117 protein-coding genes (2 of these 117 only partly in view) are annotated in these 107,482 nt (G+C 68.2%); 63 read left to right on the top strand and 54 right to left on the bottom strand.

The window, feature by feature from the left end; genetic code table 11:
* The 3 genes in view from AC07OH_RS01550 to AC07OH_RS01560 are tightly spaced (each overlapping or abutting the next) and all read left to right on the top strand, a layout consistent with a single transcriptional unit that may run on beyond the window.
* On the top strand, positions 1 to 105 hold the final stretch of the coding sequence (locus tag AC07OH_RS01550) for a heme/hemin ABC transporter substrate-binding protein (protein ID WP_495299339.1). The gene continues 765 nt to the left of window position 1, outside the view; only the last 105 of its 870 coding nucleotides appear in the window; its start codon lies off the left edge, out of view; the stop codon is at positions 103 to 105.
* Positions 102 to 1,139 carry a FecCD family ABC transporter permease gene (locus AC07OH_RS01555; protein ID WP_495299340.1) on the top strand — a complete coding sequence of 346 codons (1,038 nt, stop codon included), beginning with the start codon at positions 102 to 104 and terminating at the stop codon, positions 1,137 to 1,139. The genes AC07OH_RS01550 and AC07OH_RS01555 overlap by 4 nt, the downstream gene beginning before the upstream one ends.
* Positions 1,136 to 1,936 carry a heme ABC transporter ATP-binding protein gene (locus AC07OH_RS01560; protein WP_495299341.1) on the top strand — a complete coding sequence of 267 codons (801 nt, stop codon included), beginning with the start codon at positions 1,136 to 1,138 and terminating at the stop codon, positions 1,934 to 1,936. Before AC07OH_RS01555 ends, AC07OH_RS01560 begins: the two co-directional genes overlap by 4 nt.
* 41 nt (positions 1,937 to 1,977) lie before the next feature.
* Here AC07OH_RS01560 and ppsR read toward each other — a convergent pair whose 3' ends face one another.
* A complete protein-coding gene (ppsR, locus tag AC07OH_RS01565) occupies positions 1,978 to 2,799 on the bottom strand; it encodes a posphoenolpyruvate synthetase regulatory kinase/phosphorylase PpsR (RefSeq protein ID WP_062473023.1) in 822 nt (273 codons plus the stop codon).
* A gap of 193 nt (positions 2,800 to 2,992) precedes the next feature.
* Here ppsR and ppsA point away from each other — a divergent pair, with 193 nt between their 5' ends.
* The 7 genes from ppsA to dnaB all read left to right on the top strand — a co-directional run bounded on the left by ppsA (position 2,993) and on the right by dnaB (position 9,236).
* The gene (gene ppsA, locus AC07OH_RS01570; protein WP_495299342.1) at positions 2,993 to 5,389 is read left to right on the top strand and encodes a phosphoenolpyruvate synthase; all 2,397 of its coding nucleotides are present in this window, start codon (positions 2,993 to 2,995) and stop codon (positions 5,387 to 5,389) included.
* Between the two features lie 225 nt (positions 5,390 to 5,614).
* Positions 5,615 to 6,076, top strand: coding sequence for a hypothetical protein (locus AC07OH_RS01575; RefSeq protein ID WP_495299343.1), 462 nt, complete (start codon positions 5,615 to 5,617; stop codon positions 6,074 to 6,076).
* Positions 6,077 to 6,192: 116 nt separating this feature from the next.
* Positions 6,193 to 6,567 (top strand): 30S ribosomal protein S6, encoded by a 375-nt coding sequence (gene rpsF, locus AC07OH_RS01580; protein ID WP_062473016.1) that lies wholly within the window; start codon positions 6,193 to 6,195, stop codon positions 6,565 to 6,567.
* A 4-nt stretch (positions 6,568 to 6,571) separates the two neighbouring features.
* Positions 6,572 to 6,886 carry a primosomal replication protein N gene (gene priB, locus AC07OH_RS01585; protein ID WP_062473014.1) on the top strand — a complete coding sequence of 105 codons (315 nt, stop codon included), beginning with the start codon at positions 6,572 to 6,574 and terminating at the stop codon, positions 6,884 to 6,886.
* A gap of 21 nt (positions 6,887 to 6,907) precedes the next feature.
* A complete protein-coding gene (gene rpsR / locus AC07OH_RS01590) occupies positions 6,908 to 7,189 on the top strand; it encodes a 30S ribosomal protein S18 (RefSeq protein ID WP_007830781.1) in 282 nt (93 codons plus the stop codon).
* Between the two features lie 15 nt (positions 7,190 to 7,204).
* Positions 7,205 to 7,657 carry a 50S ribosomal protein L9 gene (gene rplI, locus AC07OH_RS01595; RefSeq protein WP_489057418.1) on the top strand — a complete coding sequence of 151 codons (453 nt, stop codon included), beginning with the start codon at positions 7,205 to 7,207 and terminating at the stop codon, positions 7,655 to 7,657.
* A 172-nt stretch (positions 7,658 to 7,829) separates the two neighbouring features.
* On the top strand, positions 7,830 to 9,236 hold the full coding sequence (gene dnaB / locus AC07OH_RS01600) for a replicative DNA helicase (RefSeq protein WP_056583115.1): 1,407 nt from the start codon (positions 7,830 to 7,832) through the stop codon (positions 9,234 to 9,236).
* Positions 9,237 to 9,251: 15 nt separating this feature from the next.
* Here dnaB and AC07OH_RS01605 read toward each other — a convergent pair whose 3' ends face one another.
* The 8 genes from AC07OH_RS01605 to AC07OH_RS01640 all read right to left on the bottom strand — a co-directional run bounded on the left by AC07OH_RS01605 (position 9,252) and on the right by AC07OH_RS01640 (position 14,977).
* A complete protein-coding gene (locus tag AC07OH_RS01605) occupies positions 9,252 to 10,001 on the bottom strand; it encodes a helix-turn-helix transcriptional regulator (RefSeq protein ID WP_495299344.1) in 750 nt (249 codons plus the stop codon).
* The gene (locus AC07OH_RS01610) at positions 10,001 to 10,480 is read right to left on the bottom strand and encodes an MGMT family protein (protein WP_095744698.1); all 480 of its coding nucleotides are present in this window, start codon (positions 10,478 to 10,480) and stop codon (positions 10,001 to 10,003) included. The genes AC07OH_RS01605 and AC07OH_RS01610 overlap by 1 nt, the downstream gene beginning before the upstream one ends.
* On the bottom strand, positions 10,477 to 10,926 hold the full coding sequence (locus tag AC07OH_RS01615; RefSeq protein ID WP_489057415.1) for a GyrI-like domain-containing protein: 450 nt from the start codon (positions 10,924 to 10,926) through the stop codon (positions 10,477 to 10,479). The genes AC07OH_RS01610 and AC07OH_RS01615 overlap by 4 nt, the downstream gene beginning before the upstream one ends.
* Positions 10,927 to 10,969: 43 nt before the next feature.
* Positions 10,970 to 11,419, bottom strand: coding sequence for an EVE domain-containing protein (locus AC07OH_RS01620; protein ID WP_495299345.1), 450 nt, complete (start codon positions 11,417 to 11,419; stop codon positions 10,970 to 10,972).
* 6 nt (positions 11,420 to 11,425) lie between these two features.
* Positions 11,426 to 11,800, bottom strand: a complete 375-nt coding sequence (locus AC07OH_RS01625; RefSeq protein ID WP_062473002.1) for a VOC family protein — start codon at positions 11,798 to 11,800, stop codon at positions 11,426 to 11,428.
* Positions 11,801 to 11,955: 155 nt separating this feature from the next.
* Positions 11,956 to 13,755: a PhoH family protein gene (locus tag AC07OH_RS01630; RefSeq protein WP_495299346.1), complete on the bottom strand. Its 1,800-nt coding sequence runs from the start codon at positions 13,753 to 13,755 to the stop codon at positions 11,956 to 11,958.
* A gap of 217 nt (positions 13,756 to 13,972) precedes the next feature.
* Entirely contained in the window at positions 13,973 to 14,449 is a 477-nt protein-coding gene (locus AC07OH_RS01635) for a peroxiredoxin (RefSeq protein WP_062472998.1), read from the bottom strand.
* A 144-nt stretch (positions 14,450 to 14,593) separates the two neighbouring features.
* The gene (locus AC07OH_RS01640; RefSeq protein ID WP_099796229.1) at positions 14,594 to 14,977 is read right to left on the bottom strand and encodes an Mth938-like domain-containing protein; all 384 of its coding nucleotides are present in this window, start codon (positions 14,975 to 14,977) and stop codon (positions 14,594 to 14,596) included.
* A 100-nt stretch (positions 14,978 to 15,077) separates the two neighbouring features.
* Between AC07OH_RS01640 and AC07OH_RS01645 the strand changes: the two genes are divergently transcribed.
* Genes AC07OH_RS01645 through AC07OH_RS01675 form a run of 7 tightly spaced genes read left to right on the top strand, consistent with a single transcriptional unit; the run spans position 15,078 to position 22,203 of the window.
* Complete coding sequence (locus AC07OH_RS01645; protein WP_095950778.1) at positions 15,078 to 16,310, top strand: pyridoxal phosphate-dependent aminotransferase; 1,233 nt, start codon at positions 15,078 to 15,080, stop codon at positions 16,308 to 16,310.
* On the top strand, positions 16,307 to 17,341 hold the full coding sequence (locus AC07OH_RS01650) for a DUF1176 domain-containing protein (RefSeq protein ID WP_495299347.1): 1,035 nt from the start codon (positions 16,307 to 16,309) through the stop codon (positions 17,339 to 17,341). Before AC07OH_RS01645 ends, AC07OH_RS01650 begins: the two co-directional genes overlap by 4 nt.
* A gap of 23 nt (positions 17,342 to 17,364) precedes the next feature.
* The gene (locus AC07OH_RS01655) at positions 17,365 to 18,687 is read left to right on the top strand and encodes a homoserine dehydrogenase (protein ID WP_495299348.1); all 1,323 of its coding nucleotides are present in this window, start codon (positions 17,365 to 17,367) and stop codon (positions 18,685 to 18,687) included.
* Positions 18,684 to 20,099 (top strand): threonine synthase, encoded by a 1,416-nt coding sequence (gene thrC, locus AC07OH_RS01660; RefSeq protein ID WP_495299349.1) that lies wholly within the window; start codon positions 18,684 to 18,686, stop codon positions 20,097 to 20,099. Before AC07OH_RS01655 ends, thrC begins: the two co-directional genes overlap by 4 nt.
* A 16-nt stretch (positions 20,100 to 20,115) precedes the next feature.
* The gene (gene mobB, locus AC07OH_RS01665) at positions 20,116 to 20,661 is read left to right on the top strand and encodes a molybdopterin-guanine dinucleotide biosynthesis protein B (protein WP_492743450.1); all 546 of its coding nucleotides are present in this window, start codon (positions 20,116 to 20,118) and stop codon (positions 20,659 to 20,661) included.
* The gene (locus AC07OH_RS01670) at positions 20,654 to 21,943 is read left to right on the top strand and encodes a molybdopterin molybdotransferase MoeA (protein ID WP_495299350.1); all 1,290 of its coding nucleotides are present in this window, start codon (positions 20,654 to 20,656) and stop codon (positions 21,941 to 21,943) included. The genes mobB and AC07OH_RS01670 overlap by 8 nt, the downstream gene beginning before the upstream one ends.
* Before the next feature lie 8 nt (positions 21,944 to 21,951).
* Positions 21,952 to 22,203 (top strand): MoaD/ThiS family protein, encoded by a 252-nt coding sequence (locus tag AC07OH_RS01675; protein WP_489057408.1) that lies wholly within the window; start codon positions 21,952 to 21,954, stop codon positions 22,201 to 22,203.
* Here the strand turns inward: AC07OH_RS01675 and dapA (AC07OH_RS01680) are convergent.
* The gene (dapA, locus tag AC07OH_RS01680; RefSeq protein WP_495299351.1) at positions 22,190 to 23,086 is read right to left on the bottom strand and encodes a 4-hydroxy-tetrahydrodipicolinate synthase; all 897 of its coding nucleotides are present in this window, start codon (positions 23,084 to 23,086) and stop codon (positions 22,190 to 22,192) included. The two genes, AC07OH_RS01675 and dapA (AC07OH_RS01680), sit on opposite strands and share 14 nt — an antisense overlap.
* Before the next feature lie 251 nt (positions 23,087 to 23,337).
* On the opposite strand from dapA (AC07OH_RS01680), the gene AC07OH_RS01685 reads away from it, so the two are divergent.
* Entirely contained in the window at positions 23,338 to 23,820 is a 483-nt protein-coding gene (locus AC07OH_RS01685) for a molybdenum cofactor biosynthesis protein MoaE (RefSeq protein ID WP_139706126.1), read from the top strand.
* Positions 23,821 to 23,836: 16 nt separating this feature from the next.
* On the opposite strand, the gene AC07OH_RS01690 is transcribed toward AC07OH_RS01685, so the two are convergent.
* Together AC07OH_RS01690 and AC07OH_RS01695 are read right to left on the bottom strand one after the other, a co-directional pair.
* Positions 23,837 to 24,673, bottom strand: coding sequence for an acid phosphatase (locus AC07OH_RS01690; protein ID WP_495299352.1), 837 nt, complete (start codon positions 24,671 to 24,673; stop codon positions 23,837 to 23,839).
* 116 nt (positions 24,674 to 24,789) lie between these two features.
* Entirely contained in the window at positions 24,790 to 25,782 is a 993-nt protein-coding gene (locus AC07OH_RS01695) for a Bug family tripartite tricarboxylate transporter substrate binding protein (protein WP_489057404.1), read from the bottom strand.
* Between the two features lie 148 nt (positions 25,783 to 25,930).
* Between AC07OH_RS01695 and clpB the strand changes: the two genes are divergently transcribed.
* Both clpB and AC07OH_RS01705 read left to right on the top strand, forming a co-directional pair.
* Entirely contained in the window at positions 25,931 to 28,552 is a 2,622-nt protein-coding gene (gene clpB / locus AC07OH_RS01700) for an ATP-dependent chaperone ClpB (RefSeq protein WP_070059588.1), read from the top strand.
* Between the two features lie 9 nt (positions 28,553 to 28,561).
* Positions 28,562 to 28,891, top strand: a complete 330-nt coding sequence (locus AC07OH_RS01705) for a hypothetical protein (RefSeq protein ID WP_223301262.1) — start codon at positions 28,562 to 28,564, stop codon at positions 28,889 to 28,891.
* Between the two features lie 16 nt (positions 28,892 to 28,907).
* Here AC07OH_RS01705 and AC07OH_RS01710 read toward each other — a convergent pair whose 3' ends face one another.
* Genes AC07OH_RS01710 through AC07OH_RS01735 form a run of 6 tightly spaced genes read right to left on the bottom strand, consistent with a single transcriptional unit; the run spans position 28,908 to position 35,573 of the window.
* Positions 28,908 to 30,725, bottom strand: coding sequence for an AMP-dependent synthetase/ligase (locus tag AC07OH_RS01710; RefSeq protein WP_495300952.1), 1,818 nt, complete (start codon positions 30,723 to 30,725; stop codon positions 28,908 to 28,910).
* An 11-nt stretch (positions 30,726 to 30,736) separates the two neighbouring features.
* Positions 30,737 to 31,570, bottom strand: a complete 834-nt coding sequence (locus AC07OH_RS01715; protein WP_192196055.1) for an ABC transporter ATP-binding protein — start codon at positions 31,568 to 31,570, stop codon at positions 30,737 to 30,739.
* 8 nt (positions 31,571 to 31,578) lie between these two features.
* A complete protein-coding gene (locus AC07OH_RS01720; protein ID WP_062472967.1) occupies positions 31,579 to 32,766 on the bottom strand; it encodes an ABC transporter substrate-binding protein in 1,188 nt (395 codons plus the stop codon).
* 19 nt (positions 32,767 to 32,785) lie between these two features.
* Positions 32,786 to 33,823, bottom strand: a complete 1,038-nt coding sequence (locus AC07OH_RS01725; RefSeq protein ID WP_070059585.1) for a branched-chain amino acid ABC transporter permease — start codon at positions 33,821 to 33,823, stop codon at positions 32,786 to 32,788.
* A 2-nt stretch (positions 33,824 to 33,825) separates the two neighbouring features.
* Positions 33,826 to 34,704 carry a branched-chain amino acid ABC transporter permease gene (locus AC07OH_RS01730; protein WP_062472963.1) on the bottom strand — a complete coding sequence of 293 codons (879 nt, stop codon included), beginning with the start codon at positions 34,702 to 34,704 and terminating at the stop codon, positions 33,826 to 33,828.
* Positions 34,704 to 35,573, bottom strand: coding sequence for an ABC transporter ATP-binding protein (locus AC07OH_RS01735; RefSeq protein WP_495299353.1), 870 nt, complete (start codon positions 35,571 to 35,573; stop codon positions 34,704 to 34,706). The genes AC07OH_RS01730 and AC07OH_RS01735 overlap by 1 nt, the downstream gene beginning before the upstream one ends.
* Before the next feature lie 138 nt (positions 35,574 to 35,711).
* Between AC07OH_RS01735 and AC07OH_RS01740 the strand changes: the two genes are divergently transcribed.
* The 4 genes from AC07OH_RS01740 (at position 35,712) to arfB (ending at position 38,907) form a co-directional block, all read left to right on the top strand.
* Positions 35,712 to 36,368, top strand: a complete 657-nt coding sequence (locus AC07OH_RS01740; RefSeq protein ID WP_495264361.1) for a TetR/AcrR family transcriptional regulator — start codon at positions 35,712 to 35,714, stop codon at positions 36,366 to 36,368.
* Positions 36,365 to 37,156 (top strand): enoyl-CoA hydratase/isomerase family protein, encoded by a 792-nt coding sequence (locus tag AC07OH_RS01745; protein ID WP_495299354.1) that lies wholly within the window; start codon positions 36,365 to 36,367, stop codon positions 37,154 to 37,156. The genes AC07OH_RS01740 and AC07OH_RS01745 overlap by 4 nt, the downstream gene beginning before the upstream one ends.
* Before the next feature lie 43 nt (positions 37,157 to 37,199).
* A complete protein-coding gene (locus tag AC07OH_RS01750; protein WP_489057389.1) occupies positions 37,200 to 38,384 on the top strand; it encodes an acetyl-CoA C-acyltransferase family protein in 1,185 nt (394 codons plus the stop codon).
* 109 nt (positions 38,385 to 38,493) lie between these two features.
* The gene (arfB, locus tag AC07OH_RS01755) at positions 38,494 to 38,907 is read left to right on the top strand and encodes an alternative ribosome rescue aminoacyl-tRNA hydrolase ArfB (RefSeq protein WP_495299355.1); all 414 of its coding nucleotides are present in this window, start codon (positions 38,494 to 38,496) and stop codon (positions 38,905 to 38,907) included.
* Here the strand turns inward: arfB and AC07OH_RS01760 are convergent.
* A complete protein-coding gene (locus tag AC07OH_RS01760) occupies positions 38,876 to 39,403 on the bottom strand; it encodes a DUF2306 domain-containing protein (RefSeq protein WP_495299356.1) in 528 nt (175 codons plus the stop codon). The genes arfB and AC07OH_RS01760 overlap by 32 nt on opposite strands.
* A gap of 122 nt (positions 39,404 to 39,525) precedes the next feature.
* Here AC07OH_RS01760 and AC07OH_RS01765 point away from each other — a divergent pair, with 122 nt between their 5' ends.
* A complete protein-coding gene (locus tag AC07OH_RS01765; RefSeq protein WP_492680968.1) occupies positions 39,526 to 40,104 on the top strand; it encodes a DUF3299 domain-containing protein in 579 nt (192 codons plus the stop codon).
* Here AC07OH_RS01765 and AC07OH_RS01770 read toward each other — a convergent pair.
* Positions 40,088 to 40,594, bottom strand: coding sequence for a GNAT family N-acetyltransferase (locus tag AC07OH_RS01770; protein WP_495299357.1), 507 nt, complete (start codon positions 40,592 to 40,594; stop codon positions 40,088 to 40,090). The genes AC07OH_RS01765 and AC07OH_RS01770 overlap by 17 nt on opposite strands.
* A 132-nt stretch (positions 40,595 to 40,726) precedes the next feature.
* Here AC07OH_RS01770 and AC07OH_RS01775 point away from each other — a divergent pair, with 132 nt between their 5' ends.
* Complete coding sequence (locus AC07OH_RS01775; protein ID WP_492680964.1) at positions 40,727 to 41,140, top strand: GFA family protein; 414 nt, start codon at positions 40,727 to 40,729, stop codon at positions 41,138 to 41,140.
* Positions 41,141 to 41,150: 10 nt separating this feature from the next.
* Here the strand turns inward: AC07OH_RS01775 and AC07OH_RS01780 are convergent, their stop codons facing one another.
* The 7 genes from AC07OH_RS01780 to AC07OH_RS01810 all read right to left on the bottom strand — a co-directional run bounded on the left by AC07OH_RS01780 (position 41,151) and on the right by AC07OH_RS01810 (position 47,703).
* A complete protein-coding gene (locus tag AC07OH_RS01780) occupies positions 41,151 to 42,035 on the bottom strand; it encodes a LysR family transcriptional regulator (protein WP_095744724.1) in 885 nt (294 codons plus the stop codon).
* A gap of 31 nt (positions 42,036 to 42,066) precedes the next feature.
* Positions 42,067 to 43,797: a SulP family inorganic anion transporter gene (locus tag AC07OH_RS01785; RefSeq protein ID WP_495299358.1), complete on the bottom strand. Its 1,731-nt coding sequence runs from the start codon at positions 43,795 to 43,797 to the stop codon at positions 42,067 to 42,069.
* A 61-nt stretch (positions 43,798 to 43,858) separates the two neighbouring features.
* The gene (locus AC07OH_RS01790) at positions 43,859 to 44,314 is read right to left on the bottom strand and encodes a DUF2501 domain-containing protein (RefSeq protein ID WP_495299359.1); all 456 of its coding nucleotides are present in this window, start codon (positions 44,312 to 44,314) and stop codon (positions 43,859 to 43,861) included.
* A gap of 122 nt (positions 44,315 to 44,436) precedes the next feature.
* On the bottom strand, positions 44,437 to 45,654 hold the full coding sequence (locus AC07OH_RS01795; RefSeq protein ID WP_495299360.1) for a beta-ketoacyl-[acyl-carrier-protein] synthase family protein: 1,218 nt from the start codon (positions 45,652 to 45,654) through the stop codon (positions 44,437 to 44,439).
* Positions 45,651 to 45,893: an acyl carrier protein gene (locus AC07OH_RS01800; RefSeq protein ID WP_070059577.1), complete on the bottom strand. Its 243-nt coding sequence runs from the start codon at positions 45,891 to 45,893 to the stop codon at positions 45,651 to 45,653. Before AC07OH_RS01800 ends, AC07OH_RS01795 begins: the two co-directional genes overlap by 4 nt.
* 164 nt (positions 45,894 to 46,057) lie before the next feature.
* Positions 46,058 to 46,744: a phosphatase PAP2 family protein gene (locus tag AC07OH_RS01805; RefSeq protein ID WP_495299361.1), complete on the bottom strand. Its 687-nt coding sequence runs from the start codon at positions 46,742 to 46,744 to the stop codon at positions 46,058 to 46,060.
* Between the two features lie 65 nt (positions 46,745 to 46,809).
* Positions 46,810 to 47,703, bottom strand: a complete 894-nt coding sequence (locus AC07OH_RS01810) for an AraC family transcriptional regulator (protein ID WP_070059575.1) — start codon at positions 47,701 to 47,703, stop codon at positions 46,810 to 46,812.
* 89 nt (positions 47,704 to 47,792) lie between these two features.
* Between AC07OH_RS01810 and AC07OH_RS01815 the strand changes: the two genes are divergently transcribed.
* Together AC07OH_RS01815 and AC07OH_RS01820 are read left to right on the top strand one after the other, a co-directional pair.
* Entirely contained in the window at positions 47,793 to 49,046 is a 1,254-nt protein-coding gene (locus AC07OH_RS01815; protein WP_495299362.1) for an MFS transporter, read from the top strand.
* Positions 49,047 to 49,096: 50 nt separating this feature from the next.
* Positions 49,097 to 49,846, top strand: coding sequence for a sulfite exporter TauE/SafE family protein (locus tag AC07OH_RS01820; protein ID WP_495299363.1), 750 nt, complete (start codon positions 49,097 to 49,099; stop codon positions 49,844 to 49,846).
* 708 nt (positions 49,847 to 50,554) lie between these two features.
* On the opposite strand, the gene AC07OH_RS01825 is transcribed toward AC07OH_RS01820, so the two are convergent.
* A complete protein-coding gene (locus AC07OH_RS01825; protein ID WP_070059542.1) occupies positions 50,555 to 51,472 on the bottom strand; it encodes an AEC family transporter in 918 nt (305 codons plus the stop codon).
* Between the two features lie 116 nt (positions 51,473 to 51,588).
* Between AC07OH_RS01825 and AC07OH_RS01830 the strand changes: the two genes are divergently transcribed.
* Both AC07OH_RS01830 and xerD read left to right on the top strand, forming a co-directional pair.
* Positions 51,589 to 52,563 carry a tripartite tricarboxylate transporter substrate binding protein BugE gene (locus AC07OH_RS01830; protein ID WP_101492274.1) on the top strand — a complete coding sequence of 325 codons (975 nt, stop codon included), beginning with the start codon at positions 51,589 to 51,591 and terminating at the stop codon, positions 52,561 to 52,563.
* A 67-nt stretch (positions 52,564 to 52,630) separates the two neighbouring features.
* Positions 52,631 to 53,545, top strand: a complete 915-nt coding sequence (gene xerD / locus AC07OH_RS01835) for a site-specific tyrosine recombinase XerD (RefSeq protein ID WP_492677954.1) — start codon at positions 52,631 to 52,633, stop codon at positions 53,543 to 53,545.
* Positions 53,546 to 53,559: 14 nt separating this feature from the next.
* On the opposite strand, the gene AC07OH_RS01840 is transcribed toward xerD, so the two are convergent.
* The gene (locus AC07OH_RS01840) at positions 53,560 to 54,444 is read right to left on the bottom strand and encodes a LysR substrate-binding domain-containing protein (protein WP_495299364.1); all 885 of its coding nucleotides are present in this window, start codon (positions 54,442 to 54,444) and stop codon (positions 53,560 to 53,562) included.
* 250 nt (positions 54,445 to 54,694) lie between these two features.
* On the opposite strand from AC07OH_RS01840, the gene phnD reads away from it, so the two are divergent.
* The 9 genes from phnD to AC07OH_RS01885 all read left to right on the top strand — a co-directional run bounded on the left by phnD (position 54,695) and on the right by AC07OH_RS01885 (position 62,805).
* Entirely contained in the window at positions 54,695 to 55,558 is an 864-nt protein-coding gene (gene phnD / locus AC07OH_RS01845) for a phosphonate ABC transporter substrate-binding protein (RefSeq protein WP_062482233.1), read from the top strand.
* Positions 55,555 to 56,412 (top strand): phosphonate ABC transporter ATP-binding protein, encoded by an 858-nt coding sequence (gene phnC / locus AC07OH_RS01850; protein WP_495299365.1) that lies wholly within the window; start codon positions 55,555 to 55,557, stop codon positions 56,410 to 56,412. The genes phnD and phnC overlap by 4 nt, the downstream gene beginning before the upstream one ends.
* Positions 56,409 to 57,227, top strand: a complete 819-nt coding sequence (gene phnE / locus AC07OH_RS01855) for a phosphonate ABC transporter, permease protein PhnE (protein WP_495299366.1) — start codon at positions 56,409 to 56,411, stop codon at positions 57,225 to 57,227. Before phnC ends, phnE begins: the two co-directional genes overlap by 4 nt.
* A 50-nt stretch (positions 57,228 to 57,277) precedes the next feature.
* Positions 57,278 to 58,381 carry an iron-containing alcohol dehydrogenase PsrA gene (psrA, locus tag AC07OH_RS01860; protein WP_495299367.1) on the top strand — a complete coding sequence of 368 codons (1,104 nt, stop codon included), beginning with the start codon at positions 57,278 to 57,280 and terminating at the stop codon, positions 58,379 to 58,381.
* A gap of 74 nt (positions 58,382 to 58,455) precedes the next feature.
* Positions 58,456 to 59,424: a Bug family tripartite tricarboxylate transporter substrate binding protein gene (locus tag AC07OH_RS01865; protein WP_495299368.1), complete on the top strand. Its 969-nt coding sequence runs from the start codon at positions 58,456 to 58,458 to the stop codon at positions 59,422 to 59,424.
* A 41-nt stretch (positions 59,425 to 59,465) separates the two neighbouring features.
* The gene (locus AC07OH_RS01870; protein ID WP_495300953.1) at positions 59,466 to 60,458 is read left to right on the top strand and encodes a Bug family tripartite tricarboxylate transporter substrate binding protein; all 993 of its coding nucleotides are present in this window, start codon (positions 59,466 to 59,468) and stop codon (positions 60,456 to 60,458) included.
* Between the two features lie 45 nt (positions 60,459 to 60,503).
* Entirely contained in the window at positions 60,504 to 61,085 is a 582-nt protein-coding gene (locus AC07OH_RS01875; RefSeq protein ID WP_095947288.1) for a TetR/AcrR family transcriptional regulator, read from the top strand.
* A gap of 94 nt (positions 61,086 to 61,179) precedes the next feature.
* Positions 61,180 to 62,313, top strand: coding sequence for a thiolase family protein (locus AC07OH_RS01880; protein ID WP_495299369.1), 1,134 nt, complete (start codon positions 61,180 to 61,182; stop codon positions 62,311 to 62,313).
* Between the two features lie 39 nt (positions 62,314 to 62,352).
* Positions 62,353 to 62,805 carry a MaoC family dehydratase gene (locus AC07OH_RS01885; protein WP_495299370.1) on the top strand — a complete coding sequence of 151 codons (453 nt, stop codon included), beginning with the start codon at positions 62,353 to 62,355 and terminating at the stop codon, positions 62,803 to 62,805.
* A 12-nt stretch (positions 62,806 to 62,817) separates the two neighbouring features.
* Here AC07OH_RS01885 and AC07OH_RS01890 read toward each other — a convergent pair whose 3' ends face one another.
* Both AC07OH_RS01890 and AC07OH_RS01895 read right to left on the bottom strand, forming a co-directional pair.
* Positions 62,818 to 63,498 (bottom strand): pentapeptide repeat-containing protein, encoded by a 681-nt coding sequence (locus AC07OH_RS01890; protein WP_495299371.1) that lies wholly within the window; start codon positions 63,496 to 63,498, stop codon positions 62,818 to 62,820.
* Positions 63,495 to 64,307 (bottom strand): ferritin-like domain-containing protein, encoded by an 813-nt coding sequence (locus AC07OH_RS01895; RefSeq protein WP_495299372.1) that lies wholly within the window; start codon positions 64,305 to 64,307, stop codon positions 63,495 to 63,497. Before AC07OH_RS01895 ends, AC07OH_RS01890 begins: the two co-directional genes overlap by 4 nt.
* Before the next feature lie 39 nt (positions 64,308 to 64,346).
* Between AC07OH_RS01895 and AC07OH_RS01900 the strand changes: the two genes are divergently transcribed.
* On the top strand, positions 64,347 to 64,871 hold the full coding sequence (locus tag AC07OH_RS01900; RefSeq protein WP_070059531.1) for a gamma carbonic anhydrase family protein: 525 nt from the start codon (positions 64,347 to 64,349) through the stop codon (positions 64,869 to 64,871).
* 31 nt (positions 64,872 to 64,902) lie between these two features.
* Positions 64,903 to 65,901, top strand: a complete 999-nt coding sequence (gene hslO / locus AC07OH_RS01905; RefSeq protein ID WP_495299373.1) for an Hsp33 family molecular chaperone HslO — start codon at positions 64,903 to 64,905, stop codon at positions 65,899 to 65,901.
* A gap of 12 nt (positions 65,902 to 65,913) precedes the next feature.
* Here the strand turns inward: hslO and AC07OH_RS01910 are convergent, their stop codons facing one another.
* Entirely contained in the window at positions 65,914 to 66,786 is an 873-nt protein-coding gene (locus tag AC07OH_RS01910) for an NAD(P)-dependent oxidoreductase (RefSeq protein ID WP_495299374.1), read from the bottom strand.
* A gap of 25 nt (positions 66,787 to 66,811) precedes the next feature.
* The gene (locus AC07OH_RS01915) at positions 66,812 to 67,591 is read right to left on the bottom strand and encodes an SDR family oxidoreductase (protein ID WP_495299375.1); all 780 of its coding nucleotides are present in this window, start codon (positions 67,589 to 67,591) and stop codon (positions 66,812 to 66,814) included.
* A gap of 106 nt (positions 67,592 to 67,697) precedes the next feature.
* Between AC07OH_RS01915 and AC07OH_RS01920 the strand changes: the two genes are divergently transcribed.
* Positions 67,698 to 68,573, top strand: coding sequence for an AraC family transcriptional regulator (locus AC07OH_RS01920; protein WP_495299376.1), 876 nt, complete (start codon positions 67,698 to 67,700; stop codon positions 68,571 to 68,573).
* Between the two features lie 3 nt (positions 68,574 to 68,576).
* Here AC07OH_RS01920 and AC07OH_RS01925 read toward each other — a convergent pair whose 3' ends face one another.
* The 8 genes from AC07OH_RS01925 to pyrG are packed head-to-tail and all read right to left on the bottom strand — an operon-like array spanning position 68,577 to position 75,389.
* The gene (locus tag AC07OH_RS01925; RefSeq protein WP_495299377.1) at positions 68,577 to 69,551 is read right to left on the bottom strand and encodes a hypothetical protein; all 975 of its coding nucleotides are present in this window, start codon (positions 69,549 to 69,551) and stop codon (positions 68,577 to 68,579) included.
* 52 nt (positions 69,552 to 69,603) lie between these two features.
* Complete coding sequence (locus tag AC07OH_RS01930; RefSeq protein ID WP_495299378.1) at positions 69,604 to 70,281, bottom strand: AAA family ATPase; 678 nt, start codon at positions 70,279 to 70,281, stop codon at positions 69,604 to 69,606.
* The gene (pnuC, locus tag AC07OH_RS01935; RefSeq protein ID WP_495299379.1) at positions 70,278 to 70,910 is read right to left on the bottom strand and encodes a nicotinamide riboside transporter PnuC; all 633 of its coding nucleotides are present in this window, start codon (positions 70,908 to 70,910) and stop codon (positions 70,278 to 70,280) included. Before pnuC ends, AC07OH_RS01930 begins: the two co-directional genes overlap by 4 nt.
* Positions 70,911 to 70,935: 25 nt before the next feature.
* The gene (gene ftsB / locus AC07OH_RS01940; RefSeq protein ID WP_070059525.1) at positions 70,936 to 71,214 is read right to left on the bottom strand and encodes a cell division protein FtsB; all 279 of its coding nucleotides are present in this window, start codon (positions 71,212 to 71,214) and stop codon (positions 70,936 to 70,938) included.
* A gap of 15 nt (positions 71,215 to 71,229) precedes the next feature.
* Positions 71,230 to 72,513: a phosphopyruvate hydratase gene (gene eno / locus AC07OH_RS01945; RefSeq protein WP_099796284.1), complete on the bottom strand. Its 1,284-nt coding sequence runs from the start codon at positions 72,511 to 72,513 to the stop codon at positions 71,230 to 71,232.
* A gap of 52 nt (positions 72,514 to 72,565) precedes the next feature.
* Positions 72,566 to 72,856, bottom strand: a complete 291-nt coding sequence (locus AC07OH_RS01950) for a DUF1330 domain-containing protein (RefSeq protein ID WP_056583246.1) — start codon at positions 72,854 to 72,856, stop codon at positions 72,566 to 72,568.
* The gene (gene kdsA / locus AC07OH_RS01955) at positions 72,853 to 73,710 is read right to left on the bottom strand and encodes a 3-deoxy-8-phosphooctulonate synthase (RefSeq protein WP_495299380.1); all 858 of its coding nucleotides are present in this window, start codon (positions 73,708 to 73,710) and stop codon (positions 72,853 to 72,855) included. The genes AC07OH_RS01950 and kdsA overlap by 4 nt, the downstream gene beginning before the upstream one ends.
* A complete protein-coding gene (pyrG, locus tag AC07OH_RS01960; protein ID WP_495299381.1) occupies positions 73,707 to 75,389 on the bottom strand; it encodes a CTP synthase in 1,683 nt (560 codons plus the stop codon). Before pyrG ends, kdsA begins: the two co-directional genes overlap by 4 nt.
* A gap of 124 nt (positions 75,390 to 75,513) precedes the next feature.
* On the opposite strand from pyrG, the gene coaBC reads away from it, so the two are divergent.
* The 4 genes from coaBC to AC07OH_RS01980 all read left to right on the top strand — a co-directional run bounded on the left by coaBC (position 75,514) and on the right by AC07OH_RS01980 (position 78,331).
* A complete protein-coding gene (gene coaBC / locus AC07OH_RS01965; protein WP_495299382.1) occupies positions 75,514 to 76,737 on the top strand; it encodes a bifunctional phosphopantothenoylcysteine decarboxylase/phosphopantothenate--cysteine ligase CoaBC in 1,224 nt (407 codons plus the stop codon).
* The gene (locus tag AC07OH_RS01970; RefSeq protein ID WP_495299383.1) at positions 76,737 to 77,177 is read left to right on the top strand and encodes a hypothetical protein; all 441 of its coding nucleotides are present in this window, start codon (positions 76,737 to 76,739) and stop codon (positions 77,175 to 77,177) included. Before coaBC ends, AC07OH_RS01970 begins: the two co-directional genes overlap by 1 nt.
* 16 nt (positions 77,178 to 77,193) lie before the next feature.
* A complete protein-coding gene (gene dut / locus AC07OH_RS01975) occupies positions 77,194 to 77,640 on the top strand; it encodes a dUTP diphosphatase (protein WP_101492295.1) in 447 nt (148 codons plus the stop codon).
* 190 nt (positions 77,641 to 77,830) lie between these two features.
* Complete coding sequence (locus AC07OH_RS01980; RefSeq protein WP_062474665.1) at positions 77,831 to 78,331, top strand: glycine zipper 2TM domain-containing protein; 501 nt, start codon at positions 77,831 to 77,833, stop codon at positions 78,329 to 78,331.
* Positions 78,332 to 78,400: 69 nt separating this feature from the next.
* On the opposite strand, the gene AC07OH_RS01985 is transcribed toward AC07OH_RS01980, so the two are convergent.
* Complete coding sequence (locus AC07OH_RS01985) at positions 78,401 to 78,925, bottom strand: FKBP-type peptidyl-prolyl cis-trans isomerase (RefSeq protein ID WP_369647612.1); 525 nt, start codon at positions 78,923 to 78,925, stop codon at positions 78,401 to 78,403.
* Positions 78,926 to 78,939: 14 nt separating this feature from the next.
* Between AC07OH_RS01985 and AC07OH_RS01990 the strand changes: the two genes are divergently transcribed.
* The 3 genes from AC07OH_RS01990 to AC07OH_RS02000 all read left to right on the top strand — a co-directional run bounded on the left by AC07OH_RS01990 (position 78,940) and on the right by AC07OH_RS02000 (position 80,914).
* Complete coding sequence (locus AC07OH_RS01990) at positions 78,940 to 80,082, top strand: JmjC domain-containing protein (protein WP_495299384.1); 1,143 nt, start codon at positions 78,940 to 78,942, stop codon at positions 80,080 to 80,082.
* Positions 80,072 to 80,578, top strand: a complete 507-nt coding sequence (locus AC07OH_RS01995; protein ID WP_495299385.1) for a hypothetical protein — start codon at positions 80,072 to 80,074, stop codon at positions 80,576 to 80,578. The genes AC07OH_RS01990 and AC07OH_RS01995 overlap by 11 nt, the downstream gene beginning before the upstream one ends.
* A gap of 93 nt (positions 80,579 to 80,671) precedes the next feature.
* Entirely contained in the window at positions 80,672 to 80,914 is a 243-nt protein-coding gene (locus AC07OH_RS02000; protein WP_369632232.1) for a hypothetical protein, read from the top strand.
* Positions 80,915 to 80,984: 70 nt separating this feature from the next.
* On the opposite strand, the gene AC07OH_RS02005 is transcribed toward AC07OH_RS02000, so the two are convergent.
* The 8 genes from AC07OH_RS02005 to AC07OH_RS02040 form a co-directional block, all read right to left on the bottom strand.
* Entirely contained in the window at positions 80,985 to 81,764 is a 780-nt protein-coding gene (locus tag AC07OH_RS02005; protein ID WP_495299386.1) for an MBL fold metallo-hydrolase, read from the bottom strand.
* Between the two features lie 5 nt (positions 81,765 to 81,769).
* Positions 81,770 to 82,852, bottom strand: a complete 1,083-nt coding sequence (bamC, locus tag AC07OH_RS02010; RefSeq protein WP_495299387.1) for an NlpB/DapX family lipoprotein — start codon at positions 82,850 to 82,852, stop codon at positions 81,770 to 81,772.
* A 149-nt stretch (positions 82,853 to 83,001) separates the two neighbouring features.
* Positions 83,002 to 83,898 (bottom strand): 4-hydroxy-tetrahydrodipicolinate synthase, encoded by an 897-nt coding sequence (dapA, locus tag AC07OH_RS02015; protein ID WP_370869904.1) that lies wholly within the window; start codon positions 83,896 to 83,898, stop codon positions 83,002 to 83,004.
* 71 nt (positions 83,899 to 83,969) lie between these two features.
* Positions 83,970 to 84,542, bottom strand: a complete 573-nt coding sequence (locus AC07OH_RS02020) for a class I SAM-dependent methyltransferase (protein ID WP_495299388.1) — start codon at positions 84,540 to 84,542, stop codon at positions 83,970 to 83,972.
* 43 nt (positions 84,543 to 84,585) lie between these two features.
* Complete coding sequence (locus tag AC07OH_RS02025) at positions 84,586 to 84,729, bottom strand: hypothetical protein (protein WP_495299389.1); 144 nt, start codon at positions 84,727 to 84,729, stop codon at positions 84,586 to 84,588.
* Between the two features lie 40 nt (positions 84,730 to 84,769).
* Positions 84,770 to 85,996 (bottom strand): MFS transporter, encoded by a 1,227-nt coding sequence (locus AC07OH_RS02030; protein WP_495299390.1) that lies wholly within the window; start codon positions 85,994 to 85,996, stop codon positions 84,770 to 84,772.
* Positions 85,997 to 86,127: 131 nt separating this feature from the next.
* The gene (locus tag AC07OH_RS02035) at positions 86,128 to 87,324 is read right to left on the bottom strand and encodes an MFS transporter (RefSeq protein WP_495299391.1); all 1,197 of its coding nucleotides are present in this window, start codon (positions 87,322 to 87,324) and stop codon (positions 86,128 to 86,130) included.
* A complete protein-coding gene (locus AC07OH_RS02040; RefSeq protein ID WP_495299392.1) occupies positions 87,317 to 88,510 on the bottom strand; it encodes a serine hydrolase domain-containing protein in 1,194 nt (397 codons plus the stop codon). Before AC07OH_RS02040 ends, AC07OH_RS02035 begins: the two co-directional genes overlap by 8 nt.
* Before the next feature lie 90 nt (positions 88,511 to 88,600).
* On the opposite strand from AC07OH_RS02040, the gene AC07OH_RS02045 reads away from it, so the two are divergent.
* The 5 genes from AC07OH_RS02045 (at position 88,601) to AC07OH_RS02065 (ending at position 95,215) form a co-directional block, all read left to right on the top strand.
* A complete protein-coding gene (locus AC07OH_RS02045; protein WP_495266064.1) occupies positions 88,601 to 89,512 on the top strand; it encodes a LysR family transcriptional regulator in 912 nt (303 codons plus the stop codon).
* 74 nt (positions 89,513 to 89,586) lie between these two features.
* Positions 89,587 to 91,575, top strand: coding sequence for a DNA topoisomerase IV subunit B (locus AC07OH_RS02050; RefSeq protein ID WP_495299393.1), 1,989 nt, complete (start codon positions 89,587 to 89,589; stop codon positions 91,573 to 91,575).
* Positions 91,576 to 91,601: 26 nt separating this feature from the next.
* A complete protein-coding gene (locus tag AC07OH_RS02055) occupies positions 91,602 to 92,531 on the top strand; it encodes a lytic transglycosylase domain-containing protein (RefSeq protein ID WP_495299394.1) in 930 nt (309 codons plus the stop codon).
* A gap of 90 nt (positions 92,532 to 92,621) precedes the next feature.
* The gene (gene parC / locus AC07OH_RS02060; protein ID WP_495299395.1) at positions 92,622 to 95,018 is read left to right on the top strand and encodes a DNA topoisomerase IV subunit A; all 2,397 of its coding nucleotides are present in this window, start codon (positions 92,622 to 92,624) and stop codon (positions 95,016 to 95,018) included.
* A complete protein-coding gene (locus AC07OH_RS02065; protein ID WP_225617000.1) occupies positions 95,018 to 95,215 on the top strand; it encodes a hypothetical protein in 198 nt (65 codons plus the stop codon). The genes parC and AC07OH_RS02065 overlap by 1 nt, the downstream gene beginning before the upstream one ends.
* Positions 95,216 to 95,225: 10 nt before the next feature.
* Here AC07OH_RS02065 and AC07OH_RS02070 read toward each other — a convergent pair whose 3' ends face one another.
* Together AC07OH_RS02070 and AC07OH_RS02075 are read right to left on the bottom strand one after the other, a co-directional pair.
* Positions 95,226 to 96,173, bottom strand: a complete 948-nt coding sequence (locus AC07OH_RS02070) for an ABC transporter substrate-binding protein (protein WP_495299396.1) — start codon at positions 96,171 to 96,173, stop codon at positions 95,226 to 95,228.
* A gap of 576 nt (positions 96,174 to 96,749) precedes the next feature.
* On the bottom strand, positions 96,750 to 97,877 hold the full coding sequence (locus tag AC07OH_RS02075; protein WP_495299397.1) for an MBL fold metallo-hydrolase: 1,128 nt from the start codon (positions 97,875 to 97,877) through the stop codon (positions 96,750 to 96,752).
* Positions 97,878 to 98,030: 153 nt separating this feature from the next.
* Here AC07OH_RS02075 and AC07OH_RS02080 point away from each other — a divergent pair, with 153 nt between their 5' ends.
* Complete coding sequence (locus tag AC07OH_RS02080; RefSeq protein WP_495299398.1) at positions 98,031 to 98,567, top strand: cysteine hydrolase family protein; 537 nt, start codon at positions 98,031 to 98,033, stop codon at positions 98,565 to 98,567.
* Positions 98,568 to 98,849: 282 nt separating this feature from the next.
* Here the strand turns inward: AC07OH_RS02080 and AC07OH_RS02085 are convergent, their stop codons facing one another.
* Positions 98,850 to 100,547 (bottom strand): hypothetical protein, encoded by a 1,698-nt coding sequence (locus tag AC07OH_RS02085; RefSeq protein WP_495299399.1) that lies wholly within the window; start codon positions 100,545 to 100,547, stop codon positions 98,850 to 98,852.
* Positions 100,548 to 100,682: 135 nt separating this feature from the next.
* Between AC07OH_RS02085 and AC07OH_RS02090 the strand changes: the two genes are divergently transcribed.
* The 8 genes from AC07OH_RS02090 to AC07OH_RS02125 are packed head-to-tail and all read left to right on the top strand — an operon-like array spanning position 100,683 to position 107,391.
* Positions 100,683 to 101,354 (top strand): amino acid ABC transporter permease, encoded by a 672-nt coding sequence (locus AC07OH_RS02090; protein WP_056583288.1) that lies wholly within the window; start codon positions 100,683 to 100,685, stop codon positions 101,352 to 101,354.
* A 27-nt stretch (positions 101,355 to 101,381) separates the two neighbouring features.
* Complete coding sequence (locus AC07OH_RS02095) at positions 101,382 to 102,035, top strand: amino acid ABC transporter permease (RefSeq protein WP_495299400.1); 654 nt, start codon at positions 101,382 to 101,384, stop codon at positions 102,033 to 102,035.
* A 56-nt stretch (positions 102,036 to 102,091) separates the two neighbouring features.
* Positions 102,092 to 102,889, top strand: a complete 798-nt coding sequence (locus AC07OH_RS02100; RefSeq protein WP_307694136.1) for a transporter substrate-binding domain-containing protein — start codon at positions 102,092 to 102,094, stop codon at positions 102,887 to 102,889.
* A 32-nt stretch (positions 102,890 to 102,921) separates the two neighbouring features.
* Positions 102,922 to 103,677 carry an amino acid ABC transporter ATP-binding protein gene (locus tag AC07OH_RS02105; protein WP_056583293.1) on the top strand — a complete coding sequence of 252 codons (756 nt, stop codon included), beginning with the start codon at positions 102,922 to 102,924 and terminating at the stop codon, positions 103,675 to 103,677.
* Positions 103,677 to 104,420 carry a sugar phosphate isomerase/epimerase family protein gene (locus tag AC07OH_RS02110; RefSeq protein WP_495299401.1) on the top strand — a complete coding sequence of 248 codons (744 nt, stop codon included), beginning with the start codon at positions 103,677 to 103,679 and terminating at the stop codon, positions 104,418 to 104,420. The genes AC07OH_RS02105 and AC07OH_RS02110 overlap by 1 nt, the downstream gene beginning before the upstream one ends.
* 10 nt (positions 104,421 to 104,430) lie before the next feature.
* Positions 104,431 to 105,384: a sugar kinase gene (locus tag AC07OH_RS02115; protein ID WP_495299402.1), complete on the top strand. Its 954-nt coding sequence runs from the start codon at positions 104,431 to 104,433 to the stop codon at positions 105,382 to 105,384.
* The gene (locus tag AC07OH_RS02120; protein ID WP_495299403.1) at positions 105,384 to 106,361 is read left to right on the top strand and encodes a 2-hydroxyacid dehydrogenase; all 978 of its coding nucleotides are present in this window, start codon (positions 105,384 to 105,386) and stop codon (positions 106,359 to 106,361) included. Before AC07OH_RS02115 ends, AC07OH_RS02120 begins: the two co-directional genes overlap by 1 nt.
* Before the next feature lies 1 nt (position 106,362).
* Complete coding sequence (locus tag AC07OH_RS02125) at positions 106,363 to 107,391, top strand: LacI family DNA-binding transcriptional regulator (protein ID WP_062474737.1); 1,029 nt, start codon at positions 106,363 to 106,365, stop codon at positions 107,389 to 107,391.
* On the opposite strand, the gene AC07OH_RS02130 is transcribed toward AC07OH_RS02125, so the two are convergent.
* On the bottom strand, positions 107,357 to 107,482 hold the end of the coding sequence (locus AC07OH_RS02130) for a GMC family oxidoreductase (protein ID WP_495299404.1). The gene runs 1,536 nt beyond the window's last position; 126 of the gene's 1,662 nt are visible here — the last part of the coding sequence; its start codon lies off the right edge, out of view — the gene reads right to left on this strand; its stop codon occupies positions 107,357 to 107,359. The genes AC07OH_RS02125 and AC07OH_RS02130 overlap by 35 nt on opposite strands.

The following is a 107,482-nucleotide window of genomic DNA, read 5'->3' on the forward strand; positions in this document are numbered from 1 at the left end:
CGTGCGCTGATCACGCAGGACGCCTTGCTGCTGCTGGGCTTCGGCCCGCGCCTGCCGGTCGCCATCGGCGAGCTGCACGACAAGTTCCAGGCCGCATTGGCATGAGCCAGCGCTTGGGGGCGCGGGCCGTGCTGGGCGGCAGCGCGGTGCTGCTCGTCGCAGCCTTCGCGGTGGGCGCCGTGTCGGGCGCCTACGCCATCAGTCTTTCGCAGCTCTGGAATGTGTTGACCTCGCTGGGGCAGGGTGCAAGCGGCCAGTCGCCCGAGCACCTCGTGTTCCTCAACATCCGCTTGCCGCGCCTGGTTCTCGGCGTGGCGGCGGGTGCGGGGCTCGGCATGGCGGGCACGCTGATGCAGGGGCTGTTCCGCAATCCGCTGGCCGACCCGGGGCTGATCGGGATCAGCAGCGGCGCGGCGCTGGCGGCCGGCGTCACCATCGTGCTGGGCGCCTCGTTCTGGCCGATGCTGCCGCGCACGCTCGGCAGCTGGACGCTGGTGCTCATGGCTTTCGGCGGTGGCTTCGTCGTGACCTTGTTGATCTACGGCCTGTCGCGCAGCGACGGCGGCACGCGCATGGCGCTGATGCTGCTGGCGGGCATCGCCATCAACGCGCTGGCCGGCGCCGGCCTCGGCTTGCTGAGCGTGATGGCGACCGACGAACAACTGCGCAGCCTGCAGTTCTGGTTGCTGGGCAGCCTGGGCGGCGCGCGCTGGAGCGCGGTCATCCTGGTGGGCGTGGCGGTGTTTCTCTCGTGCTGGGCCGCGGCATCGCTCGCCTCGCCACTGAACGCCATCGCGCTCGGCGAGGCGCAGGCGGCGCTGCTGGGTGTGGACGTCGAGCGCACCAAGCGACGCGCCGTGGTCATCACCGCGGTGGCTGTGGGCGCGGTGACGGCCACGACCGGGATCATCGGTTTCATCGGCCTGATCGCGCCGCACTGGGTGCGCATGGTGGCCGGGCCCGACCACCGCATCGTGCTGCCGGCATCGGCGCTGCTGGGCGCGGCGCTGGTGCTCGCGGCCGACACGGTGGCGCGCACCGTGATGGCGCCGGCCGAGCTGCCGCTGGGCGTGCTCACGGCTTTCATCGGCGTGCCGATGTTCCTCGTGATGCTGCGGCATTTCAGGGGGCGCATATGACGACGGCGAGGGGACACGGAGCGCTGGCGTGTGCCGCTGTCGAGGTGCGCATCGGCGCGAAGACGTTGCTGGCGAATGCATCGGTCGAACTGGCGCCGGGCCGCGTGACCGCGATCCTCGGCCCGAACGGCGCAGGCAAGTCGACGCTGCTGTCGGTGCTGGCCGGCCAGCGTGAGCCTACGCAGGGCAGGGCGATGCTCGACGGCCGGCCACTGTCAGACCACGGCATGCCCACGCTGGCATTGCGCCGGGCCCTGATGCCGCAGGAAAGCGCGGTCGCCTTCGACTTCACGGCGCAGGACATCGTCGCGCTCGGCCGCTACCCGCACCGCCGCGCACCGACCCGCGACGAGGACGCGATCATGGCCGAGGCGATGGCGCTGACCGACGTCACGGCGCTGGCGCCGCGCATCCTCAACACGCTGTCGGGCGGCGAGAAGGCGCGGGTTCACCTGGCGCGGGCGCTGGCCCAGCTCTGGCATCCACGCCCCGACGGCGCGAGCCGCTGGCTGCTGCTCGACGAGCCGACCGCGGCACTGGACCTCGCGCACCAGCATTCGGCGATGCGCCTGCTGCGCGCCTGGGCGGCGCGGGGTGTGGGCGTGGTGGCTGTGCTGCACGACCTGAACCTCGCGCGGCGCTATGCCGATGAGGTCGTGGTGCTGGGCGCACCCGGCGGCCTGCGCCAAGGGGCGACCGCCGACGTGCTGCAGCCCGCGCTGATCGAGGCCGTCTGGCGCATGCCCTGCCAACCGGTGACCGGCGCGGACGGCGTCACGCAGTATCTGTTCGGATAGCCCGTCGGGCGGGCGGTGCTTGCTACTGAAAAGCTAGCAGATCAGTAGACCAACCGCTCCGGCCGCAGCTCCTGCAGGATCGTCGTCGCGATTTCCTCGATCGACTTGGTGGTCGTCGAGAGCCAGCGGATGCCGGCGCGCCGCATCATGGCCTCGGCCTCGCTGATTTCGTGGCGGCAGTTCTCCAGGCTGGCGTAGCGCGAGTTGGGCCGGCGTTCGTTGCGGATTTCGCTCAGCCGCTCGGGCTGGATCGTCAGGCCGAAGATCTTCTTGCGGTGCGGGCTCAGCGCCGGCGGGAGCTGGCGGCGGTCGAAGTCTTCGGGAATCAGCGGGTAATTGGCCGCCTTCAGGCCGTGCTGCATCGCCAGGTAGAGCGAGGTGGGCGTCTTGCCGCTGCGGCTCACGCCGACCAGGATCACGTCGGCGCCTTCCAGGTCGCGGTGGCTCTGGCCGTCGTCGTGCTGCAGGCTGAAGTCGATGGCCGCGATGCGGTCGTTGTAGGCCTTGCTCTTGCTGACGTCGCTGAAGCGGCCGATGCGGTGGTTCGACTTCATGGCCAGCTCGATTTCGAGCGGCCGAACGAAGGTGCCGAACATGTCGAGCAGCATGCCCTTGCAGCCGGTTTCGATCACGCCCAGCACGTCCATGTTGGCCAGCGTGGTGAAGACGATGGGCCGAACGCCCTCGACTTCGGCCGTGTGGTTGATCTGCCGCACCGCCTGGTGCGCCTTGTCGACCGTGTCGGTGAACGGCAGCCGCACGTGGCGCGGCTTCATCTCGAACTGGGCCAGAACGGCGTTGCCGAAGGTTTCGGCGGTGATGCCGGTGCCGTCGGAGACGAAGAAAACAGTGCGTGTATGCATGGTGTTGCTTTTGCGGCGGAGTCCTGCGGCGCGCGCGACCTGCCACGCCTACAATCCGGGCCATTATCGGGAATCCGCTTTCCCCACCCCCTCGAATTCTTTCCATGCACACCGCGACCGCACCCAAAGCAACGACAACGATCGTGCTGCGCCGTCTGCATGCAGCGCCGGTTTCAACTTCTGGAGCTTCCCCATGTCTGCACTTTTCGAGGCGACCGCACTGGTCGTGCCATTTGAAAACCTGAGGATGACCGACGTCGAGTCGGTTGGCGGCAAGAACGCCAGCCTCGGCGAAATGATCTCGCAGCTGCCACAGGGCGTGCGCGTGCCGACCGGTTTTGCGACCACGGCCCACGCGTTCCGCCAGTTCCTGGCGCACGACGGCCTGGCCGACAAGATCAGCAAGCGCCTGGCCGCGCTGGACACCGAAGACGTGCGCGCCCTGGCCACGGCCGGCGCCGAAATCCGCGCCATGGTCGAGGCCCAGCCATTCCCGGCCGACCTGCAGAAAGCCATCGGCGAGGCCTTCGCCACGCTGAGCGCCGGCAACCCCGCCGCCTCGTTCGCCGTGCGTTCCTCGGCCACCGCCGAAGACCTGCCCGACGCCTCGTTCGCCGGCCAGCAGGAAACCTTCCTGAACGTGGTCGGCATCGACGACGTGTTGCACAAGATGAAGGAGGTGTTCGCCTCCCTCTACAACGACCGCGCCATCAGCTACCGCGTGCACAAGGGCTTCGAGCACGACGTGGTGGCGCTCTCGGCCGGCGTGCAGCGCATGGTGCGCTCCGACCTCGGTGCCGCCGGCGTGATGTTCACCATCGACACCGAGTCGGGCTTCGACCAGGTCGTGTTCATCACCTCGAGCTACGGCCTGGGCGAGACGGTGGTGCAGGGCTCCGTGAATCCCGACGAGTTCTACGTGCACAAGCCGACCCTCAAGGCCGGCAAGAAGGCCGTCATCCGCCGCAACCTCGGCTCCAAGCTGATCCAGATGGAGTTCGCCACGCCTGAAGAGAAGAAGGCGAGCGGCAAGCTGGTCAAGACCACCGACGTCAAGGCCGAGCAGCGCAACCGCTATTCGCTGAGCGACGCCGACGTCGAGCAACTGGCCCGCTACGCGCTGGTGATCGAAGAACACTACGGCCGCCCGATGGACATCGAGTGGGGCAAGGACGGCACCGACGGCCACCTCTACATCCTGCAGGCGCGTCCCGAAACGGTGAAGAGCCAGCAGCAGGGCAAGGCCGAGCAGCGCTACAAGCTGCTGGGCAAGGGCGCCGTGCTGGCCGAAGGCCGAGCCATCGGCCAGAAGATCGGCACCGGCGCCGTGCGCATCGTGCACAACATCAGCGAAATGGACCAGGTGCAGGCCGGTGACGTGCTCGTCACCGACATGACCGACCCCAACTGGGAACCGGTGATGAAGCGCGCCGCCGCCATCGTCACCAACCGTGGCGGACGCACCTGCCACGCGGCCATCATTGCGCGCGAACTCGGCATTCCGGCCGTGGTCGGCTGCGGCGACGCCACCGACCTGCTCAAGGACGGCACGCTCGTCACCGTGAGCTGCGCCGAGGGCGACACCGGCTTCATCTACGACGGCCTGCTCGAGACCGAAGTGACCGAAGTGCAGCGCGGCGTGATGCCCGAGATCGACCTGAAGATCATGATGAACGTGGGCAACCCCCAGCTCGCCTTCGACTTCGCGCAGCTGCCGAACCACGGCGTGGGCCTGGCCCGCCTCGAGTTCATCATCAACAACAACATCGGCGTGCACCCGAAGGCGATCCTCGACTACCCGAACGTCGACAACGACCTGAAGAAGGCCGTCGAGTCGGTGGCCCGCGGCCATGCCTCGCCGCGCGCGTTCTACGTCGACAAGGTGACCGAGGGCGTCGCGACCATTGCCGCCGCGTTCTGGCCCAAGCCCGTCATCGTGCGCCTCTCGGACTTCAAGTCGAACGAGTACCGCAAGCTGATCGGCGGCAGTCGCTACGAGCCCGAAGAGGAAAACCCGATGCTGGGCTTCCGCGGCGCCGCGCGCTACCTGAGCGCCGACTTCGGCGAGGCCTTTGCCATGGAATGCGAGGCGCTCAAGCGCGTGCGCAACGACATGGGCCTGACCAACGTGCAGATCATGGTGCCCTTCGTGCGCACGCTGGGCCAGGCCGAGCGCGTGACCACGCTGCTGGGCGAGCACGGCCTGAAGCGCGGCGAAAACGCGCTCAAGCTGATCATGATGTGCGAGGTGCCGAGCAATGCCGTGCTGCCGGAAGAGTTCCTGAAGTTCTTCGACGGCTTCTCGATCGGTTCGAACGACCTGACCCAGCTCACGCTGGGCCTGGACCGCGACTCCGGCCTCGAGCTGCTGGCAGCCGACTTCGACGAGCGCGACCCGGCCATCAAGGCGCTGCTGAGCCGCGTCATCAAGGCCTGCAAGGACCAGGGCAAGTACGTCGGCATCTGCGGCCAGGGCCCCAGCGACCATCCCGATTTCGCACTGTGGCTGGCGGAGCAGGGCATCGAATCGATCTCGCTGAACCCGGACAGCGTGATCGACACCTGGCAGCAGCTGGCCCAGCGAGGCTGAGTCCACGCGCGGCGGGCATGCCCCAAGGCATGCGCCGCCGCGTGATGCACCGCGGCGAATGGCGGAAATCCCCATGGGGGATTCCCCCGTGCCCGCTCGTGCAAATGAAACAAAGTGCGTTTCCGGTGTCAGACTCGTGACATTCGCAGGCGGCGCACCCCGGCTGCCTGCCTGAGGCGACGCCGGCCCATCAGGGCCCGTGTCAGCACTTCGCCGGAGACCCCCATGATTCTTGTCAAGACGGAAGCCGGACAGCAGGTCCTCAAGGACCGCTCGGTGCCGTTGACGCCGCGCCAGCGCTCGGCGTTCATCCAGTTCGACGGCAAGCGCTCGATCGACGACGTGCTGGGCTCGGGCCTGGGCATCGGGCGTGAAGAGGTCGATCAGATGATCGCGCTGGGCCTGCTGGCGCCCCTGGACGGCCAGCCGGCTGCGGCGCCCGCAGCCGTGGCGGCGGCCCCGGCGCCTGCTGCATCTTCCTCCGGCCGCAGCCGGCAGCAGCGCTACAAGGATGCGTACCCGATCGCCACCCAGCTGACCGGCAGCCTGGGCCTGATGGGCTTCCGGCTCAACCTCCAGGTCGAAGGCACGACCAGCTACGAAGACCTCCTGGCGCTGGCGCCCAAGATCCGCGCCGCCGTCGGCGCGGAGAAGGCCGCCGCTCTCGACAAGGCCCTCAACGACTGAGGCTCCTTGCCGGATCGCGCAAGACAGGGCTATAATCGCCGGCTTTGCCTTGCCATACCGCGCCCGACGCTGCGGATGGCTTTTCCTCTTCTACGGAAGAATCCACAAGGAGTGCCATGCGTCACTACGAAATCATCTTGCTCATCCACCCGGATCAGAGCGAACAAGTTCCGGCCATGCTGGAGCGTTACAAGGGCCTGATCACGGCCGGCGGCGGCAAGGTCCACCGCGTTGAAGACTGGGGCCGCCGTCAGCTGGCTTACCAGATCAACAAGCTCAACAAGGCCCACTACCTGTGCGTCAACATCGAAGCTGAACAAGCCGTGATGGGTGAACTGGAACACGCGTTCAAGTTCAACGATGCCGTGCTGCGTCACCTGACCGTTCAGAAGAAGAAGGCCGACACCGGTCCTTCGTCGATGATGAAGACGGTCGAGCGCGAAGAGGCCCGCAAGGCCCAGCAGGCCGAATACGCCGCCAACAACAACTGATGGCGTGACGGCTGCCGCTGCGGCGACCGGGGTCAACCAGCTTCTGCTGACCGCCTCTGTCGCCGAACTCGGAACCCTGCGATACACGCCAGCCGGCCTGCCCGCCCTCGATCTGAAGCTCGACCATGAGTCGACGCTCCAGGAGGCGGGAAAGCCCCGGCAGGTGAAGACGGCCCTCAAGGCCGTTGCGTTCGGCGCCATCGCCGAGCGGCTCGCAGCGCAGTCGATGGGAAGTCTCTGGCGATTCCAGGGGTTTCTCGCGACACCGGGCAACGGCAAGCATCCGGTCCTGCACATCCAGGATTTTCAGCAAGATTAATTTTCGACAAGAGGTCCCCCAATGGCCACGTTCAAGAAATTCAACAAAGACAAGCGCCCGAAGCGCAACACCCAGTCGCTGCTGTTCAAGCGCAAGCGCTTCTGCCGTTTCACCGTCGCTGGCGTCGAAGAAATCGACTACAAGGACATCGACACGCTGCGTGACTTCATCAGCGAAAACGGCAAGATCATCCCCGCACGCCTGACCGGCACGCGCGCGATCTACCAGCGTCAGCTGAACACCGCCATCAAGCGCGCGCGCTTCCTGGCCATGGTGCCGTACAGCGACCAGCACCGCGTCTAAGAAGGAGCACACACCATGCAAATCATTCTTCTGGACAAGGTTCTGAACGTCGGCGGCCTGGGCGACATCGTCAAGGTCAAGGACGGTTACGCACGCAACTTCCTGATCCCCTCGGGCCGCGCCCGTCGCGCCACCGCTGCCAACAAGGCCGAATTCGAAGCCAAGCGCGTCGAACTCGAAAAGGCTGCCGCCGCCAAGCTGGCCGAATCGCAAGCCCAGGGCGAGAAGCTCGCCGGCTCGACCGTCAAGCTGACCCAAAAGGCTGGCGTGGACGGCCGTCTGTTCGGTTCGGTCACCAACGGCGACATCGCCGAAGAGCTGAACAAGCAGGGCTACAAGGTTGCCAAGTCGCAAGTGCGCCTGCCCAACGGTCCGATCAAGATCGTCGGCGACAACACCGTGAGCGTCTCGCTGCACACCGACGTGGTCGTCGAGATCACCGTCACGGTCTACGGCGAAACCGCCTGATCGTTCGCAGCGCCCGGTGCGCTGACGCAAGAAAGCCGCCTTCGGGCGGCTTTTTCTTTTCTGCGCGCGAGTTGTCCACCTCGCCGCACCGGAAGTTCACTGTTTATTAACAACCTTGTCCACACACGCCGCGCCCTGCGCGGCTTAGCATGCAGGGTTGCAAGGGAAGTCCATGTCCGCCGTTTTCTCCTATGCCGACAATGATTCGTCGGCCGACCGCCAGATCGCGCAATTGCGCATTCCGCCTCACTCCATCGAGGCCGAGTCCAGCGTGCTGGGGGGCTTGTTGTTGGACAACGGCGCCTGGGACCGCATGGGCGACCTGCTGGTCGACGGCGACTTCTATCGCCACGAACACAAGCTGATCTACGCGGCCATCGGCGGGCTGATCAATGCCAGCAAGCCGGCCGACGTGATCACGGTCTTCGAGCAGTTGCAGAACCTCGGCAAGGCCGACGACATCGGCGGCCTGGTCTACCTGAACTCGCTCGCGCAGTACGTGCCGAGCGCGAGCAACATCCGGCGCTACGCCGAGATCGTGCGCGAGCGCTCCATCCTGCGCAAGCTCGTGTCCGCCGCCGACGAGATTGCGACCAACGCCTTCAATCCACAAGGCAAGCCAGTCGACAAGATCCTGGACGAAGCCGAGCAGAAGATCTTCAACATCGGCGAAGAAGGCACGCGGATGAAGCAGGGCTTCCAGAGCATGGATTCCCTGGTGGTCGAGCTGCTCGACCGCGTGACCGAGATGGCCGAGAACCCGAACGACATCACGGGCGTGCGCACGGGCTTCAACGACTTCGACAAGATGACCTCGGGCCTGCAGCCGGGCGACATGATCGTGCTGGCCGCGCGTCCGTCGATGGGCAAGACCTCGCTCGCGATCAACATCGCCGAGCACGTGGCGCTCGAAGAGGGGCTGCCGGTGGCGGTGTTCTCGATGGAAATGGGCGCCGCCCAGCTGGCGGTGCGTATCGTGGGCTCCATCGGCCGCATCGACCAGGGCCACCTGCGCACCGGCAAGCTCAGCGACGAAGAGTGGCCGCGCCTGACCGAAGCCATCGAGAAGCTGCGCACGGTGTCGCTGCATATCGATGAGACGCCGGGTCTCTCGTCCAGCGAGCTGCGCGCCAATGCGCGCCGGCTGGCGCGCCAGTACGGGCGCCTGGGCCTGATCGTGGTCGACTACCTGCAGCTCATGTCGACCAGCAGCTCGGGCGACGAGAACCGCGCCACGGCCGTGGGCGAAATCTCGCGCGGCCTGAAGATGCTGGCCAAGGAACTGAAGTGCCCGGTGATCGCGCTGTCGCAGCTCAGCCGCGGCGTGGAAGCGCGTACCGACAAGCGCCCCATGATGAGTGACTTGCGCGAATCCGGCGCCATCGAGCAGGACGCGGACATCATCATGTTCATTTACCGCGACGACTACTACAACAAGGAGTCGAAGGAGCCGGGCGTGGCCGAGGTGATCATCAGCAAGCACCGGAACGGCCCGACCGGCACGGTCAAGCTGGCCTTCCTGAAGCCGATCACCAAGTTCGAGAACCTGGTGGGCTACAGCAACAACGACGAGTACTGACCGCAGGGCGGCTCGTCAGCTGGTTTCGCTGTCGGGCCCGGGCGTCGAGGCCGGCGGCTTCTGCGCCCACTCCTTGTGCCGCGCCGCCTCGGCCTTCACCTGCCGCAGCAGGTCGGCCAGCGTCTTGCCGGGTTCATCCTGGAAGCGCGTGGTGAGCACCTCCACGGCCTCCATGCGGTCGACCCGGAAGCCGCGGAAATCGTTGCGCAGCTCGCACCACGTCGAGAGCGTCCAGACCTTGCCCCAGTAGAAGCAGCCCAGCGGTCGCACCGTGCGCTCGCTGGCATCGCCCGAGACGTCGCGGTAGTGCAGCTGCAGTTTCTGGTGGGCCTGCACGGCCTCGCGCAGGGTCTGCAGCCGGGTGCGCAGGGCGTCGTCGAGGCCGAGCGCGGGCGCATACAGCGCCAGCGCCTCGGCCGAGACGCGCGCCGCCGGCGGCAGCACCGACAGGATCTTGCCCAGACCCGTCTCGATGTTGCGCGCCATCGCCGGATCGACCCAGCTCTGGGTCATGCGCGCGGCGGCCACGAGCGCCGATGCCTCGTCCTGCGTGAACATCAGCGGCGGCAGCTCGAAGCCTGCGCCCAGGCGGTAGCCGACGCCGGCCTCGCCTTCGACCGGCACGCCCTGGTGCTGCAGGTCGGCCACGTCGCGGTACACCGTGCGTTCGGACACCTCCAGGCGCTGTGCCAGGAAGGCGGCCGTGGTGAGCCGGCGGCCGCGGATGAGCTGCACGAGCTGGAAGAGGCGGTCGGCGCGTCGCATCAACGCGTTCCGACGAGCTTCCGGGCGAAGTCCTCGACAAAGTAGCGCTTGCCGCGCTGGACCACCGTGTGGCCTTCGGCCTCGAGTCGCGACATCTGGGCCTCGATGCCGCCCGGGTACTTTGGGTTGAGCTCGCCGCCGATCTTGAGCGTGCGCCAGTACGGCGTGCCTGGCGTGCGACCGGCGCCCGTCGTCATGGCTTCCTCGGTGGCGTGGGCCACCATGTGGGCGAAGATGGCCGTGGTCACGGTGCAGCCGATGGTGGCCTGGTGGCGCGCCGCGATGTCTTCGCCGATGCCGAGCACGGTCGCGAGCCGGCCTTCGGGCACGCCGCGCATGGCCTCCTCGACTTCGGCGGGCGAAGGCGTGGCGATGGTGCCTTCGCCATGCCGCGCGCGCATGGCCGGGGGAATGGCCTTCACGTTCGGCAGGTTCGGGTAGCCAGCCAGCCTGTCGCGCCAGCCCTTGCGTGTGCTCATGAGACTCCGATATGGATCGCCACGGCGTCCGGCCCCTCGTAGGCTTCGAAATCGCTGCGGTAGCGGCGCACGATTTCCGGGTGCGCCTCGAAATACTGCCAGATGCGCTGCCAAGTGGCGATCACCATCTGCGGCATCTCGCCGCGGCCGGTGAACACGAGGTAGTCGCCGGCTTCGATGGCGACGCTGTCCGCGCCATCCGAGACGGCGACGCCAGCCGTCACGTCGAAGGCGCCGTGCGCATCCGATTCGTAGGCGGAGTAGATGCTGAAGATGCGCGTATCGCCGGTGCGGTGTGGCGTCGCGTCGTAGGTCTGCTCGCCGAAGAAGCGGTTCCACAGTGCGCCGATGCGCGCGGTGGCGGGGTCGTTCTCTTCGCGGTTGGTGGTGCGTGCCGTGAGGCCGGAGACCCGGAAGGCGTCGTGGTGTTGGCGGATGGGGTCCATGCGTTGTTTCTCCGGAAGTGTTGGATGAGGAGGGCGAAGGCGCTCAAAACAGGAGCGCCTTCGGCTCGGCCTTCATCGTCTGCGCGATCAGTTTCATGTCGATGTCGGTGATGTCGAACAGGCCGAAGCGGAACTTGTAGCCCCATTGCTTCGGGGTTTCGATGAAGGCGAGGCGTTCGATCAGCGGGGCGATGGGCGCCTCGTGCGCGGCGACGTAGGCCACGTCGCGACGCCACGGGACGAAGCCGTTGCCCATGTCGAATTCGTAGGGCTCGCCAGGCTGGACGATGCCGAGCGACACGAAGCTTTGCAGCTTGTCCGTGCCGCCGAACACCGTGGCCGGCGCATAGTAGGCCACGCGGTCGCCTGCTGCCACGCGCTTGAGCGGCGCGAGCTTGCCGTGGCCCACCTGCATGAACCCGAGCGGCCGGTGGTCCCGGCCGCGCCGGGCATGCTCGGCGCTGGCGACCGCAATCCAGTTGCGTTGTGCCATGGTGTCTCAGGCCGGGGCGTGCAGGCCGACTTCGTTGCCTTCGGTGTCGCGCAGGTGGGCGATGAAGCCCATGCCCGGCGGCAGCGCGGACTTGGGTGCCACGATCTGCCCACCGGCTGCTTCGACGCGTGAGAGCACGGCATCGATGCTCGGCATGCAGTCGAGGTAGACGCGGATGCCGCTGCCGGCCTGCGCGCTGGTGTTGGCGCCGGGCTTCAGCGCACCGCCGGTGGCGGGGTCGTCGTAGGGAAACACGGCCAGCGGGTTGCCGCCGAAGTCTTCGCGGCGCAGCTTGCGCGCGAGCACGGTTTCGTAGAAGGCCTGGGCGCGGTCCAGGTTGGCGACCGGAATCTCGAACCAGGTGATGGCATGGGTGGTCATGAAGAGCTCTCTTTCGTTCGTTGCGTTGGAAGGAGCCTGGATGGTGCGAGCCGCCTCCTGACAACGTCTTGTCAGTAGCCTGTCATGACGGACGAAAAAAAGCCCGCGATGCTCCAGGCGCATGCGCGGGCTTGTGTCGGCCGGAGCCGGCGAACTTAGAGCACGTCGCTTGCGAAGTCGGCCAGCCGCGAGCGTTCGCCGCGCGCCAGCGTGATGTGCCCGCCGTGCGGCCAGCCCTTGAACTTGTCGACCGCGAAGGTGAGGCCCGACGAGCCTTCGGTGAGGTAGGGCGTGTCGATCTGCGCGAGGTTGCCCATGCAGATGATCTTCGTGCCGGGGCCGGCGCGGGTGATCAGCGTCTTCATCTGCTTGGGCGTGAGGTTCTGCGCCTCGTCGATGATCACGTACTTGTTCAGGAAGGTGCGTCCGCGCATGAAGTTCATGCTCTTGACCTTGATGCGGCTGCGGATGAGCTCGTTGGTGGCCGCGCGGCCCCACTCGCCGGCACCGCCGCCGTCGCCCTTGGCCAGGAACTCGAGGTTGTCGTCGAGTGCGCCCATCCAGGGCCCCATCTTTTCTTCCTCGGTGCCGGGCAGGAAGCCGATGTCTTCACCCACGCTCACCGTGGCGCGCGTCATGATGATCTCGGTGTAGCGGCGGTCGTCGAGCACCTGCGTGAGGCCGGAGGCCAGCGCCATCAGCGTCTTGCCGGTGCCGGCCGTGCCGGTCAGCGTGACGAAGTCGATCTCGGGGTCCATCAGCAGGTTCATCGCGAAGTTCTGCTCGCGGTTGCGCGTGTTCACGCCCCACACCGCGTTCTTGCCCGAGCTGTAGTCCTTGAGCGTCTTGAGCACCGCGGTCTTGTCGCGGATTTCAGTGACGCGCGCGTACATGCTCGGCTCGCCGGGCGCCTCGAAGAAGACGAACTGGTTGATGTACAGGTTGGGCACCAGCGGGCCGCTGATCCGGTAGAAGGTGTTGCTGCCGCTCTGCCAGCTTTCGACCGTCTTGCTCTGGCGGGTCCAGAAGTCGGGCGGGAGGGCGAGCGAGCCGGCGTAGAGCAGGTCGCCGTCTTCCAGCGTCTTGTCGTTCTGGTAGTCGTCGGCGGCCAGGCCCAGGGCGCGCGCCTTGACGCGCATGTTGATGTCCTTGGACACCAGCACCACTTCCTGCTTCGGCTTGCCCGGGCGGTCCTTGGCGTACTCGTCGCGCAGCGCATGCACGACGCCGAGGATCTGGTTGTCGGCTTTGCCCTGGGGCAGGCTGATCGGCAGCGAGTAGTCGAGTGGCGCGGTCTGGAAGAAGAGGCGCCCGCCGGCTTCGCGGTGGCCGGTGGTGTCCAGCTTCAGGCCCTTGTCGATGTCGGCGTCCTGCGCGGCGGCCAGCGCGTCGAGCGTGCGGCTGGTCTGGCGGCCGTTGCGCGCGACTTCGGTCGTGCCCTTCTTGTGGCCGTCGAGCTCTTCCAGCACGATCATCGGCAGGAAGATGTCGTGCTCCTCGAAGCGGAACAGGCACATCGGATCGTGCAGCAGTACGTTCGTGTCGAGCACGAACAGCTTGGCCGGGCCGGTGGATTTGCGCTTGGGGCGTGCCGGGGGCTGAGGCGCCGCGACGGGTGTAGCGGCTGGGGGGGCGGGCGTGGGCACGCGCGTCTCGACCTGCACCATCGCGGGTTGTTGCTGCTGCGGTGCGCTCACCGGTGCCGACGTAGGTGCCGGGGCGGGCGCAGCCTTGGTTTTCGAGCGGCGTGCCGGACGCGCGGCCGGCGCATCGCCGCCGCCTTCCGTGCCGAGGTTGTCGAACAGCTCCAGCGGCTGCGGTCCGCTCTTGGCGGGGGCGTCGTCGCGCGAATCGCCGGAACGGCGCGAGTTTCTGTGCGAGGGACGGGCGGGTGCGTCGATGGCGTCCGGCGAGAGCAATGCGGCGCGTTTCGTGGGGGCGGGAGGCAATGGCATGGGTCAGGTCGCTCGCAAGGAAGAAAGAGGAAGGCCGGAAAACGAAAAAGCCGCCTGTAGACCCAGGCGGCTTCGTTCGGAGGATGCGGTCGTGGAGCTCAACGGCATGAGGCCATTATGCACACCGCAAAAGACGCACCAGAGGCTCTTTGCACGCTGCGTGGGGCAATTCCCACGGCTTGATGCAAAAGCGCACGCCCGGTGCCTTGCGGCGCTGTCAGGCAGCCTTCTTGAGTGCCTTGACGGCCTTGAGGACGTCTTCGACATGGCCTGGAACCTTGAGCCCGCGCCATTCGGCCTTCAGGATGCCGTCGGCGCCGATCAGGAAGGTGCTGCGCTCGATGCCCTTGACCTTCTTGCCGTACATGATCTTGTTCTTGACCACGCCGAACATGTGGCACATTTTTTCTTCGGTGTCGGCAATCAGTTCGAAGGGGAGTTCGAGCTTGGCCTTGAATTCGTCGTGCGACTTCATGTTGTCGCGCGACACGCCGAAGACGGTGGCGCCGGCTTTTTCGAAGTCTTTGTAGTGGTCGCGGAACTGCATCGCTTCGGTCGTGCAACCCGGAGTGTTATCTTTCGGGTAAAAATACATGACCATGACGTGGCCGAGGTGCGAGGTGTTCGAAACCTTGATGCCGCCCGTGGCGTTGGCGTCGAATTCAGGAATGGGTTTGTTGACAACGATCGCCATGAAACTTGTTTTCTCCGTTAGATTCCGTTCTCCGAGCCCTCTCAGCCCTTTTCAGGCTTGCTCGATGAACGGAGGATTGGTCGTTGCTAACTTTGGGTAGCTGGCCGGTTCGCAACCCGCTATTTTACCTCGAAAACCCCTCTCTCAGTCAGCCGCCGGGCTCTCGACCAGCAAGGCGGCGATCACGTGCCGTCCTTCGCCGGCCAGGATGTTGTAGGTTCGGCAGGCCGCCGGGGTGTCCATGGTCTCCACGCCGGTGCGTTGAGCCATCAGGGGCTGCAGCCATGCGGGCTGGGGAAAACGGATGCGGGTTCCGCTGCCGAAAATGACCAATTCGGCGCCCAAAGAGGCCAATTGCGCGAAATGTTCGGGGCCCAGCTGGTCGAAACGCGTGCAATCCCAGGCAAAGCGTTCGCCGCGCGAACCGACGACCACGCTGCCCTCGATCTTTTCGTTGTTGATCGCGACCCAGCCGGGGCCGTGTGCGGTGAGGGTCTGGGCGTCGGATTTGTCGGGCTGGAGCTTCATCGGGGCACTGGGAACTGTGGTCAAATTATAGGTTTTCCCCAGTGACACGAGGCCCTCAGGGGCCTTTGACCTTCGAGTAAACCCGCCCGGGAGGGCCCCTTTGAAGCAGCTCAAGAAATCGGCCAAGCTGGCCAACGTCCTCTATGACATCCGCGGTCCCATCATGGACGCTGCCAAGCAGATGGAGGAAGAAGGCCAGAAGATCATCAAGCTCAACATCGGCAACCTGGCCGTGTTCGGGTTCGATGCGCCTGAGGAAATCCAGCAGGACATGATCCGCAACCTGCCGACCTCGGCGGGGTACTCGGACAGCAAGGGTGTTTTCGCGGCGCGCAAGGCCGTGATGCACGAGACCCAGAAGCAGGGCATCGCGGGCGTCACGCTCGACGACATCTACCTGGGCAACGGCGCCAGCGAGCTGATCGCCATGTCCACCAACGCGCTGCTCAACGACGGCGACGAGCTGCTGCTGCCGGCCCCCGACTACCCGCTGTGGACCGCCTCCACGAGCCTGTCGGGCGGCACGCCGGTGCACTACCTGTGCGACGAGGACAACGGCTGGATGCCGAACCTGGCCGACATCCGCGCCAAGATCACGCCGCGCACCAAGGGCATCGTGGTCATCAACCCGAACAACCCGACCGGCGCGCTGTATTCCGACGAGCTGCTCAAGAGCCTCGTCGAAATCGCCCGCGAGCACGGCCTCGTGATCTTCGCCGACGAGGTCTACGACAAGGTGCTGTACGACGGCGTCAAGCACACGGCCATCGCCAGCCTGTCGACCGACGTGCTCACGCTGACCTTCAATTCGCTGTCCAAGAGCTACCGCTCGTGCGGCTACCGCGCCGGCTGGCTCGTGGTGTCGGGCGACAAGCGCAGCGCACGCGACTACATCGAGGGCCTGAACATGCTCTCGAACATGCGTCTGTGCGCCAACGTGCCGGGCCAGTGGGCCATCCAGACGGCGCTCGGCGGCTACCAGAGCATCAACGACCTCGTGTGCGAAGGCGGGCGCCTGCGCCGCCAGCGCGACCTGGCCTACGAGCTGATCACCGCCATTCCGGGCGTGAGCTGCGTCAAGCCCAGCGCCGCGCTCTACATGTTTCCCAAGCTCGATCCCGAGGTCTATCCGATCGCGGACGACCGCCAGTTCTTCCTCGAGCTGCTGAAGGAAACCCGCGTGATGCTGGTGCAGGGCACCGGCTTCAACTGGGCCACGCCGGACCACTTCCGCATCGTGTTCCTGCCCCACGAAGACGACTTGCGAGAGGCCATCAACCGCATCGCCAAGTTCCTGGAGCAGTACCGGTTGCGTCGCAAGACGGGGCCATGAAATCCGCCTGCGTCGCTGCCGCGCTGTTGCTGGGCGCACTGTCTGTCGGCGCGGCCGGGAAGAAAGAGCCGGTCTCGTTCTCGCACAACGACTGGGAGTTGGTCTGCGACAACACGCTGACCTGCCGCGCCGCCGGCTACCAGGCGGACAGCGGGGAACACCAGCAGGTGTCGATGCTGATCACCCGCGTGGCCGGGCCGAACGCGGCCCTGGACATCCAGCTGCAGATCGGCGATGACGGCGGTGCCAAGGGGCCGCTGCGCTTCAAGGTCGGCAAGGCCGCTCTGTCCGGCCTCGACGCGGGAACCGCCAGCTTCGACCAAGGCCAGATCCGCGCCGTGCTGCCCGAGCTGCTCAAGAGCGACGACGCCACCGTCACGGCCAACGGCGGCAAGAAGTGGACGCTGTCGCTCGCCGGCCTCAACGCCGTGCTGCTGAAAATGGACGAAGCGCAGGGCCGCGTCGGCACCCCGGGCGCACTGGTGCGCAAGGGCACCAAGCCCGAGTCTTCCGTGCTGCCGCCGGTGCCCATGCCCGTCGTCCAGGTGGTCAAGCCGCCCAAGGCGAAGCCCGGCGACGCCGCGCTGCCCGCGCGCATCTTTGCGTCGCTCGACATTGCCGCAGTGAAGGAACAGTGCAACAACAGCACCGACTTCAGCGCCAAATCGCTGGAGGTTTTCCGCCTGAGCAGCAGCAAGGTGCTGCTGTCCATGGGCTGCGGCATGGGTGCGTACAACTATTCGAGCCTGCTCTGGATCGCCAACGACAAGCCGCCCTATGCGCCGGTGTCCCTCGAGGCGAACGGCGACTTCGACGACAAGGACGCCAGCGTCACCTCGGCCATGAAAGGCCGCGGGATCGGCGACTGCTGGTCGAGCGAAACCTGGCACTTCAACGGCACGAGCTTCGTGCGCACTAGCGCGACCGGCGACGGCATGTGCCGCGGCTTCGCCGGCGGCGCCTGGAGCCTGCCGCGCTACGTCAGCCGCATCGTGGACGCCGCACCGTCCGCCACCCCATCCAAACCATGAACGCCATGAGCGCGACTCTCCCAATGAAATCCATCCAAGTAGGCCTGCTCGGCGCAGGCACGGTCGGCAGCGGCACCTTCAAGGTGCTCCAGCGCAACCAGGAAGAAATCAAGCGCCGCGCAGGCCGCGGCATCGAGATCACCATGGTGGCCGACCTCGACACCGCCCGTGCTCGCGAAGTGGCCGGCGAAGGCGTGACCGTGGTCGCCGATGCGCGCGAAGTCATCGCCAACCCCGACATCGACATCGTCATCGAGCTGATCGGCGGCTACGGCATCGCCAAGCAGCTCGTGCTCGAAGCCATTGCGGCCGGCAAGCACGTGGTCACGGCCAACAAGGCGCTGCTCGCCGTGCACGGCACCGAGATCTTCGCGGCCGCGCACGCCAAGGGCGTGATGGTGGCCTTCGAGGCCGCGGTGGCCGGCGGCATCCCGATCATCAAGGCGCTGCGCGAAGGCCTCACGGCCAACAGCATCCAGTGGCTGGCCGGCATCATCAACGGCACGACCAACTTCATCCTGTCCGAGATGCGCGACAAGGGCCTGGACTTCGCCACCGTGCTGAAGGAAGCCCAGCGCCTGGGCTACGCCGAAGCCGACCCCACCTTCGACATCGAAGGCGTCGACGCCGCGCACAAGGTCACGCTGATGAGCGCCATCGCGTTCGGCATCCCGGTGCAGTTCGACAAGGCGCACATCGAGGGCATCACCAAGCTCGCTGCACAAGACATCAAGTATGCCGAGCAGCTCGGCTACCGCATCAAGCTGCTGGGCGTGACCAAGCGCACCGCCCAGGGCATCGAGCTGCGCGTGCACCCGTCGCTGGTGCCGTCCAAGCGCCTGCTGGCGAACGTCGAAGGCGCGATGAACGCCGTGGTCGTGCACGGCGACGCCGTGGGCACCACGCTGTACTACGGCAAGGGCGCCGGCAGCGAGCCGACCGCCAGCGCCGTGATCGCCGACCTCGTCGACATCACCCGCCTGCACACCGCCGACGCCGCGCACCGCGTGCCGCACCTGGCGTTCCACCCCGACGCCATGAGCGACCTGAAGGTGCTGCCGATGTCGGAAGTCGTCACCAGCTACTACCTGCGCCTGCGCGTGGCCGACCAGGCCGGCGTGCTCGCCAAGGTGACGGGCCTGCTGGCCACCGCCGGCATCAGCATCGACGCCGTGCTGCAACGCGAAGCCGACGAAGTGGGCGGCGAAGGCTCCACGCAGACCGACCTCATCATCCTCACGCACGACGCGCGCGAAGGCACCGTCAACGACGTCATGGCCGAGCTGCAGGCGCTGCCGACCGTGCTCGAGCCCATCGTGCGCATCCGCAAGGAAGAGTTGAAGTGAACTACCTGAGCACACGCGGCCACGCCGACCGCAAGCGCTTCTGCGAAATCCTCCTCGAAGGCCTGGCGCCCGATGGCGGCCTGTACCTGCCTGAGACGTACCCGCAGGTCGACACCGCCACGCTCGCCAAGTGGCGCACGCTGCCCTACGCCGAGCTGGCCTTCGAAATCCTCTCGCTGTACATCGACGACATTCCTGCGGCCGACCTGAAGGCGATCTGCGCGAAGACCTACACGGCGGAAGTGTTCGGCACCGACGAGATCGTGCCGCTGCGCGAGCTCGAAGATGGCGTGTACCTCGAAGCCCTGTCCAACGGTCCCACGCTGGCCTTCAAGGACATGGCGATGCAGCTCTTGGGCAACCTGTTCGAGTACGAACTGGCCCGCCGCGGCGCCGAGCTCAACATCCTGGGCGCCACCAGTGGCGACACGGGCAGCGCGGCCGAGTACGCCATGCGCGGCAAGAAGGGCGTGCGCGTCTTCATGACCTCGCCCGACGGCCGCATGAGCCCGTTCCAGCAGGCGCAGATGTTCAGCCTGCAGGACGCCAACATCCACAACATCGCCATCACCGGCGTGTTCGACGACTGCCAGGACATCGTCAAGGCCGTGTCGAACGACCTGGCCTTCAAGCGCAAGTACCGCATCGGTACGGTCAACTCGATCAACTGGGCGCGCCTGCTGGCGCAGGTCGTCTACTACTTCGCAGGCTACTTCCAGGCCACGGCGAGCAACGACAAGCCGGTGAGCTTCACGGTGCCTTCGGGCAACTTCGGCAACGTCTGCGCGGGCCATGTGGCACGCATGATGGGCCTGCCGATCCAGACGCTGGTGGTCGCCACCAACGAGAACGACGTGCTCGACGAGTTCTTCCGCACCGGCGTGTACCGTGTGCGCGCGGCGGTCGACACGCACGAAACCTCGAGCCCGTCGATGGACATCAGCAAGGCCAGCAACTTCGAGCGCTTCGTGTTCGACCTGGTCGGTCGCGATCCCGCCAAGCTGCGCCAGCTGTTCGTGGACGACCTGGGCCTGACGGGCAGCTTCGACCTGAGCGCCGACCCAGCGTTCAAGCAGGCCGCCGAGCGCTTCGGCTTCCGCAGTGGTCGCAGCACGCACGCCGACCGGCTCGCGATGATCCGCGACACCGAGAAGCGCTTCGCCACGCTGATCGATCCGCACACCGCCGACGGCCTCAAGGCCGCGCGCGAGCAGCTGGTGCCCGGCGTGCCGATGGTGGTGCTCGAGACCGCGCTGCCGATCAAGTTCGCGGCCACGGTGGTCGAGGCGCTGGGCGAGGAGCCCGCGCGCCCGAAGAAGTTCGAAGGCATCGAAGCCTTGCCCAAGCGCGTGGTCCAGCTGCCGGCCGATGCCGAGGCCGTCAAGGCCTACATCGCCCAGCACTGCGACTGACCGGGGCGCCCGCGGCATGAAGGTCGTCGGCTTCGCCGGGTATTCCGGCGCAGGCAAGACCACGCTGGTGGAGCGCCTGATTCCCGTGCTCAAGCAGCGCGGGCTGCGCGTGTCGGTGGTCAAGCATGCGCACCACCGCTTCGACATCGACCACGTCGGCAAGGACACCTGGCGCCACCGGCAGGCCGGGGCCTTCGAGGTGGTCGTCGCGTCCGACCAGCGGCTCGCGCTGATGCGCGAGTTCGAGGTGCCGGTCGAGCTCACGGTGCACCAGCTGCTCGCCGAGCTGCATCCGGCGGTCGACTGGGCGCTGGTCGAGGGCTTCCGGCACAGCGACGTGCTCAAGATCGAGGTCTGGCGACCGAGCGGCGACGGCGAGGCGCCGCGCCCCGCGCTCTACATCGACGACCCCTTTGTCACCGCCATCGCCACCGATGTGCCGGCCGGCCTGCCCGAGGCCACGGCGCGCCCGGTGCTCGACCTCAACGACGCCGAGGCCATTGCCACGTGGTTGATCGACAGCGGCGAGCGCTTCGACTACAACCCCGGACACCATGGCTGATTCCTCTCCCGTTCCCTTCGCCGCCTCGTCCTCGCGCCCGCCGCTGATGCCGCTCGATGAAGCGATCGCGGTGCTGCTCGCCAAGGCCCGGCCGCTGCTGCCGGCCGAAAGCGTCGGCACCTTCGACGCCGACGGGCGCGTGCTGGCGCAGGACCTCGTCTCAGGCCTCACCGTGCCGCCGCGCGACAACAGCGCGATGGACGGCTACGCCGTGCGCGCGGCCGATTGCGCCACGCCCGGCACCGAGCTGGCCGTGACGCAGCGCATTCCCGCCGGCACCGTCGGCACCCCCCTCGCGGCCGGCACGGCGGCGCGCATCTTCACGGGCGCGCAGATTCCCGAAGGCGCCGACGCGGTCGTCATGCAGGAAGACACGGCCGCCACGCCCCAAGAGGGCGGCCTGGGGGCGGTGCGCATCGCCATCGCGCCGGTGGCCGGCCAGTGGGTGCGCCGCGCAGGCGAAGACGTGGCCTCGGGCGACGTGGTGCTCCAGCGCGGCGAACGCCTCACGCCCGCCGCGCTCGGCCTGGCCGCCAGCGTCGGCTTCGACAAGCTGCAGGTCGCGCGCAAGCCGCGCGTGGCCATGCTCTCGACCGGCGACGAGCTGGTGATGCCTGGCGAGGTCGCGCCCGACGCGATGAAACCCGGCGCGATCTATAACTCGAACCGCTTCTTCATGCGCGCGCTGCTGCACCGCCTGGGCTGCGAGGTGAACGACCTGGGCATCGTGCCCGACAACCGCGAAGCCACCATCGCCGCGCTGCGCGAGGCGGCCGAGGCAAACGACCTGATCATCACCACCGGCGGCGTCTCGGTCGGCGAAGAAGACCACATCCGCGCCGCGCTGCAGTCGCTGGGCGAGCTGCAGCTGTGGTCGCTGTCGATGAAGCCCGGCAAGCCTTTCGCCTACGGCTCCATTGCGCGCAGGAACGGGCAGGGCGCCTGCCACGTCACGGGGCTGCCCGGCAACCCGGTGTCGAGCTTCCTGACCTTCCTGATGCTGGTGCGGCCCTTCCTGCTCGCGCTGCAGGGCGCCACGCGCGTGGCGCCGGCGGCCGTGCCGCTGCGCGCCGATTTCGACTGGCCGCGCGCCGACAAGCGCCGCGAGTTCCTGCGCGTGCGGCGCAACGCGGCGGGCGGGCTCGACCTGTTCGCCAACCAGAGTTCGGGCGTGCTCACCTCGATGGTCTGGGGCGATGGCCTGGTCGACAACCCGGCGGGCCGGACGATCAAGACCGGCGACACCGTGAACTTCATTCCCCTCGCATCGCTGCTCGGCTGAATCTCCCCATGAAGGTCCGCATCCGTTATTTCGCTTCCGTGCGCGAGGCGCTGTCCAGCAGCGGTGAAACCGTCGACACGGCCGCCGGCACGCTGGCCGCCCTGCGCGACGAACTCATCGCCCGCGGCGGCGCCTACGCCATTGCGCTCGCACGCGGCAAGGCCGTGCGCATGGCGCTCGATCAGGCCATGAGCGACGAAGCCGCCGCCCTGCGCGACGACTGCGAAGTCGCGTTCTTCCCGCCCGTCACGGGCGGCTGAGCCGCGCGTCCAGCGCCACGAGGCGCTCGCGCAGGCCGTCCGACGCGCGGGTCATCGGCGAGCGCAGCTCGTCACGCAGTTCGCCCGCATGCGCCAGCAGCGCCTTCAGCGGGCCCGGGTTGGGTTCGGCAAACAGCATTTCCAGCAGCGGTTGCAGCGGCTGCCATTCGGCGCGCGCCTCGGCCAGCCGGTTCTCGGCCAGCAGGCGCACCAGCCGCACGAGGCGCTTCGTCTGCACATGGCCGCTGGCCGCGATGGCGCCCACGCCGCCTTCGGCCATGGTGGCGAAGATCTGGTGGTCTTCGCCCGTGAGCACCTGCAGCCGGCCGTCGGCGATCACGGCGCGGGTCTTGGTCATGTCGCCGCCGCAGTCCTTGATGCCGCGGATGCGTGGGTGCTCCGCCAGCGCCAGCATCGTCTCGCGCGAGATGGTCACGCCCGTACGGTAGGGAATGTCGTAGACCAGCACGGGCACCGTGCTGGCGTCGGCGATGGCGTGGAACCACTCGAGCACGCCGGCCTGCGACGGGCGGATGTAGTGCGGCGCGGCCACCAGCAGGCCCGCCAGCGGGCGTTCCGAGAGCTTGCGCACCCACGCCGTGGCCTTGCCCAGGTGGTAGCCCGACACGCCCATCACGACCGGCAGGCCGCCCGCGGCGGTCAGCACGGTGTCGAGCACGGCGAGATGTTCGGCCTCGTCGAGCGCGGCGGCCTCGCCGGTCGAGCCGCAGGGCACGAAGCCGGTCACGCCGTCGTCGGCGAGCCGGCGCACGAGCGCGGCCAGGGCGGTGTGGTCGACGGCGCCGTCGCGGAACGGGGTGACGAGGGCGACCCACAGGCCCGAGAAATCGGGGGTGTCGGTGGTTGGTTGTTGTTGTGGCACGCAGGCTTCCTTTCAGGAATCGACCGATGGAAAGAACCACCGTCCGATGCGCGCGCAACCCGAGAGGGGCCAAAGCCTTGGCAGGTTCCGTCGCTCATCCGACGACGGAACCTCGGCTCCGGTCAGACGAGCTTTGGTTTTTTGGCTTTGTTGCCTTGGCGCGCGCAGCGGCTCTCGGGCTGAGACAGCAGCGGGGAGAACGTGGCGAGACAAGGCATTGCCGCAGTCTAGCGCGATGCCACAATTCGGACATGAGCGTTGCACGTGTTTCGATCCAGACGGCCGATTTCGATCTCGCGACCGAGGTCGCCGCGTTGCGCGCGGGCGACAAACGCGTGGGCGCCGTCTGCAGTTTCGTGGGCACGGTCAGGGACCGCAACGACGGCAGCACCATCGCTTCGATGGAGCTGGAGCACTACCCCGGCATGACCGAAAAAGCCATCGAGGCCATGATCGACGAGGCTCACAAGCGCTTCGACATCCTCGGCGCGCGCGTGATCCATCGCGTGGGCCTGCTGCAGCCGCTGGACCAGATCATGATGGTGGCGGTGGTGTCCGCCCACCGCGGCCAGAGCTTCCAGGCCTGCGAATTCCTGATGGACTACCTGAAGACGCAGGCGCCGTTCTGGAAGAAGGAGCAGACGCCCGAGGGCGCGCGCTGGGTCGATGCCCGCGTGACCGACGACGAAGCGCTGGCGCGCTGGGGCATCGCCGCCTCGAACAGCGCCACCTGAACGGCGCGTTCGAGACTTACGGCGCGATCAGCGCCGAGGTTGCCAGTGCCTTGGCTTCCGCACTGCAATCCTGAGCCGGCACCGCCCCTGCCGCACGTGCCTTCGCAATCTCCGACCGGGCGCCCGCCATCTGCGCCTGGAACACCGGGTTCACGTGCAGCCTGGCCACGGTCGCCGCGCCGACCAGCCGGCCGTTTTCGATGTCGCTCTGCCAGTGCACGCCGCAGATCGCGCGGCTTTGCGAGAAGGCCCGGCCGCGCTGCAGCAGCGCATCGGCGCGTTCGGGCGCGAGTTCCGTCAGCACCAAAGCCCAGGCCCAGCCCACGGCCGAGTGGCCTGAGGGGTAGGAGCCGTCCTTGGCCAGCGAGGCTTCTTCAGCGGGCGTGCAGCTGCCGGTCTTGAAGGCTACGAAGGGGCGCGTGCGGTTGTAGGTGTTCTTGGCCTTGTAGGTGGCCGTGCCGGCGTCGGCCAGCGTGCGGCGCAGCAGCATGTTCAGGTTCGGCGTGGCCTGCTCGGAGATGGGCATGCCCAGCGCGCACGAGAACACCTCGGCGGCTTTCGGAAACTTGAGGTTGGCGTCCTGCACCGCCAGTGCGCCGCGCGGCGTGCCCTGCAGGGCCGTGAGCGCGCGGAAGGTGGCGCCGTCGGCCGCCAGCGCGGCCGAGCCCTCGGCCGGGGGCGCCGGCAGCAGGGCGAGGCTGTCGGGCAGCTCGGCGGCGGGCAGGTAGCCCTTGAGGTAGCCCGAGCCCGGGCGCAATTCGCCGACTTCGGCGGGGGAGATCGGCGCGGTGCTGCCGCAGGCGCCAAGCAGCAGCGCGGCGGCCAGCGAGGCGGCGAGGGTCGTGAATCGCATGAGGGATGTGTCTCCGGCTTTGTTGTTGGAAGGCGAGGGCCCATCGTAGAGGGGCCTCGCCGGGCCGGAAGATCACCCAGGTGACGGCCGTCTCAGGCCGTACCCGGTCGCGCAGCTCAGGGCTTGAAGCCGCTCGCCTGGATGATCTTTTCCCAGGTCTGCGTGTAGGTGCGCACGCGGCCCGCGAACTGGCCCTGGGGCTCGTAGCCGACCGTCAGGCCCATCGTGGTGAGCTTCTGCTTCACGTCGGGCATGGCCAGTACCTTCTGCAGCGCGTCGCCGTACTTGTCGATGATCGGCTGCGGCGTGCCCACCGGCGCGAAGATGCCGTAGTAGGGCAGGTCTTCCAGGTTCGCAAAGCCCAGCTCGGTGAAGGTCGGCACGTTCGGCAGCAGCGCCTGGCGCTTGGCGCCGATGGAGGCCACGATGCGCACCTTGCCCGCGCGGTGGTTCTCGATGAAGTCGGGCACCGAGGCGATGCCCGCCGTGATCTGGTTGCCCAGCATGTCGGCCGTCATGGGCGCGCTGCCGCGGTAGGGCGCGGGCTGCACGTCGATCTTGTACTTGTCCGAGATCATCTTCACCAGGAACTCGGGGATCGACGCCGGTGCCGGCACACCGATGGTTTCCTTGCCGCCCTTTTGCGTGCGGATCCACTTCACGTACTCGTCGATGCTCTTGGCCGGCGTGCCGCCCGACACCGCCAGCACGTTGGCGAAGGTGGCAAAGCCGGCCACGGGCACGAAGTCGGTGGCGGGGTTGAAGCCCGGGTTCTTCACCACCTGCGGCAGGATCGAGATGGAGTGGTCATGCGACAGGAACAGCGTGTGGCCGTCGGCCGGCGCGGCCTTCAGCGCCTGCGCCGCGATCTGGCCGCCCGCGCCCGCACGGTTCTCGACCACCACGGGCACGCCCAGCACGTCCTTGAGCTTTTCGCCCAGGGTGCGGGCAATGGCGTCGGTGCCCGCGCCGGCGGGAAAGCCCACCAAGAGACGCACCGGCGTGCCGCTCTGGGCCTGCGCCAGGCCGGCCATGCCCAGGGCCGCTGCCAGGAGACCCACGCTGAACGCGCGGCGCATCGGTTGGACGCGCTGCATTGAAAAAACCATGATCGACTCCATTCGAAGAAAGAAAGAGAGAAATGCCTACGGCGGGACGGTGCGGGGCCCGGTGCAATACCCGTGCCCAGGGTGCAAATCCGATTCGCAACCTTGAATCGTGCCCGAACAGCCCTATTTTGGATGCAGGAATACCACCATGCGACAAGACAAACTCACCACCAAATTTCAGGAAGCACTGAGCGACGCCCAGACGCTGGCGCTCGGTAACGACAACGCCTACATCGAACCGGCCCACCTGCTGGTCGCGATGCTGCGCCAGGACGACGGCCCGCGTGCCCTGCTGGAGCGTGCCGGCGTCAACGTGCCCGGGCTGCTGCAGGCCGCCGAGGGCGCCATCAAGAAACTGCCCCAGGTGCAGGGCCACGACATCGTGCAGGTCGGCCCCGAGCTGGGCAAGCTGCTGCAGGCGACCGAGAAGGAAGCCATCAAGCGCAATGACCAGTTCATTGCAGGCGAACTCTTTCTGCTCGCCGTGGCCGACAGCAAGGCCGACATCGGCAAGCTCGCCAAGGACAACGGCCTGAGCCGCAAGTCGCTCGAGGCCGCCATCGAGGCCGTGCGCGGCGGGCAGGGCGTGAACAGCGCCGATGCCGAAGGCCAGCGCGAAGCCCTCAAGAAATACTGCCTGGACCTCACCGAGCGCGCCCGCCTGGGCAAGCTCGACCCGGTCATCGGCCGCGACGAGGAAATCCGCCGCGCCATCCAGGTGCTGCAACGCCGCACCAAGAACAACCCCGTGCTCATCGGCGAACCCGGCGTGGGCAAGACCGCCATCGTCGAGGGCCTGGCCCAGCGCATCGTCGCGGGCGAAGTGCCCGAGTCCCTCAAGGGCAAGCGGGTGCTGTCGCTCGACATGGCCGCGCTGCTGGCCGGTGCCAAGTTCCGCGGCGAATTCGAGGAGCGCCTGAAGACCGTGCTCAACGAACTCGCGAAGGACGAAGGCCAGACCATCGTCTTCATCGACGAGCTGCACACCATGGTCGGCGCCGGCAAGGCCGAAGGCGCGATGGACGCAGGCAACATGCTCAAGCCCGCGCTCGCACGCGGCGAGCTGCACTGCGTGGGCGCCACCACGCTCGACGAGTACCGCAAGTACATCGAGAAAGACGCTGCACTGGAGCGCCGCTTCCAGAAGATCATCGTGGGCGAGCCCAGCGTCGAGGCCACCATCGCCATCCTGCGCGGCCTGCAGGAGAAGTACGAAGTGCACCACGGCGTGCAGATCACCGACCCGGCCATCGTGGCCGCGGCCGAGTTGTCTGATCGCTACATCACCGACCGCTTCCTGCCCGACAAGGCCATCGACCTCATCGACGAGGCCGCAGCCAAGATCAAGATCGAGATGGACTCCAAGCCCGAGGTCATGGACCGCCTGGACCGCCGCCTGATCCAGCTGCAGATCGAGCGCGAAGCCGTGCGCCGCGAAAAGGACGAAGCCTCGCAGAAGCGCTTCGGCCTCATCGAGGACGAGATCACCAAGCTGCAAAAAGAGATCGCCGACTACGACGAGATCTGGCAGGCCGAGAAGGCCCAGGCCCAGGGCAGCGCGCACGTGCGCGAAGACATCGACAAGATCAAGTTCCAGATCGAGGAATGGAAGCGCAAGGGCGACTTCAACAAGGTCGCCGAGCTGCAATACGGCCAGCTGCCGGCGCTCGAGAAGCGCCTGAAGGAAGCCGAAGAGAGCGAGGCGAGCAAGGGCAAGTCCAGCGCGCCCACGCTGCTGCGCACGCAGGTCGGTTCGGAAGAAATCGCCGAGGTCGTGGCGCGCGCCACCGGCATCCCGGTCGCCAAGCTCATGCAAGGCGAGCGCGACAAGCTGCTCGTCATGGAAGACAAGCTGCACGAGCGCGTGGTCGGCCAGGACGAGGCCATCGGTGCGGTCGCGAATGCGATCCGCCGCTCGCGCTCGGGCCTCTCCGATCCGAACCGCCCCACGGGTTCGTTCCTGTTCCTCGGCCCCACGGGCGTGGGCAAGACCGAGCTGTGCAAGGCGCTCGCGGGCTTCCTGTTCGACAGCGAAGACCACCTCATCCGCATCGACATGAGCGAGTTCATGGAGAAGCATTCGGTCGCCCGCCTCATCGGCGCGCCGCCGGGCTACGTGGGCTACGAAGAGGGCGGCTACCTCACGGAAGCCGTGCGCCGCAAGCCCTACAGCGTGGTGCTGCTCGACGAGGTCGAGAAGGCCCACCCCGACGTGTTCAACGTGCTGCTGCAGGTGCTCGACGACGGTCGCCTCACGGACGGCCAGGGCCGCACCGTGGACTTCAAGAACACCGTGATCGTGATGACCAGCAACATCGGCTCGCCGATCATCCAGTCGATGGTGGGCCAGCCGAGCGAGGAGATCAAGGAAGCGGTGTGGGACGAGCTGAAGAACTACTTCCGCCCCGAGTTCCTGAACCGCATCGACGAGACCGTCGTGTTCCACGCGCTCGACGCGAAGAACATCGAATCGATCGCCGCGATCCAGCTCAAGGTGCTGCAGGCGCGCCTGGCGAAGATGGACCTGGGCCTGCAGGTGTCGCCTGCGGCGCTGGCCGAGATCGCCAAGGTCGGCTTCGACCCGGTGTTCGGTGCGCGTCCGCTCAAGCGTGCCATCCAGCAGCGCATCGAGAACCCGCTCTCGAAGCTGTTGCTGGACGGCAGCTTCGGGCCGAAGGACACGATCGAGGTCGAAACCGACCCGATCCAGTCGCCGGGCCAGTTCTCGTTCCGCAAGGGCGGGGAACCAACGGCGGCTGCATCGGCCTAAAGTCGGATGATGAACTTCATTCTTCGCGTCATTCTTCTGCTCCTGGGGCTGGTCTTCGCGGCCAGCCTGGCCGTGGCGGCCCTGCTGCTGGCGGCGGTGTGGGGTGTGCGCTACGCCTGGGGGCGCCTCACGGGCAAGCCCGTGACGCCCTGGGTCATGCGTTTCAACCCGCGCTCGGGCTTCGACCGATTTCGCCATGCGGCACAACAGCCGGCCGAGCCCACGGCGGCCGATGTGGTCAGTGCCCGTGCGCGCGGCGAATCGGTGCGCAGCCCGGTCGTGCTGGGCCCCGCCGACGATGTGACCGACGTGCGGGCCCGGCCCGTGCGCGGCGACTGAGCCTCTTGCTTCCCGATCAGGCGCTGTACAGCGCCTCGATCTCGTTGGCGTAGGCCTTGTAGATGCTGGAGCGCCGCACCTTCATGGTCGCGGTGACTTCACCGTCGTCATGGTCCAACTCTTTGGTGAGCAGATGAAAACGTCTGATCTGCGACACCTGCGCCAGCTTCCCATTGCCGCGCGCCACTTCGGCCTCGATCAGCGCGCGCACCTTGGGTTCTTCCACCAGCGAACGGAAATGCGTGAAGGGCAGGCGCTGCGCCTCGGCCCATTTGCCGACCGTCTCGTAGTCGATCTGCAGCAGCGCGCCGACGAACTTGCGGCCGTCCGCCACCACGATGCATTCCTTGATGAAGGGGCTGCCCTTCATGGTGTTCTCGATCTCCGAGGGCGTGAGGTTCTTGCCGCCGGCGGTGATCATGATGTCCTTCAGCCGGTCGACGATGCGCAGCTGGCCGCCGGCTTCCTCGCGCACCACGTCGCCCGTGTGCAGCCAGCCATCGCGGATCGATGAGGCCGTGGCCTCGGGGTTCTTGTAGTAGCCCTCGAAGACCATGTCGCCGCGCACCAGCAGTTCGCCGGCTTCGCCCACGCGGTGCTCGGTGCCCAGCGTGGGCGGGCCGACGGTGCCGATGGTCACGGCATCGGCGCGGTGGCCCGAGACCATGCCGGTCGATTCGGTCAACCCGTACACCTCGACCAGCGGCACGCCCAGCGTGCGAAAGAAGCGCACCACGTCCGCCGGAATCGGCGCCGCGCCCGTGAGCGCGATGCGCGCGCGGCGCAGGCCGATGAAGTTCTGCAGCGCGCGCAGCACGGTCCAGTAGGCGAGGGCGAAGCGGCCGCGCTCGGCCAGCGTCCAGGCGCTGCGCGGTTTCTCGGCCAGCGGCGCGCAGGCCTCGATGGCCTTGCGGAACAGCGCGCGCTGCAGCCGCCCGGTTTCCTGCATCTTGATGCTGATGCCCGCGTGCAGCTTCTCCCAGATGCGCGGCACGCCGAGGAACATGGTGGGCGCGACCTCGCGCAGGTCTTCCTGCACGGTGCGGATCGATTCGCCGAAGTTGACCTGCGAGCCCAGGTACAGCGGCACGAAGGCCGTGAGCATCTGCTCGGCCACGTGGCACAGCGGCAGGTACGACAGGTGCGTGGTGCCGCCGTCGAGCCCGAGCCGCTCGACGATGCCGGGCACGACGCCGCGGATGTTGCGGTACGAAATCATCGCGCCCTTGGGCTTGCCCGTGGAGCCCGAGGTGTAGATCATCAAGCCGATGTCGGCCAGTGTCTGGCGCTGCAGCGCGGCGTCGATGCGCGCGGTGCCGTCGCGTGCCAGCACCTCGGCACCGGCCTGCTCGACCTCCGCAAAGGTCGCGATGCGCTCGCGCACGTCGGGCGGGTAGCTCGCGAGGCCCTTGGTCTCGATCACGACGATCTTGCGCAGGCGCGGCAGCTGGTCGAGGGCGTCGAGCACCTTGTCGGTCTGCTCCTGGTCCTCGCAGACGATCACTTCGATGTCCGCATGACCGACGACATACGCAACCTCGTTGCTCGGGCTGGTGGGGTACACGCCCACGGTCACGGCGCCGATGAGCCCCGCGCCCATCTGCGCGAGCAGCCATTCGACGCGGTTCTCGGAGATCACGCCCAGGTGCCCGCCGGGCGCGAGGCCCATCGCGTGCAGGCCCAGGCCGAAGCGGCTGGCGCGCTGGAGGTAGCCGGCCCAGTCCAGCGGGTGCCAGATGCCGAAGTCCTTCTGCCGGATCGCGATGCGCTGCGGCTGCAGGCGCGCCTGCTCGCGCAGCATCTGCGGCAGTGTGAGCGAAGGGAGCGCGTTCATCGTCGGGGTCGTCATGACAGCCAGCGCTTGCGGCGCTTGTAGTGCTTCAGCTCGCGGAAGCTGCGCGATTCGCCGCTGCCGCCCACGCCCAGGTAGAACTCGCGCACGTCGGGGTCGGCGGCGAGGCGCTCGGCGCTGCCGTCGATCACGACCTTGCCGCTTTCCATGATGTAGCCCGTGTGCGCGATGGCCAGTGCCACGCTGGCGTTCTGTTCCACCAGCAGCATCGAGGTGCCGCGCTCGGCGTTGATGCGCGCGATGATCGTGAAGATGTCCTCGACCAGCTTGGGCGAGAGACCCAGCGAGGGTTCGTCGAGCAGGATCAATTGAGGCTGCGCTACCAGCGCACGCCCGATGGCGAGCATCTGCTGCTCGCCGCCCGAAAGGTAGCCCGCGAGGCCCTTGCGGCGTTCGTGCAAGCGCGGGAAGTAGGCGTAGACGTCATCGAAGTTGCGCGATGCCGGCGCGGCGCCCGTGCGGCCCGTCAGCGCGTAGGTCGCGGCCACCAGGTTCTCTTCGACCGTGAGGTCTTCGAACACGCGCCGGCCCTCCATCACATGGCTCAGGCCGCGCCGCACGAGCTGCTGCGGCGCGAGCCGCTCGGTGGGGGCGCCGTCGAACACGATGCGCCCGGCCTCGACCTCGCCATCTTCCAGTGCGAGCAGGCCCGACACCGCCTTCAGCGTGGTCGACTTGCCCGCGCCGTTGCTGCCCAGCAGCGCCACGATCTGTCCGCGCGGCACGGCCAGCGACAGGCCGCGCAGCACCTGCACGACCTTGTTGTAGACCACCTCGATGTTGTTGACCTCGAGTACGAGGTCGGGCGGTGCCGCGCGCGCGTCCATCGTGTCGGTCAGTTCAGCGCGATCCAGTCCGACGCCGGCACCATCTTCTGCGCCTTCATGTCGGCCTTGTAGACGCGGCCCACGGGAATGGAATTTCCCTTGATGGTGATCGGCGTGCCGATGATCCCGCCGGTGTCGAAGTCCTTGATGGTGTTGAGCGCGGCCTTCAGGTTCTTGCCGTCCAGCGGCTTGCCGGCGTCGAGCGTGCGCTTGGCGGCCTCGGTGAACAGCATCGCCGTGAGGAAGCCCTGCGTGTAGGCCGTGCTCTGGTACTCGGGGCGCAGCGCGCGGATCTTGTCGAGCATCGGCGCCTTGGCCGAGGTGTCGTAGTAATAGCGGTAGGGCATGACGCCCATGAAGCCGTCGCCGCCTTCGCCCATCTTCATGACGGTGGAGCTGTCCATGGTCCAGAAGGTGCCCATCCACTTGCTGGTCATGCCCATCTGCTTGCCCTGCTGCACGAACTCGGGAATGGGCGCGAGGATGTAGCCGTGGAAGATCGTGTAGTCGGGCGCGGCGCGGCGCAGCTTGATGACCTCGGTCGACACGTCGACGCTGCCCGCGGGCGTCATGAGCTTCACCGGCACGCTCAGGCCCAGCTTCTTGGCAGCGGCTTCGCTGGCCTCGATGGGGTCGCGGCCGAACTCGGAGTCGGAGTACACGAAGGCCACCTTGGCACCCGGCTTTTCCTTGGCGATGTGGCGCAGCAGGATGCCGATCTGCTCGGTGTAGTCGGGGCCCACGAGGAACTGGTTCGGGTACTTGGCCGGGTCGTTCAGCTCGGTGGCGAACGAGGCGCCCGCCATCAAAATCTGGCCGCCGCGGTCCAGCTCGGGGTTGATGGTTTTCGAAAAACCGGTGGAGTCGCCGTAGTAGAGGTTGACCTTGTTCTGGCTCGTGATCTTCTTGAAGGCCGCCACCGACACGTCGACCTTGTAGCCCGTGTCTTCCGGCACGTAGCGCAGCTTGCGGCCCTTGATGCCGCCCGCGTCGTTGACCATCTTCACGTAGTCGGCAATGCCGGCGTTGATGCCCACACCCGCGAAGGCGAACACGCCGGTCATCGGGATCGAGCCGCCGATGACGATGTCCTCGTTGCCTTGCGCGTTCGCCGCGAACGGCACGGTGGCGGCCAGGCCCGCGGCGATCAGCAGGGCGCGGCGCTGGGGGGAAAGCTTCTTCGTTGTCTTGGGCATGTGTGTCTCCTGGTTCTATCTAGTTACGAAACGGCCATAGATGGAAAAAGCGGCGCAGGCGCCGCCACACTTCTGCGAGCCCGTGCGGCTCGAACACCAGAAATCCGACGATCAGCAGGCCGAAGACGACGGTGCGCACCGGCGAGAGGAACACGGTCATCTCGACGCCGCCCGGCAGCAGGTCGACCACCAGCTTGAGCAGCTCGGGCACCATGGTCATGAACACGGCACCGAAGATGCCGCCCAGGATGGTGCCCATGCCGCCGACGATGATGGCGGCCAGGAAGAAGATCGACATCAGCAGCGGAAAGCTCTCGGGCGTGACCACGCGGAAGAAGTAGGCCCACAGGCCACCCGCCACGCCGGCGTAGAACGACGACAGCCCGAAGGACAGCAGCTTGTAGCGCAAGAGCGGAATGCCCAGCACCTCGGCCGAGATGTCGCGGTCGCGGATGGCGATGAAGGCGCGCCCCACGCGCGTGCGAAACAGGTTGGCCGCGCCGAGCACCATGAGCACCATCACGGGCACGATCACCCAGTACAGGCGAAACGAGGTGTCCAGCGGCAGGCCGAAGAGCTGCGCGGGCGGCAGCGAGATGCCCGTGGTGCCGCCCGTGAGCTTGAGGTTGGCGAACAGGAAGTGCGTGATGAACGACGCGGCGATGGTCGCGATGGCCAGGTACAGGCCCTTCACGCGCAGCGATGGGATGCCGACGACCAGCCCACCGAGCATCGCGACCACGCCGCCCGCGAGGATGTTCAGCAGGAAGGGCGTGCCCAGCCGCGTCTGCATGATCGCGACGGTGTACGCACCCAGGCCCATGAACGCGGCTTGGCCCAGGCTCACGAGGCCCGTGTAGCCGGTGAGGATGTTCAGCCCCGTGGCGCTCGCCACATTGATGGCGACAAGGCATGCGAGGTACAGCCAGTAGTCGCTGGCCATGAAGGGGAACAGCACGAGCAGCGCCGCGCCGATCGCGAGCCACACCTTCTGCGTGCGCGAATCGAACAGCGCCGCGTCGGCGATGTAGCTTTGCTTGAGGGTGCCGATGCGCATGGCTAGAGCCTCTCGATCTCGTGCGTGCCGAAGAGACCGTACGGCCGCACCATCAGCACGAACACCAGCACGATGAAGGTGGCGAGCAGCTTGTATTCGCCGCCGAGGTAGGAGCCGGCCAGTGCTTCGATCAGGCCGATGAGCACGCCGCCGACGAGTGCGCCGAGCACGCTGTCGAGCCCGCCGACGATCACCACCACCAGCACCGACAACCCGAACACACCCATCGACGACGAGATGCCGCCGATGGCGCCGACGATGATGCCGGCCACCGCCGCGATCATGGCCGAGGCCACCCAGGCCAGCGAGAACACGCGCGGCACGTGGATGCCCATCGAGTAGGCGGCCGCCTGGTCCGAGGCCGTGGCCCGCAGCGCCACGCCGCCGCGCCAGAAGCGGAACAGCAGCAGCACCAGGCCGATCAGCACCACGGCGATCAGCGCGCCGTAGGCGATCTTGGGCGCCAGGAAGGCCTCGCCGATCATCACGGGCGTGTTGGGCAGAAACTCGGGCAGGCGGCGCTGGTCGGCGGTCCAGATGATCTCGACCAGCCCGACGAGGATCGACGCCAGCCCCACCGTCACCATGAACACCGAGATCGGCGGCTCGCCCAGCAGCGGGCGGATCATGGTGCGCTCGATCACCGCGCCCAGCAGGCCGGTGCCGATCACCGAGCCCAGCACCGCCATCCAGATCGGCAGCGAGAAGCTCGCGGCGAAAGTGAAGAACAGGTAGGCGCCGACCATCAGCATCTCGCCGATGGCGATGTTGACCACGCGCGTCGCCTTGTAGACCAGCACGAAGGCCAGCGCCGCCAGCGCATACAGGCCGCCGCCGGCAATGCCGGTGAGCGCGATCTCGAAGAGGTAGGCCCAATCCATCAGGCGGCTCCCACGGCAGCTTCGCCGCGCAGCCGGCGGCGCAGCTCGCCCACGTCGCCTGCGCCGAGGTAGGCGCGGATCACTTCCGGGTCGGCCTGCACCTGCGCCGGCGTGCCTTGCGCGATGACCTGGCCGAAGTTGAGCACCACCACGTGGTCCGACAGGTCCATCACCATGCCCATGTCGTGCTCGACCATCAGCACCGTGATGCCCCATTCGCGCCGCACGTCGAGGATGAAGCGCGCCATGTCTTCGGTTTCCTCGCGGTTCATGCCGGCCACGGGTTCGTCGAGCATCAGCACCTTGGGCTGCATGGCCAGCGCGCGCGCCATTTCGACGCGCTTCTGCAGGCCGTAGGGCAGGGCGGCCACCGAGGCGTGGCGGATGTGGTCGATCTCGAGGAAATCGATGATGCGTTCTTCCACGTCGCGGCGCAGCTCGGCCTCTTCGCGGCGCGCGCGGCCCAGGTAGAAGAGGGCGTCGAACACGTTGCTCTTCAGGTGCGCGTGGCGCCCGAGCTTGATGTTGTCGAGCACGGTCATGCCGCGGAACAGCGCGATGTTCTGGAAGCTGCGCGCCAGGCCGAGCGCGGCGCGTTTGGGGGCGGGCAGGCGGGTGATGTCCGCGCCCTCGAACAGCACGCGGCCCTGCGAGGGCTTGTAGAAGCCCGAGATGGTGTTGAACAGCGAGGTCTTGCCCGCGCCGTTGGGCCCGATCACCGCGGTGATGGAGCCGGGCGCGACGCTGAAGCCGACGTGGGTGAGCGCCTTCACGCCGCCGAATGCCAGCGTCAACGCCTCGGCCTGCAGCACCGGGGCCGGGGCTGAAGGTGCCGAAATGGAGGGTTCCCGTCGAGTCTCGTCAGGCATGGCTAAGGGGCGCGCCGCAAGGTCAGGGTTTGTGTCCAGCAGCGAAATGCTACTGGCCCGTAAAATTCCTACTGGCCGGTAATGTCCGTGTTCGCCGCAGTTCGCGGCATCGGGACTTTCCCCGCCCGCACAAACCCCATGCCCCGTTCCACCGCCGTTCCTGCTTCAGCCTCTCCGTGGGCGCCTGCCGACCGCCGTGCGCAGCAGCGCGAGGTCAAGCGCATGGCCGTGTTGCGCACGGCCGCCCAGCTGTTCAACGAGCGCGGCTTCCATGCAACCTCGCTCGACGACATCGCCGAGCGGCTCAACGTGAGCAAGCCCACGCTGTACTACTACATCGAGAACAAGGACCAGATCCTGCTCGAGTGCGTGAAGATGGCGCTGGACCTCATGCAGACCGGCATCGGCGAGGTGCGCGCCGCGGGCGGCAGCGCCATCGACCAGCTCAAGGCCTGCATGCGCATCTACTCGGGCGTGGTCACGCAGGACTTCGGCATGTGCGTGATCCGCATCGGCGAAGACCCGCTGCCCGATCCGCTCAAGAAGGAACTGCGCCGCCTCAAGGCCGGCATCGACGGGCATTTCCGCCGCCTCATCGAAGAGGGCGTGGCCGAAGGCGCGCTGGCGCCCTGCGACCCGAAGATGGCGGCCTTCATGCTGGCCGGCGCCCTGAGCTGGATCGGCCGCTGGTACCGCCCCGACGGCGACCTCACGCCCGACCAGATCGCCGACCAGGGCATCGAACTGCTGCTCAACGGCGTGCTGCAGCGCGCCCCGACGAAAGTGAATCCATGACCCAAGAGACCTCTTCTTCTCCTCTGCTGGTGGGCCGCGAAGGCGCGGTGGCCACGCTGCGCTTCAACCGGCCCGCCGCGCTCAACGCCATCGACGTGCCGATGGCCACCGCCTTCCTCGCCGCCGCGCGCACTTTGGCTGCCGACAAGAGCGTGCGCGCCGTGCTGCTGAGCGGCGCGGGCAAGGGCTTCATGGCCGGCGGCGACCTCGGCGTGCTGAGCGCCGACCCGAAGCAGGGCGCGGCCGACCTCATCGGCCCGCTGCACGAGGCGCTGACCGTGCTCGACGCCATGGACGCGCCGCTGGTCGCGCAGGTGCACGGCGTGGCGGCCGGCGCAGGGCTGAGCCTGATGCTGCAGGCCGACTTCGTGCTCGCGGCCGAGGGCACGCGCTTCAACCTGGCCTATGTGAACGTCGGCACCAGTTGCGACGTCGGCGCCTCGTGGGCGCTGCCGCGCCTCGTCGGCATGCGCCGCGCGCTGGAAATCGCGATGCTCGGCGACACCTACGACACCGCCGCCGCCGAACGCCTGGGCCTCATCAACCGCGTGGTGCCCGCGGCCGAGCTCGAATCCGAGGCGATGGCGCTCGCGCAGCGGCTGGCCAAGGGCCCGACCGTGGCGCTGGGCCACCTGCGCCGGCTGATGCGCGGCTCGCTCGACCGCGACCTGGCGAGCCAGCTCGATGCCGAGTCGGCCGCGTTCCAGTCGTGCGCGGCCACCGCCGATTTCCGCATCGGCCTCGATGCCTTTTTTGGCAAGAAGCCCGCAGCCTTCACGGGCCGCTGAAGAATTCCTTGTTTTCGTTTTTTCAATCCAGGAGATCCATCCCATGACTTCACGCGACATCTTCGTGGTCGGCACCGCCCGCACCGCCATCGGCACCTTCGGCGGCGCGCTCAAGGACGTGCCCAATACGCAACTGGCCACCACCGCCGTCAAGGCCGCCATCGAGCGCAGCGGCGTGGCCGCCGACGCCATCGGCCATGTGGTCATGGGCAACGTGATCCCCACCGACGTGAAGGACGCCTACCTGAGCCGCGTGGCCGCCATCGACGCGGGCTGCCCGATCGAGACGCCGGCCTTCAACGTGAACCGCCTGTGCGGCTCGGGCCTGCAGGCCATCGTGTCGGCGGCGCAGGCCATTGCGCTGGGCGACTGCGACATCGCCATCGGCGGCGGCTCCGAATCGATGAGCCGCGGCCCGTACTTCGACACCTCGGCCCGCTACGGCGCACGCATGGGCGACGCGGTGCTGGTCGACTACATGCTGGGCATCCTGCACGACCCGTGGGAGAAGATCCACATGGGCATCACGGCCGAGAACGTGGCCGCGCGCTACGGCATCACGCGCGAGCAGATGGACGAACTGGCCGTGACCAGCCAGCAGCGCGCCGCCGCCGCCATTGCCGCGGGCCGCTTCAAGGAACAGATCGTTCCGGTCGAGGTGAAGACGCGCAAGGGCGTCGTGCTGTTCGACACCGACGAGCACGTGCGCGCCGACACCACCGTCGATACGCTCGCGAAGATGAAGCCCGCGTTCAAGAAGGACGGCCTCGTGACCGCCGGCAACGCCTCGGGCATCAACGACGGCGCCGCCGCCGTGGTGCTGGCCGAAGGTGGCCGCGTGAAGGCGCTGGGCCTGAAGCCGCTGGCACGCCTCGTGGGCTACGCGCATGCGGGCGTCGAGCCGGCGTACATGGGCATCGGCCCGGTGCCGGCCACGCGCAAGGTGCTGGAGCGCACGGGCCTGAAGGTCAGCGACTTCGATGTGATCGAGTCGAACGAAGCTTTTGCGGCGCAGGCTTGCGCCGTCATCAAGGAACTGGGCTTCGATCCGGCCAAGGTGAACCCCAACGGCTCGGGCATTTCGCTGGGCCACCCGGTGGGCGCGACCGGCGCGATCATCACGACGAAGGCGATCGCCGAACTGCACCGCACGGGCGGCCGCTACGCGCTGGTCACGATGTGCATCGGCGGCGGCCAAGGCATTGCCGCCGTGTTCGAAAGGGTCTGAGCTCGCCCCCAGGCTTCGCGCACTGCGTGTCGCTTCGCCAACCCCCTACCGGGGGCAACACCAGCGGCCCGGCAAAGCCGGTTCCGCGGTGTTCCTGGAGAATGGCCGGATGAGTCTTCGTTCACTGCCTGTTGCCATCGACCCCGACGAGGTCGACTTCAGCGCCATCCGCGCGCAGGGGGCGGGTGGGCAGAACGTCAACAAGGTGTCGAGCGCGGTGCACCTGCGCTACGACATCCATGCCAGCTCGCTGCCGGCCGACGTGAAGGAGCGGTTGCTCGCCCTGCGCGACAGCCGCATCACGCAGGAAGGCGTGTTCGTGCTCAAGGCGCAGCAGCACCGCACGCAGGAGATGAACCGCGCCGACGCGCTCGCGCGGCTGCAGGCGGTGATCGACAGCGTGGCCACGCCGCCGCGCGTGCGGCGCGCCACCAAGCCCACCTACGGTTCGAAGCAGCGCCGGCTCGAAGGCAAGAGCCAGCGTTCGCAGATCAAGAGCCTGCGCGGACGGGTGCAGGACTGACCGGCTTGTCGCCGCGCAGCCGCTTGATCTGCAGCGTGACGCCGACCACGTACAGCGCGCCGAGCACCGCGGTGATCGCCTTCAGTTCGGGCGCGTCGGCGTTCGGCAGCAGCGGTGCGCCCAGCGGCAGCCGTGTCAGCGTTTCGGTGAAGGCCGGAATCCAGTGGAAGAGAAAGCTCGCCGAATAGGCGACGGCTTCGATATAGCGCGACTTCGGCCCGAGCCGCCCATGCCCCGCCAGCGCGCCGACGGCCAGCGCCACCAAAGTGATGATGCCCAGCGCATGCGGCTTGCCGAAGCCGCCGTGCTGGAAGATGCCGAAGCCCGTGAGGCAGGTCAGCACCGTGGCCCAGACGAAGACCTGGCCCAGGCCGGTGCGCAGCGTGATTTCCTTGTAGCGCAGCAGGGCCCAGATGCCTGCGAACACGGCGATCAGGCTGATCGCGGTGTGAACCGTGCCGAGTGACGTCAATCCAAGCCATCCTGTGGGTGCCATGCGGATCTCCTCGTGGTCGTGGTGCGGCATTCTGGTGCTGTCTGTAACTTGTGTCATCTGTTTCAAACAAACAGCAAGTCCCGGTTTGCACGCCTGAAACATGCGGCAAGCACAATGGGGGCATGAGTGCTTTCGTTTCGCGCGTCGTGTCGGCGTTGCTAGTGACCTTCGCGTGCATCGGACTGGCCGGCTGTGGCCAGGAGGGGGCGGGCGGGCAGGCCGCGGTCTCGCCGGCCGCGCCAGAGCTTTCGTGGGAGGCGCTGATTCCCAAGGAGTGGGACCCCACCAAGCGCTACCGCAACATCAGCCTCGAAGCGCTGCGCGACAACGACCCGCGCGCGATCCAGATGCTCGACGAGATGCGCGCCGTCTGGGACAACGCGCCGGTCAACGTCTCGCTCGACGGCAAACCCGTGAAGCTCTCGGGCTTCGTCGTGCCGCTCGATGCCACGCAAGACGGCATCCGCGAATTCTTGCTGGTGCCGTACTTCGGCGCCTGCATCCACACCCCGCCGCCGCCCGCCAACCAGATCGTCCACGTGATCGCGCCCGCGCCCGTGAAGGGGCTGCACGCGATGGACACGGTGCGCGTGAGCGGCACGCTGAAGGCGGCGCGCTACGCATCGGCCGACATGGGCGTGAGCGGTTATGAGATCGCGTCGGCGGCGGTCGAGCGGTTGGTCGTCACGCAGGGGCCGTGAAGGCCGCCAGCTCGCTCAAGGCCGGCTGCAGCAGCCGGTAGCTCAGCCGCTCGGTCACCCGGAACGCGCCGAGCCCTTCGTAGAACGCAATGCCCCGCGCATTCGTCGCCTTCACGGGCCAGTCGATGCGGTGGCACCCCTGGGCGACGGCACGTGCCGCCACCCAGGCCATGAGCGCGCGACCCGCCCCGGCGCTGCGGTGGCCCGACTTCACATAGAGCTCCTTGAGCTGGCAGTGCCTGCGCTGTTCAGGCGCGAAGTCGACCAGCGAAAAAACCCAGGTGATCGCGGCCAGGCCGACCACGGTGCGCGCGTCTGTCGACGCCACCACGAGCTGGTGCGGCGAGCCGGGCGCCAGGAGATTGCCCAGCAGGTGGTCGCGCACCCACTCGCGCGGCACGTGCGTGCCTTCGTTGTAGAAGGCGTGCAACTCGGCCAGCAGCTCGATGAGCGAGTCGTGTTGGGCTTCGGACACCAGGTCGACGTGCATGGCATTTCCTTGGGATAGGGCTGCGTGACTGCCGGATTCTGGCGCGTCCCGGATTCACGACGATCTTGTTACTCCCTGCTCCAGTCCTTGCGCGACTAGATTGCCCTTCACCACTTCGAAAGGACAAGAACCATGAACCCGGCCTACACCGGCGGTTGCGCATGCGGCGCCATCCGCTACGAGATTTCAGGGGAACCCGTGTACCAGAACGACTGCCAGTGCCTCGACTGCCAGCACAAGAGCGGCACGGGCCACGGCTCGTACCTCAGCTTCGCGGGTGCCAAGGTGAAGCAGACGGGCGCGGCCACGCTGTGGAGCCTCAAGGGCGACAGCGGCAACATGAAGACACGCGCGTTCTGCCCGACCTGCGGCTCGCCCGTGTACATGACCTTCGCGGCGATGCCCGGCGTCTTCACCGTGCATGCCGCCAGCCTGGACGACCCGGGGCGCTACCGGCCGCAGGCGGTCACGTACGCGGTGCGCGGGCACGCCTGGGACTTCCTCGACCCGGCGCTGCCGAAGTTCGAGCGGATGCCGCCGGGCTGAACCCGGCCGGTCAGCCCATGCGCTGCGACAGAAAATCGAGGAACGAGGTGATGCGCGCCGACAGCTGCGTGTTGCGGTAATACACGGCGTTGACGGGCTGGCGCACGTCGACCGTGTCCTTGGGCAGCACCTGCACCAGCGCGCCGCTGGCGCGGTCGGCGGCGGTCATGAAGTCCGACAGGCAGACGATGCCCACGCCGGCCAGCGCCAGCTGGCGCAGCGTCTCGCCGCTGGACGCGACCACGGTGGGCGCGATGGTCCATTCGTCGCCGTGCACGCCGCGCAGCGGCCAGCGGTTCAGCGACTCGGGCTGGGTGAAGCCCAGCAGCGCGTGCCCGGCCAGTTCGTCGACCTTGCGCGGCTTGCCGTGGGCGTCGAGGTAGGCGGGGCTCGCGAGCACGCGCAGCCGGTGCGTGCCGAGCGGGCGCGCATGCAGCGTGGAATCGCGCAGCGGGCCGATGCGGATCGCCACGTCGGTGCGCCGCTCCAGCAGGTCGATGGGCAGGTCGTCGGTGTCGAGTTCGAGGCTGATCTGCGGGTAGAGCCGGCGGAACTCCGGCACCAGCGGCACGATGGCGTGCAGCATGAAAGGCGAGGCCGCGTTCACGCGCAGCCGGCCGGCGGGCTGCTGACGGCGCGCGGCCATGTGCTCCTCGGCGTCGTCGATCGCGTCGAGGATGGCGCGCGTGCGCTGCAAAAAGGCAGCGCCTTCCTCGGTGAGTTCGAGCCGCCGCGTGGTGCGGCGCATCAGCGTGGTGCCGAGCTTCTGCTCGAGCCGGCTCAATGCGCGGCTGATGCCCGACACGGTCTGGCCCAACTGGTCGGCCGCGGCGGTGATCGAGCCGGTATCCACCACGGCGCGGAAGGCGACCAGTTCTTCGATGGTGGTTTTCATGGCGCCCGTGTGGGGGAAGAGGCGCGCGCGGTCAGGCCGCCGCTTCGGCTTCTTCGGGCATGTCGATGCGCGGCATCAGCGCGGCCAGCGCTTCGGCGTCGGTGCGATAGCTGAAGAGCATCGGCCCCGGCGCCAGCAGGCCGGCGCGTTCCAGCACCTGCATGGCCGGCAGCTTCATGCCGCTCAGGTGCAGGCGCACGCCCTTGGATTCCATCATCCGGCGGATCGAGCCGAACACCTCGGCGCCGGTGATGTCGATGCGGTTGATCGGCTGCGCGAACAGGCACACGTCGGTCAGGTCGGGGCGCTCGGCCAGTGCGACCGTGAGCGCGCGCTCCAGCGTGGAGGCGGAGGCGAAGTCGAGTTCGGCGTCCATGCGCACCGCATACAGCTGCGGCGCGAGCGGCGGCAGCTTCCAGAGGTGGCGGTCGCGCAGGCTGCCGTCGGGGTGCAGGCCCACTTCGATGATGCGCGGGTGCAGGTGGCGGTACATGTAGTGCGCCAGGCTGGCGAGCAGGCCGCCCAGCACGCCCCAGTAGATGCTCGGCGCGGTGGCGATGGTGAGCACGAAGGTGCCGAAGGCGATGCCGGCCTCCAGCTTCGAGATGCGCCACAGCGCCGTGAAGCTCGACGGCTTCACCAGCCCGAGGATGGCCGTGACCACCACCGCCGCCAGCACCGCCTGCGGCACGTGGTACAGCAGCGGCATGAGCCACAGCAGCGCACCGGCCACCACGGCCACGCTGAACAGCGTCGCCCAGCCGGTCTGCGCGCCTGCGTAGAGCGTGATGGCCGAGCGCGAGAACGACGAGCTGGTGGGGAACGCGCCCGAGAAGCCCGAGGCCAGCTTGGCCAGGCCCTGGCCGATCAGGTCCTGGTTTTCGTTCCACAGCGTGCCGGCGCGGCCGTTGTCGACCTTGGCGCTCGAGGCGGTTTCAAGAAAGCTCACCAGCGTGATCATCAGCGCCGGCAGCACCAGCGCGCTGAAGGTGTGCGCCGGCAGCAGGCCGGGCCAGTAGAACGAAGGCAGGCCCGAGGGCAGGGCGCCCACCACGGCGCCGCCGCGCAGCGCGTAGTTGATGCTCCAGCTGATGGCCGCGGCGCCAGCCACCAGCGCCATCGTGGTCGGGAAGCGCGGCACCCAGCGCTTGCCCAGCCACAGCACGGCGATGCTGCCCAGGCCGAAGGCGATGGCCGTGAGGTCGGGCAGTGGCCCGCCCTGCAGCACCTGCGGGATGGTGCGGCCCGTGAAGCCCAGCAGCGCGGGCAGTTGCGAGATCGCGATCAGCACCGCCGCGCCCTGCGTGAAGCCGATCAGCACCGGCGAATTGACCAGCCGCAGCAGCCAGCCGAAGCGCCCCGCGCCGAGCACGATCTGGATCGCGCCCGACATCAGCGTGAGCCACACCGCCATCGCCACCCATTCGTCGCTGCCCGCCACCGCCAGCGGCGCGAGCGACGCGCCCACCAGCAGGCTGGTGAGCGCGGTCGGCCCCACCGACAGCCGCTGCGACGAGCTGAACATCACGGCGATGAGCGCCGGAAACAGCGCCGCGTACACGCCCGTGACCAGCGGCATGCCGGCCAGCGCCGCATAGGCCACGCCCTGCGGCAGCACCATCAGCGCGACGGTGATGCCGGCCATGGCCTCGTTGCGCAGCAGCGCGGCGGAAGGTCGGGGCCAGCCAAGACAGGGAACCCAGCGTGCGAGGCGCTGGCGAAGAGACGGTGCGGGGGAAGAGGAAGGGGAAGCCGGATTCATGAAGCGGGGCGCGCGCACGGCGGACACGCCGCGCGCGGAGAGCGGGAGAGAGAGAAAGAGCCTAGATCAGTGAGGTCGCGTTCTTCAGGACGTAGTCGCAGGCCTTTTCCTTGACCTTCGACGACAGCCCCTTGAGGTTGAGCGACTTGCCGTCGCCGCCCTTGAGCAGGCCCTTGGCGCCGCTCGCGAAGTCGTTTTCCTGTTTCTTCTGGCCGGTGATCTTGGCCAGCAGCTTGTCCTTGACGGAGGCGGCATCGCCGCCGAGGTAGTTGTTCTTGACGCAGTACTCGAGCACGCCGGCCGCGCTGCCGACGGTGCTGGAGCCGATGGCGGGCATCTTGAAGCCGCCGAGGCTGAGGTTGCTGAGCGCGGAGCCGCCGGCGCCGCTGTTGCTGCTGCCTTGCGAGTTGACCGCCGCGCCGGCCTGTTCTTTCAGCTGGTCGAGCAGGTTGTCGGCCTGCACCGAGGCGCCTGCGACGAGCAGGGCGAGGGCGATGAATGTGGAGCGAACGTGCATGGTGGCCTCCTTGGACGGACATGGGGGGAGAAGCGCCCACCAGCATACCGGAGAGCCCGGAATGTCTCTATCGCGCGGGGCACAGCGCCACGGGGTGCGCACGGCCCGCAAAAGCACGCAGTTCAGCCTTGGCGGAACAGCAGCACGGAGTTCGTGCCGCCGAAGGCGAAGGAGTTGCTGATGGCGGCCTCGAGCGCGGGGGCGGCGCTGTCGCCGGGGGCGACGAGGTTCATCCGGCAGTCGGGATCGATGTCGTGGCAGTTCGCGTTGGGCGGCAGCTCGCGCCGGTGCAGCGCCAGCACGGTGATCAGCGCCTCGATGGCCCCGGCCGCGCCCAGCATGTGGCCGTGCAGCGCCTTGGTCGAGCTGACGCGCAGGGTGTCGAAGTCGGCGCCCCAGACCTCGGCCAGCGCGTTGCGCTCGACCACGTCGCCGATGCGCGTGGCCGTGCCGTGGGCGTTGCAGTAGCCCACGTCGCGCGGCTGCAGGCCGGCCTGGCGCAGCGCGGCGCGCAGGGCGCGGGCCTGGCCCGGTGCGTCGGGCTTGGTGAGGTGGGTGGCGTCGCTGCTCAGGCCCCAGCCGGCCAGCGTGGCGTAGCGGCGGGCGCCGCGCGCGCGGGCGCGCTCGGCCGATTCGAGGATGAGGAAGGCCGAGCCTTCGCCCAGTGCGAAGCCGCTGCGGTCGGTGGCGAAGGGGCGCACCGCGCCGGCCGCTTCGCCGGGCTGGAAGCCGGCCAGCGTCTGCATGGCCTGCCAGGCCAGCACCACGCCTGGGACGATCAGCGCTTCGCTGCCGCCCGCGATGGCGATGTCGACCTCGCCGCGCTGCACCGCCTTGGCGGCCTCGGCGATGGCCACCGACGACGAGGCGCAGGCGACCGAGTACGTGAGCACCGGGCCCAGCACGCCGTTGCGCATCGCCACGTGGGCGGCCGGCGCGTTGGGCATGAAGGCGGGAATGGTGAGCGGCGAGACGCGCCCGTTGCCGCGGTAGGCGGCTTCGAGTGCGGCGGCGCCGCCCATGCCGCAACCGGCGTAGACGCCGACGCGCTCGGCATCGATGCCGGCATCGCCCAGCGCCAGGCCGGCATCGCGCAGGGCGAGGTCGGCGGCGGCCACGGCCAGCTGGCTCACGCGGTCGACGCCCGCGAGCTGCAGCTTGGTGAACCAGCGCGTCTCGTCGAAGGCGACCGTGGCGGCGGCGGCGGGTTTGGGGAGTTCGGGAAAGACCGGTGCGATGGCGGAGCGGCCCTGCAGCAGCGCGTCGAACAGCGCGTCGGGCGCGTCGCCATGCGGCGCCATGACGCCCAGTCCGGTGACGGCGACTTCGTGCGTGCTCACGCTGTCTTGGCGGCCCGGACCTTGTCGACCAGCTGCGCGAGCTCGGCCAGGGTGTCGATGCTCGCGTCTTCGTCGGGCATGGTGATGCCGAAATGGTCTTCGATGGCGAACAGGAATTCGGCCAGTGCCAGCGAATCGAGTCCGCCGGTTTCACGCATCGAGGCGTGCGGGTCGAGCTTGGACGGTTCGATGCCGTACTTCTCGTGGATCAGGTCCTGCAATTCCTTCAGCGAACTCATCTGCGATGCCTGTCGTCTTGTGCCGCCGTTGATCGATGGGCTGCCTGTCCCTTGCGGGTGGCGGGCCACGGGTCGATCCCTTCCTCGTTCGGCCTGTGTTGATGATCAATGGTGATTGATGATATCCGCTTCGACCTTAGGGAAATCCTCGGGTCGGCCCCGGATCAACGGCGACCGGGGCGCCAGCGCAACGAGGGCAGCGCAAAGGCCAGCCCGAGCAGCGCGCCGGCCACCGCGTCGAGCACCACATGCTGCTTGACGGCCAGCGTGGAATAGGCAATGGCGGCAAACCAGGCCCAGTTGATCGCCTGCAACAGCCATGGCGTGCGCGCCGCGCGCAGCACGTCGGCCAGGCGCACGGCCGTGAAGATGGCGACCGCCACATGCATCGAGGGGCAGGCGTTGCCCGCCGCGTCCACGCCCTGCAGCATCGCGAAGCCGGGGTAGCCCGAGACGTCGATGTCCATCGGCGGGATCTGCGTCGGCCAGAAGTAGAAGAGGCCCAGGCCGCTCAGGCACAGCGCGCCGATCCACAGCCCGTAGACCACCAGCTCGCGAAAGGTGAGCTGCAGCCCCGGCGCGAAGCCCACGTACACCCACAGCGACAGGTAGGCGCCGAGCGTGTAGGGCTGGAACGGAATCAGGTGGTCCAGCGCCGTCAGCGGCATCACCGTGACCGGAAAGGCCGGGTTGCGCAGCAGGTGGAAGTAGCCGATGAAGAACAGCCAGGTGAAGGCCGTGGTGCCGACCGCCTTCAGCAGGAAATGGCGGCGGATGCGCAGCCAGATGTCGGCGGTCCACGTTGCAGGCCTGGCCTCGGCCGCGATGTGCAGGGGGATCGGTGAGTGCATGGTGTCGGTGTCGGTCGCCGATCTTGCCAGAGCACCATGGCGTGCCCCGTCCATGCCCTGCGGCATCAAAGGGTGGCCGGTCGCTTGCGGTGCTGGAACGAGGTGGGCGAGCGCCCCGTGGCCGCCTTGAACATGGCGCAGAAGGCGCTGTCGGTGGCGTAGCCGCTGGCCGACGCCACCTGGCTCACGGCCATGCCGCGCGCCAGCAGCGGCAGCGCGTGCGCCATCACGGCCTGCTGGCGCCATTGCTGCCAGCTCATGCCGAGCTGGTCGCGAAACAGCCGCGCCACCGTGCGCTCGCTGGCGCCGATGGCGGCGGCGCGTTCGGCCAGCGTGGCGCGGTCGGCCGGGTTGCGCAGCAGCGTCTCGCACAGCTGGCGCAGGCGCTTGTCGGAGGGCAGCGGCACGTCGATGCGGATCTGCGTGGCGCGCTCGACCTCGTCGACCAGCAACGGCGCGATCATGCGTTCGCGCTGCGGCGCGTGCGGGTCGGCCGGGGGCAGGCCGTCGGGCGTGGTGTCGAGCGCGAGCATCAGGGCGCGCAGCAGCGGGCTGATCTCGAGCACCTCGCACTTCTCCCAGGTGGGCGCGATCCAGGCGTGCAGGTAGACGGTGCGCAGCTCGGCGTCTTCGATCAGCGTGATGCTGTGCGGCATGTTGGCCGGCACCCACAGCGCGCGCGACGGCGGCACGATGTAGCTGCCGTCCTGCGTGCTCAAACGGATCACGCCGCGCGTGGAGAACGTGAGCTGCGGCCACGGGTGCTCGTGCAGTTCGACCAGCGTGTCGGCGCTCAGGAAGTGTTCCTTGGCGCGCAGCGGGCGCACCGCGTCGGGGGCGTACAGGTGCGGCGTGAGCGGGCCCACGCTGTTGGTCGGCGCGGTGGGCGTTCCGCGCGCCTTGGCGGGGGAGGCTGGCTCGGGAGCGGGCGGAGCGTGGGGGGGAACGGCGCTTGGCATGGTTTCGACAAATGTTGTCGCTGTATCGCCATTCTGCCGCGTCGGCGCCGCATAGCATCGGTGCTCCCCCCGGTTTTTTGTAGCAATCCATGTCATCCACTTCCACGCCGAATGCGGCCCCCGCCCCCTCCTTGCGCAGCGACGCCCAACTGATCGGGCTGGTCGGCCTGGCGCATGCGGTGAGCCATTTCAGCCAGCTCATCCTGGCGCCGCTGTTCCCGTGGCTGAAGGACGCGTTCCAGGTGAGCTATGTCGAGCTCGGCGCGGTGCTCACCGTGTTCTTCGTGGTCTCGTGCATCGTGCAGGCGGCCTCGGGCTTCATCGTCGACAAGCTGGGCCCGCGCCCGGTGCTGTTCGTCGGGCTGGGCGCGCTGGGGCTCGCGGCCTTCGGCTATGCCATGGCGCAGAGCTACTGGATGCTGCTGGCGTGCGCGGTGGTCGGCGGCATCGGCAACGGCGTGTTCCACCCGGTCGACTACACGCTGTTCAACCGCAAGGTCGCGCCCACGCGGCTGGGCCATGCCTACAGCGTGCACGGCATCACCGGCAGCCTGGGCTGGGCGCTGGCGCCGGCCTTCGTGGTGCCGATCGCCATTGCCTTTTCGTGGCGCGTGGCGCTGGCCTCGGCCGGCGTGGTGGCGATCGTGGTGCTGCTGATCCTGTGGATCTACCGCGGCGTGCTGGCGCTCGACGCAGCGGCCGTGCACAAGGCCACGGGGCACGGCGAGCCCACGCCGGTCGGCGGCGAGTTCGACTTCCTGCGCATCCCGGCCGTGTGGATGTGCTTCGGCTTCTTCTTTTTCTATGCCGCCGTGATCAGCGTGGTGCAGACCTTCGCGCCCGTGGCCGCCGGCCACCTGCACGCGGTGCCGGTGGCGCTGGTGGCGGTGTGCCTCACGGTCTACATGGTGGCGAGCGCGGCCGGCATGGTGGTGGGCGGCTTCCTGGCGTCCGATCCCTCGCGCTGCGAGCGCATCGTGGGCGCGGGCTTCGGCGTGGCGGCGGCGCTGGCGCTGGTGCTGGCCTTTGCACAGTTTCCGCCGGTGATGGTGCCGGTGCTGTTCGGCGCGATGGGTTTCGTCTCGGGCATCGCCGGGCCGTCGCGCGACCTGCTGGTGAAGAAGTCGACGCCGCCCAATGCGACCGGGCGCGTCTACGGCGTGGTGTACGCGGGCCTAGACATCGGCCAGGCCGTGGCGCCGCTGGTGTTCGGTCGCCTGATGGACCACGGCCAGTACACGAGCGTGATCGTCGGGCTGGCGCTGGTGCAGGGCGTGCTGATCGCCAGTGCCTTCAATGTGCGGCGCGTGCGTCGCACGGCGCTGGTGCCTGCGTCGGCATAGATCTCCTCCGGGCGTGAGAGCTTCTGCATGCGGCCCCTATCATCGGCCGCATGCAAGCCTTGTATGTCTATGTGATCGTCGGCGCTGTGCTGGCGGGTTTCGTGCAGGGCCTGTCGGGCTTTGCGTTCGGCATGGTCGCGATGTCTGTGTGGGCCTGGACGCTGGAGCCGCAACTGGCCGCCGTGCTCGCGCTGTTCGGCGCCCTCACGGGGCAGGTGATTGCGGCGCTCACGGTGCGGCGGACTTTCGACAAACGCATCCTCTGGCCCTTCGTGCTCGGCGGCCTGGTCGGCGTGCCCTTCGGTGTCTGGCTGCTGCCGCACCTGGACATCGTGCTGTTCAAGGTGTGCCTGGGCACGCTGCTGGTGCTGTGGTGCCCGGCCATGCTGATGTCGCAGCACTTGCCGAAGATCACTTTTGGCGGTCGCGCGGCGGACGGCGTTGCGGGGGCCATCGGCGGTGTGATGGCGGGCATCGGGGGCTTCTCGGGTGTCGTGCCTACGTTGTGGTGCACGCTGCGGGGCTTCCAGCGCGACACGCAGCGCGCTGTGATCCAAAACTTCAATCTCTCGATGCTGGCTGTGGCATTTGCGGTGCATGTGGCTAGCGGGAGCATTGGGCGTTCTGTGGTGCCTCTTTTGGCATTGGTCGCGGCGGCTGTTGCAGTGCCGGTGTTGTTGGGTGCGCGGCTTTACATCGGGATCAGCGAAGCGGCGTTTCGCAAGATCGTGCTGAGCTTGTTGACTCTTTCAGGGGTTGCTATGTTGGCTTCTGCGGTGCCTGCTTTGTTGGCACGCTGAGCCCTGGGGCTGGTTTGTTTTCCGAGGCCGGGTCTCGCCCCGGCGGGCGACTCACTTTCTTTTGCTTCGCCAAAAGAAAGTAAGCAAAGAAAAGGCGACCCCACTGTCTGCGACCCTCCGCTTCGCTGCGGGCAACCTGCGGTGCTCGCGTTTCGCGGGGTCTCGCAGAACTCGCCTGCGGCTCAAACAGCTGCGAGCCCTGATCCGCGAAACGCTGCGCTCCTCGGCGCAGCCAGAGGGGATTTGGATACCAGCGGGCCGTCGCTTCGCTCGGCCCGGGAACTTCCAACAGCCGCATGCCACGAGCTGTGCTCGTGCTCACAGTCACCTCTGCATTTGCACTAGCGCTGGCGCCTGCGCTCACGCAACGACCAACGCCACTACCGATCCCCGCCGCAGCAGGCGCGCAGCGCCTGCTGCGGCCCACTGGCCGAGCGAAGCGATGGCCCGAGGGGTTCCCCAATCCCTTCTGTATGCGCCGAGGAGCGGAGCGTTTCGCGGATCAGGGCTCGCCCTTGTTTGAGCGAAGCGAGTTTGGGCGAGACCCCGCGAAACGTGAGCACCGCAGGTTGCCCGTAGCGAAGCGGAGGGACGCAGACAGTAGGGTCGCCTTTCTTTTGCCTACGTTTCTTTGGCGAAGCAAAGAAAAGTAGGTCGCCTGCCGGGGCGAGACCCGGCCTCGGGAAGCAAATCCCTGAAGACGTCCAACTACCGAGGTAGCGCCAATGCAAACGGCAAACTAACCACCCCAAGGATGGTCGACAGCGTCACCAGCCCCGCGACGTACGGTCCGTTGTAGCCCATCCGCGCCGCCAACACATAGGCACTCGACGCGGTCGGCACGGCTGAGAAGGCCATCAACACCGAAGCCTGCGTAGCGTCCAGCTTCAAAGCCAGCGACAACCCCCAAGCCACGAGCGGCAAAAAGAAATGCCGTATCGCCAACACAGACACCGCCAACACCTTCCCCCTCCCCAACGTCGCGAACTGCATCCCCGCCCCCGCCGCCAGCAGCCCCAACGCCAGCGACGCAGCCCCGATCCGCGTGAGCGTCGGCGTCAACCAGCCAGGCACCGTGAGCCCCAGCACATTGGCCAGCAGCCCCGCCAGCGTCGCCACGATCAGCGGGTTGCGCACCAGCTGCCGCACGAAGCCGGTCTGCGCGTGCCGCGTCATCGGCCACACGGCGGCGATATTGAACATCGGCACGCACACGCCGATCAACACGGCAATCAGCAGCAGGCCTTCCGGCCCGGCCAGCCGCTCGGCCAGCGCCAGGCAGATGAACGAGTTGAAGCGGAATGCGATCTGCGCGCTCGCGGCATGGTCGTGCCGGTCGATGTGCGAGCGCAGGCCCGGCACGAAGGGCAGGGCGTAGGCCATCGCGATGCCGGCCAGCCCGACGCCGACGCCCGCGGTCAGCAGGCTCGAGGTCGCGCCGAAGTCGAGCGGGCTGCGCACGATCGAATGGAACAGCAGGACGGGAAATAGAAAGTAATACACCAGGCTCTCGACCTGGTCCCACACGCGGCGGTCGAGCGCGGTGTAGCGGCACAGGAGCCAGCCGATGGCGATGAGGGAGAAATCGGGGAAGAGCAGCTGCGCGTAGTTCACCGCTTCGAGCATAAACCGGCACAACCGTGGGTATTCCACAGCATGACGGAAAGCCCCGACCCGCTAGCATCCGGGCTTCGCTTTTTTCCGGCCGCCTCGGCCGGTCCCGTCTAGTCAAGGAGTTATCGATGCAACGTCGTCAATGGAGCGCGCTTGCGGGCGCCGCCGCGCTGGTCGCAGTGGCAGGTCAGAGTTTCGCGCAGGGCTATCCCACCAAGCCGGTCGAACTGAGCGTGCCGTTCGCACCCGGCGGCACGACGGACATCGTGGCGCGCGTGATCGCCGACCCGCTGGGCAAGGTGCTGGGCCAGCCCGTGGTGGTGATCAACCGCGCCGGTGGCGGCGGCATCGTGGGCGCGGCCGAAACGGCGCGCGCACCGGCCGACGGCTACAAGCTGGGCGTGGCCACGGTGTCGAGCACCGCCGCCAACCCGGCCATCAACCCGAAGACGCCGTACGACCCGATCACCGACTTCACGCCGATCATCAACATCGCGGCCACGCCGAACGTGATCGCCGTGAACCCGAGCTTCCCCGCCAAGAACTACGCCGAGTTCGTGGCCGAGCTGAAGAAGAACCCGGGCAAGTATTCGTACGCCTCGTCGGGCACGGGCGGCATCGGCCACCTGCTGATGGAGCTGTACAAGAGCCTGACCACCACCTTCGTCACGCACATCCCGTACCGCGGCGCGGGCCCGGCGCTGAACGACGTGGTGGCCGGCCAGGTGCCGATCATCTTCGACAACCTGCCCTCGGCGATGCCCTTCATCCAGAGCGGCCGCCTGGTGCCGATCGTGGTGTCGGCGCCGACGCGCGTGGCCGGCCTGCCGAACGTGCCGACCTTCAAGGAAGTCGGCCTGGAGCCGGTCAACCGCATGGCCTACTACGGCATCCTCGGCCCGAAGGGCCTGCCGAAGGAAGTGGTCGACAAGATCAACGCCGGCGTGAAGAAGGCGGTGGAAGATCCGGCCGTGAAGAAGCGCATCGAAGACACCGGTTCGCTGATCGTGGCCAACACGCCCGACCAGTTCGCCGCGCAGATCAAGGCCGAGTTCGACGTGTACAAGCAGGTCGTGAAGAAGCAGAACCTCAAGCTCGACTGACCGGCTTCGCTTCCCCCGAAAGCCGCCCGCGTTCCGGGCGGCTTTTTCTTTTGTTATCTTGCACCGCATGACCGAGGCCGCCGCCGCTCCCCCCACCGCCGACATCGACACCTTCATCGACGCCCTCTGGCTCGAGGACGGGCTGTCGAAGAACACACTGGCCGCCTACCGCCGCGACCTCGCGCTGTTCGCGCAGTGGCTGCGCGAACAGCGCGACGGCATGGGGCTCGACGCCGCGCGCGAGACCGACCTGCAGGCCTACATGGGCGTGCGCCTGTCCACCAAGGGCAAGGCGACGTCGGCGAACCGGCGGCTCACGGTGTTCAAGCGCTACTACCGCTGGGCGCTGCGCGAGCGCCGCATCACGGCCGACCCGAGCATCCGCCTCATGCCGGCGCGCCAGATGCCGCGCGCGATCAAGACGTTGTCCGAGAAGCAGGTCGACGACCTGCTGGCCGCCCCCGATGTCGAGAGCCCGCTCGGCCTGCGCGACCGCGCGATGCTGGAGCTGATGTACGCGAGCGGCCTGCGCGTGAGCGAGCTGGTCGCCCTGAAGGCCATCGACATGAGCCTCAACGACGGCGTGCTGCGCGTGCTCGGCAAGGGCAACAAGGAGCGCCTCGTGCCCTTCGGCGGCGAGGCGCGGCGCTGGATCGAGCGCTACCTCGACGAGTCGCGCCCCGTGATCCTCGACGGCCAGCAGACGCCCGACCTGTTCGTGACCGCACGCGGTGCGGGCATGACGCGCGTGATGTTCTGGGTCATCGTGAAGAAGCAAGCCGCGGCTGCCGGCATCCACGTGCCACTGTCGCCGCACACGCTGCGCCATGCGTTTGCCACGCACCTGCTGAACCATGGCGTCGACCTGCGCGCGGTGCAACTGCTGCTGGGCCATGCCGACATCTCGACCACCACCATCTACACGCACGTGGCGCGCGAGCGCCTGAAGCAGCTGCACGCGGCGCACCATCCGCGCGGCTGACGCGGCCTTCGTTCTCAGCTCTTGCGCTTGCGCGCCTCGATGGCGGGCACCAGCGTGTCGTAGAAAGCGCTCACCATGCGCATCTCGCGCCGCTCGGCCAGGCACAGCACGTGGGCATAGGTAAAGATTTCTGCGTCGCTGAAGCCGACCATGTGCAGGTTGGGCCCCGGCACGAACTCCACGCCCGACACGGCCGCGATGCCCAGGCCTTGCGCCACGGCTTCGCGGATCACTTCGCGGCTGCTGATCTCCATCACCACGTCGACCTCGACCTTGGCTTTCGCGAGCGCCAGTTCGAGCGCCTTGCGCGTGGTCGAGCCTTGCTCGCGCAGGATGAGCCGTTCGCCCTGCAGCTCGGCGAGGCGGATGTTGCGCCGCTTCGCGAAGCGGTGCGTGGAGGGCACGAACATCACGACCGGGTGCTGGCTGAAGGGCACCGACAGAAAGCGGTCGTCGCGCACCAGCTGCGCGAGCACGCCGACGTCGGCGCTGTAGTCGAGCAGGCGGTCGAGCACGTCCTGTGAATTGCCGGTGCTCACCGTGACCTTCACGTCGGGGTAGCGCAGGCTGAAGTCGACCAGCATCTTGGTCACATGGTACGGGCCCACGGCCGCCACGCGCAGGTGGCCGGTGCGCAGCTTGCCGGCGTCGCCGAGCAGCGCCACCGCATCGCCTTCGAGGCTGAAGATCTGCTGCGCGAGCTGCATCAGCTGTTCGCCGATCTCTGTGAGCTGCACGCGCCGGCCGCGCCGGTGAAAGAGCTCGACCTGGTAGGCCTCTTCGAGAAAGCGCACCTGCGTGGTGATGGTGGGCTGGCTCACGTGCAGGTGCTCGGCGGCCCGCGTGAAGCTGCCTTCGCGGGCCACGGCATAGAAGGAACGCAGCTGGGTGAGGCGCATCGCGGGAGCCTTTCTGATCTATAGGTTCAGTATATAGATCATCGAAAAAATTTGAATTTGATCGATATGAGTACCAGTGATGTACTCGCGCTCAAGACGGACCAGGCCTCGACAGAAACACGCCGGACGTCCCGAATCCTCACGTTGTCATGACCATGACACGCACGACTGGAAGACTCGAGACGGGTACTTTTGCCCTTCGAAACGACCTGAGGATTCCATGCAACGCAGACCACTGGAGACAACCATGATGAAGCGTAGAAAGCTGCTGCTCGGCACTGCCGCCGTGACAGCGTCCGCCTTCGTGCCGATGGCACGGGCACAGCAGGTTCTCACTGTCGGGCTGATTCCTTCCGAGGACTCGCGCGCCATGATTGCCAACAGCCAGGCCATGATGGACATGCTGTCCAAGGCCCTCGGTTTTGCGGTCAAGCCCTTCGTGGCGGCCGACTACAACGGCGTGATCGAGGCGCTGCGTTCCAAGCGGCTCGACGTGGCCTACCTCGGCCCCTTCTCGTATGTGCTGGGCACCACGGTGGCCGACATCGAGGCCTTCGCGGTGGCCGAGACTAAGAAGGCCGGGCGCACCTCCTATCACAGCCAGATCGTGACCCACAAGGACACCGGCATCAAGACGGTGGCCGACCTCAAGGGCAAGACCTTCGCCTTCGTCGATCCGAGTTCCACCTCGGGCCATCTGTTCCCGAAGGCCGGCCTGCTGAAGGCGGGCTTCAACCCCGACAAGGATTTCGGCCGCGTGATCTTCTCGGGTTCGCACGACTCGAGCGCGATCGCGGTGCAGAACAAGAAGGTCGATGCCGCGGCCATCGCCGACCGCATCCTCGACGCTGCCGTGTCCAAGGGCCTGGTCAAGCGCGAAGACCTGGTCGAAGTCTGGAAGTCGGACCCGATCCCCGAGTCGCCCACCGTGTGGCGCAAGGACCTGCCCGCCGACCTGAAGACGCGCGTGCAGGCCGCCTTCCTGCAGGTGAAGGACATCCCCTGGTCCGACCAGGGCCTGCTCAACGGTTTCCACCCGACCAACGATGCGGCCTACAACATCATCCGCGACACGGCCAAGGTGCTGAACCTCGACCTGAGGAAGATGAAATGATCGAAATCCGCGGGCTGTGCAAGCGCTACGGCGACTTCACCGCGCTTCACCGTGTCGACCTCACGGTGGCCAAGGGTGAGTTCGTCGTCATCCTCGGCGCGTCGGGTGCGGGCAAGTCGACGCTGCTGCGTTGCATCAACCACCTGGCCGAGCCGAGCGAAGGCGAGATCCACGTGGACGGGGAGCGCTCGCGCGGTGACCGCGCCGGGCTGCGCAAGGTGCGCCGCGACGTCGCGATGATCTTCCAGCACTACAACGTGGTGCCGCGCCTGTCGGTGCTCAAGAACGTGCTGACGGGGCGGCTGGGTTCCATGCCCGCGCTCTTGTCGTGGTTCCAGGTGTTCCCCGCGAAGGACATCGCCATCGCCCGCGAATGCCTGCGCCGCGTCGAACTCGACCCCAAGGCCGACCTGCGCACCGACACGCTCTCGGGCGGGCAGAAGCAGCGCGTGGGCATCGCCCGCGCGCTGGCGCAAAAGCCCAAGGTGATCCTGGCCGACGAGCCCGTGGCCAGCCTCGACCCGAAGACCTCGCGCAAGGTGCTCAATTACCTGAAGCAGGCCAGCCGGCAGGACGGCATCACGGTGATCTGCAACCTGCACCAGGTCGACTACGCCCGCGAGTTCGCGCAGCGCGTGATCGGCGTGGCGGCCGGACGCATCGTGTTCGAAGGCCGGCCCGACGAGCTGACCGACGAGGTGCTGCACCTCATCTATCCGGGCGGCGTGGAAGAGGGCACCGACGCTGCGGCTGCCGGCGCAGAGCCCGACACCGCAGCACCGAGCGTGCCCGCCGCGGCCCTTCATGCGGCGCCGGTGCGCACCGCCACGCAACTCGCCATGGAGCAATCATGATCGCCCTCGGACGCTACAACCTGCTGATCGCCCGAAGCGCCGGCAACCCCGGCTGGTGGAAGTACGCCGTGGCCGTGCTCGCCGGATTCGGCGTGTTCTGGTGGGCCGCCATCGGCAGCCAGGTGAGCTTCAGCGAACTCGGCAAGGGCATGCCCTGGATCGCCGACTTCCTCGGGCGCATGCTGCCGCCCAACTGGGAGTTCATGGGCAAGCTCGTGAAGCCGGCCATCGAGACCGTGCAGATCGCGCTGTGGGGCACGCTGCTGGCGGTGATCCTCGCGGTGCCGCTGTGCTTCTTCGCGGCGCGCAACATCTCGCCGAACGTCGCCGTGTTCCATGCAATGCGGCAGGTGCTGAACATCACGCGCGGCATCAACGAGATCATCCTGGCGCTGATCTTCGTGGCGGCCGTGGGACTCGGCCCGTTCCCCGGCGTGCTGGCGTTGGCATTGCATGGCGCGGGCATGCTCGGCAAGTTCTTCGCCGAGTCGATCGAGGAGATCGACCAGGGCCCGATCGAGGCGCTGCGCGCCACCGGCGCGGGACCGATCCAGACCATCATCTTCGGCGTGATTCCGCAGGTGGTCACCGCGTGGATCGGCGTGATCGTCTACCGCTTCGAGACCAACCTGCGCCAGGCCACGGTGCTGGGCATGGTGGGCGCGGGCGGCATCGGCTTCGAGCTCGTGGGCAGCATGAAACTGTTCCAGTACCAGGACACGGCCACCTGCATCCTGGTGATCGTCGTGATGGTCATGACGGCCGACTACCTCTCGACCCGGCTGCGCGGCTGGATCCAGCAGGGCGCGCGCTGATGGCCCGCTCCTTCCCTGCGGCGTTCGCCGCCTCCTGAACCCACTTTCCCATGAGCGCCAACTACCACAACCCCGTGCACAGCGTGTACGGGGCAGGGGCCCTGCTGTCCCTGCCGAAGCTGCTCGAAGGCCGGCGCGCCGCGCTGGTGACCTTTCCCGAGGCGCGCGCACTGGGCCTGCTGGACCGGCTGGCGTCGGTGCTAGGCGACGCGCTGGCCTGCACGCTCGACCAGACGCGGCCTAACCCCGACGTGGCGGAACTGGCCGAGACCTACGAATGGTTCTGGCGCACGCATGCCGACGTGGAGGTGATCGTCGCGGTCGGCGGCGGCAGCGCCATCGACACGGCGAAGGCGCTGATGGTGGCCGACGACCACGGGCGCTTCGCGGACCTGGTGGCGGGGCTCGCGGGCGAGCGGCCCTTCGTGGCCACGCGCCACAAGACGCTCATCGCCGTGCCCACCACCGCCGGCACCGGCAGCGAGGTCACGCCCTGGGCCACGATCTGGGACCGCGAGCGGCAGAAGAAGTACTCGCTGCACCTGCCGCAGACCTGGCCGACCTATGCCGTCATCGACCCGGAGCTGATGCTGTCGCTGCCCGCGGCCGTCACGCTGCAGAGCGGGCTCGATGCGCTGTCGCACGCGCTCGAGGCGATCTGGAACGTCAACGCCAATCCGCTGTCCGACACCTTCGCCGTGGCAGCGGTGCAGGACACGCTGGAGGTGCTGCCGCAGCTCATGGCCCGGCTCGACGACGTCGACCTGCGCGGACGCATGGCACTCGCGGCGCTGAAGGCGGGCATGGCGTTTTCCAACACCAAGACCGCGCTCGCGCATTCCATCTCCTACGAGATGACGCTGCGCTACGGCCTGCCGCACGGCATCGCCTGTTCGTTCCCGCTGCCGATGGTGCTGGCGCGCGCCATCGGGCGGCGGTCTGACCGCGACGCGGTGTTGGCGCAGGCGCTGCGCATGCCGCTGGCCGACGCGCCGGCGCAGCTCGCGGCCTTCATCGAATCGCTGGGCGTGAAGACGCGCTTCGCCGACTACGGCGTGGGCGAGGACGAGGCGCGCGAGATGCTGCGCCATGCGCAGGGCGGGGCGCGCGGGCGCAACTTCATCGGCAACGACGTACAGGTGCAGGAAGCCTGAGCTGCGCAGGGGCCGCGAGGGCCCGGGATGTTTCAAAATGGACGCTCCCATTCAAGAGAGATCCAGAGACATCCATGAACCTTCGCAGACTCTGCACCGGCCTCGCACTGGCCACGACCGCCGGCCTCGCCATGGCCCAGGGCTTTCCCACCGCCAAGCCCATCCGCCTGATCGTCGGCTACCCGCCCGGCGGCGGCATCGACTTCGCGGCGCGCACGGTGCAGGTGCCGCTGCAGGAAGCACTCAAGCAGCAGCTGGTGGTCGACTACAAGCCGGGCGCCAGCGGCATGATCGCGGCCACCGAGCTCACGCGCCAGCCAGCCGACGGCTACACGCTGCTGCTGGCCAACACCGGCCCCTTCGCCATCGCGCCGTACCTGCAGAGCAAGCCGCCGTACGACCCGATCAAGCAGTTCACCTACATCGGCCAGATCAGCCAGGGCAGCTACATCGCGGTGACGCGGCCCGACCATCCGGCGAAGAACCTCAAGGAGTTCGTGGCGTGGGCCAAGGGCCAGCCCGGCAAGGTCAATTTCGCCTCGGGTGGCAACGGCACCTCGACGCACCTGAACGGCGAGCTCATGAACCAGGTGACGGGCCTGGACATGACGCACGTGCCGTACAAGGGCAGCGCGCCGGCCGTGCAGGACCTGCTCGGCGGGCAGACGCAGATCCTCATCGACGCGGGCAGCGTGCTGCTGCCGCAGGTGAAAGGCGGCAAGCTCAAGGCGCTGGCCGTGACCGGCCCGGTGCGCGACCCGCAACTGCCCGACGTGCCGACCGTGAAGGAGCTGGGCCTCGCAGGCATGGAGGCGGTCGGCTTCCAGGGCCTGGTCGGCCCCGCCAACATGCCCAAGGAGGTGGTCGATCGCCTGTCGGGTGAACTTGCGAAAGCACTGGCGACGCCCGAGATCAAGGCCAAGTTCGCGGCGGCCGGCGCCGAGGTGCATCCGCTCGGCCCGGCGGCCTTTGCGGCTTTCGTCAAGGCGGACAATGAGAAATGGTCCAAGCTGATCCGCGAGCGCAAGCTGCAGCTGGACTGACCGATCTTCTATCTCATCGACGCATGCCTTTCATCGACACCATGAACTTCCTCGCCGCCTCCAAGCACTCGCGCCGCACCACGACCCGGCTGCTCGCCGCCGCGGCGCTGTGCGCGGCCAGCGGCGCGCATGCGCAGGCCGTGCCGCGCACGGTGCGGCTCATCGTGGCCTACCCGGCGGGCGGCGTGAGCGACGTGGTCGCCCGCGCGCTCGGCGACCGGCTCGCCGCGCAGCTGGGCACCACGGTGATCGTCGACAACCGCGCGGGCGCGAGCGGCGCCATCGGCATGGACGCCGTGGCCAAGGCCGCGCCCGACGGCGCGACGCTGGGCTTCTCGGCCATCAGCCCGCTGGTGCTGAGCCCGCACCTGGGCAAGCTGCCGTTCGATCCGCTGAAGGACATCGTGCCGGTGGCCAGCGTGATGTATTCGCCCGTGCTGCTGGTGGCCACGCCGGCCAGCAAGGCGAAGGACTTCCGCGCGCTGATCGCCGAGGCCAAGGCGCAGCCCGGCGCGGTGCGCTGGGCCACGTCGGGGCCGGCCTCGCTCGGACACATCGTGCTCGAGCAGGTGCGCGCGGCGGCCGGCGTGGACATCACGCACGTGCCCTACAAGGGCGGCGGCCAGCAGCTCAACGATGCACTGAGCGGGCAGTTCGAAATTTTGTCGACCAACGCCAGCCCGACGCTGTCGGCGCACATCCAGTCGGGCAAGCTGCGCCCGCTGGCGGCGGGCGCGCCCGCGCGGCTCGAGAGCCTGCCGCAGGTGCCCACGCTGGCCGAACTGGGCTACAGCGCGGCCAACATCCATTCGCTGTTCGGCGTGTTCGCGCCCGCGGGCACGTCGGCGGCGCTGGTCGCGAAGTACAACGCCGAGATCAACAAGGCGCTCGCCAGCCCCGAGCTGCGCGCCAAGCTCACGGCCACCGACAACGTGCCCGCCCCGGGCACGCCGGCCGCCTTCGCCAAGGAAATCGCCATCGAGTTCGAGAGCAACGGCCGCATCGTGAAGGCCGCGGGCATCAAGGCCGATTGACCCCGGCGCTTGCAGGGGCGGGTTTCCCTACCTTATAGTAGGTAGATGCATGACGCTTCCACCCTGGCCCCCGGCGGCACCCGCGATCAGATCCTCGCGGTGGCGCGCGGGCTCATCGAAACCCGTTCGTACCTGGGCTTCAGCTTCCAGGACGTGGCCAACGCGGTGGGCGTGCGCAAGGCGAGCCTGTACCACCACTTTCCCACCAAGGAAGCGCTGGGCATCGCGGTGATCCAGGGTGCCACGCAGGGCTTCAAGGACTGGGTGGCGGCGCGCGCGCGCGAGCCCAAGGACGCGCTCGAATCCTATTTCCGCATGTACCGCAACACGCTGAAGGCCGGCTCGGGCCTGTGCCCGGCCGGTGCGCTGGCGCCGGGCTGGGACTGCATCAACGAAGACCTGCGCCAGGCCGTGCAGGCCCTGCGCAACACGCAGGTGATGTGGCTCACCGGCGTGCTCGGCGCACTGGTGCCGGCGCAGGCGCAGAAAGACAACCCCGTGGCCTCGCTCGCGGCCTTCGTGTTCTCGTCGTGCCAGGGTGCGCTGCTCGCGTCGCGCATGACGGGCCGCGTCGAAGACTTCGACGACGCCATCGCGCAACTGCGGCGCGCACTGCCGCTGGACTGACCGATCCGTTTCACCACGGGCACGCCGGACGTGCCTTTTTTTGAACCCCGAAGCCTACCGATTGGAAGGTAGTTTTTCCTCAAGGAGTGTTCCCATGAAAGCCGTGATTTCCGCCTACGCCCGTTCCCCGTTCCACTTCGCCAAGAAGGGCGCGCTGGCCGAAGTGCGCCCCGACACGCTCGCCGCCGGCGTGGTGCAGGGCCTGCTGCAGCGCACCGACCTCGACCCGGCGCTGCTCGAAGACATCATCCTGGGCTGCGCCTACCCCGAGGCGTCGCAGGGCAACAACCTCGCGCGCATCGTCGGCCTGCTGGCCGGGCTGCCGCACGAGGTGGGCGGCATGACGGTGAACCGCTTCTGCGGCTCGTCGATGCAGGCGGTGCACATCGCCGCCGCGCAGATCGAGGCGGGCATGGGCGAGGCCTTCCTGTGCGTGGGCGTGGAGTCGATGACGATGGTGCCGCAGGGCGGCTTCAACTTCTCGCCCAGCCCCGAGCTGCTGGCCAGCACCGATGCCTACATCTCGATGGGCGAGACCGCCGAGAACGTCGCGCAGCGCTGGAACGTGAGCCGCGCCGACCAGGAAGCGCTGGCCGTCGAATCGCACCGCAAGGCGACCGAGGCGCGTGCGCAGGGCCGACTGGCTGGCGAGATCGTGCCGGTGCGCCTGGCCTCCGGCGAGGTGGTCGATGCCGACGGCTGCATCCGCCCCTCGACCTCGGCCGAGGCGCTCGCCAACCTCAAGCCCGCGTTCCGCCCCGACGGCGTGGTCACGGCGGGCACCTCGTCGCCGCTGACCGATGGTGCGGCTGTCGTGCTGGTCACCAGCGACGCCTTTGCCGCGAAGCACGGCCTGAAGCCGCTGGCGCGCATCCGCTCGTTCGCGACCGTGGGCGTCGACCCGGCCGTCATGGGCATCGGCCCGATTCCCGCCACGCGCAAGGCGCTCGCACGCGCGGGCCTGAGCGTGGCCGACCTCGACGTGGTCGAGATCAACGAAGCCTTCTCGTCGCAGGCGCTGGCCAGCATCCGCGACCTCGGGCTCGACCCGGCCACCGTCAACCTCGACGGCGGCGGCCTGGCCATCGGCCACCCGCTGGGCGCCACCGGCGCGCGCATCACGGGCAAGGCGGCGGCGCTGCTGGCGCGCGAGAACGGCCGCTATGCGCTGGCCACGCAATGCATCGGCGGCGGGCAGGGCATTGCCACCATCCTCGAGCGCGTCTGATCGCCCGAGAATGACGGGCAACGCAACAAGGAGACTCCCATGGACAAGCTGTATCTCGAAGACCTGAAGGTCGGCGACCGTTTCCAGAGTGGCGAACACCTGCTCGACGCGGCACAGATCAAGGCCTTCGCGCAGCAGTTCGACCCGCAGCCCTTCCACACCGACGAAGAGGCCGCCAAGAACACCTTCTTCGGCGGGCTGGCCGCGAGCGGCTGGCACACGGCGGCGCTCACCATGAAGCTGCTGGTCGACAGCGGCATTCCGCTGGCGGACGGCATCATCGGCTCGGGCGGCGACCTGCAGTGGCCCAAGCCCACGCGGCCCGGCGACGTGCTGCATGTGGTGAGCGAGGTGGTCGACATCACGCCCTCGCGCTCCAAGCCCGGCCGCGCGATGGTCTCGATGCGCTGCCAGACGCGCAACCAGCGCGGCGAGGTGCTGCAGTACTTCACGCCGAAGCTGGTGGTGCACAGCCGCACCGCGACGTCCTGATCCTCGGGCGACTCAGACGACGCGCAGGCCCAGTTCCTCGACCAGCGCGGCGGCCTGGCGGTGGGAGATGGTCGCGCCCTTGAACGGCGCGGCGTTGGCCAGCCGCAGGCCGCCCAAGTCCACGTCGCGCAGGTCGGCGCCTTCGAAGCGAGCGAGCTTCAGGTGCGCGTTGCGCAGGCTGCCGCCTTCGAAGATGGTCTCGCGGAAATCGCAGCCCGACAGGTCGGCCTCTGACAGGTCGAGCTGCGCGAGCGTCTGCTTGCGGAACGACAGGCCGCGCAGGTGCGCGTCGATCAGCAACGAGTCCTTGAACACGACGCCCAGCGCCGACACCTCGCCGAGGTGCGCGCCCGTGAGCTTCACGCCCGTGAAGAGCGCCGAGGCCAGCTTGGCGCGCGCCCATTGCGTGTTGTTGAGGTCGCAGTCCTGGAAGCGCGCGTTCGTGAGGTCGGCCAGACCGAAGTCGGCCTGGCGCGCGCGGCAGCCGACCCAGCGCGTGTCCGCCAACTGCGCGCGCTCGAACGAGGTCTCGGCGAAGCTGCACAGGGTGAACTGCGCGCCGCGCAGATCGAGGCGCGACAGGTCGGCCTCGTCGAAATGGCAGCGTTCGAAATGCGGCGGCGTGTCGCGGCCTTGCAGGCAGGCTTGCAGCTCGGCGCGTGACCAGGTCTGGTCGGAAATCACTTCGGTCATTCGGGACGGGAGTCGGTCAGCGCGCGCAGCTCTGCGGGGCTGAAGCCCGCCCGGCCGCGTGCTTCGAGGTTGAAGGGCGGCTTGTGGCGCGGCGCGTCGTAGCGCGCGACCAGGGCCGGGTAGTTGGCTTCGGCGTCGAGCCCGGCGCGCTCGCACAGCCAGCGGTACCAGTGGTTGCCGATGGCCACGTGGCCCACTTCGTCGCGCAGGATGATGTCGAGGATCTCGACCGCCCGCAGCGCGTCGGGCGTGTTCACGCGTTTCAGCTTGGACTGGATCAGCGGCGTGGCGTCGAGCCCGCGCGCTTCGAGCGTGCGCGGCACCAGCGCCATGCGCGCGAGCACATCGTCCTTCGTCTTCTCGCACATGTTCCACAGGCCGTCGTGGCCCGGAAAGTCGCCGTAGCGCCAGCCCATGGCCTGCAGGTGCGTGTGCAGCAGCGTGAAGTGCTGCGCCTCTTCGTCGGCCACGCGCAGCCAGTCGCGGTAGTAGGCCTCGGGCATGCCGTCGTAGCGCCACACGGCGTCCAGCGCGAGGTTGATGGCGTTGAACTCGATGTGGCAGATCGAATGGATCAGCGCGGCGCGGCCCTCGGGCGTGAACGGCGAGCGCTTCTGCACGGCGGTGGCGGCCACGCGCAGCGGGCGCTCGGGACGGCCGGGCACGCCCTCATCGTCGCCGGGCGTGCGCAGGGGCTCGAGTGCTATGAAAACAGTAGCTGCCTGTGCAGCTGTGGTGCGCGTGGCGGCCACCTTGTCGTCGGGGTCTGTCAGGCGCAGCGCGGCCAGCGCGCTCAATCGGGGGTGCATCCCTACAATTCTAGTTTTGCCCCTCCGGAGACAACCACGATGGCGATTTACGAATTGGATGGCATTGCACCGCGCCTTGGCGAAGGCGCATGGGTCGCGGACAGCGCCCAGGTCATGGGCAATGTCGAACTGGCCGAGAACGCGAGCGTCTGGTTCGGCGCCGTGTTGCGCGGCGACACCGAGGTGCTGACCATCGGGCGCAACAGCAACATCCAGGACCTGTCGGTGCTGCACGCCGACATCGGCTGCCCGCTGACCATCGGCGACAACGTGACGGTGGGGCATCAGGTGATGCTGCACGGCTGCACCATCGGCGACAACTCGCTGATCGGCATCCAGGCGGTGGTCTTGAATAACGCCAAGATCGGCCGCAATTCGATCGTTGGCGCCGGCAGCGTCGTGACCGAGGGCAAGGAGTTTCCCGACAACTCCCTCATCATCGGCTCGCCCGCCAAGGTGGTGCGCACGCTCGACGATGCCGCCGCCGCCAAGCTGCGCCAGAGTGCGGAGCACTACGTAGAAAACGCCCATCGCTTCGCGAAGGGCCTCAAGAAAATCGCCTGACCTGCGCAGGCACACAGAGAAAGATTCCGTTTTGAGCGAGCTGCACAAATTCCTGTTCGATGGCCTGCCGGTGCGCGGCATGATCGTGCGCCTGACGGATGCGTGGCAGGAGATCCTTGCGCGGCGCGCCTCCAACACCGCCACCGGCCCGTACCCACCGCCCGTGGCCGAACTGCTCGGCGAGATGACGGCCGCGGCCACGCTGATGCAGTCGAACATCAAGTTCAACGGCGCGTTGATCCTGCAGATCTTCGGCGACGGCCCCGTGAAGGTGGCCGTGGCCGAGGCCAAGCCCGACCTGAGCCTGCGCGCCACCGCCAAGGTGATCGGCGACCTGCCGGCCGACGCGCGCCTGCCCGACATGGTCAACGTGAACAACAAGGGCCGCTGCGCGATCACGCTCGACCCGAAGGACAAGCTCCCGGGTGCCACGCCGTACCAGGGCGTCGTGCCGCTGTTCGGCGACGACGGCGAGAAGCTGGGCAAGCTCAGCGACGTGCTGCAGCACTACATGCTGCAAAGCGAGCAGCTCGACACCACGCTGGTGCTCGCGGCCGACGACAAGGTGGCGGCCGGCCTGCTGATCCAGCGCCTGCCGGTGAAGGGCGAGGGCAACCTCGAAGGCACCTCCGACAAGGACCGCGACCAGGCCAGCGAAGACCGCATCGGCCGCAACGAGGAATACAACCGCATCTCGATCCTCGCGTCGAGCCTCACGCGCGACGAGCTGCTCACGCTCGACGTCGAGACCATCCTGCGCCGCCTGTTCTGGGAAGAGAAGCTGCTGCGCTTCGAGCCGCAGGCCGGCCTGCTGGGCCCGCATTTCGCGTGCACCTGCGGCCGTGAGCGCGTGGCGCAGATGATCCGCGGGCTCGGCGTGGAAGAGGCCGAGGAAATCCTCGCCGAGCGCGGCGACATCGAGGTCGGCTGCGACTTCTGCGGCAAGCAGTACCGCTTCGACGCGATCGACACCGCGCAGCTGTTCAAGCCGCTGGGCGACCAGCTGCCGGGCAGCCCGGTCGTCCAGTAAGCGCGACGCGGTTCAAGCGGGCTGCGGCTGCTGCCGCAGCACCTTGACCATCGCGGCCAGGCGTTCGTTGCCCAGGCCCGCGCCCAGCGCGCGGTCGAACATCCCCATCAAAAAGTCCGGAAAGCCCGCGTCGAGCTGCGCCTCGCGCGCCTGCTTCACGAACAGCCGGCCCGAGCCCGCGCAGGTGGCCATCGAACTCTCGGGCTCGCCGTACTGGCCGGCGTGGATGGCTTCGCCCTCGGCCTGGATCATTTCTCCCAGCACTGGCGAGATCGCGCCGATCATCTGCGAGAACCCGTCCACCGGAAGCCCTTCGGCTTCGCAGATGCGCACGCCGTGAAAGAACCCGCTCATCGCGCCGAACATGCATGACAGCGTGGCCAGGTCCCAGGCCGCCGCGTTGCCGATCGGTTCGCCCATGTGCTGGATGTTCCCGGCGATGGCTTCGAGCAGCGGCCGGCAGGCGGCGAGGGCGCGCGCTTCGCCGGAGATGAAGAGCGGCGTGTCAGGCCGGCCGATCTGGCCCGGCGTGGCGAGCAGGGCGCCGTCGAGATACGCCACGCCGCTGAGCGCGGCCCAGTCGTCGCGCGCGTCCTGCGGCGTGCCGGTGCTCAGCTGCACCAGCACCTTGCCGCGCAGCGCATCGTGAACGCCGGGCGCGGCGAGGATCGCGCGCGACGCCGGGTAGTCGGCCACGCAGACCAGCACCACGGGGCTCGCTTGCACGGCGGCCAGGGCCGTGGGTGCGAGCACCGTGCCTTGGTTCAACAGAGGCCGCGCGCGCTCGGCCGTGCGGTTCCACACCGTCAGCGTGAATTTAGATTGAAGGGCGCGCGCGAGGGCCAGGCCCATGGGGCCGAGGCCGATAAGGGAAACGTCGGTCATGTGAAGTCCTTGTTCGGAAATGGGATCAAGCGGCGCCCGGCGTCAGGCCCTGGCCCAGCCCGCCGTCGACGGTGAGCCGCGCGCCCGTCGTGAAGGTCGCCTCGAAGGCGAAGAAGAGCACCGCGCGCGCGACTTCGGCCGAGGTGCCGTGGCGCCGCATCGGCGTGATCTGGTCGCCCAGGCGCATGAACTCGGCGCGCTCCTCGGCGCTCGCGTCGGTCACGCCCAGCGTGGGCGTGTCGATGAAGCCGGGGCTCACCACGTTCACGCGGATGCCGCGCGTCACCAGCTCCGCCGCGAAGCCCGAGGCCATCGAGCGCAGCGCGGCCTTGGTGGCGCTGTACACGCTCATGCCGTGAATGCCGCCTTCGTCGGCAATGGACGAGGTGAAGACGATGGCGCTGCCCGCCGGCATCAGCGGTGCGAGGCGCTGAACCGTGAAGAACGGGCCTTTGGTGTTGACCGCAAAGGCGCGGTCGTAGCCGGCCTCGGTCACCTGCTCGAAGGGCTCGAGCGACGCGATGCCCGCGTTGATGTGCAGCAGGTCGATGCGGCCGAAGCGCTCGCGCGCCGTGGCGGCGAGGGCGTCGATATCGGCCAGCGAGGCCGCGTCGGACGCCAGCACATGCGCGCGCGGGCCGAGCACGCGGCGCGCGGCCTCCAGGTTCTGCGGATTGCGGCCGGTCACGAGCACGTCGGCGCCGCCGTCGAGCAGCGCCTGCGCGGTGGCCAGGCCCATGCCGAGGGTGCCGCCGGTGATGACGGCTTTCTTGCCTGCGTAGGGGGTGTGGGGTGTGGTGTTCATGGCCGTCGATGATCCGGATCGCACGGCTTGCGGTCGCGCACGTTCAGCCGTGGGGGAGCACAAACGGTCGACAGCATGCAGGCCGCGCGCGGCCCATAATGTTTCGATGAGCGATACCGATCTGGACACCGATCTGCGCGGGCACGGTGGTGTGGCGTGCGAGGTGGCGCTGTCGGCCGACAGCTTCGTCGCACCGCCCGCCACCGACAGCCTGCGCGTCGACGTGCGCCAGACCCCCGGCGGGGTCGTTGGCTACGAGGCGCTGCCCGACCACCGCCTCAAGCTGCACGCGGGCGCACCGGTGGCAGGCGCCTGCCAGTTCCATCGCTTTCTCTACACGCGCGGCGACCTCGACATCCTGCCGGCCGGCAGCACCGACATCTGGCATGAAGAGTCGCCGAGCACCTCGGTCGTGGTGCGCATGGCGCCCGCGCTGCTTGTGCGCACGGCCGACGAGATGGGCCTGCCGGCCGAGCGCGCGGTGCTCGGCGAGCGCCACCAGTTCCGCAACCCGCAGATTGAGCACATCGCCTGGGCGCTCGACGCCGAGCGCCGCGCGGGCTTTCCCAACGGCCGTCTCTACACCGACAGCCTCGGCACCGCGCTCGCGGTGCAGCTGATCGCGGCCGGCCCGCAGGTGGCGCCGTCACCCGCGCAGGGGCTGACGCGGCTGCAGCTGAAGCGTGTCACCGAGTTCATCGAGGCGCATCTGGATCGCGACCTGTCGCTGGCCGCGCTGGCCGAGGTCGCAGGCCTGAGCGCCTCGCACCTGAAGACGCAGTTCAAGCGCTCGACCGGCCAGGCGGTGCATGCGTATGTGGTGCACCGCCGTGTCGACCGCGCGCGCAGCCTGCTGCTGAACAGCGAGATGCCCGCGAGCCTCGTGGCGCTCGAGAGCGGCTTCTCGCACCAGAGCCACATGGCGCGCTGCATGCGCCGCGTGCTGGGCCTCACGCCCGGCGAGGTGCGGCGCGCAGCGTAGGGTTCAGCGCGCTTCGTCGTCGAAGCCGCTGAATGCGATGTCGGGCGCGCTGGTGTTGTGTTTCGAGGGCAGGCTGCGGCCGAAGCGCACCTGCGTGGCGTTCAGCGTCTTCACCTCGGGCAGCGGCAACACCTGCTCGGCCGCTTGCGGCGAGGCCTGCCAGCGCACCTCGCTCATGTCGGCGTTGTCGGGCGTCACGTACATCGAACGCAGCACCGCGAAGGGTTGCTTCGCACTCGCCGTGGGCTTGGAGAGCGTCACGTCGAGCGCGGTGCGGGTGCGGCTGATCTCGGTCACGCGCGCCACCGCCTTGCCGCCGTCGGTGAAGCGCAGGTGGATGGCGAGGGGCTTCGGCACCACGCGGATCGACGCGATGTTCACCACCGGCCGCCCGGCCTGCACGACCGGGCCGAGCAGGAACGACGAGCCGTACACGCCGTCGCCGAAGCGCGCCTCGGGCAGCGGCTTGAGGCGCCAGTAGCCGTCGGACGGGTACAACACGATGGCCTCGAGCGCTTTGCCTTTTTCCTTCTTGAACACCTGCAGCAGGTGAAAGCCGCGGTCGTGGCGCATGCCGACCTGCACCGGCACGCGCGCTGGCCGCCAGAAGGTCGGCAGCGTCATGCCGACGATGCGCCACTGCGCGTTGTCGAGCAGCACGACGGTGCGCTTCCTGAAGCGGTGCGCGGGGTCGGTGGGGTGCGCGCCGCCGTCGAAATTGCAGCCCGAGAAATCGGGCGCGGTGACGTCGTTGCCGATGCTGCCGAGGTAGCTCGGCTGCAGCGCTTCGATGCGCAGGCGGCGGATGCCGTCGCCGCGTAGCACCATCGACACGTTGTCTTCCTCGGCGCAGGCCGTGGAGGTGGTGGCGTTCTCGACGGTGGCAGCAACGGGCGCTGCAGAAGCGGCACCGGCGGCCAGCAGCAGGGCGAGGAAGGCGGCGGCGGGAGCGCGGCGCGCAGCAATCGAAACGGGCATCGGGTCTCCGGTGAAGGGGAGAGGGCGCGCGAACGCGCAAGAACCGGAAGGCTCAGGTGGGGTCGCGGCGCGCCATCAGGTCGCTGAAAAGCTTATGTTCGCATTCCGGGTCGGAACACTTCTCGCAAGGCCATGTCCACGAGGCGGGCTTGGCATCGCGGCGGGTGCGCGTGCGGGCGCGGCCTTCGTTGCCGGCGATGGTGTTGATCGCGTTCCAAGCGTTCGCCAGCCGTTCGCCGCCGCTGCCGTGCACCACGGCATACGAGAGCCCCGCGCGCGAGAGCGCGGCGCGCACCAGCGTGTCGGTCGGCTGGCGCGCGTGCGGGCCGTCGCGCATGTCGTCGGCCACCCAGGGCAGGTCGAGCGCGGTGAGCAGCGTGATGGCATAGCGCCGCTGCGCGGCCAGGGCGCTGTCGTAGAGCGAGGTGTCGGCGAACAACTGCTCGCTGTAGACCGCCGTCATGAGCGCCGTGGTGTCGGCCACCACCACGCCCGTGGCGGCAGCGGCGTCGATGCGGCGCCTCTGTTCGTCGGCGATGGCTTGCTGCTCGTCGGGTCGGGGCGTGCGGCCCTCGCGCTCGCACCATTCGCGCAGGTACTCGCCCACGAGCGTGACGGGCGTGCCGCGGTCTTGCAGGCGCTGCGCGATGGCGCGCGAGAGTTCGGTCTTGCCGGTGCTCTCGGCACCCACGAGCGCGATGACGCAGCCGGTCGGCAGGTTCGGTGTCATGCGGGCACCGCCTTCGTGGTGGCCTTCGGCAGGCGTCGCTGCCATGCCAGGAAGCCGGCCACGCTGAGCACGGCGAACACCGCGTACAGCGCCGTCGTGAGCCACAGGCCCTTGTGGATGAACAGGCCCACGCTGACCACATTCACGGCCAGCCAGATGAGCCAGTTCTCGATGAACTTGCGCCCGAGCAGGAACTGCCCGACCAGGCTCAGGCCGGTGACAAAGCCGTCCCACCAGGGCACGTCGGTGTTGGTGAAGCGGCGCAGGAAGAGGGCGACCACGGGCCACGCAATCGCGCAGGCCGCGAGGGCGTACATGGTGCCGCGCGGCGACAGCCGGCTGACCCGCAAGGCGCTGCCGTCGGCGCGAAAGCCGCGCAGCCATTGCGCCCAGCCCCACAGGGCGACGAAAGCGAAGAAAACTTGAAGGGAGGCGTCGCCATAGATGCGTGCGTTGGCGAACACCACCACGTAGAGCAGCGAGCTGACGATGGCCAGCGGCCAGCCCCAGTGGATCTCGCGCATGTTGCAGCCGACCATCGCGAGCGCGAGCACGGCGGCGACGAGTTCGAGCCAGGTGACGGGAGAACCCCACAGCGCAAAGGCGGAGGCCGAGAGAAGCTCTGGCATCGAGAAGCGGTGGCGAAGGAAAGGGTCAGTGCGCGATCTGCACGAAGACTTCGTTCGGTTTGACCATGCCGAGTTCCGCGCGGGCGCGTTCCTCGACCATCTCGAGGCCGTCTTTCAGGTCATTGACTTCGGACGCAAGCCGCTCGTTGTTGAGGGCGGCCTTGGCGTTGGCGTCCTTCTGGTCGGCCAGCTGGGTTCTGAGCTGGGCGACCTCGCGCACGCTGCCGCGCCCGTTCCACAGCTGCCACTGCAGGATGACCAGCAGCAGCACCAGGATGAGAGGAGGGACGAAGCGCGCGCGCATGCAGGCTGCGAGGCGCTACTTGAGGTTGTAGAACGCGCCGCGGCCCGGGTAGACGGCGATGTCGCCGAGGTCTTCTTCGATGCGCAGCAGCTGGTTGTACTTGGCGATGCGGTCCGAACGCGACAGCGAACCGGTCTTGATCTGGCCGGCGTTGGTGCCCACGGCGATGTCGGCGATGGTGCTGTCTTCGGTTTCGCCCGAACGGTGCGAGATGACGGCCGTGTAGCCGGCACGCTTGGCCATCTCGATGGCGGCGAAGGTTTCGGTCAACGTGCCGATCTGGTTGATCTTGATCAGGATCGAGTTGGCGATGCCCTTGTCGATGCCTTCTTGCAGGATCTTGGTGTTGGTGACGAACAGGTCGTCGCCCACCAGCTGCACGCGCTTGCCCAGGCGGTCGGTGAGCAGCTTCCAGCCGTCCCAGTCGCCTTCATGCATGCCGTCTTCGATGCTGATGATCGGGTACTTGTCGACCCAGGTCGCCAGCATGTCGGCCCAGTTGCCGGCCGACAGCGTGAGGTTCTCGCCCGACAGCACGTAGTTGCCGTCCTTGTAGAACTCGCTGGCCGCGCAATCGAGGCCCAGGGCGATCTGTTCGCCGGCAACGTAGCCGGCCTTGTCGATGGCTTCCAGGATCAGCTGGATGGCCGCTTCGTGGCTCTCGACGCTGGGGGCGAAGCCGCCTTCGTCGCCCACGGCCGTGCTGATGCCGCGGTCGCCCAGGATCTTCTTCAGGGCGTGGAACACTTCAGCGCCATAGCGCACGGCCTCGCGGAAGCTCTTGGCGCCCACGGGGATGATCATGAACTCTTGCAGGTCCAGGCTGTTGTTGGCGTGCGCGCCGCCGTTGATGACGTTCATCATCGGCACCGGCAGCTGCATGCCGCCCATGCCGCCGAAGTAGCGGTACAGGGGCAGGCCCGACTCTTCGGCCGCGGCGCGGGCCACGGCCATCGAGACGGCGAGGGTGGCGTTGGCGCCCAGGCGGGCCTTGTTGTCGGTGCCGTCCAGGTCGATCATCGTGCGATCGAGGAAGGCCTGTTCGCTGGCGTCCAGGCCCAGCACGGCTTCCGAGATCTCTGTGTTGATGTTTTCGACGGCCTTCAGCACGCCCTTGCCGAGGTAGCGGCTCTTGTCGCCGTCGCGCAGCTCGATGGCCTCACGCGAACCGGTCGAAGCGCCCGAGGGCACGGCCGCACGGCCCATGGTGCCCGATTCGAGCAGCACGTCGCACTCGACGGTGGGGTTGCCTCGGCTGTCGAGAATTTCGCGGCCGACGATGTCAACGATTGCACTCATCTCTATCTCTTTCTCTGGGTCTCTTGGTGGAGTGGACTGGCAAAAAACGGAATCAAAGGCCTTCGACCGCGATCATGTTCATGATGGCGGCGCCGGCACGCGCTTCACGCGCCTTCAGGTATTCGGGCGTTTCGTAGAAGGCCTTGGCCTGCTCGAAGCTGGGGAATTTGAGCACGACCACGCGGGTGGGCTTCCAGTCGCCTTCGAGCGGCTGCACCTGGCCGCCGCGCACGCAGACTTCGGCGCCGTGCGCCTGCATCGCGACGCTCGACCACTTCTTGTATTCCTCGTACTGCGTCGGATTGGTGACCTCGACGTGCGCAATGACGTAACCGCTGCTCATGCTTGAAAACTGTCCTCTAGGAAAGCGTTTTTCTTGGTGACCCGGTCGAGCGCGACGAGCGTCTCGAGCAGGGCCTTCATGTGCTTGAGCGGCACGGCGTTGGGGCCGTCGCTCAGGGCTTTGTTCGGGTCGGGGTGGGTCTCCATGAAGAGACCGGCCACGCCCACGGCCACGGCCGCGCGCGAGAGCACTGGCACCATCTCGCGCTGGCCGCCCGAGCTGGTGCCCTGGCCGCCGGGCAGCTGCACCGAGTGGGTGGCGTCGAACACGACGGGCGCTTTCGTCTCGCGCATGATCGCCAGCGAGCGCATGTCCGAGACGAGGTTGTTGTAGCCGAAGCTGGCGCCGCGTTCGCAGGCCATGAAGCTGTCTTCGTCCAGGCCGGCTTCTTTTGCAGCAGCGCGGGCCTTGTCGATCACGTTCTTCATGTCGTGCGGCGCGAGGAACTGGCCCTTCTTGATGTTCACCGGCTTGCCCGACTGCGCCGCGGCATGGATGAAGTCGGTCTGGCGGCACAGGAAGGCGGGCGTCTGCAGCACGTCGACCACCTTGGCGGCCTCGGTGATGTCTTCGTGGGTGTGCACGTCGGTCAGCACCGGCAGGCCGAGTTCGCGCTTCACCTTGGCCAGGATTTCGAGGCCCTTGTCGCGGCCCGGGCCGCGAAAGCTCGTGCCCGAGGAGCGGTTGGCCTTGTCGAAGCTGCTCTTGAAGATGAACGGGATGCCCAGCGACGCCGTGATTTCCCTCAACGTGCCGGCCGTGTCCATCTGCAGCTGCTCGGATTCGACCACGCACGGGCCGGCGATCAGGAAGAAAGGCTGGTCCAGCCCGATGTCGAACCCGCAAAGTTTCATGCCACGGCCTTGAGCGTCTTGTTGGTGCTGCCCGCGCCCTTGTCCTTGTGGTCGAGCGCCGCCTTGATGAAGGCGTTGAACAACGGATGGCCGCCCCACGGCGTTGACTTGAACTCGGGGTGGAACTGCACGCCCATGAACCACGGGTGCACGTTCTGCGGCAGCTCGACGATCTCGGTCAGGTGCTCGCGCTGCGTGAGCGCCGAGATCACGAGGCCGGCGTTGCGCAGCTCGTCCAGGTAGTTGACGTTGGCTTCGTAGCGGTGGCGGTGGCGCTCGGTGACCACGTCGCCGTAGATGCTGTGCGCCAGCGTGCCGGGCGTGACGTCGGAGCTTTGCGCGCCCAGGCGCATGGTGCCGCCGAGGTCGGACTTCTCGTCGCGCGTCTTCACGGTGCCGTCGCGGTCCTTCCACTCGGTGATCAGCGCGATCACGGGGGTGGGCGTTTCCGGGTCGAACTCGGTGCTGTTGGCGTTCTTGAGGCCGGCCACATGGCGGGCGTATTCGATGGTCGCGACCTGCATGCCCAGGCAGATGCCCAGGTAGGGCGCCTTCGATTCGCGGGCGAAGCGGGCGGCCGAGATCTTGCCTTCGACGCCGCGCTGGCCGAAGCCGCCGGGCACGAGGATGGCGTCGTATTTCGCCAGGCGCGACACGTCTTGCGCGGAGATGGTCTCGGAGTCGATGTAGTCGATCTTCACGCGCGCATGGTTCTTCATGCCGGCGTGGCGCAGTGCCTCGTTGAGCGACTTGTAGCTGTCCGACAGGTCGACGTACTTGCCGACCATGGCAATCGACACTTCCTGTTGCGGATGTTCGACCTCGTACACCAGGTCGTCCCAGCGCGTGAGCTTGGCCGGCGGGGTGTTGATGCGCAGCTTGTCGCAGATCAGGCCGTCCAGGCCCTGTTCGTGCAGCATGCGGGGCACCTTGTAGATGGTGTCCACGTCCCACATCGAGATCACGCCCCATTCGGGCACGTTCGAGAACAGCGAGATCTTGGCGCGCTCGTCGTCGGGAATCGGGCGGTCGGCGCGGCACAGCAGCACGTCGGCCTGGATGCCGATGGCGCGCAGTTCCTTGGCGGTGTGCTGCGTGGGCTTGGTCTTGAGCTCGCCGGCGGCGGCGATCCAGGGCACGTACGAGAGGTGCACGAAGGCCGAGTTGTTCGGGCCGTTGCGCAGGCTCATCTGGCGCACGGCTTCGAGGAAGGGCAGCGATTCGATGTCGCCCACGGTGCCGCCGATTTCGACGATGGCCACGTCGACTTCGTGCGGGGTGCCGATGCCGGCGCCGCGCTTGATGTATTCCTGGATCTCGTTGGTGATGTGCGGAATGACCTGGACGGTCTTGCCGAGGTAGTCGCCGCGGCGTTCCTTCTCGAGCACGGTCTTGTAGATCTGACCGGTCGTGAAGTTGTTGGCCTTGCGCATGCGCGTGTTGATGAAGCGCTCGTAGTGGCCGAGGTCGAGGTCGGTCTCGGCGCCGTCATCGGTGACGAACACTTCGCCATGCTGGAACGGTGACATCGTGCCGGGGTCGACATTGATGTACGGATCGAGCTTGATGAGGGTGACTTGGAGGCCGCGCGATTCGAGGATCGCGGCGAGCGAGGCGGAGGCGATTCCCTTGCCAAGGGAAGATACGACACCACCGGTGACGAAGACAAATTTGGTCATGCCAGTTCCGGACGCGTGAATCCGGGCAGTGGGAAATTGCGATTATAGGTGTCCCCTTTGTGCCTCCACGGCCGAAGGCCATCCCATTCCTGATCTTGTCGGTATGTGAGCAACAATATGACTCATGCAAGATCTCGCCGGCAAACACATCGTCCTCGGACTCACAGGGGGCATCGCCTGCTACAAATCGGCCGAGCTGTGCCGACTGCTCGTGAAGGCGGGCGCCACCGTCCAGGTCGTGATGACCGAGGCGGCCGAGCAGTTCATGACGCCGGTCACGATGCAGGCGCTCTCGGGGCGCACGGTCTACACCTCGCAGTGGGACGCCCGTGAGTCGAACAACATGCCGCACATCAACCTCAGCCGCGAGGCCGATGCAATCGTGTTGGCGCCCTGCAGCGCCGATTTCATTGCGCGGCTGGTGCAAGGGCGTTCCGACGAACTGCTGAGCCTGCTGTGCCTGGCGCGTCCGACCGACCGCGTGCCGCTGTTGATCGCCCCGGCCATGAACCGCGAGATGTGGGCCCATCCGGCCACGCAGCGCAACCTGATGCAGGTGTCGGCCGACGGCGCGACCGTGCTGGGCGTGGGCAGCGGCTGGCAGGCCTGCGGCGAAACCGGCGACGGGCGCATGCTCGAACCGGCGCAACTGCTCGAGGACATCACGGCCTTCTTCCAGCCCAAGCTGCTGGCGGGGCAGAAGGTGCTCGTCACGGCCGGCCCGACCTTCGAGGCGCTGGACCCGATCCGCGGCATCACCAACCATTCGTCCGGCAAGATGGGTTTCGCCATCGCCCGCGCGGCGCGCGAGGCCGGTGCCGAGGTCACGCTGGTGGCCGGTCCGGTGCACCTGCCGACGCCGCGCGGCGTGAGCCGCATCGACGTGCTGTCGGCGCAGGAGATGCTCGAAGCGACGACGCGCGCTGCGCAGGCAGCTAGCATTTTTGTAGCAACAGCCGCCGTGGCCGACTGGCGCCCGGCGACGCACAGCGACCAGAAGATCAAGAAGGACGGCAGCGGCCAGACGCCCGTGCTGCACTTCGTCGAGAACCCCGACATCCTGCTCACCGTGGCCAAGAGCGAGCGCGCCCAGGCCAAGCAGTTGTTCTGCGTGGGCTTCGCCGCCGAGAGCGAGAACCTCGCCGAACACGCCAAGGCCAAGCGCGAGCGCAAGGGCATTCCGCTGCTGGTGGGCAACATCGGCCCGCTGACCTTCGGGCAGGACGACAACGCGCTGCTGCTGGTGGACGCGAAGGGTGTGCGCGAGCTGCCCCGCGCGCCCAAGCTCCGGCTGGCGCGCGAGCTGATGACGGAAATTGCCGCGCGACTTCCCGATTGGAGGGCCTGATGAACACCGAATCGAACACACCACCCAATGGTGACTTCGCTCGCTATGTGGAGCAGTTGTCGGCGCGGGCCGGCCAGTCGGCGCGCGTTCCCGGCAAGGAATCCGAGCACGGGCTGGACGTCGGCATGACGCCTTCGCCCGGTGCGCAGGGCACCGTGGCCACGCGGCGTGAATCGGCCAGTGGCGAGGCCGCGAAGGCGGACGGCACCAAGGCCATCCCCCTGGGCACGCTCAAGGTGCTGGCCGGCATGGGGGCGATGGTGTTCCTGGTGCTGTGGGCCATCGGCGTGCCGCTCTCCGTGCTGGTCCTGGGCGCCGCCGCGGCGGCCTGGTTCGGCAAGCGTTTTCTCAAGGGGCTCAATCTGAGGCCCGGGGTCGCCAAGTGGCAGCAGGTGCTCGAAGAGGCCGCGCGCAGGCAAAAAGAACAGCAACAGAAATAAACAAGGCAGCAAGTCAGTGAAAGTAGACGTCCGAATCCTCGATCCGCGCATGGTGGATCAATTGCCCGCGTATGCCACCCCCGGAAGCGCCGGCCTCGACCTGCGGGCCTGCCTCGACGCCCCGGTCACGCTCGAACCCAATGCCTGGCAACTGGTGGGCACCGGCATCGCGATCCACCTGGCCGATCCGGCCTACGCCGCATTGATCCTTCCTCGCTCGGGCCTAGGCCACAAGCACGGCATCGTGCTGGGCAACCTTGTCGGCCTGATCGACAGCGACTACCAGGGCGAGCTGAAGGTCAGCGCCTGGAACCGCAGCAACACGCCCTTCGTGCTGCAGCCGATGGAGCGGCTCGCGCAGCTGGTGATCGTGCCGGTGGTGCAGGCGCAGTTTCAGGTGGTCACCGAATTTGCAGCCTCGCAACGCGGCGAGGGCGGCTACGGCTCGACCGGCAAGCACTGAGCCTTTGCCCCCGGCAAAGCTGAAGGGCACCTGAGTATCCAAGGCGTAAAGAGCGGAACTGCCGGCGCGCGGTTCGCCTCGAAGGTTTCAGCGTGTGTCTTTCGTCATCGCGGCTTCGGCTGAGGCGTTAGGCACAGGCAGGCATGCGGCCCGTCCGGGCGCGTGCTGTTTTCTTCGAGGAGCCTCTTTCATGAACATCTCAATGCGCTTCATTTCCGTCACTGCGTCCGTGCTCGCACTGGCCACGCTCACGGCCTGTGTCGCGCCGGCCCCGGTCTACCAGACCTCGCGCTACCCCTACCAGGCCCCGCCACGGGCGATCCAGTACCAGGAAGCGGCCTACGTCGAGTACGGCCACGTGGCCAACATCGAGGTGCTGCGCAGCGAAACCGCAGGCGTCGGCACCACGGGTGGCGGTGCCATCGCGGGCGGCCTCATCGGCGGCGTGGTGGGCAACCAGTTCGGCCGCGGCAACGGCCGTGCCGCAGCCACTGCGCTCGGCCTCGTGGGCGGCGCCTTGCTGGGCAACACCATCGAGGCCCAGCAGAACGGCCCACGCGCCTACGAAAGCTACCGCGTCTCGGTGCAAACCGACCGGGGCGGCTACCGTGCCTTCGACGTGCAAAACCCGGGCGACCTGCGCATCGGCGACCGCGTGCGCATCGACAACGGGCACATCTCGCGCATGTAAGCGGTCGGCCGCGCGCACCAAGAAAAAAGCCGGGCAGTGCCCGGCTTTTGCTTTGTGGGGTGGCAGGTGTCAGTGCAGCATCTGGCCGCCCGGCGCCATCGGCGGGACCTTGAAGAAGGCGGTGCCTGCCGTACCGCGGCCGACTTCTTCTTCGGTGGCTTCGCGCACCGAACGCACCGTGATGTCCAGGCGGATCGCGATGCCCGCCAGCGGGTGGTTGCCGTCGAGCACGAGGTGGTCGGGGTAGATCTCGGCCACGGTGTAGATCGCGTCCTTGGGGATGCCGTCGCTCACGCCCTTGGGCAGGGCGGAGCCGTCGAAGGTCATGCCTTCTTCAGTGCCTTCGGGGAACAGCGTGCGCGGCTCCAGGAAGAGCAGCTGGTCGTTGAAGTCGCCGAAGCCCTGCTCGGGTTCGATCTGCAGTTGGACGCGCGCGCCAGGCTCATGGCCCTGCAGGGCGGCCTCGATCACGTCGAAGAGGTCGTCGCCGCCCACCATGAATTCCACCGGCTCGTCGAGCACGTCCAGCACATCGCCGAGCGTGTCTTTCATGGTCCAGGTCAGGCCGACCACGCATTGTTCAGAGATTTCCATTGCAGAATTCTCCCATGGAGATCAATCAACCGCTGCCCTTGCTTGGCGGCCTGAGTCCCGCGCAGTTCATGCGCCGGTACTGGCAAAAGAAACCCCTGCTGATCCGGCAGGCCGTTCCCTCGATGGTGCCGCCGATCGACCGCCCCGCGCTCTTTGCGCTGGCGGAGCGCGAGGGGGTCGAGTCGCGCCTGATCCGGCATGGGAAGGCCGGCTGGTCGCTCAAGCACGGCCCGTTGCCCCGGCGCGCGCTGCCGCCGCTGAAGCAGCCGGGCTGGACGATGCTGGTGCAGGGCGTCGACCTGCACCACGACGGCGTGCACGACCTGCTGCGGCAGTTCCGCTTCCTGCCCGACGCGCGCCTGGACGACCTGATGATCAGCTACGCGAGCGACACCGGCGGCGTCGGCCCGCATTTCGACAGCTACGACGTGTTCCTGCTGCAGGCGCAGGGCCGGCGCCGCTGGTCCATCGGCAAGCAGTCCGATCTGCGGCTGCAGCCCGACGTGCCGCTCAAGGTGCTCGAGCACTTCGAGCCCGAGCAGACCTTCGTGCTCGAGCCCGGCGACATGCTGTACCTGCCGCCCAAGTACGCCCATGACGGCGTGGCGGTGGGCGACGACTGCATGACGTACTCGATCGGGCTGCGCTCGTCCGCCGTGGGCGAGCTGGGCGCCGACCTGCTGGCGCGTGTGGCGCAGGCCTATGCCGAAGACCTCGAAGACGCGGGTCCGGCCGAACTCGCGCGCTACCGCGATCCGTCGCAACCTGCCGTGGAAGCCCCGGCCGCGATGCCGGCTGCGCTGCAGGACTTCGCTCGCAAGGCGGTCGAGGCCGCGCTGCGCGACCCCGACGCCATCGACCGCGCGTTGGGCGAATCGCTCACCGAGCCGAAGGCCAATGTCTGGTTCGGCGAGGGCAATGAAGTGCCGGAGGTGCTGCGCGAGGTCGCGCTCGACCGCCGCACGCGCATGCTCTACGACGCGCGGCACGTCTACATCAACGGCGAGAGCTTCCGCGCGGGCGGTGCCGACGCCACGCTGATGCGGCGGCTGGCCGACCAACGTGCGCTCGGCGCGCGTGACCTGGCCCGTGCCAGCGAGGGCGCGCGGGCGCTGCTGGGCGATTGGTGCGAGGCGGGCTGGCTGCATGCCGGGTGACGGCGCCGTCCCGGTCCTGATCGAAGGCCGCTTCGATGGCCGGGAGGCGTTTGCCGACCTCGTTCGCAACGCCTTGTCTGCCGCCGCGCACCAGGGCTGGAACGAGATCGTCTTCAGCGACCCCGACTTCGCCGACTGGCCCCTGGGCGAGCGCGCGAGCATCGAGGCGCTGCAGGCCTGGTCGGCCAGCGGGCGCCGCCTGTTGCTGCTGGCAGGGCGCTTCGACCTGATCGAGCGCGGCCACGCGCGCTTCGTGACGTGGCGCCGCACCTGGGACCACATCGTCGAATGCCGCGCGGCAGGTCGCTCCGGCACGGCCGAGGAGGTGCCCAGCGCCTTCTGGACGCCCACCTGGTGCCTGCACCGCATCGACCCCGAACGCAGCCGCGGCGTCTGCAGCAGCGATGCGCGTGCGCGGCGCGACCTGCGCGAAAGCTTCGACGAGCGCTGGCGCCAGGGCCGGCCGGCCTTTCCGGCCTCCACGCTCGGCTTGTAAGCCAATGCCGCAAATACACCCCGCGACATATCTAGGCGGGGTTGGCGGTCTAGAATTTTTTGGTTCCAGACCTTCATTGCCAAAGGAGTCCTCATGAAGAAGTCGTCGTCCGTCCTGATTGCCTCGCTGATCGCCGCTGCCGCCCTGGTGGCCTGCGGAAAGAAAGAGGACGCCGCGCCTGCGGTCGTGACCCCGCCGCCCGCTCCCGTGACCGAACCCGCTGCACCACCGGCCGCCGCGCCTGCATCGGCACCGTCGGCAGCCGCTTCGTCGGCCCTGGACGCCGCCAATGCCGCGACCGAAGCCGCCAAGAAGGGCGAGGCACCGAAGCAGTAATTCCGCTGTACGGTCCGCACCATGCAAAAAGCCGCCTCAGGGCGGCTTTTTCATTGGGGGAGGGCGAAGCTCAGACGTCGAGCCAGGGCGAGCCCTCGGCGGCGGTGGCCGTGAGCATCTCGGCTTCGTCGCCGCCCAGCGCATCCGCCATGAGGCGCCGCACGATCTCGGGCCGGTTGTTCTGTTCGCTCAGGTGCGCCGCGACCACGTGGCGCAGGCCGTCGTGAAGCACGGCACGCGCGATCTCGGCCGCCGCGGTGTTCGACAGGTGGCCGTAGTTGCCGCCCACGCGCTGCTTCAGGAATGACGGGTAGGCCGAGCCGGCGAGCAGGTCGCTGTCGTGGTTGAATTCCAGCAGCAGCGCATGCGCGCCCCGCAGCCGGGCCAGCACATGGCTGGTGGCGTGGCCCAGGTCGGTCAGCACGCCCAGCGTGCGGTTGCCGTCGGTGCAGCGCAGCTGCAGCGGCTCGCGGGCGTCGTGGGGCACGGTGAAGGGCTGCAGGCAGAGGTCGCCGACCGTGAACTCGGCGTCGTCGCGCGCCAGGTGCAGGCGGCCTTCGTAGTCGCGCCCGCCGGTGGCAAGCCACGTGCCTTCGCTCATCCAGACCGGGATGCGGTCGCGCAGCGACAAGGCATGGGCGCAACCGATGTGGTCGCCATGCTCGTGGGTGATGAAGACGGCGTCGAGGTCTGCGGCGGCCAGGCCCGCCTGGGCCAGGCGCCGGTCGAGCTGGCGGATGCCGAAGCCGCAGTCGACGAGGAGGCGGGTGGTGCGGCCGGCGCTGGTCGTTGCTTCGACCAGCGCGGCGTTGCCCGTGCTGCCGCTGCCGAGGCTTCGGAAGCGGAGCATGGGGCTTACTTCAGGTCGTCGGCGATGACCTTGACGATGCGCTGCGCGTTGGCCGAGGTTTCGGGCGCGCCGGCGTCGTTCAGGACCGAGACCGTGGTGGCTTCGCCCTGGCTCTTGACCGAGATGCGGAACTTGATCGGTGCTTCGTCCTTCTTGGAGCTGCTGAACAGCTTGCCGAAGAAGCCGTCGTCCTTCTTGTCGGGGTTCGGCGTCACATAGCGCACGAAGTAGATGCCGGCGCTGCGGTCGCGGTCTTCGACGGTGAAGCCGGTGCGGTCCAGGGCCAGGCCGACACGGCGCCATGCGCGGTCGAAGCCTTCGTTGATCTGCACGATCGGCTGGTTGCCGATGGTGGACACGGTGGCGGTCTTGGGCGTTGCGGTGGTCGCGGCGAGGATCTTCGACTGCTCTTGCGTCACGCCGAGCTTGACCATCAGGCGGCGCAGGAATTCGGTCTCGAGTTCAGGATCGCTCGGGCGGGGCTGCCACACGGTCTGGTCCTGGCGGGAGTTGTTGTAGACCTCCTGCATGCCGCGGTGGCTGATGAAGATCTCGGTGCTGCCGTTGGGGTTGCGCTCCAGGCGGGTGCGGAAGCGGTCGAGTTCGCCGGTCGAGTAGACCGAGTCGACCAGCTTGCCCAGCGTGCCGCGGATGATGTCCTGCGGCAGCTTGGCGCGGTTCTCGGCCCAGTCGGTTTCCATGATGCCCAGGTTGCGCTGGTCGGTGGTCAGCAGGAAGCCGCTTTCCTGCCAGAAGTCTTTGACCGGCTCCCAGAGCTGGTCGGGCGTGCGGTTGATGACGATCCAGCGCTGCGTGCCCGAGCGCTCCATGCGCACGTCGCCGATGTTGGCCACGGCCGTGGGAATGCCCGGTGCGTTCGCGACGCCTGCCTGGTAGGCGTTGGCGGTGACGGCACCGCCCGGCACCGCGTAGCGGTTGTCACGCGAGAGCTGGGAGAGATCGGGTGGGACTTCGAGCGTCGGGGCCTTGCCTGCGCTCTTGTAGTCGATCTTGTCGCTCTCGAGGACGGAGCAGGCGGCGAGGCTGGCAACGAGGGCCAGCAGTGCGAATCGCGAAATGTTCTTCAACGTCGTCTTCCTTGGTGGAATGGTTCGGTCAATCGATGGGCCCCAGCGCCCCGCCCTCTCTGAGCACTGTTGCGGCAAAAGGTTGCTTGACCTTGTTGCGAACAGGGAGAAGGGCAGGCGGGAACCGGTGTGATCGGTGGGGAGCTCGGTCAGTCCTTGAGCAGGCCGGTGGCGCGCAGGGCGCCCTCGACCGCCGGGCGGCTCGCTTCGCCGAGTTCCGTGAGCGGCAGCCGCAGGGCGCCGCCGCACAGACCCAGGCGGGCCATGGCCCACTTGAGCGGGATCGGGTTGGGTTCGACGAACAGGTTGCGGTGCAGCGGCATCAGTTCGAACTGCAGCTGCATCGCGCGCTTGACGTCGCCGGCCAGCGCGGCCACGCACAGCTCGTGCATCTTGCGCGGCGCCACGTTGGCCGTGACGCTGATGTTGCCTTGGCCGCCGCACAGCATGAGCGCGACCGCGGTCGGGTCGTCGCCGGAATAGACGGCAAAGTTCTTCGGCAGGTCGCGGATGAGCCACTGGGCACGCTCGATGTTGCCGGTGGCTTCCTTGATGCCGATGATGCCGGGCACCTGCGCCAGGCGCAGCACGGTGTCGTGCGCCATATCGGCGACGGTGCGGCCGGGCACGTTGTACAGCACCACGGGCAGGTCGCCGACCGCTTCGGCGATGGCCTTGAAGTGCTGGTACTGGCCCTCTTGCGTGGGCTTGTTGTAGTAGGGAACGACCTGGAGTTGCGAGTCGGCGCCGACGCCCTTGGCGAACTTGGCGAGCTCGATGGCTTCCTTGGTCGAGTTCGCGCCGCAGCCGGCCATCACGGGCACGCGGCCCCGGGCTTGCTCGACGGATACGCGGATGATTTCGCAGTGCTCTTCCACATCGACCGTCGGCGATTCGCCGGTGGTGCCGACCACGCCAAGGCAGTCGGTGCCTTCGTCAATGTGCCAGTCGATGAGCCGCCGCAGGGCGGGGTAGTCGACACTGCCGTCGTCGTGCATCGGCGTGACGAGCGCGACGATGCTGCCTGTCAGTTGCTCCAAGGGAATCTCTTTGTCGGTGGACGAAAGCGGCCATTCTACTGACTCCGGCCGGGCCGGAGACAGTTGTGTCGGCGCGCTCAGCTGGCCTTCAGGAAGTGGCGCGGCGGGGCGCCCGCGGCCGCTTCGCCGGGCCGCACGGCGGCGATGCGCTGGACGAAGCGCGCCGGCTCCGGCAGGAAGCCGTCTTCATAGGCGATCACCTGCAGGCTGGCGCAGGCCCCGAGCAGCTCGCCCGGCTGCAGCAGGAAATCGGGCCGCGAGGGCTTGCCGACGGTCTCGTTGCCGGCCGCGAAGGTCTCGTACAGCAGCACGCCGCCCGGCGCCACGGCGGCCACGACGTCGGCCATGCGCGGGCGCCAGAGGTAGTTGGTGACGACCACCGCGCCGAAGCGCTGGGCCGTGAAGGGCCACGGGCCCGATTCGATGTCGGCCGCCACCACGCGCCCGAAGGCGCCCGCCGCCTCGACGGCTTCGGGCGACCGGTCGACGCCGGTCGCCGCATGCCCGCGCCCGGCGAACCACTGCATGTGCCGCCCGGACCCGCAGGCCACGTCGAGCACCGTGGCGTTCGGGGCGAGCAGGTGCGACCAGCGCACGATCCATTCGGAGGGTGCCGTGTTCGTGTGCACGGGAATTGCTGCATCTTTCATAGCTGCCTGGGCCCGGCTTGCGGGCGGTTCGGGGCGACGTTGTTCAGAAACAGGACCACACCTGGTCGACCAGCGTGACCAGGAACGCGGGATGCGCATACAGCGCGAACACGCCGCCCAGCGCCGCCAGCACGGCGGCGAGCCAGGCGGCCTGGGCCAGGTAGTGGTTGCGTGTGCGGGGCGTCATGGCGATGGCTCCTTGCAAACAAGACAGAAAGCGCGGGCCGTCAGCCCGCCACGGCGGCCGGCCGGACCGCGCGCGCAATGGCGCTTTCCTTGACCGGCAGGTTGATCAGCGCCGCGAACACGCCCAGCGCGATCGAGATGTACCAGACGATGTTGTAGCTGCCCGTCGTGTCATACAGGAAGCCGCCCAGCCACACGCCCAGGAACGAACCCACCTGGTGGCTCAGGAACACGAAGCCGCTGAGCATCGACAGGTGGGCCACGCCGAAGATGCCCGCGACGATGGCGTTGGTGGCCGGCACGGTCGACAGCCACAGGAAGCCCATCGCCGCCGAGAAGACGTACACGCTGAGCGGCGAGATCGGCACCAGCAGGAAGAGGGCGATCGACACCGCCCGCGCAAAGTAGATGGCCGCCAGGATCTTGGGCTTGGACAGCTTCTGCCCCAGCAGGCCGACCGTGTAGGTGCCGAACACGTTGAACAGGCCGATCAACGCCAGCGCGTAGCCCGCCACGTCGGCCGACAGGCTCTGGTCGCGCAGGTAGGTCGGCATGTGGATGCCGATGAAGGCCAGCTGGAAGCCGCAGACGAAGTATCCCGCCATCAGCAGCCCGAAGCTCGGGTAGCGGAAGGCCTCGCCCACGGCCTGCAGCACCGACTGGTCGCGGTGGCCGGCCAGCGCCGCGGTCTTGGGTTCGCGCAGGCCGAAAGCCAGCGGGACGATCACGAGCACCACCACCGCCAGCACCGCCAGCGCCGTCTGCCAGCCGAGGGCGCCGATCAGGCGGCCTTCGATGGGCGCCATCAGGAACTGGCCGAACGAGCCGGCTGCCGCCGCCACGCCCATGGCCCACGAGCGGCGCTCGGCCGGAATCTGCCGGCCGATCACGCCGTAGATCACCGCATAGGTCGAGCCCGCCTGCGCCGCACCGATCAGCACGCCCGCGCTCAGGGTGAAGAGCAGCGGCGTCGGCGAATGCGCCATGCCGAACAGGCCAAGCGCATAGAAGATCGCGCCGCCGATCAGCACGCGGAACGCGCCGAAGCGGTCGGCCAGCATGCCCGCGAACACGCCGAAGATGCCCCACGACAGGTTCTGCACCGCCAGCGCGAACGAGAAGGTCTGCCGGCTCCAGTCCTGCGCCTGCGTGATGGGCTGCAGCCAGAGGCCGAAGCCGTGGCGGATGCCCATCGAGAGCGTGACGATCATGGCGCCGCAGAACAGCACCTGCTTGATCGAAAGGGTGGGAGCGGGGGAGACTTGCATCCTTCGAATGTAGCGAAATGCCTGCTGCGGCAGGTGGCGTGGCGGCCATGGCCATTGATGATTTGTGGGCGCGGTTTCGATGCGTGTACCGCATCAAAGAAAGAAGGCAGGCGCGTGGCCTGCCTTCGGGGTCAGCGCGCCGGTGCCGCCGCCGCGCCGCGCGCGCCCGGAAAGCCGTGCTCGCAGGCCCGCCACGCCAGCACCAGCCCCGGCACGAGCAACGCCAGCAGCGACCAGGGCAGGCTGCCCGCGCCGCCGCCCTGCAGCAGCAGGCCGCCCGCCAGCCCGCCGCCCGCGATGGCGAGGTTCCAGGTCGTCACCACCATCGACTGCGCCACGTCCGCCGCGTCGCCGGCGGCCTGGGCCGAGGCGGTCTGGAACAGCGTCGCCGCGCCGCCGAAGGCCAGGCCCCAGACCGCGACCGCGAGGTACACGCCCGCCGCCGATCCGCCCGCCGCGGCGAGCATCAACGCCGCCAGCGCGAAGGCGGCCGTGCCGGCCAGCACCAGGGTACGCAGCCAGCGGTCGATCAGCACGCCCGTGAGCCAGATGCCGCCCAGCGACGCGGCACCGAACACCAGCAGCACCCGCCCGACCTGCGCGCCGAGCCCGGCGTGCGCCAGGAAGGGCGCGATGTAGGTGTAGAGGATGTTGTGCGCCAGCACGAAGGCGAACATCACGGCCAGCACCGGCCGCACGCCCGGCAGCAGGAACACGCGGCGCACGCTCTGTTGGCGTCCGGCGTCCTGGCCCGGGAAGTCGGGCACCTGCCAGCGCACCCAGCCGAGCAGCAGCACCGACAGCGCCGACATGATCAAAAAGGCCGGCCGCCAGCCGACGCTCGCGCCCAGCAGCGTGCCCGCTGGAATGCCCAGCGACAGCGCCAGCGGCGCGCCCAGCATCGCGACCGCAATGGCGCGGCCCTGCTGCGACGGCGCCACCATGCGCGCCGCGTGCCCGGCCAGCAGCGCCCACAGCAGGCCCGCGAACACGCCGGCGAAGAAGCGCGCGACCAGCGTCAGCGTGTAGTCGTGCGACAGCGCCGTCACCGTGTTGACCAGCGCGAAGCCGCCGATCGCGCCCATCAGCAGCGGCCGGCGCCGCCAGCCGCGCGTGAAGGCCACCAGCGGAATGGCCGCCACCAGCGAGCCCAGCGCATACACCGTGACGAGCTGGCCGACCAGCGCGGGCGCGACGCCCAGGTCGGCGCCGATCTGCGGCAGCAGGCCGGCCGGCATCGCCTCGGTGAGGATGGTGATGAAGCCGCCGGCCGCCAGCGCCAGCAGGCCGGACAGAGGCAGCGGTGAAGAAGAGGTCGTGTCACGCATAGACGGCGTCCCGGAGGTCGGTGACGAAGCGGCCCGACATGCCTTCGTAGAGCGTGTTCGTGAAGGCCACCACGCTGAGCCCGCGCGCCCGGTCGACGAACCAGGCGTGGCCGTAGGCGCCGCCCCAGCGCCAGGTACCGGGCGATTCGGGCGTCTGCATGGGCTGCGGGTCGTGCAGCACCGAGAAGCCCAGGCCGAAGCCCCAGCCCGGCGCGTCCGCCGGCCCCCAGGCGCCCGTGTGGTTGCGGCCCATGGCGTCGACGGTGGCGGCGCCCAGCAGCGGGGCGCCGCCGGTGCGCAGCGTTTCGAGCAGGCGCAGGAAGTCGCCCGCGCTGCCGACCATGCCGGCGCCGCCCGAGGGCCAGGCGTTGGCGTCGAAGGCGCGTGCCGGGTCGAAGCGGATGCCGACGGCGCCCTCGAACGACGTGGCGACGACGGGGCCGTCCATGCGCCGCGGCGGCGTGGCGCCGGGGCCATTCACATAAGGCGTGGCGAGCCGCGGGTCGCCGGGTGCGGCGGCGAAGCCCGTGTCGTGCATCTGCAGCGGCCCGGTCACCAGCGTGCGCACCGCCTCGGGCAGCGGCAGGCCGCTGGCCGCCTCGACCACCGCGCCGATCACGTCGATGGCCAGCGAATAGAGCCAGCCCGTGCCCGGCGGGTACAGCAGCGGCACGCCGGCCAGGCGTTGCAGGTTGCCGGCCGGCGTGAGGCCGTCGTCGCGGTCCATGCCGTCCGACACGCCGGCGCGTGCGTACGGGCCGTCGTCCGAACTTTCGAAGAAGCGGTAGCCCAGGCCGGCCGTGTGGGTCAGCAGCTGCCGCAGCGTGATGACCGCTTCGCCGCCATCGGGCAGGCGCGGGCGGAAGTCCGGCAGCCAGCGCGTCACCGCGTCGTCCAGGTCGAGCCGGCCCTGGTCCACGAGCACCATCGCGGCGGTCGAGACGATGGGCTTGGACACCGAGGCCAGCCGGAACAGCGCGTCCTCGCGCATCGGCCGGCCGGCCTCGCGGTCGGCCAGCCCGGCGGCGCGCCGGTGGACGAGGCGCCCGTCGTGGCGCACCAGCACCACCGCGCCAACCAGCCGCTCTTCAGCGAGCGCACGGTCGATGGCGGCGTCGATGCGCGACGGGGCCGGGCCCGGCCAAGCCGGGGTGAAAGTGGGGGAAATGTCGGGGAGAAAGGTCATGCGTCCCACGATAGGAAGAAGCCGACTTCGGATAAAGACGGCTACAGTTCCGATAAATGCGGACATCAAAGTCCGTAATGGAGATTCCCCATGGACAGCCTCAGCGGCTTTGCCGTCTTCGTTCAGGTCGCCGAGACTCGCAGCTTCGTCGCGGCCGGGCGCGCGCTCGGCGTGTCGGCCTCGGCCGTGGGCAAGCGCGTGGCGCGGCTCGAGGAACGGCTGGGCGTGCGCCTGTTCCACCGCAGCACGCGCAGCATCACGCTCACCGCCGAGGGCGCGCTGTTCCTAGCGCGCAGCCGCCGCGTGCTGGCCGAGATCGAGGCCGCCGAGCAGGAGCTGTCGCACGCCGCCGAAGCGCCGCGCGGGCGGCTGCGCGTGAGCCTGCCGCTGGTCAGCTCGCTGGTGCTGCCGGTGCTGGCCGATTTCATGGCCGCCTACCCGGCGATCGAGCTCGACCTCGATTTCAGCGACCGGCTCGTCGACGTCATCGAGGAAGGCTTCGACGCCGTGGTGCGCACCGGCGAGCCGGCGGATTCACGGCTGTCGTCGCGCCAGCTGGGCGAGTTCTCCCAGCTGCTCGTGGCCTCGCCCGCATACCTGGCGCGCCACGGCACGCCCGCCTCGCCGGACGACCTGGCCCGCCACGCCTGCCTGCATTACCGCTACCCGGCGACCGGCAAGGTGGAGGTCTGGCCGCTCGCGCCCGGGCCCGACGGCAGCGAGGTGCGCCCGCCGGTCTCGATGATCTGCAACAACATCGAGACCCGCCTGTGCTTCGCCCTGCGCGGGCGCGGCATCGCCTGCCTGCCCGACTTCAGCGTGCGCGCCGCGCTGGCCGAGGGCGCGCTGCAGCCCGTGCTGGCCGACCATCTGCGCCGGCCCCGTACCATCGCGTTCCGCGTGCTGTGGCCTTCGGGGCGCCATCCGTCGCCCAAGCTGCGGGCGTTCATCGATTTCCTGGGCGCGCGGATGTTCGGTCCGCCCGCAGAAACTCACGCCTGATGTGCGAAAAGACCGAAGCCGGTGCCTGTATGGGTATCCAGTCATTTCAACCCAACTGACTACAATCCGCCCCCATGGCGACTTCCCCCAAGACATCTTCAGACTCCGCTTCCGGCTATTCGGAAGGCTCCATCCGCGTGCTCAAGGGCCTCGAGCCCGTGAAGCAGCGCCCGGGCATGTACACCCGGACCGACAACCCCCTGCACATCATTCAGGAAGTGCTCGACAACGCCGCCGACGAAGCGCTGGCGGGCTACGGCAAGAAGATCAAGGTCACGCTGCACACCGACGGTTCGGTCAGCGTCGAGGACGACGGCCGCGGCATTCCCTTCGGCCTGCACCCCGAGGAAAAGGCCCCCGTGATCGAGCTGGTCTACACCCGGCTGCACGCCGGCGGCAAGTTCGACAAGGGCTCGGGCGGCGCCTACAGCTTCTCGGGCGGCCTGCACGGCGTGGGCGTGTCGGTGACCAACGCGCTGTCCAAGCGCCTCGAAGTCAGCTCGCACCGTGAAGGCTCGGTCGCGAAGCTGGCCTTCAGCGCCGGCGACGTGATCGAGGCGCTCGAAATCCGCAAGCTCGAAGCCGGCGAACGCAAGCAGGGCACCACCGTGCGCGCCTGGCCCGACGCCAAGTACTTCGAGACCGCCGCGCTGCCCATGGGCGAACTCACCCACCTGCTGCGCAGCAAGGCCGTGCTGATGCCCGGCGTGAGCGTCACGCTGGTGAATGAGAAGACCGGCGAAAGCCAGCAGTGGCTCTACAAGGGCGGCCTGAGCGACTACCTCATGCAGACGCTCAATGGCGACCCGGTCATTCCGCTGTTCGAAGGCAGCGGCCATGCCGACAAGAACGCCGACAACTTCGCCGAAGGCGAGGGCGCCGACTGGTGCGTGGCCTTCACCGAAGACGGCCAGCCGGTGCGCGAGAGCTACGTCAACCTGATTCCCACCAGCGCCGGCGGCACGCACGAAAGCGGCCTGCGCGACGGCCTGTTCACCGCGGTGAAGAGCTTCATCGAGCTGCACTCGCTGCTGCCCAAGGGCGTGAAGCTCCTGCCCGAGGACGTGTTCGCGCGCGCCTCGTACGTGCTCAGCGCCAAGGTGCTCGACCCGCAGTTCCAGGGCCAGATCAAGGAACGCCTGAATTCGCGCGACGCCGTGCGCCTGGTGTCCAGCTTCGTGCGTCCCACGCTCGAGCTGTGGCTCAATCAGCACGTCGACTACGGCAAGAAGCTGGCCGAGCTGGCCATCAAGGCCGCGCAGACGCGCCAGCGCGCCGGCCAGAAGGTCGAGAAGCGCAAGGGCTCCGGCGTGGCCGTGCTGCCCGGCAAGCTGACCGACTGCGAGAGCAAGGACATCAGCCACAACGAAGTGTTCCTGGTCGAGGGCGACTCCGCCGGCGGCAGCGCCAAGATGGGCCGCGACAAGGAAAGCCAGGCCATCCTGCCGCTGCGCGGCAAGGTGCTCAACACCTGGGAAGTCGAGCGCGACCGCCTGTTCGCCAACACCGAAATCCACGACATCTCGGTGGCCGTGGGCGTCGATCCGCACGGCCCCACCGATTCGCCCGACATGAGCGGCCTGCGCTACGGCAAGATCTGCATCCTGTCGGATGCCGACGTGGACGGCTCGCACATCCAGGTGCTGCTGCTCACGCTGTTCTTCCGGCACTTTCCCAAGCTCATCGAAGCCGGCCACGTGTATGTCGCAAAGCCGCCATTGTTCCGGGTCGATGCGCCCGCGCGCGGCAAGAAGCCGGCCTCCAAGGTCTATGCGCTGGACGAGGGCGAACTCACCGCCACGCTCGACAAATTGCGTAAAGATGGCGTGCGCGAAGGCGCCTGGAGCATCAGCCGTTTCAAGGGCCTGGGTGAAATGAACGCGGAACAATTGTGGGAAACCACGCTCAATCCGGACACCCGTCGCCTGATGAAGGTCCAATTGGGCCGGTTCGACTTTTCGTCCACCCAGGGCGAGATCACCAAGCTGATGGGCAAGGGCGAAGCGGCTGCGCGGCGCGAGCTCATGGAATTGCGCGCCGACGACGTCGACATCGACGTCTGACCTTTTCTTTCTTTTTCCTCACACGCATGTCGGTTTTCAAGCGTTCGCTGTGGTTGGCCTTTCTGTTGTGCACGCAGCAGGGGCTCGCGCACGCGGCCGACATCTACGGCTACATCGACAGCAACGGCGTGGCCCACTTTGCGGCCGAGAAGGTCGACGAGCGCTACAAGATCTTCTTCCAGGGCGGCCAGAGCTTCGACACCGCCAAGGGCATTTCGCCGCTGGGCCGCGGCGGCGGCATCAACCGCCGGCTCGACGGCAAGGTGTCGCCGGCCTCGCAGAACCTGCTGGCCATGTTCGAGGCCTCGCCCGGCTACAAGACCGCCAAGTCGGCGCTGCGCGATGCGTCGAGCAAGCACGCCATCGACTACGAGCTGCTGCAGGCGCTGGTCGCCACCGAATCGGGCTTCGACGCCAAGGCCGTCTCGCCCAAGGGCGCGATGGGGCTCATGCAGCTCATGCCCGCCACGGCGCAGCGCTACGGCGTGGCGACGGACAAGCGCGGCACGATCGAGAAAAAGCTGTTCGATCCGCACATCAACATCGCCGCCGGCTCGCGCTACCTGCGCGACCTGATCGCCATGTTCCCGGGCCAGATCGAACTCGCTTTGGCCGCCTACAACGCGGGCGAGGGCGCGGTGCAGCGCGCGGGCAACAAGATCCCGAACTACAAGGAAACGCAGAACTACGTGCAGACCGTGCTGCAGCTGTACGCGTACCTCAAACCCTCGGCCGTGACCGTGGGCGGCAACCTGCGCAGCGGCAGTGGCAGCAGCGGCGGCAAGACGCCGGGGCGCATCCGCATGGAGATGTCGGTGCCCAAGGGCGGTGCGATCGGTCGCGGCAACATGCCGTCCGAGTCGCCGCGCAACGTGCCGACGATGCCCGAGGTTCCCGAACTGTCCGACGCGCCGACCCGTGCGGCGGAGCCGGGCGATGCGTCTCCGTTGTCCTGACGCCGAAGACCGCGATGCACCCCTCTTTCACTTCGGGCTGAGCGCACCACGCACGCAGCCCCACGCAACTGTTTTCTTTCTCTCTTCTTCATGGACGACTCTCAACCTCCGCTCGACCTTGCAGGCCCCACCGACGGCGACACCACCCTCACGCTGGCCGACTACGCGCAGACCGCCTACCTCGAATACGCCCTGAGCGTGGTCAAGGGCCGCGCGCTGCCCGATGTGTCCGACGGCCAGAAGCCGGTGCAGCGGCGCATCCTCTACTCGATGTCGCGCATGGGCCTGGGCTTTGGCGGCACCAACGGCACCGTGGGCGCCAAGCCCGTGAAGAGCGCGCGCGTCGTCGGTGACGTGCTCGGCCGCTTCCACCCGCACAGCGACCAGGCCGCGTACGACGCGCTGGTGCGCATGGCGCAAGATTTTTCGCAGCGCTATCCGCTGGTCGACGGCCAGGGCAACTTCGGCAGCCGCGACGGCGACGGCGCCGCGGCCATGCGCTACACCGAAGCGCGCCTGGCGCGCATCACCAGCCTGCTGCTCGACGAGATCGACGAAGGCACGGTCGACTTCATTCCCAACTACGACGGCAGCACCGAAGAGCCGCGCCTCTTGCCCGCGCGGCTGCCGTTCACGCTGCTCAATGGCGCCAGCGGCATCGCCGTGGGCCTGGCCACCGAAATCCCGAGCCACAACCTGCGCGAAATTGCCGACGCCTGCGTGGCGCTGATCAAGTCGAACGGCAAGCTCAGCGAAGAGGAACTGCTGGCGATCGTGCCCGGCCCCGACTACCCGGGCGGCGCGCAGATCATCAGCGGCGCCAGCGACATCGCCGATGCGTACCGCACCGGCCGCGGCTCGCTCAAGGTGCGCGCGCGCTGGACGATCGAAGACCTCGCGCGCGGCCAGTGGCAGCTCGTGGTCAACGAACTGCCGCCCGGCGTCAGCACGCAGAAGGTGCTCGAAGAGATCGAGGAAATCACCAACCCGAAGGTCAAGGCCGGCAAGAAGGCGCTGAGTGCCGACCAGACCCAGCTGAAGGCAGCGATGCTGTCGATGCTCGACGTGGTGCGCGACGAGTCGAGCAAGGACGCCGCCGTGCGCCTGGTGTTCGAGCCCAAGACCTCGCGCATCAGCCAGGACGAGTTCGCGACCACGCTGCTGGCGCAGACCTCGCTCGAAACCTCGTCGTCGATCAACCTCACGATGGTCGGCATCGACGGCAAGCCCACGCAGAAGTCGCTGCGCCAGATGCTCAACGAGTGGATCGCGTTCCGCGAGATCACCGTCGAGAAGCGCTCGCGCCATCGCCTGGGCAAGGTGCAGGACCGCATCCACATCCTCGAAGGCCGGCAGCTGGTGCTGCTGAACATCGACGAGGTCATTGCCATCATCCGCGCGGCGGAAGACCCGAAGGCGGCGCTCATTGCGCGCTTCAACCTCAGCGACCGGCAGGCCGAGGACATCCTTGAAATCCGGCTGCGCCAACTCGCGCGGCTCGAAGCCATCAAGATCGAACAGGAGCTGGCCGGCCTGCGCGACGAGCAGAAAAAACTCGAAGACATCCTCTCCAGCCCGGCCGCGCTGCGCCGCCTGCTGGTGAAGGAAATCGAAGCCGACGCCAAGACCTTCGAAGACCCGCGCCGCACGCTCATCCAGGCCGAGAAGCGCGCCGTGGCCGAGGTGAAGGTGGTCGACGAGCCCGTCACCGTGATCGTGTCGCAGAAGGGCTGGGTGCGCGCGCAGAAGGGCTGGGCCAGCGAGAAGGCTGCAGGCAATGGCGGCACCGCACCCGAGTACAGCTTCAAGTCGGGCGACACGCTCTACGGCGCCTTCGAATGCCGCAGCGTCGACACGCTGCTGGTTTTCGGCAGCGCGAAGGACAAGAGCGTGCGCGTGTACACCGTGCCCGTGGCCTCGCTGCCCGGCGCGCGCGGCGACGGCCAGCCCGTCACCACGCTCATCGAACTCGATGCCGGCACGCACGTCACGCACTTCTTCGCGGGCCCGGTGGGCGCCTGCGTGCTGCTCGCCAACACGGGCGGCTACGGCTTCATGGCCACCGTCGAGAACATGATGTCGCGCCAGCGCGGCGGCAAGGCCTTCATCGACGTGGGTGAGGGCGAGCAGCTGTGCCGTCCGTCGCTGGTGGGCGGCGCGAGCGGCGCCGAGCCGATGCCGGCCGCCACGCACGTGGCCTGCGCCTCGAGCGGCAAGCGCATCCTGACCTTCGACATCACCGAGCTCAAGAGCCTGCCCAAGGGCGGTCGCGGCCTGACGCTGATCGACCTGGAGGCCAAGGACACGCTGGCCGGCGCGGTGGCCTACACGCGCTGCGTGCGGATCGAAGGCGTCGCCCGCGGCGGCAAGGAGCGCGAGGAAACGCTGGAGATCCGCTCGCTCAACAACGCGATGGGGACCCGCGGGCGCAAGGGCAAGGTGGCCGACCTCGGGTTCACGCCGGCGAGCGTCGTGCGGGTGCTCTGATGCTGGGCGGCATCGACATCAGCATCCTCGGCGTGATCCTCGCCGTGGTCACGGGCTTCGGCAGCTACATCCTGGGGCGCCGCATGCGCGAGAAGCGCCAGGGCAAGCGGCGCGCGAAGGACCGCGCCATCGCGCAGGCCAACGAGACGCGCCAGGTGCGGCGCGCGCGCGAGCGGCGCGAGCAGGAAGGCAAATAAGCGGGCGGCCTCACCAGCCGTCGTAGCCGCCGACGTTCTCGCGCGTCACGAGCTTCGACGGCAACAGCAGCACGCGCTGCTGGGGGTGCTGGCCCTTCAGGAGCTTCATCCCGATCTGCGCGGCCCGTCGGCCCATCAAGGTGGGTGATTGCGTCGCGCTGCCGGCGATCAACGTGGTCGGGTCTTGCAGCCGTTGCGCCACCTCGGGCGAACCGTCCATCGCCGTGATGACGATGTCGCGCCGCCCAGCGACCTGGGCCGCCAGTTCCGCGCCGATACCGCACAGGTCGTTGATGGCGAACACCCCGGCCAGCCGGGGGTGCAGGGCGAGCAGTCGCGTCATCTGTTCCACGCCGCCGTCCTTGGTGGCGCCGCCGTTCAATGCCATCGGCACGACGCGCACGCCGGGTGCGGCGTTCAGTGCTTCGCGACAACCGCCGACGCGGCCCACTGCGGCCGTGTTCGGCGGACCGTCGATGATCGCCACTTCGCCTTTGCCGCCGAGCCTGCGCACCAGGTGTTCGCAGGAGAGCTTGCCGGCCGCGCGGCTGTCCGTCACCACGGCCGCGTCCGCGCCCTGCACGAGCGCATCGACCGCCACCACCTTGATGCCGGAGGCGCGCGCCTCCGCGACGCGGGCGTGCAGGCTGGTCGAATCGACCGGTGTCACGATCACCAGCTGCACGCGCTGGCGGATCATTTCCTTGAGCTGCTCGTCCTGCCGCTGCGGATCGAACCCGCTGGACACGACCGTGATGTGCGCTGCGCCGCGACTGTCTTCGGCCAGCGTGCTTTCCACCGCGCGCGCGATGTAGGCAAAGAAGGGGTTGCGCAGGTCGCTCACGAGCACGCCGACGTGCGGGCCCTTGCCATGGTTGGCATGTGTCGCGAGCGCGCTGCCCGCGGGGCCTGCGGCGAGGAGGAGGGCCAGCAGCCAGGTGCGCCAGGGACGTTTCATGGGCATGGGTGCGAGGGCCTCGTTGCGAGAGGGGGCCGGTGAAGGGGTGGGGATGATGACATGTTCCGCACCGCCTCGCATCCGCGATCTGCGGCGGCAAGCGCGAGTGAATGGACGGACCTACCAGCCCCGGTAGGTGCCGATGTTGTCGCGGGTAGGCAGCGTGGGCGGCAGCAGCGTCAGACCTGGAGGCAGAAGGGGTTGCCCAGGTCGCTGACGCTCAGGCCGATGTGCGGCGCATGGGGGGCGCCCCCTTCGCTTTGCCCCTGTGGCCCGCGATCGATGCCAGCACGCGCCCCGCGGCGAAACCCCTGGCGATACGCGCCAGGCGGCGCCTTGGGGCGCGTGTCGAGATGGCGGGGATGCCGCCTCCTTTCTTGCCGGGTCTTCTTGTGATCACCTTGCTCCCTGTGGCTGCTGCCTTGCAGATGACGATGTCGTCCGCGATCGGCGTCCGGTGAGGGATTCGTCGCGGCGACACGGCGATTGAACCGGCCGCTGGTTAACTGTCTGTAAACCTTCCAAAAGTGGCGCGCAACATTTGATACGCACACCGCCGCGTGAACGGTGCGCTCCTCACTTCAGCCCGGCCCACCAACGCACATTGGTGCGCGCCTGGCCCACCGTGAGCACCTCGCCGATCACCGGCGTGGCCAGGTCGATCTTCTTGGCCTGCGCCAGGTCGGCGATGCGGTCCAGCGGGTCGTGCCAGGTGTGGAAGGCCAGGTCGAAGGTGCTGTTGTGCACCGAATAGAGCACCTTGCCGCGCAGGTCTTCGAAGGCTTGCACGCTCTGCTCGGGCGTCATGTGCACGCCGGGCCAGTAGGCGTCGGAGGCGCCGTTTTCCATCAGCGCGAGGTCGAAGCCGCCGAAGCGTTCGCCGATCTGCTTGAAGCCGGGGAAGTAGCCCGAGTCGCCGCTGTAGAAGATGCGCTGGTCGCCGCTTTGCACCACCCACGAGGCCCACAGCGTGCGGTCGCGGTCGGTCAGCGTGACCGCGCGGCCCGAGAAATGCTGCGCGGGCGTGGCGGTGAGCTTCACGCCCGCATGCTCGCCGCCTTGCCACCAGTCGAGCTCGGTCACGCGCTCGGCGGGCACGCCCATGTCGATCAGCCGGGCGCGCACGCCCAGCGGCACGAAGTAGCGCTGCACGCGCGTGGCCAGGTACTCGATGGTGGCGACGTCGAGGTGGTCGTAGTGGTCGTGCGAGAGGATCACGGCCTCGATCGGCGGCAGCTGCTCCAGCTGGATCGGCGGCTTGTGAAAGCGCTTCGGCCCGACCCACGTGAAGGGCGAGACGCGCTCGCTGAACACGGGGTCGATGAGCCAGTACTTGCCCTTGAGCTTCAGCAGGTGCGACGAGTGGCCCAGGCGCACCACATGGTTGGCGTCGGCCGCGAGCGCGTCGAGCGCCTGGGGCGTCAGGGCGCGCACCGGAATGGGGTCGACCGGCACGGTGTCGACCTTGCTGCCGACGATGAAGCGCGACCAGATGCGCCAGGTGCTGGCGGCGGGCTGCAGCTCGGGGTTGGGCATGTTCTGGAACACGCCGCCCTTGAACTGCGGCGAGTTGTCGTAGCGCGTTTCCCCGCCGCCGGCGCTGCTGCAGCCGGCCACGAACGCGCAGCCGGCCGTGGCGAGCACCGCGCTGCGGCGCAGCAGCCGGGGTAAATAAGCGCCTTGCGAATCCGATTCGTCAGCCATGGGAAGCCCTCTGCGTGTGTGTTGGTCTTGAGGCGCGAGACTAGCGGGAGTTGGCTTTTCAATGGTTTCAGCGACAGAAACATTCGGCGGGCGGGGGCAATGCGCGGGCCGGCGGCATACTCCGGCGATCCACGTCCACAGCCTTTCATCGCCATGAAAACTGCCATCCTCGTCATCGACATGCAGCGCGGCCTTTGCGACGATCCGCCCCGGCCGTACGAGGCCGAAGCGGTCATCGGGCGCATCAACGCGCTCACGGCACGGGCCCGCGCGGCCGGCGTGCCGGTGGCCTTCGTCCAGCACGAGAACGCCATCGATCTGGAATTCGATTCCGAACGCTGGCAGCTGGCCGATGCCTTGCAGGTGGTGCCGGCGGACGCGCGCCTGCGCAAGACCACGCCCGACGCGTTCCTGCGCACGCCGCTCGAAGCCTGGCTGTCGGGGCAGGGCGTGCGGCGCGTGGTGGTCTGCGGCTATTCGTCGGAGTTCTGCGTGGACACCACCGTGCGCCGCGCCGCCGCGCTGGGCTACGAGGTGGTGCTGGCGGCCGACGCCCACACCTCGCACGACAAGCCGCATGCCAAGGGCGCCTTCATCCGCACGCACCACAACGCGACGCTGTCGGACATAACGAGCTTCGGCGTGCCGATCCGCGCGATCGACAGCGCGGACGTTGTTTTCGGCGATTGATCGGGTTGGGGACGGCCTTCAGGGCGCGTGCACAGGCCACCGGGTACTTCCCTCCGCGAATGTCCCCCGGCCTGCGGCCTCCTCCTTGATTTCGCTGCGGGAAGCACCCAGTGTCCTGCGCACTGGACGCGCTGCTGGTGCTCGCCGATCAACGACTGCACTGCCCAACGCTCACGTCGATGGGGTGCCTTGCGCAGCGAAATCAAGAGGGAGGCCGCAGGCCGGAGGACATTCGCGGAGCAAGGTACCCCGTCGGCGTGAGCGTCGCCCTGAACCAGACCCTCAGTCCGCCCCCGCCCGCCACACCCGCGCGAGCGCAGCCAGCTTGCCCCTGAAACTCAGCTTGTCATTCGACAGCGCATCGATGAAGTCCGACAGCCGCTGCGACTTCACCATCGTGTAGATCGTGAGCCAGGTGGTGAGCACGAACACCACGCCGAACCAGATCGCCTTGCGCCACAGCGGCGCATCGGCTTCGGCCAGCAGGTTCATGCCGAGGAAGCCGGTGGTGACGGTGCCGATGAGGCCGAACAGCGTGACCACCGTGAGCCGCACGACGGTGCTGGCCTGCCGGCGCAGGCTGTCGGCATCGAGGTAGGTGTTCATGTCGGCGATGCGCGCCTTGACCTCGTCGTACAGCGGGTCGAGCCCGAGGTGCGCGGCGCACATGTGCGAGAGCGCGCGCACCTGCGCCTGCTCCGAGATCTCGTGGAACCAGTAGCGGTGCGTGAAGCGCAAAAAGCGCTCGAAGCTCGCGCGGATGGCGCGCTTGAACTGCTTCACGCTCGGCGTGCTGCGGATGTCGAGCTTCTTCAGCGCTTCCACCAGCTGGTCCGAGAACATGAGCAACGAAGCCTTCTGGAAATGCGCGATGAGGAACAGCAGGAAGTGCTGGTGCCTGAACTGCGCGAGCACGCCGCGGTCGCGGCAGCAGAAGAACTCGGAGCGCGCGTCGCCCACCACGATGAGGGCGTGGCCGTTGCACAGGTAGCGCGTGTTGGGCGCCGCGCCCGCGTTCACCCAGAAGCGGTCGTAGCAGTACTTGTGCTCGAAGTCGGCCAGGTGGTGCTCGGCATAGGGCAGGTGGGCGTCGGCGCCGCCCGCGCCGGTGACGAGCGCGAGCCGCACGAAGTCGTCGCGCGTGAGGCGGCGCGGATCGTCCATCGACAGGTACGCCATCACCGGCATGCGGTAGTACTCGATCTGGCGGTAGCGCAGCACACCGGGGTCGTCCGAATGGTCGCTCACCAGCGGCTGCATCAGGTAGGCCCAGTGCGCGGCGATGCGCGGCGCGCGGTGCTGGGCCACGTGCGACAGGAAGGCGTCGCGCTGCTGCGCGTCGGAGGCGGCGAGCACGCGGCCGTCGGCGTCCAGCCACTCGACGCTGGCCATGCAGTGCAGGGCGGCGCCGTCGGGCTCCCAGCCCGAAGGGTAGGCGCGGCCGAAGCGGTAGAGGATGTCCTGCGCCTGCGCCAGGCTCAGGTGGTCGGTGCCGACCTCGAGGTTGAGCAGCACCACGTCGATGTCGAAGAAGAAGTACAGGTCGCAGTGAATCACGTCGAGGGTGATGGGCGCCTCGCCGGGGTGCGCCACCAGCCGCACGGACGCGATGTCGCGGCGGCGGAACACGCGCATCGGCGAATCACCGTCGCTGCCTGTGCCGTCGCTGGTGCTGCCGCGCGATCGGCCTTCGCCGTACAGGAAGCGCTGCACGTAGGGCAGGAAGCTCACGAACTCGTTGTAGTGGCGCTCGTGGAAGCGGCCGCTGTCGCCGGTGTACTCGTCGACTTCCTCGCGCCAGGGCGAGGCCTCGCCCAGGTCGCGCAGCACGTGCCAGGGGCCGTGGTGCGTGGGCGCCGCGCCAGGCGCCGGCACGAGGCGCAAGGGCCAAAGCAGCGCCTGCCGGAAATGCTGCACGACGGGGCCGGTGGCCGGGGTGCCTGCCGGGGAAGAAGTGGGGTCCGCGTGGGGGTTCGGCATCGCGCCAGTGTAGGCAGGCGGGTGAGTCAAAACGCCCACCTAGGGGAATCCCTAGCTAGGTCTGAAACCGGTTTCATTTAAGCTGCAAGCATTCCTTTCAGGGTCTGCGCACGGCCTGGCCGTGCACGCTCCGCCATGAACTACCAGTTCCAATTCGACGCCGTCTTTGCCGCCTGGCCGCTGCTGCTCAAGGGCACGTGGATCACGGTGCAGCTCTCGCTCACCGCCACCCTGCTGGGGCTGGTGGTGGCCATCTTCTGTGCCTGGGGCAAGACCTCGGGGCCGGGCTGGCTGCGCTTCATCGTCAATGCCTACATCGAGGTGATCCGCAACACGCCGTTCCTCGTGCAGCTGTTTTTCTTCTTCTTCGCGCTGCCGGCCATCGGCCTGCGCTGGTCGCCGCAAACGGCCGCGCTGGTGGCGATGGTGGTGAACCTGGGCGCCTACGCCACGGAGATCATCCGCGCGGGCATCGAGTCAATTCCCAAGGGCCAGATCGAGGCGGGCCGCGCGCTCAACCTCAAGCCCTGGGAAATCTTCCGCTTCGTGATCATCAAGCCCGCGCTGAAGGCGATCTACCCGGCGCTCACGAGCCAGTTCATCTTGCTGATGCTGAGTTCGGCCGTGGTGTCGGTCATCTCGGCCGACGACCTGACCTCGGTGGCCGCCAACCTGCAGTCGCAGACCTTCCGCAGCTTCGAGATCTACATCGTCGTGGCCGGCATCTACCTCGCGCTGGCGCTGGCCTTCTCGGCCATGTTCAAGCTGATCTACAAGCGCACGCTCAACTATCCGGACCGCCGGTAACTGACCACGACGGACGGAGCACACACCATGCGCACCTTCGGTTTTCCCGAATTCCTTTTCATCCTCGAAGCGGCCCAGTGGACGCTGGCGCTGTCGGCCATCGCCTTCGTGGGCGGCGCCGTCCTGGGGCTGCTCATCGCGCTCATGCGCACGTCGGAATCGACGTGGGCGCGCGCCGTGTCGACCACCTTCATCCAGATCTTCCAGGGCACGCCGCTGCTGCTGCAGCTGTTCCTGGTGTTCTTCGGCGCGCCGGTGCTGGGGCTGGACATCAACCCGTGGGTGGCCGCGGGCGTGGCGCTGGTCCTGAACAGCGCGGCCTTCCTGGGCGAAATCTGGCGCGGCTGCATCCAGGCCATTCCGCGCGGCCAGTGGGAGGCGGCGCAGGCGCTGAACCTGCACTACGTGGCGCGCATGCGCGACGTGGTGCTGCCGCAGGCTTTCAAGATCGCGCTGGCGCCCACGGTGGGCTACCTGGTGCAGATCATCAAGGGCACGTCGCTCGCGGCCATCATCGGTTTCGTCGAGGTCACGCGCGCCGGACAGATCGTCAACAACGCCACCTTCCAGCCGCTCATCGTGTTCTCGGTGGTGGCCGCCATCTACTTCGTGATCTGCTGGCCGCTGTCGCTGCTGGCGGCGCGCATGGAGCGCAAGCGCGCCCAGGCGCTCGCACGTTGACCCTTTTCGCTTTTCCTTTCTCGTCGCTTCCTTTCTTTCTTCAGGAGACACATCCAATGACCGTTACCACCACCCGCCGCGCTGCCATCGCAGCCCTGGGCCTCGGCGCCGCGCTGACCGTGTTCGCTCCCTTCGCTTCGGCACAAAGCATGGCCGACATCAAGAAGAAGGGCGAGATCACCATCGGCATGCTGGTCGACTTCCCGCCCTACGGCACCACCGACGCCAAGAACCAGCCCGACGGCTACGACGCCGACGTGGCCAAGCTGCTGGCCAAGGACTGGGGCGTCAAGGCCAACATCGTGCCGGTCACGGGCCCGAACCGCATTCCGTTCCTGTTGACCAACAAGGTCGACCTGCTGGTGGCTTCGCTGGCCGTGACGCCCGAGCGCGCCAAGCAGGTGCAGTTCTCGCAGCCCTACGCGGCCGCGACCATCGTGCTGTACGGCGCGACCAAGACCTCCATCAAGGCAGCAGGCGACCTGAAGGGCCTGCGCGTGGGCGTGGCCCGCGCATCGACGCAAGACGTGGCCGTGACCAAGGCCGCACCGGAAGGCACCGAAATCCGTCGCTTCGACGATGACGCCTCGGCCATGCAGGCGCTGATCTCGGGCCAGGTCGATGCGATCGGCTGCTCGGTCACCGTCGCGGCGCAGATCGCCAAGCGCGTGCCGGCCAACACCTTCGAAAACAAGTTCACGCTGGTGCAGCAATCGATGGGCATCGCGATGCGCCCGGGCCAGGAAGAACTCACCAAGGCCGTGAACGCCTTCGTGCAGAAGAACACCGCCAACGGCGAGCTGAACAAGCTCTATCAAAAGTGGCTGCAGGCCGACCTGCCCAAGATGCAGTGAGCCCCCGCGGCTGAAGAAGAAGGAATCCTGGCATGACGACGGAATCGATCATCCGCATGGAAGCGGTCAACAAGTGGTACGGTGAATTCCAGGTGTTGACCGGCATCGACCTGTCGGTGCGCCAGGGCGAGCGCATCGTGATCTGCGGGCCCTCGGGCTCGGGCAAATCGACGCTCATCCGCTGCATCAACCGGCTCGAGACGGTGCAAAAGGGCCGCATCGTGGTCGACGGCATCGACCTCACGGCCGGTGGCAAGAACGTCGATGCGGTGCGTGCCGAAGTCGGCATGGTGTTCCAGCAGTTCAACCTGTTCCCGCACCTCACCATCCTGGAGAACTGCACGCTGGCGCCGATGCGCTCGCGCGGCATGACCAAGGCGCAGGCGGAAGAGGTGGCCATGAAGTACCTCACGCGCGTGCGCATTCCCGAGCAGGCCAAGAAGTACCCGAGCCAGCTCTCGGGCGGCCAGCAGCAGCGCGTGGCCATTGCGCGCGCGCTGTGCATGTCGCCCAAGATCATGCTGTTCGACGAGCCCACCTCCGCGCTCGACCCCGAGATGGTCAAGGAAGTGCTCGACACCATGATCGGCCTGGCCGAAGACGGCATGACCATGCTGTGCGTGACGCACGAAATGGGCTTTGCCCGCAGTGTGGCCGACCGTGTGATCTTCATGGCCGACGGCAAGATCGTCGAGCAGGCACCGCCGCAGGAGTTCTTCGGCAACCCCAAGGACGAGCGCACGCGGCAGTTCCTCGGGCAAATCCTCAGCTCGCACCAAGCCCACTGATGGCCTTCGAAGTCCTGATTTCTCTGTCGTCCTTCGGTGCGGCCGAGGTGGGGCGGCACGGCCAGCTCTGGTGCTCGCAACTCTCGCGCGCGGCCGGTGCCGATTCGGTGGAAGTGCGCGGCGAAATGCTGCGCGACGCCGATGCGGAACTGCCTGCGCTCAACGGTCTTGCTTCCGTGTACTCCAGCCCCGAGGGCCTGTGGGCCGAAGGCGGCTGGCTCGACAGTGCCGCGCTGCAACGCGGCATCGCCGCCGCCACGCGCGTGGGCGCCAGGCGGCTCAAGATGTCCATCGGCGACTTCCAGGCTTCGTCGCACGGCTCGCTCTGGGGCCTGAAGGTGGCGCTGGCCGAAACGCGCGTCGAGCTGCTGATCGAGAACGACCAGACCGTGCGCGCCGGCACGCTGGCCGCGCTGCAGACCTTCTTCGACGTGGCTGACCGCGCCGGCGTGCCGCTCGGAATGACCTTCGACGTGGGCAACTGGCACTGGCTCGGCGAGTGCCCGCTGCAGGCCGCGCAGGCGCTCGGCCACCGCGTGCGCTACGTGCATTGCAAGGGCGCGCAGCGCCTGCCGCACAAGTGGGTGGCGGTGCCGCTGGGCGACTCGGTCGCGCCGTGGCGCGCGGTGCTTCGCGCACTGCCGGCCGACGTGCCGCACGCCATCGAATACCCGCTCGTGGGCGACGACCTGCTGGCCGTCACCCGCACGCAGATCGACTTCATCCGCGCCGCACGGGCGTAGGAACACACACATGACGCAACCCACCGCCTTCGACGTCGCGCTGTTCGGCGAAGCCATGCTGCTGCTCGTGGCCGACCGGCCCGGCCCGCTGGAAGACGCCCAGTCCTTCCACAAGCGCACCGCCGGTGCCGAGACCAACGTGGCCATCGGCCTGTCGCGCCTGGGCCTGAAGGTCGGCTGGGCCAGCCGCCTGGGCACCGACTCCATGGGCCGCGCGCTGCTGGCCGCGATGCGCGCCGAAGGCATCGACTGCTCGCACGTGATCACCGACGCGACGCAGCGCACCGGCTTCCAGTTCAAGGGCCGCGTCACCGACGGCAGCGACCCGCCGATCGAATACCACCGCAAGGGCTCGGCCGCCAGCCACATGGGCCCGGCCGATGTCGACGAAGCCTGGCTGCGCTCGGCGCGCCACCTGCATGCCACCGGCGTGTTCGCCGCCATCTCCGAGACCAGCCTGCAGGCCGCGCTCAAGTCGATGGACGTGATGCGCGCCGCAGGCCGCACCATCTCGTTCGACACCAACCTGCGGCCCACGCTGTGGTCGTCCACCGAGACCATGCGCCACTGGGTGAACGAGCTCGCCTCGCGCGCCGATTGGGTGCTGCCCGGCATCGAAGAGGGCCTGCTGCTCACGGGCCACGACAAGCCCGAAGACGTGGCGAAGTTCTACCGCGAGCGCGGTGCGAAGCTGGTCGTCGTCAAGCTCGGCGCGGCCGGCGCCTACTACGACAGCGACCTGGCCGGCACCGGCCACGTCGACGGCTTCCCGGTGAAGGAAGTGATCGACACCGTGGGCGCGGGCGACGGCTTTGCGGCCGGCGTGGTGAGCGCGTTGCTTGAAGGCCGCAGCGTGCCCGACGCGGTGCGCCGCGGCGCCTGGATCGGCGCGCGCGCCGTGCAGGTGCTCGGCGACACCGAAGGCCTGCCGACGCGGGCGCAACTCGAAGAAGCGGGACTGTGATGACGACCAAGAACGTGCTGGTGTTCCGGCCGCTGCCCGACGACCAGCTCGCGCGCCTGCAGGCCGCGCATCACGTCACCGTGGCCGATCCGCGCAAGGAGCCCGAGGCCTTTGCGGCCGCGCTCGCCACCGCGCACGGCCTGATCGGCTCCAGCCATCCGGTCGATGCCGCGCTGCTCGATGCGGCGCCGCAGCTCGAGGTGATTTCGAGCGTGTCGGTCGGCGTCGACAACTACCCGCTGGCCGAACTGCACCGCCGCGGCATCCTGCTGTGCCACACGCCCGACGTGCTCACCGAGACGGTGGCCGACACGGTGTTCGCGATCCTCATGGCCACGCAGCGCCGCGTGGTCGAGCTGTCGACGATGGTGCGCGAAGGCCGCTGGACGAAGAACATCGGCGAGGAACTCTTCGGCACCGACGTGCACGGCAAGACGCTGGGCATCCTCGGCTTTGGCCGCATCGGCCAGGCCGTGGCGCGCCGCGCCGCGCTGGGCTTCGGGATGCCGGTGCTCTACCACGCGCGCCGTCCGGTCGACCTGGCCGCGCAGGCGTCCGAGCTGCAGGGCCGCGCCACGCACACGCCGCTGGACGACCTGCTTGCGCGCGCCGACATCGTGCTGGCGATGCTGCCGCTGACCGACGCCACGCGCGGCATGATCGACGCCGCGTTCTTCGCGCGCATGAAGCCGGGCGCGTCGTTCATCAACGGCGGCCGTGGCGCCACCGTGAACGAAGCCGCGCTGCTCGACGCGCTGGACCACGGCACCTTGCGCGCCGCCGGCCTCGACGTGTTCGCGAAGGAGCCGCTGCCGGCCGACTCGCCGCTGCGCACGCACCCGCGCGTCACGCCGCTGCCGCACATCGGCTCGGCCACGCACGAGACGCGCCACGCGATGGCCGAGCTGGCCACGACCAACCTGCTGCAGGTGCTGGCCGGCCAGAAGCCCACGGCCCCCTACGACACCGCCGCCTGACATGAAGCCCACAGGCCGCGCCACCATCGCCGACGTCGCCGAAGCCGCGGGCGTCTCCAAGGCCACCGTCTCGCGCTTCCTGAACCACCGCGAGCGGTTGTTGAGCCCGGACATCGCCGCGCGCGTCGAGGCTGCCATCGCCAAGCTGGCGTACTCGCCCAGCCCGATGGCGCAGGCGCTGAGCCACGGCCGCTCGCGGCTCATCGGCCTGATCGTGGCTGACATCACCAACCCGTACTCGGTGGCCGTGCTGCGCGGCGCCGAGAAGGCCTGCCAGGACGCCGGCTACCTCGTGATGCTGTTCAACCTCGGCAACGAGAGCGAACGCGAGCGCGAGGCCATCAATGCGCTCGCGGGCTACCAGGTCGACGGCTTCATCCTCAACACGCTGGGGCGCGGCAGCAACGTGGTCGATGCGGTCACGCTGCACGGCAAGCCGGCCGTGCTGGTCGACCGCCGGCACACGGGCATGCACACCGACTTCGTCTCGCTCGACAACCACGCGGCGATGCGCGACACCTGCGGCCACCTGGTCGAGGGCGGTTACCGCGAGCTGCTGTACGTCACCGAGCCGCAGAAGGGCGTGAGCTCGCGGCGCGAGCGCACGGCCGCCTTCGGGGCCTGCGTGGCCGCGCACGAGCCGCGCGTGGCGGGCGAGGTCTTCGAATCGGTCGAGGGCGAGAACGACGCGCTCGACGAGGCCTTGCGCGCGCTGCGCCAGCGGGCCAAACGTGGCCGCCGCGCGGCGGTGGTCGCGGGCAATGCCGTGGTCACGCTGCGCGTGGCGCAGGCCATGGCGCGGCTCGACTGGCGCTTCGGCGCCGACCTGGGCTTCGTGGGCTTCGACGATCCCGAATGGGCCTCGCTGATCGGGCCGGGCCTGAGCACCGTGGCGCAGCCCACCGACGAGATCGGCCGGGCGGCGGCCACCTGCCTCATCGAGCGCCTGCGTGGGCTCGACGCAGCGCCGCGTCAGCTGCTGCTGCCGGGCGAACTCATGGTGCGAGGCTCATCGACGGCACTGCCGTAGCGGATGCCGCGAAGGAGGCCGGCCCGCGCATCCAGCCGGCCGCGCGCTCCGCGATCATGATCGTCGGCGCGTTGGTGTTGCCGCCGATCAG

The organism is Variovorax sp. GW821-FHT10C12, from assembly GCF_059415405.1.

Bases quoted from the DNA above. Each gene is read 5' to 3' on its own strand.
- AC07OH_RS01555 (WP_495299340.1), top strand. From the start codon at position 102: ATGAGCCAGCGCTTGGGGGCGCGGGCCGTGCTGGGCGGCAGCGCGGTG.
- AC07OH_RS01560 (WP_495299341.1), top strand. From the start codon at position 1,136: ATGACGACGGCGAGGGGACACGGAGCGCTGGCGTGTGCCGCTGTCGAG.
- ppsR (WP_062473023.1), bottom strand. From the start codon at position 2,799: ATGCATACACGCACTGTTTTCTTCGTCTCCGACGGCACCGGCATCACC.
- ppsA (WP_495299342.1), top strand. From the start codon at position 2,993: ATGTCTGCACTTTTCGAGGCGACCGCACTGGTCGTGCCATTTGAAAAC.
- AC07OH_RS01575 (WP_495299343.1), top strand. From the start codon at position 5,615: ATGATTCTTGTCAAGACGGAAGCCGGACAGCAGGTCCTCAAGGACCGC.
- rpsF (WP_062473016.1), top strand. From the start codon at position 6,193: ATGCGTCACTACGAAATCATCTTGCTCATCCACCCGGATCAGAGCGAA.
- rpsR (WP_007830781.1), top strand. From the start codon at position 6,908: ATGGCCACGTTCAAGAAATTCAACAAAGACAAGCGCCCGAAGCGCAAC.
- rplI (WP_489057418.1), top strand. From the start codon at position 7,205: ATGCAAATCATTCTTCTGGACAAGGTTCTGAACGTCGGCGGCCTGGGC.
- dnaB (WP_056583115.1), top strand. From the start codon at position 7,830: ATGTCCGCCGTTTTCTCCTATGCCGACAATGATTCGTCGGCCGACCGC.
- AC07OH_RS01605 (WP_495299344.1), bottom strand. From the start codon at position 10,001: ATGCGACGCGCCGACCGCCTCTTCCAGCTCGTGCAGCTCATCCGCGGC.
- AC07OH_RS01610 (WP_095744698.1), bottom strand. From the start codon at position 10,480: ATGAGCACACGCAAGGGCTGGCGCGACAGGCTGGCTGGCTACCCGAAC.
- AC07OH_RS01615 (WP_489057415.1), bottom strand. From the start codon at position 10,926: ATGGACCCCATCCGCCAACACCACGACGCCTTCCGGGTCTCCGGCCTC.
- AC07OH_RS01620 (WP_495299345.1), bottom strand. From the start codon at position 11,419: ATGGCACAACGCAACTGGATTGCGGTCGCCAGCGCCGAGCATGCCCGG.
- AC07OH_RS01625 (WP_062473002.1), bottom strand. From the start codon at position 11,800: ATGACCACCCATGCCATCACCTGGTTCGAGATTCCGGTCGCCAACCTG.
- AC07OH_RS01630 (WP_495299346.1), bottom strand. From the start codon at position 13,755: ATGCCATTGCCTCCCGCCCCCACGAAACGCGCCGCATTGCTCTCGCCG.
- AC07OH_RS01635 (WP_062472998.1), bottom strand. From the start codon at position 14,449: ATGGCGATCGTTGTCAACAAACCCATTCCTGAATTCGACGCCAACGCC.
- AC07OH_RS01640 (WP_099796229.1), bottom strand. From the start codon at position 14,977: ATGAAGCTCCAGCCCGACAAATCCGACGCCCAGACCCTCACCGCACAC.
- AC07OH_RS01650 (WP_495299347.1), top strand. From the start codon at position 16,307: ATGAAATCCGCCTGCGTCGCTGCCGCGCTGTTGCTGGGCGCACTGTCT.
- AC07OH_RS01655 (WP_495299348.1), top strand. From the start codon at position 17,365: ATGAAATCCATCCAAGTAGGCCTGCTCGGCGCAGGCACGGTCGGCAGC.
- mobB (WP_492743450.1), top strand. From the start codon at position 20,116: ATGAAGGTCGTCGGCTTCGCCGGGTATTCCGGCGCAGGCAAGACCACG.
- AC07OH_RS01670 (WP_495299350.1), top strand. From the start codon at position 20,654: ATGGCTGATTCCTCTCCCGTTCCCTTCGCCGCCTCGTCCTCGCGCCCG.
- AC07OH_RS01675 (WP_489057408.1), top strand. From the start codon at position 21,952: ATGAAGGTCCGCATCCGTTATTTCGCTTCCGTGCGCGAGGCGCTGTCC.
- AC07OH_RS01685 (WP_139706126.1), top strand. From the start codon at position 23,338: ATGAGCGTTGCACGTGTTTCGATCCAGACGGCCGATTTCGATCTCGCG.
- AC07OH_RS01690 (WP_495299352.1), bottom strand. From the start codon at position 24,673: ATGCGATTCACGACCCTCGCCGCCTCGCTGGCCGCCGCGCTGCTGCTT.
- AC07OH_RS01695 (WP_489057404.1), bottom strand. From the start codon at position 25,782: ATGGTTTTTTCAATGCAGCGCGTCCAACCGATGCGCCGCGCGTTCAGC.
- clpB (WP_070059588.1), top strand. From the start codon at position 25,931: ATGCGACAAGACAAACTCACCACCAAATTTCAGGAAGCACTGAGCGAC.
- AC07OH_RS01705 (WP_223301262.1), top strand. From the start codon at position 28,562: ATGAACTTCATTCTTCGCGTCATTCTTCTGCTCCTGGGGCTGGTCTTC.
- AC07OH_RS01710 (WP_495300952.1), bottom strand. From the start codon at position 30,725: ATGAACGCGCTCCCTTCGCTCACACTGCCGCAGATGCTGCGCGAGCAG.
- AC07OH_RS01715 (WP_192196055.1), bottom strand. From the start codon at position 31,570: ATGGACGCGCGCGCGGCACCGCCCGACCTCGTACTCGAGGTCAACAAC.
- AC07OH_RS01720 (WP_062472967.1), bottom strand. From the start codon at position 32,766: ATGCCCAAGACAACGAAGAAGCTTTCCCCCCAGCGCCGCGCCCTGCTG.
- AC07OH_RS01725 (WP_070059585.1), bottom strand. From the start codon at position 33,823: ATGCGCATCGGCACCCTCAAGCAAAGCTACATCGCCGACGCGGCGCTG.
- AC07OH_RS01730 (WP_062472963.1), bottom strand. From the start codon at position 34,704: ATGGATTGGGCCTACCTCTTCGAGATCGCGCTCACCGGCATTGCCGGC.
- AC07OH_RS01735 (WP_495299353.1), bottom strand. From the start codon at position 35,573: ATGCCTGACGAGACTCGACGGGAACCCTCCATTTCGGCACCTTCAGCC.
- AC07OH_RS01740 (WP_495264361.1), top strand. From the start codon at position 35,712: ATGCCCCGTTCCACCGCCGTTCCTGCTTCAGCCTCTCCGTGGGCGCCT.
- AC07OH_RS01745 (WP_495299354.1), top strand. From the start codon at position 36,365: ATGACCCAAGAGACCTCTTCTTCTCCTCTGCTGGTGGGCCGCGAAGGC.
- AC07OH_RS01750 (WP_489057389.1), top strand. From the start codon at position 37,200: ATGACTTCACGCGACATCTTCGTGGTCGGCACCGCCCGCACCGCCATC.
- arfB (WP_495299355.1), top strand. From the start codon at position 38,494: ATGAGTCTTCGTTCACTGCCTGTTGCCATCGACCCCGACGAGGTCGAC.
- AC07OH_RS01760 (WP_495299356.1), bottom strand. From the start codon at position 39,403: ATGGCACCCACAGGATGGCTTGGATTGACGTCACTCGGCACGGTTCAC.
- AC07OH_RS01765 (WP_492680968.1), top strand. From the start codon at position 39,526: ATGAGTGCTTTCGTTTCGCGCGTCGTGTCGGCGTTGCTAGTGACCTTC.
- AC07OH_RS01770 (WP_495299357.1), bottom strand. From the start codon at position 40,594: ATGCACGTCGACCTGGTGTCCGAAGCCCAACACGACTCGCTCATCGAG.
- AC07OH_RS01775 (WP_492680964.1), top strand. From the start codon at position 40,727: ATGAACCCGGCCTACACCGGCGGTTGCGCATGCGGCGCCATCCGCTAC.
- AC07OH_RS01780 (WP_095744724.1), bottom strand. From the start codon at position 42,035: ATGAAAACCACCATCGAAGAACTGGTCGCCTTCCGCGCCGTGGTGGAT.
- AC07OH_RS01785 (WP_495299358.1), bottom strand. From the start codon at position 43,797: ATGAATCCGGCTTCCCCTTCCTCTTCCCCCGCACCGTCTCTTCGCCAG.
- AC07OH_RS01790 (WP_495299359.1), bottom strand. From the start codon at position 44,314: ATGCACGTTCGCTCCACATTCATCGCCCTCGCCCTGCTCGTCGCAGGC.
- AC07OH_RS01800 (WP_070059577.1), bottom strand. From the start codon at position 45,893: ATGAGTTCGCTGAAGGAATTGCAGGACCTGATCCACGAGAAGTACGGC.
- AC07OH_RS01805 (WP_495299361.1), bottom strand. From the start codon at position 46,744: ATGCACTCACCGATCCCCCTGCACATCGCGGCCGAGGCCAGGCCTGCA.
- AC07OH_RS01810 (WP_070059575.1), bottom strand. From the start codon at position 47,703: ATGCCAAGCGCCGTTCCCCCCCACGCTCCGCCCGCTCCCGAGCCAGCC.
- AC07OH_RS01815 (WP_495299362.1), top strand. From the start codon at position 47,793: ATGTCATCCACTTCCACGCCGAATGCGGCCCCCGCCCCCTCCTTGCGC.
- AC07OH_RS01820 (WP_495299363.1), top strand. From the start codon at position 49,097: ATGCAAGCCTTGTATGTCTATGTGATCGTCGGCGCTGTGCTGGCGGGT.
- AC07OH_RS01825 (WP_070059542.1), bottom strand. From the start codon at position 51,472: ATGCTCGAAGCGGTGAACTACGCGCAGCTGCTCTTCCCCGATTTCTCC.
- AC07OH_RS01830 (WP_101492274.1), top strand. From the start codon at position 51,589: ATGCAACGTCGTCAATGGAGCGCGCTTGCGGGCGCCGCCGCGCTGGTC.
- xerD (WP_492677954.1), top strand. From the start codon at position 52,631: ATGACCGAGGCCGCCGCCGCTCCCCCCACCGCCGACATCGACACCTTC.
- AC07OH_RS01840 (WP_495299364.1), bottom strand. From the start codon at position 54,444: ATGCGCCTCACCCAGCTGCGTTCCTTCTATGCCGTGGCCCGCGAAGGC.
- phnD (WP_062482233.1), top strand. From the start codon at position 54,695: ATGAAGCGTAGAAAGCTGCTGCTCGGCACTGCCGCCGTGACAGCGTCC.
- phnC (WP_495299365.1), top strand. From the start codon at position 55,555: ATGATCGAAATCCGCGGGCTGTGCAAGCGCTACGGCGACTTCACCGCG.
- phnE (WP_495299366.1), top strand. From the start codon at position 56,409: ATGATCGCCCTCGGACGCTACAACCTGCTGATCGCCCGAAGCGCCGGC.
- psrA (WP_495299367.1), top strand. From the start codon at position 57,278: ATGAGCGCCAACTACCACAACCCCGTGCACAGCGTGTACGGGGCAGGG.
- AC07OH_RS01865 (WP_495299368.1), top strand. From the start codon at position 58,456: ATGAACCTTCGCAGACTCTGCACCGGCCTCGCACTGGCCACGACCGCC.
- AC07OH_RS01870 (WP_495300953.1), top strand. From the start codon at position 59,466: ATGAACTTCCTCGCCGCCTCCAAGCACTCGCGCCGCACCACGACCCGG.
- AC07OH_RS01875 (WP_095947288.1), top strand. From the start codon at position 60,504: ATGCATGACGCTTCCACCCTGGCCCCCGGCGGCACCCGCGATCAGATC.
- AC07OH_RS01880 (WP_495299369.1), top strand. From the start codon at position 61,180: ATGAAAGCCGTGATTTCCGCCTACGCCCGTTCCCCGTTCCACTTCGCC.
- AC07OH_RS01885 (WP_495299370.1), top strand. From the start codon at position 62,353: ATGGACAAGCTGTATCTCGAAGACCTGAAGGTCGGCGACCGTTTCCAG.
- AC07OH_RS01890 (WP_495299371.1), bottom strand. From the start codon at position 63,498: ATGACCGAAGTGATTTCCGACCAGACCTGGTCACGCGCCGAGCTGCAA.
- AC07OH_RS01895 (WP_495299372.1), bottom strand. From the start codon at position 64,307: ATGCACCCCCGATTGAGCGCGCTGGCCGCGCTGCGCCTGACAGACCCC.
- AC07OH_RS01900 (WP_070059531.1), top strand. From the start codon at position 64,347: ATGGCGATTTACGAATTGGATGGCATTGCACCGCGCCTTGGCGAAGGC.
- AC07OH_RS01910 (WP_495299374.1), bottom strand. From the start codon at position 66,786: ATGACCGACGTTTCCCTTATCGGCCTCGGCCCCATGGGCCTGGCCCTC.
- AC07OH_RS01915 (WP_495299375.1), bottom strand. From the start codon at position 67,591: ATGAACACCACACCCCACACCCCCTACGCAGGCAAGAAAGCCGTCATC.
- AC07OH_RS01920 (WP_495299376.1), top strand. From the start codon at position 67,698: ATGAGCGATACCGATCTGGACACCGATCTGCGCGGGCACGGTGGTGTG.
- AC07OH_RS01925 (WP_495299377.1), bottom strand. From the start codon at position 69,551: ATGCCCGTTTCGATTGCTGCGCGCCGCGCTCCCGCCGCCGCCTTCCTC.
- AC07OH_RS01930 (WP_495299378.1), bottom strand. From the start codon at position 70,281: ATGACACCGAACCTGCCGACCGGCTGCGTCATCGCGCTCGTGGGTGCC.
- pnuC (WP_495299379.1), bottom strand. From the start codon at position 70,910: ATGCCAGAGCTTCTCTCGGCCTCCGCCTTTGCGCTGTGGGGTTCTCCC.
- ftsB (WP_070059525.1), bottom strand. From the start codon at position 71,214: ATGCGCGCGCGCTTCGTCCCTCCTCTCATCCTGGTGCTGCTGCTGGTC.
- eno (WP_099796284.1), bottom strand. From the start codon at position 72,513: ATGAGTGCAATCGTTGACATCGTCGGCCGCGAAATTCTCGACAGCCGA.
- AC07OH_RS01950 (WP_056583246.1), bottom strand. From the start codon at position 72,856: ATGAGCAGCGGTTACGTCATTGCGCACGTCGAGGTCACCAATCCGACG.
- kdsA (WP_495299380.1), bottom strand. From the start codon at position 73,710: ATGAAACTTTGCGGGTTCGACATCGGGCTGGACCAGCCTTTCTTCCTG.
- pyrG (WP_495299381.1), bottom strand. From the start codon at position 75,389: ATGACCAAATTTGTCTTCGTCACCGGTGGTGTCGTATCTTCCCTTGGC.
- coaBC (WP_495299382.1), top strand. From the start codon at position 75,514: ATGCAAGATCTCGCCGGCAAACACATCGTCCTCGGACTCACAGGGGGC.
- AC07OH_RS01970 (WP_495299383.1), top strand. From the start codon at position 76,737: ATGAACACCGAATCGAACACACCACCCAATGGTGACTTCGCTCGCTAT.
- AC07OH_RS01980 (WP_062474665.1), top strand. From the start codon at position 77,831: ATGAACATCTCAATGCGCTTCATTTCCGTCACTGCGTCCGTGCTCGCA.
- AC07OH_RS01985 (WP_369647612.1), bottom strand. From the start codon at position 78,925: ATGGAAATCTCTGAACAATGCGTGGTCGGCCTGACCTGGACCATGAAA.
- AC07OH_RS01990 (WP_495299384.1), top strand. From the start codon at position 78,940: ATGGAGATCAATCAACCGCTGCCCTTGCTTGGCGGCCTGAGTCCCGCG.
- AC07OH_RS01995 (WP_495299385.1), top strand. From the start codon at position 80,072: ATGCCGGGTGACGGCGCCGTCCCGGTCCTGATCGAAGGCCGCTTCGAT.
- AC07OH_RS02000 (WP_369632232.1), top strand. From the start codon at position 80,672: ATGAAGAAGTCGTCGTCCGTCCTGATTGCCTCGCTGATCGCCGCTGCC.
- AC07OH_RS02005 (WP_495299386.1), bottom strand. From the start codon at position 81,764: ATGCTCCGCTTCCGAAGCCTCGGCAGCGGCAGCACGGGCAACGCCGCG.
- AC07OH_RS02020 (WP_495299388.1), bottom strand. From the start codon at position 84,542: ATGAAAGATGCAGCAATTCCCGTGCACACGAACACGGCACCCTCCGAA.
- AC07OH_RS02025 (WP_495299389.1), bottom strand. From the start codon at position 84,729: ATGACGCCCCGCACACGCAACCACTACCTGGCCCAGGCCGCCTGGCTC.
- AC07OH_RS02030 (WP_495299390.1), bottom strand. From the start codon at position 85,996: ATGCAAGTCTCCCCCGCTCCCACCCTTTCGATCAAGCAGGTGCTGTTC.
- AC07OH_RS02035 (WP_495299391.1), bottom strand. From the start codon at position 87,324: ATGCGTGACACGACCTCTTCTTCACCGCTGCCTCTGTCCGGCCTGCTG.
- AC07OH_RS02040 (WP_495299392.1), bottom strand. From the start codon at position 88,510: ATGACCTTTCTCCCCGACATTTCCCCCACTTTCACCCCGGCTTGGCCG.
- AC07OH_RS02045 (WP_495266064.1), top strand. From the start codon at position 88,601: ATGGACAGCCTCAGCGGCTTTGCCGTCTTCGTTCAGGTCGCCGAGACT.
- AC07OH_RS02050 (WP_495299393.1), top strand. From the start codon at position 89,587: ATGGCGACTTCCCCCAAGACATCTTCAGACTCCGCTTCCGGCTATTCG.
- AC07OH_RS02055 (WP_495299394.1), top strand. From the start codon at position 91,602: ATGTCGGTTTTCAAGCGTTCGCTGTGGTTGGCCTTTCTGTTGTGCACG.
- parC (WP_495299395.1), top strand. From the start codon at position 92,622: ATGGACGACTCTCAACCTCCGCTCGACCTTGCAGGCCCCACCGACGGC.
- AC07OH_RS02065 (WP_225617000.1), top strand. From the start codon at position 95,018: ATGCTGGGCGGCATCGACATCAGCATCCTCGGCGTGATCCTCGCCGTG.
- AC07OH_RS02070 (WP_495299396.1), bottom strand. From the start codon at position 96,173: ATGAAACGTCCCTGGCGCACCTGGCTGCTGGCCCTCCTCCTCGCCGCA.
- AC07OH_RS02075 (WP_495299397.1), bottom strand. From the start codon at position 97,877: ATGGCTGACGAATCGGATTCGCAAGGCGCTTATTTACCCCGGCTGCTG.
- AC07OH_RS02080 (WP_495299398.1), top strand. From the start codon at position 98,031: ATGAAAACTGCCATCCTCGTCATCGACATGCAGCGCGGCCTTTGCGAC.
- AC07OH_RS02085 (WP_495299399.1), bottom strand. From the start codon at position 100,547: ATGCCGAACCCCCACGCGGACCCCACTTCTTCCCCGGCAGGCACCCCG.
- AC07OH_RS02090 (WP_056583288.1), top strand. From the start codon at position 100,683: ATGAACTACCAGTTCCAATTCGACGCCGTCTTTGCCGCCTGGCCGCTG.
- AC07OH_RS02095 (WP_495299400.1), top strand. From the start codon at position 101,382: ATGCGCACCTTCGGTTTTCCCGAATTCCTTTTCATCCTCGAAGCGGCC.
- AC07OH_RS02100 (WP_307694136.1), top strand. From the start codon at position 102,092: ATGACCGTTACCACCACCCGCCGCGCTGCCATCGCAGCCCTGGGCCTC.
- AC07OH_RS02105 (WP_056583293.1), top strand. From the start codon at position 102,922: ATGACGACGGAATCGATCATCCGCATGGAAGCGGTCAACAAGTGGTAC.
- AC07OH_RS02110 (WP_495299401.1), top strand. From the start codon at position 103,677: ATGGCCTTCGAAGTCCTGATTTCTCTGTCGTCCTTCGGTGCGGCCGAG.
- AC07OH_RS02115 (WP_495299402.1), top strand. From the start codon at position 104,431: ATGACGCAACCCACCGCCTTCGACGTCGCGCTGTTCGGCGAAGCCATG.
- AC07OH_RS02120 (WP_495299403.1), top strand. From the start codon at position 105,384: ATGACGACCAAGAACGTGCTGGTGTTCCGGCCGCTGCCCGACGACCAG.
- AC07OH_RS02125 (WP_062474737.1), top strand. From the start codon at position 106,363: ATGAAGCCCACAGGCCGCGCCACCATCGCCGACGTCGCCGAAGCCGCG.